104 protein-coding genes, 6 tRNA genes and 1 other RNA gene (2 of these 111 running past the window's edge) are annotated in these 115343 nt (G+C 50.3%); 24 read left to right on the top strand and 87 right to left on the bottom strand.

What is annotated here, in order from left to right:
- The 3 genes in view from mreC to radC are tightly spaced (at most 56 nt apart) and all read right to left on the bottom strand, a layout consistent with a single transcriptional unit that may run on beyond the window.
- Positions 1-215 carry the start of a rod shape-determining protein MreC gene (mreC, locus tag VGK02_12240; GenBank protein HEY3375806.1) on the bottom strand. It extends 634 nt beyond the left edge of the window, so 215 of the gene's 849 nt are visible here — the first part of the coding sequence; it begins with the start codon at positions 213-215; its stop codon lies beyond the left edge, outside the window.
- 11 nt (positions 216-226) lie between these two features.
- Positions 227-1261: a rod shape-determining protein gene (locus VGK02_12235; GenBank protein HEY3375805.1), complete on the bottom strand. Its 1035-nt coding sequence runs from the start codon at positions 1259-1261 to the stop codon at positions 227-229.
- A gap of 56 nt (positions 1262-1317) precedes the next feature.
- Positions 1318-2157, bottom strand: coding sequence for a DNA repair protein RadC (radC, locus tag VGK02_12230; protein ID HEY3375804.1), 840 nt, complete (start codon positions 2155-2157; stop codon positions 1318-1320).
- Between the two features lie 238 nt (positions 2158-2395).
- On the opposite strand from radC, the gene lpdA reads away from it, so the two are divergent.
- The 6 genes from lpdA to lipA all read left to right on the top strand — a co-directional run bounded on the left by lpdA (position 2396) and on the right by lipA (position 9045).
- Positions 2396-3790, top strand: coding sequence for a dihydrolipoyl dehydrogenase (lpdA, locus tag VGK02_12225; protein ID HEY3375803.1), 1395 nt, complete (start codon positions 2396-2398; stop codon positions 3788-3790).
- Between the two features lie 122 nt (positions 3791-3912).
- Positions 3913-4890, top strand: a complete 978-nt coding sequence (locus VGK02_12220; GenBank protein ID HEY3375802.1) for a thiamine pyrophosphate-dependent dehydrogenase E1 component subunit alpha — start codon at positions 3913-3915, stop codon at positions 4888-4890.
- Complete coding sequence (locus VGK02_12215) at positions 4874-5911, top strand: alpha-ketoacid dehydrogenase subunit beta (GenBank protein ID HEY3375801.1); 1038 nt, start codon at positions 4874-4876, stop codon at positions 5909-5911. The genes VGK02_12220 and VGK02_12215 overlap by 17 nt, the downstream gene beginning before the upstream one ends.
- 29 nt (positions 5912-5940) lie before the next feature.
- Positions 5941-7230, top strand: coding sequence for a dihydrolipoamide acetyltransferase family protein (locus VGK02_12210; protein ID HEY3375800.1), 1290 nt, complete (start codon positions 5941-5943; stop codon positions 7228-7230).
- 27 nt (positions 7231-7257) lie between these two features.
- Entirely contained in the window at positions 7258-8073 is an 816-nt protein-coding gene (gene lipB, locus VGK02_12205) for a lipoyl(octanoyl) transferase LipB (GenBank protein HEY3375799.1), read from the top strand.
- An 18-nt stretch (positions 8074-8091) separates the two neighbouring features.
- Positions 8092-9045 (top strand): lipoyl synthase, encoded by a 954-nt coding sequence (gene lipA / locus VGK02_12200; GenBank protein HEY3375798.1) that lies wholly within the window; start codon positions 8092-8094, stop codon positions 9043-9045.
- A 102-nt stretch (positions 9046-9147) separates the two neighbouring features.
- Here the strand turns inward: lipA and VGK02_12195 are convergent, their stop codons facing one another.
- From VGK02_12195 to acs, 7 genes are all read right to left on the bottom strand, one after another.
- Entirely contained in the window at positions 9148-9471 is a 324-nt protein-coding gene (locus tag VGK02_12195) for a heavy metal-binding domain-containing protein (GenBank protein ID HEY3375797.1), read from the bottom strand.
- Positions 9472-9507: 36 nt separating this feature from the next.
- Entirely contained in the window at positions 9508-9930 is a 423-nt protein-coding gene (locus VGK02_12190) for a hypothetical protein (GenBank protein HEY3375796.1), read from the bottom strand.
- 6 nt (positions 9931-9936) lie between these two features.
- Positions 9937-10860 carry a PspC domain-containing protein gene (locus VGK02_12185; GenBank protein HEY3375795.1) on the bottom strand — a complete coding sequence of 308 codons (924 nt, stop codon included), beginning with the start codon at positions 10858-10860 and terminating at the stop codon, positions 9937-9939.
- Positions 10861-10875: 15 nt separating this feature from the next.
- Positions 10876-12024: a hypothetical protein gene (locus VGK02_12180; GenBank protein HEY3375794.1), complete on the bottom strand. Its 1149-nt coding sequence runs from the start codon at positions 12022-12024 to the stop codon at positions 10876-10878.
- A gap of 59 nt (positions 12025-12083) precedes the next feature.
- Positions 12084-12887 carry a DUF5668 domain-containing protein gene (locus VGK02_12175; protein ID HEY3375793.1) on the bottom strand — a complete coding sequence of 268 codons (804 nt, stop codon included), beginning with the start codon at positions 12885-12887 and terminating at the stop codon, positions 12084-12086.
- 246 nt (positions 12888-13133) lie between these two features.
- Complete coding sequence (locus VGK02_12170) at positions 13134-13772, bottom strand: DUF981 domain-containing protein (GenBank protein ID HEY3375792.1); 639 nt, start codon at positions 13770-13772, stop codon at positions 13134-13136.
- 186 nt (positions 13773-13958) lie between these two features.
- On the bottom strand, positions 13959-15929 hold the full coding sequence (gene acs, locus VGK02_12165; GenBank protein ID HEY3375791.1) for an acetate--CoA ligase: 1971 nt from the start codon (positions 15927-15929) through the stop codon (positions 13959-13961).
- Positions 15930-16479: 550 nt separating this feature from the next.
- Here acs and VGK02_12160 point away from each other — a divergent pair.
- On the top strand, positions 16480-17418 hold the full coding sequence (locus tag VGK02_12160; protein ID HEY3375790.1) for an ABC transporter ATP-binding protein: 939 nt from the start codon (positions 16480-16482) through the stop codon (positions 17416-17418).
- Positions 17415-18203 carry an ABC transporter permease gene (locus tag VGK02_12155; GenBank protein ID HEY3375789.1) on the top strand — a complete coding sequence of 263 codons (789 nt, stop codon included), beginning with the start codon at positions 17415-17417 and terminating at the stop codon, positions 18201-18203. Before VGK02_12160 ends, VGK02_12155 begins: the two co-directional genes overlap by 4 nt.
- Positions 18204-18227: 24 nt before the next feature.
- Here VGK02_12155 and VGK02_12150 read toward each other — a convergent pair whose 3' ends face one another.
- The gene (locus VGK02_12150) at positions 18228-18911 is read right to left on the bottom strand and encodes a GNAT family N-acetyltransferase (protein HEY3375788.1); all 684 of its coding nucleotides are present in this window, start codon (positions 18909-18911) and stop codon (positions 18228-18230) included.
- Positions 18912-19227: 316 nt separating this feature from the next.
- Here VGK02_12150 and VGK02_12145 point away from each other — a divergent pair, with 316 nt between their 5' ends.
- From VGK02_12145 to VGK02_12130, 4 genes are all read left to right on the top strand, one after another.
- Positions 19228-20121, top strand: a complete 894-nt coding sequence (locus tag VGK02_12145) for an ABC transporter ATP-binding protein (GenBank protein HEY3375787.1) — start codon at positions 19228-19230, stop codon at positions 20119-20121.
- Complete coding sequence (locus VGK02_12140) at positions 20114-20920, top strand: ABC transporter permease subunit (protein ID HEY3375786.1); 807 nt, start codon at positions 20114-20116, stop codon at positions 20918-20920. The genes VGK02_12145 and VGK02_12140 overlap by 8 nt, the downstream gene beginning before the upstream one ends.
- A 194-nt stretch (positions 20921-21114) precedes the next feature.
- Complete coding sequence (locus tag VGK02_12135) at positions 21115-21321, top strand: cold-shock protein (protein HEY3375785.1); 207 nt, start codon at positions 21115-21117, stop codon at positions 21319-21321.
- 430 nt (positions 21322-21751) lie between these two features.
- The gene (locus VGK02_12130) at positions 21752-22417 is read left to right on the top strand and encodes a hypothetical protein (protein ID HEY3375784.1); all 666 of its coding nucleotides are present in this window, start codon (positions 21752-21754) and stop codon (positions 22415-22417) included.
- A 64-nt stretch (positions 22418-22481) separates the two neighbouring features.
- Here VGK02_12130 and VGK02_12125 read toward each other — a convergent pair whose 3' ends face one another.
- From VGK02_12125 to VGK02_12015, 23 genes are all read right to left on the bottom strand, one after another.
- The gene (locus VGK02_12125; protein HEY3375783.1) at positions 22482-22694 is read right to left on the bottom strand and encodes a hypothetical protein; all 213 of its coding nucleotides are present in this window, start codon (positions 22692-22694) and stop codon (positions 22482-22484) included.
- Positions 22695-22796: 102 nt separating this feature from the next.
- Positions 22797-24206, bottom strand: a complete 1410-nt coding sequence (locus VGK02_12120) for an NADH-quinone oxidoreductase subunit N (protein HEY3375782.1) — start codon at positions 24204-24206, stop codon at positions 22797-22799.
- Position 24207: 1 nt separating this feature from the next.
- Complete coding sequence (locus VGK02_12115) at positions 24208-25668, bottom strand: NADH-quinone oxidoreductase subunit M (GenBank protein ID HEY3375781.1); 1461 nt, start codon at positions 25666-25668, stop codon at positions 24208-24210.
- Positions 25669-25680: 12 nt separating this feature from the next.
- A complete protein-coding gene (nuoL, locus tag VGK02_12110; protein HEY3375780.1) occupies positions 25681-27516 on the bottom strand; it encodes an NADH-quinone oxidoreductase subunit L in 1836 nt (611 codons plus the stop codon).
- 14 nt (positions 27517-27530) lie between these two features.
- Complete coding sequence (gene nuoK / locus VGK02_12105; GenBank protein ID HEY3375779.1) at positions 27531-27839, bottom strand: NADH-quinone oxidoreductase subunit NuoK; 309 nt, start codon at positions 27837-27839, stop codon at positions 27531-27533.
- Entirely contained in the window at positions 27836-28336 is a 501-nt protein-coding gene (locus VGK02_12100) for an NADH-quinone oxidoreductase subunit J (protein HEY3375778.1), read from the bottom strand. Before VGK02_12100 ends, nuoK begins: the two co-directional genes overlap by 4 nt.
- A gap of 5 nt (positions 28337-28341) precedes the next feature.
- On the bottom strand, positions 28342-28839 hold the full coding sequence (locus VGK02_12095; protein HEY3375777.1) for an NADH-quinone oxidoreductase subunit I: 498 nt from the start codon (positions 28837-28839) through the stop codon (positions 28342-28344).
- 12 nt (positions 28840-28851) lie between these two features.
- Entirely contained in the window at positions 28852-29862 is a 1011-nt protein-coding gene (gene nuoH, locus VGK02_12090; GenBank protein ID HEY3375776.1) for an NADH-quinone oxidoreductase subunit NuoH, read from the bottom strand.
- A complete protein-coding gene (locus tag VGK02_12085) occupies positions 29862-31070 on the bottom strand; it encodes an NADH-quinone oxidoreductase subunit D (protein HEY3375775.1) in 1209 nt (402 codons plus the stop codon). Before VGK02_12085 ends, nuoH begins: the two co-directional genes overlap by 1 nt.
- Positions 31071-31088: 18 nt before the next feature.
- Positions 31089-31736 (bottom strand): NADH-quinone oxidoreductase subunit C, encoded by a 648-nt coding sequence (locus VGK02_12080; GenBank protein HEY3375774.1) that lies wholly within the window; start codon positions 31734-31736, stop codon positions 31089-31091.
- 4 nt (positions 31737-31740) lie between these two features.
- Positions 31741-32238, bottom strand: a complete 498-nt coding sequence (locus VGK02_12075; GenBank protein ID HEY3375773.1) for an NADH-quinone oxidoreductase subunit B family protein — start codon at positions 32236-32238, stop codon at positions 31741-31743.
- The gene (locus VGK02_12070) at positions 32229-32600 is read right to left on the bottom strand and encodes an NADH-quinone oxidoreductase subunit A (protein ID HEY3375772.1); all 372 of its coding nucleotides are present in this window, start codon (positions 32598-32600) and stop codon (positions 32229-32231) included. The genes VGK02_12075 and VGK02_12070 overlap by 10 nt, the downstream gene beginning before the upstream one ends.
- Before the next feature lie 378 nt (positions 32601-32978).
- On the bottom strand, positions 32979-33395 hold the full coding sequence (ndk, locus tag VGK02_12065) for a nucleoside-diphosphate kinase (protein HEY3375771.1): 417 nt from the start codon (positions 33393-33395) through the stop codon (positions 32979-32981).
- 206 nt (positions 33396-33601) lie between these two features.
- Positions 33602-34042, bottom strand: a complete 441-nt coding sequence (locus VGK02_12060) for a zinc ribbon domain-containing protein (GenBank protein ID HEY3375770.1) — start codon at positions 34040-34042, stop codon at positions 33602-33604.
- A gap of 137 nt (positions 34043-34179) precedes the next feature.
- On the bottom strand, positions 34180-35544 hold the full coding sequence (locus VGK02_12055; protein HEY3375769.1) for a folylpolyglutamate synthase/dihydrofolate synthase family protein: 1365 nt from the start codon (positions 35542-35544) through the stop codon (positions 34180-34182).
- Between the two features lie 70 nt (positions 35545-35614).
- Positions 35615-38254 (bottom strand): valine--tRNA ligase, encoded by a 2640-nt coding sequence (locus VGK02_12050; GenBank protein ID HEY3375768.1) that lies wholly within the window; start codon positions 38252-38254, stop codon positions 35615-35617.
- Between the two features lie 156 nt (positions 38255-38410).
- A complete protein-coding gene (locus tag VGK02_12045; GenBank protein HEY3375767.1) occupies positions 38411-39007 on the bottom strand; it encodes a DUF3786 domain-containing protein in 597 nt (198 codons plus the stop codon).
- A 332-nt stretch (positions 39008-39339) separates the two neighbouring features.
- On the bottom strand, positions 39340-40620 hold the full coding sequence (gene clpX, locus VGK02_12040) for an ATP-dependent Clp protease ATP-binding subunit ClpX (protein HEY3375766.1): 1281 nt from the start codon (positions 40618-40620) through the stop codon (positions 39340-39342).
- A gap of 11 nt (positions 40621-40631) precedes the next feature.
- Positions 40632-41234 (bottom strand): ATP-dependent Clp endopeptidase proteolytic subunit ClpP, encoded by a 603-nt coding sequence (gene clpP / locus VGK02_12035; GenBank protein ID HEY3375765.1) that lies wholly within the window; start codon positions 41232-41234, stop codon positions 40632-40634.
- A gap of 1 nt (position 41235) precedes the next feature.
- Entirely contained in the window at positions 41236-42705 is a 1470-nt protein-coding gene (gene tig, locus VGK02_12030; GenBank protein ID HEY3375764.1) for a trigger factor, read from the bottom strand.
- A gap of 253 nt (positions 42706-42958) precedes the next feature.
- Positions 42959-43043 (bottom strand) — tRNA-Leu (locus tag VGK02_12025).
- An 86-nt stretch (positions 43044-43129) separates the two neighbouring features.
- Positions 43130-43205 (bottom strand) — tRNA-Lys (locus VGK02_12020).
- Positions 43206-43295: 90 nt separating this feature from the next.
- Positions 43296-43369 (bottom strand) — tRNA-His (locus VGK02_12015).
- A 428-nt stretch (positions 43370-43797) separates the two neighbouring features.
- Between VGK02_12015 and sppA the strand changes: the two genes are divergently transcribed.
- Together sppA and VGK02_12005 are read left to right on the top strand one after the other, a co-directional pair.
- Positions 43798-44742, top strand: a complete 945-nt coding sequence (sppA, locus tag VGK02_12010; GenBank protein HEY3375763.1) for a signal peptide peptidase SppA — start codon at positions 43798-43800, stop codon at positions 44740-44742.
- A gap of 1 nt (position 44743) precedes the next feature.
- Positions 44744-45493 carry a Yip1 family protein gene (locus VGK02_12005; GenBank protein HEY3375762.1) on the top strand — a complete coding sequence of 250 codons (750 nt, stop codon included), beginning with the start codon at positions 44744-44746 and terminating at the stop codon, positions 45491-45493.
- Positions 45494-45554: 61 nt separating this feature from the next.
- On the opposite strand, the gene VGK02_12000 is transcribed toward VGK02_12005, so the two are convergent.
- Complete coding sequence (locus VGK02_12000; GenBank protein HEY3375761.1) at positions 45555-46334, bottom strand: HD-GYP domain-containing protein; 780 nt, start codon at positions 46332-46334, stop codon at positions 45555-45557.
- A 194-nt stretch (positions 46335-46528) separates the two neighbouring features.
- Between VGK02_12000 and VGK02_11995 the strand changes: the two genes are divergently transcribed.
- Entirely contained in the window at positions 46529-46843 is a 315-nt protein-coding gene (locus VGK02_11995; GenBank protein HEY3375760.1) for a hypothetical protein, read from the top strand.
- Between the two features lie 300 nt (positions 46844-47143).
- Here VGK02_11995 and VGK02_11990 read toward each other — a convergent pair whose 3' ends face one another.
- The 12 genes from VGK02_11990 to VGK02_11935 all read right to left on the bottom strand — a co-directional run bounded on the left by VGK02_11990 (position 47144) and on the right by VGK02_11935 (position 57187).
- A complete protein-coding gene (locus VGK02_11990) occupies positions 47144-47587 on the bottom strand; it encodes a hypothetical protein (GenBank protein HEY3375759.1) in 444 nt (147 codons plus the stop codon).
- Entirely contained in the window at positions 47584-48204 is a 621-nt protein-coding gene (locus VGK02_11985) for a Panacea domain-containing protein (GenBank protein HEY3375758.1), read from the bottom strand. Before VGK02_11985 ends, VGK02_11990 begins: the two co-directional genes overlap by 4 nt.
- Positions 48205-48517: 313 nt before the next feature.
- Positions 48518-48591 (bottom strand) — tRNA-Arg (locus tag VGK02_11980).
- Between the two features lie 53 nt (positions 48592-48644).
- Positions 48645-48717: transfer RNA gene (locus VGK02_11975), tRNA-Gly, on the bottom strand.
- Between the two features lie 521 nt (positions 48718-49238).
- Positions 49239-49313, bottom strand: a tRNA-Pro gene (locus tag VGK02_11970).
- A gap of 184 nt (positions 49314-49497) precedes the next feature.
- A complete protein-coding gene (locus VGK02_11965; GenBank protein HEY3375757.1) occupies positions 49498-50109 on the bottom strand; it encodes an XTP/dITP diphosphatase in 612 nt (203 codons plus the stop codon).
- Entirely contained in the window at positions 50102-50845 is a 744-nt protein-coding gene (gene rph / locus VGK02_11960) for a ribonuclease PH (protein ID HEY3375756.1), read from the bottom strand. The genes VGK02_11965 and rph overlap by 8 nt, the downstream gene beginning before the upstream one ends.
- Before the next feature lie 64 nt (positions 50846-50909).
- Positions 50910-51650 carry an MBL fold metallo-hydrolase gene (locus tag VGK02_11955; GenBank protein HEY3375755.1) on the bottom strand — a complete coding sequence of 247 codons (741 nt, stop codon included), beginning with the start codon at positions 51648-51650 and terminating at the stop codon, positions 50910-50912.
- Positions 51651-51655: 5 nt separating this feature from the next.
- Positions 51656-52159, bottom strand: coding sequence for a QueT transporter family protein (locus VGK02_11950; GenBank protein HEY3375754.1), 504 nt, complete (start codon positions 52157-52159; stop codon positions 51656-51658).
- The gene (gene murI / locus VGK02_11945) at positions 52146-52979 is read right to left on the bottom strand and encodes a glutamate racemase (protein ID HEY3375753.1); all 834 of its coding nucleotides are present in this window, start codon (positions 52977-52979) and stop codon (positions 52146-52148) included. The genes VGK02_11950 and murI overlap by 14 nt, the downstream gene beginning before the upstream one ends.
- 169 nt (positions 52980-53148) lie before the next feature.
- The gene (locus tag VGK02_11940) at positions 53149-56589 is read right to left on the bottom strand and encodes a PAS domain S-box protein (protein HEY3375752.1); all 3441 of its coding nucleotides are present in this window, start codon (positions 56587-56589) and stop codon (positions 53149-53151) included.
- Between the two features lie 175 nt (positions 56590-56764).
- Positions 56765-57187, bottom strand: a complete 423-nt coding sequence (locus VGK02_11935) for a bacteriohemerythrin (GenBank protein HEY3375751.1) — start codon at positions 57185-57187, stop codon at positions 56765-56767.
- A gap of 409 nt (positions 57188-57596) precedes the next feature.
- Here VGK02_11935 and VGK02_11930 point away from each other — a divergent pair, with 409 nt between their 5' ends.
- Positions 57597-57872: a TetR/AcrR family transcriptional regulator C-terminal domain-containing protein gene (locus tag VGK02_11930; protein ID HEY3375750.1), complete on the top strand. Its 276-nt coding sequence runs from the start codon at positions 57597-57599 to the stop codon at positions 57870-57872.
- A 12-nt stretch (positions 57873-57884) separates the two neighbouring features.
- On the opposite strand, the gene VGK02_11925 is transcribed toward VGK02_11930, so the two are convergent.
- Both VGK02_11925 and VGK02_11920 read right to left on the bottom strand, forming a co-directional pair.
- The gene (locus tag VGK02_11925; protein ID HEY3375749.1) at positions 57885-58433 is read right to left on the bottom strand and encodes a hypothetical protein; all 549 of its coding nucleotides are present in this window, start codon (positions 58431-58433) and stop codon (positions 57885-57887) included.
- A 361-nt stretch (positions 58434-58794) separates the two neighbouring features.
- Complete coding sequence (locus tag VGK02_11920; GenBank protein ID HEY3375748.1) at positions 58795-59454, bottom strand: DUF975 family protein; 660 nt, start codon at positions 59452-59454, stop codon at positions 58795-58797.
- A 105-nt stretch (positions 59455-59559) separates the two neighbouring features.
- Between VGK02_11920 and VGK02_11915 the strand changes: the two genes are divergently transcribed.
- Positions 59560-59730 (top strand): hypothetical protein, encoded by a 171-nt coding sequence (locus tag VGK02_11915; GenBank protein HEY3375747.1) that lies wholly within the window; start codon positions 59560-59562, stop codon positions 59728-59730.
- 277 nt (positions 59731-60007) lie between these two features.
- On the opposite strand, the gene ssrA is transcribed toward VGK02_11915, so the two are convergent.
- Together ssrA and smpB are read right to left on the bottom strand one after the other, a co-directional pair.
- Positions 60008-60332, bottom strand: a transfer-messenger RNA (tmRNA) gene (ssrA, locus tag VGK02_11910).
- Between the two features lie 117 nt (positions 60333-60449).
- The gene (gene smpB / locus VGK02_11905) at positions 60450-60935 is read right to left on the bottom strand and encodes an SsrA-binding protein SmpB (GenBank protein ID HEY3375746.1); all 486 of its coding nucleotides are present in this window, start codon (positions 60933-60935) and stop codon (positions 60450-60452) included.
- A 146-nt stretch (positions 60936-61081) separates the two neighbouring features.
- Between smpB and VGK02_11900 the strand changes: the two genes are divergently transcribed.
- On the top strand, positions 61082-62680 hold the full coding sequence (locus tag VGK02_11900) for an FAD-dependent oxidoreductase (GenBank protein ID HEY3375745.1): 1599 nt from the start codon (positions 61082-61084) through the stop codon (positions 62678-62680).
- A gap of 5 nt (positions 62681-62685) precedes the next feature.
- On the opposite strand, the gene rnr is transcribed toward VGK02_11900, so the two are convergent.
- A complete protein-coding gene (gene rnr / locus VGK02_11895) occupies positions 62686-64788 on the bottom strand; it encodes a ribonuclease R (protein ID HEY3375744.1) in 2103 nt (700 codons plus the stop codon).
- Positions 64789-64897: 109 nt separating this feature from the next.
- Here rnr and VGK02_11890 point away from each other — a divergent pair, with 109 nt between their 5' ends.
- Positions 64898-65335 carry a hypothetical protein gene (locus VGK02_11890; GenBank protein HEY3375743.1) on the top strand — a complete coding sequence of 146 codons (438 nt, stop codon included), beginning with the start codon at positions 64898-64900 and terminating at the stop codon, positions 65333-65335.
- 151 nt (positions 65336-65486) lie between these two features.
- Here the strand turns inward: VGK02_11890 and VGK02_11885 are convergent, their stop codons facing one another.
- The 17 genes from VGK02_11885 to VGK02_11805 all read right to left on the bottom strand — a co-directional run bounded on the left by VGK02_11885 (position 65487) and on the right by VGK02_11805 (position 83224).
- Positions 65487-66713, bottom strand: coding sequence for a S41 family peptidase (locus VGK02_11885; GenBank protein HEY3375742.1), 1227 nt, complete (start codon positions 66711-66713; stop codon positions 65487-65489).
- Between the two features lie 108 nt (positions 66714-66821).
- A complete protein-coding gene (locus VGK02_11880; protein HEY3375741.1) occupies positions 66822-68069 on the bottom strand; it encodes a peptidoglycan DD-metalloendopeptidase family protein in 1248 nt (415 codons plus the stop codon).
- A gap of 155 nt (positions 68070-68224) precedes the next feature.
- Entirely contained in the window at positions 68225-69103 is an 879-nt protein-coding gene (gene ftsX / locus VGK02_11875; protein HEY3375740.1) for a permease-like cell division protein FtsX, read from the bottom strand.
- A 15-nt stretch (positions 69104-69118) separates the two neighbouring features.
- On the bottom strand, positions 69119-69808 hold the full coding sequence (ftsE, locus tag VGK02_11870) for a cell division ATP-binding protein FtsE (GenBank protein ID HEY3375739.1): 690 nt from the start codon (positions 69806-69808) through the stop codon (positions 69119-69121).
- A gap of 86 nt (positions 69809-69894) precedes the next feature.
- The gene (locus tag VGK02_11865) at positions 69895-70827 is read right to left on the bottom strand and encodes a transketolase family protein (protein ID HEY3375738.1); all 933 of its coding nucleotides are present in this window, start codon (positions 70825-70827) and stop codon (positions 69895-69897) included.
- A gap of 10 nt (positions 70828-70837) precedes the next feature.
- Positions 70838-71695 carry a transketolase gene (locus VGK02_11860; protein HEY3375737.1) on the bottom strand — a complete coding sequence of 286 codons (858 nt, stop codon included), beginning with the start codon at positions 71693-71695 and terminating at the stop codon, positions 70838-70840.
- Positions 71696-71708: 13 nt separating this feature from the next.
- Positions 71709-72680 (bottom strand): YitT family protein, encoded by a 972-nt coding sequence (locus tag VGK02_11855; GenBank protein ID HEY3375736.1) that lies wholly within the window; start codon positions 72678-72680, stop codon positions 71709-71711.
- Between the two features lie 96 nt (positions 72681-72776).
- On the bottom strand, positions 72777-73511 hold the full coding sequence (locus VGK02_11850; protein ID HEY3375735.1) for a DUF2993 domain-containing protein: 735 nt from the start codon (positions 73509-73511) through the stop codon (positions 72777-72779).
- 9 nt (positions 73512-73520) lie between these two features.
- Positions 73521-74264, bottom strand: coding sequence for a phosphatase (locus VGK02_11845; protein ID HEY3375734.1), 744 nt, complete (start codon positions 74262-74264; stop codon positions 73521-73523).
- Between the two features lie 2 nt (positions 74265-74266).
- Entirely contained in the window at positions 74267-75334 is a 1068-nt protein-coding gene (gene prfB, locus VGK02_11840) for a peptide chain release factor 2 (GenBank protein HEY3375733.1), read from the bottom strand.
- Positions 75335-75399: 65 nt separating this feature from the next.
- Positions 75400-77943 (bottom strand): preprotein translocase subunit SecA, encoded by a 2544-nt coding sequence (gene secA, locus VGK02_11835; GenBank protein HEY3375732.1) that lies wholly within the window; start codon positions 77941-77943, stop codon positions 75400-75402.
- Positions 77944-78172: 229 nt separating this feature from the next.
- Positions 78173-78580 (bottom strand): hypothetical protein, encoded by a 408-nt coding sequence (locus tag VGK02_11830; GenBank protein HEY3375731.1) that lies wholly within the window; start codon positions 78578-78580, stop codon positions 78173-78175.
- Positions 78581-78599: 19 nt separating this feature from the next.
- Positions 78600-79844, bottom strand: coding sequence for an HD domain-containing phosphohydrolase (locus tag VGK02_11825; GenBank protein ID HEY3375730.1), 1245 nt, complete (start codon positions 79842-79844; stop codon positions 78600-78602).
- The gene (locus VGK02_11820) at positions 79807-81126 is read right to left on the bottom strand and encodes an HD-GYP domain-containing protein (GenBank protein HEY3375729.1); all 1320 of its coding nucleotides are present in this window, start codon (positions 81124-81126) and stop codon (positions 79807-79809) included. Before VGK02_11820 ends, VGK02_11825 begins: the two co-directional genes overlap by 38 nt.
- 301 nt (positions 81127-81427) lie before the next feature.
- Positions 81428-82072: a hypothetical protein gene (locus tag VGK02_11815; protein ID HEY3375728.1), complete on the bottom strand. Its 645-nt coding sequence runs from the start codon at positions 82070-82072 to the stop codon at positions 81428-81430.
- A gap of 207 nt (positions 82073-82279) precedes the next feature.
- Complete coding sequence (raiA, locus tag VGK02_11810; protein HEY3375727.1) at positions 82280-82840, bottom strand: ribosome-associated translation inhibitor RaiA; 561 nt, start codon at positions 82838-82840, stop codon at positions 82280-82282.
- Between the two features lie 180 nt (positions 82841-83020).
- Positions 83021-83224 (bottom strand): cold-shock protein, encoded by a 204-nt coding sequence (locus VGK02_11805; GenBank protein HEY3375726.1) that lies wholly within the window; start codon positions 83222-83224, stop codon positions 83021-83023.
- A gap of 284 nt (positions 83225-83508) precedes the next feature.
- On the opposite strand from VGK02_11805, the gene VGK02_11800 reads away from it, so the two are divergent.
- Complete coding sequence (locus tag VGK02_11800) at positions 83509-84201, top strand: ComF family protein (protein ID HEY3375725.1); 693 nt, start codon at positions 83509-83511, stop codon at positions 84199-84201.
- Positions 84202-84569: 368 nt separating this feature from the next.
- Here VGK02_11800 and VGK02_11795 read toward each other — a convergent pair whose 3' ends face one another.
- The 7 genes from VGK02_11795 to csaB all read right to left on the bottom strand — a co-directional run bounded on the left by VGK02_11795 (position 84570) and on the right by csaB (position 93026).
- Positions 84570-85463 carry an AEC family transporter gene (locus VGK02_11795; GenBank protein HEY3375724.1) on the bottom strand — a complete coding sequence of 298 codons (894 nt, stop codon included), beginning with the start codon at positions 85461-85463 and terminating at the stop codon, positions 84570-84572.
- Between the two features lie 24 nt (positions 85464-85487).
- The gene (mtnA, locus tag VGK02_11790) at positions 85488-86534 is read right to left on the bottom strand and encodes an S-methyl-5-thioribose-1-phosphate isomerase (protein HEY3375723.1); all 1047 of its coding nucleotides are present in this window, start codon (positions 86532-86534) and stop codon (positions 85488-85490) included.
- Positions 86535-86588: 54 nt separating this feature from the next.
- Complete coding sequence (locus VGK02_11785) at positions 86589-87179, bottom strand: class II aldolase/adducin family protein (protein HEY3375722.1); 591 nt, start codon at positions 87177-87179, stop codon at positions 86589-86591.
- A gap of 276 nt (positions 87180-87455) precedes the next feature.
- Positions 87456-88712, bottom strand: a complete 1257-nt coding sequence (gene ahcY, locus VGK02_11780; protein HEY3375721.1) for an adenosylhomocysteinase — start codon at positions 88710-88712, stop codon at positions 87456-87458.
- An 18-nt stretch (positions 88713-88730) separates the two neighbouring features.
- Positions 88731-89561 (bottom strand): purine-nucleoside phosphorylase, encoded by an 831-nt coding sequence (locus VGK02_11775; GenBank protein HEY3375720.1) that lies wholly within the window; start codon positions 89559-89561, stop codon positions 88731-88733.
- Positions 89562-89657: 96 nt separating this feature from the next.
- Positions 89658-91250: a murein biosynthesis integral membrane protein MurJ gene (gene murJ / locus VGK02_11770; protein ID HEY3375719.1), complete on the bottom strand. Its 1593-nt coding sequence runs from the start codon at positions 91248-91250 to the stop codon at positions 89658-89660.
- Between the two features lie 18 nt (positions 91251-91268).
- Entirely contained in the window at positions 91269-93026 is a 1758-nt protein-coding gene (gene csaB / locus VGK02_11765) for a polysaccharide pyruvyl transferase CsaB (GenBank protein HEY3375718.1), read from the bottom strand.
- Between the two features lie 326 nt (positions 93027-93352).
- On the opposite strand from csaB, the gene VGK02_11760 reads away from it, so the two are divergent.
- Positions 93353-94228 carry a stalk domain-containing protein gene (locus VGK02_11760; protein ID HEY3375717.1) on the top strand — a complete coding sequence of 292 codons (876 nt, stop codon included), beginning with the start codon at positions 93353-93355 and terminating at the stop codon, positions 94226-94228.
- A gap of 110 nt (positions 94229-94338) precedes the next feature.
- Positions 94339-95874 carry a glycosyltransferase family 39 protein gene (locus VGK02_11755; GenBank protein ID HEY3375716.1) on the top strand — a complete coding sequence of 512 codons (1536 nt, stop codon included), beginning with the start codon at positions 94339-94341 and terminating at the stop codon, positions 95872-95874.
- Between the two features lie 5 nt (positions 95875-95879).
- Here VGK02_11755 and VGK02_11750 read toward each other — a convergent pair whose 3' ends face one another.
- The 3 genes from VGK02_11750 to VGK02_11740 all read right to left on the bottom strand — a co-directional run bounded on the left by VGK02_11750 (position 95880) and on the right by VGK02_11740 (position 101002).
- On the bottom strand, positions 95880-97985 hold the full coding sequence (locus VGK02_11750) for a S8 family serine peptidase (GenBank protein HEY3375715.1): 2106 nt from the start codon (positions 97983-97985) through the stop codon (positions 95880-95882).
- 507 nt (positions 97986-98492) lie between these two features.
- Complete coding sequence (locus VGK02_11745) at positions 98493-99635, bottom strand: S-layer homology domain-containing protein (GenBank protein ID HEY3375714.1); 1143 nt, start codon at positions 99633-99635, stop codon at positions 98493-98495.
- 215 nt (positions 99636-99850) lie between these two features.
- On the bottom strand, positions 99851-101002 hold the full coding sequence (locus VGK02_11740) for an S-layer homology domain-containing protein (protein ID HEY3375713.1): 1152 nt from the start codon (positions 101000-101002) through the stop codon (positions 99851-99853).
- Positions 101003-101518: 516 nt separating this feature from the next.
- Here VGK02_11740 and VGK02_11735 point away from each other — a divergent pair.
- Positions 101519-103108: a glycosyltransferase family 39 protein gene (locus VGK02_11735; GenBank protein ID HEY3375712.1), complete on the top strand. Its 1590-nt coding sequence runs from the start codon at positions 101519-101521 to the stop codon at positions 103106-103108.
- Positions 103109-103253: 145 nt separating this feature from the next.
- On the opposite strand, the gene VGK02_11730 is transcribed toward VGK02_11735, so the two are convergent.
- The 8 genes from VGK02_11730 to VGK02_11695 all read right to left on the bottom strand — a co-directional run bounded on the left by VGK02_11730 (position 103254) and on the right by VGK02_11695 (position 114072).
- On the bottom strand, positions 103254-104369 hold the full coding sequence (locus VGK02_11730) for an S-layer homology domain-containing protein (protein ID HEY3375711.1): 1116 nt from the start codon (positions 104367-104369) through the stop codon (positions 103254-103256).
- 392 nt (positions 104370-104761) lie between these two features.
- Positions 104762-107062, bottom strand: coding sequence for an S-layer homology domain-containing protein (locus VGK02_11725; protein ID HEY3375710.1), 2301 nt, complete (start codon positions 107060-107062; stop codon positions 104762-104764).
- A 205-nt stretch (positions 107063-107267) separates the two neighbouring features.
- Positions 107268-108824, bottom strand: a complete 1557-nt coding sequence (locus tag VGK02_11720) for a DUF5667 domain-containing protein (GenBank protein HEY3375709.1) — start codon at positions 108822-108824, stop codon at positions 107268-107270.
- Between the two features lie 85 nt (positions 108825-108909).
- Positions 108910-109548: a sigma-70 family RNA polymerase sigma factor gene (locus VGK02_11715; protein HEY3375708.1), complete on the bottom strand. Its 639-nt coding sequence runs from the start codon at positions 109546-109548 to the stop codon at positions 108910-108912.
- 544 nt (positions 109549-110092) lie between these two features.
- Complete coding sequence (locus tag VGK02_11710) at positions 110093-110224, bottom strand: hypothetical protein (protein HEY3375707.1); 132 nt, start codon at positions 110222-110224, stop codon at positions 110093-110095.
- A 25-nt stretch (positions 110225-110249) separates the two neighbouring features.
- Positions 110250-111977, bottom strand: a complete 1728-nt coding sequence (locus tag VGK02_11705; GenBank protein ID HEY3375706.1) for a SpoIID/LytB domain-containing protein — start codon at positions 111975-111977, stop codon at positions 110250-110252.
- Positions 111978-111999: 22 nt separating this feature from the next.
- Positions 112000-112626 carry a GerMN domain-containing protein gene (locus VGK02_11700; protein ID HEY3375705.1) on the bottom strand — a complete coding sequence of 209 codons (627 nt, stop codon included), beginning with the start codon at positions 112624-112626 and terminating at the stop codon, positions 112000-112002.
- Between the two features lie 144 nt (positions 112627-112770).
- On the bottom strand, positions 112771-114072 hold the full coding sequence (locus VGK02_11695; protein HEY3375704.1) for an N-acetylmuramoyl-L-alanine amidase: 1302 nt from the start codon (positions 114070-114072) through the stop codon (positions 112771-112773).
- A gap of 309 nt (positions 114073-114381) precedes the next feature.
- On the opposite strand from VGK02_11695, the gene VGK02_11690 reads away from it, so the two are divergent.
- On the top strand, positions 114382-115343 hold the 5' portion of the coding sequence (locus VGK02_11690) for a glycosyltransferase family 4 protein (protein ID HEY3375703.1). Its footprint extends 25 nt past the window's final position; the window shows 962 of its 987 coding nt (coding positions 1-962); it begins with the start codon at positions 114382-114384; its stop codon lies beyond the right edge, outside the window.

The raw sequence follows: 115343 nt of genomic DNA, 5'->3' as shown, positions 1-115343 counted from the left end.
CCGAAATGTATGAGGTAGTCCCAGCCGTCGCGTACCGGCGAGAGAGTCGTAGCAACGACCGCTTGCAGCGGCGATGTCGCCGCCAAGACGGCCCGCTGGGCTCTGTGGATCGGTCCGTCTTCCCCTTCACGGAAATGGACCGTGAGTATGATCATACTTATAAAAATAAGCCCGAATAAGACCAGGTAAATACGCCTACCGAAAGATTCAGGCATGGGGTCCTTTCCTATCGTGATGACGTGCCGATTAGTACCTTCCTCAGCGTATTTATCTCGCTGAGTGCCTTCCCGCTTCCCAAAGCAACGCACACCAATGGGTCATCGGTTACGTGTACCGGCATACCTGTCTCCTGCCTGATGCGCTCATCTAAGCCCTGCAAAAGCGACCCGCCGCCGGTCATAACAATGCCGCGGTCCATAATGTCGCTCGCAAGCTCCGGTGGTGTTTTTTCCAGCGTCGTCTTAATGGCAAGGACAATCGCCGAAAGAGGCTCTTCGATTGCCGCCCGTATCTCTTCTGTCGAGAGGATGACGTTTTTCGGCAGACCGGTGAGTAAATCGCGCCCCCGCACTTCGGCGTCTTCCTCTTCGCCAACCGGATACGCCGTTCCGATCTGTATTTTTATCTCCTCGGACGTACGTTCGCCGATCATAATGTTATATTCCTTCTTCACGTGGTTGATGATTGCCTCGTCAAACTCATCGCCGCCGATACGAATCGACTGGCAGGTAACGATGCCGCCAAGCGATATTACGGCGACTTCGGTTGTGCCGCCGCCGATATCGACAACCATGTTACCGGTCGGCTCCTGGATGGGAAGGCCTGCACCGATAGCGGCCGCCATCGGCTCTTCGATGAGATAGACTTCACGGGCGCCCGCTTGAAGCGTCGCTTCAAACACGGCACGCCGCTCGACCTCGGTTACTCCCGAGGGTACACAAATAACCACACGTGGTCGCACAAATTGTTTACGGTTGTGTACCTTTTGAATAAAGTGGCGAAGCATCGCCTCGGTAACGTCAAAATCAGCGATAACACCATCTTTAAGCGGGCGTATCGCCATAATACTCCCGGGCGTGCGCCCGATCATTTTCTTTGCATCTACGCCTACGGCTAAAATTTTGCCTGAGGATTTATCGTATGCAACAACAGAAGGCTCAACGAGTACGATGCCTTTCCCTTTGACGTGGACCAGTGTATTGGCCGTGCCTAAATCTATAGCCATGTCACGACTAAACGGCATCGATAAGAAATCGAACATTGAGTCTCCTTTCAATAATATGTTATTGCAACGCGCAGCTTGCTCGTTGCAAGCTGTTACCGCAAATTATACTCGTTTAGGCTGACGAAACGACCGTCGCCTAAGACTATGTGATCAAGCAGCTCGATTCCGAGGATCGCCCCCGCCTCTTTGAGCCGTTTGGTCACCGCGATATCCTCGGAGCTCGGCGTCGGGTCACCACTCGGGTGATTATGAACGACGATAACCGCCGCGCCGCTATGCCGCACGACAGCTTTAAACAGCTCCCTTGGATGCACGACCGAAGCATTTAGGCTTCCGATCGAGATATCGACAATCTTAATTACCTGGTGCTTGATATTTAATATCAGAGCCCGGAAATGCTCTCTGTCGAGATATCGCATCTCCGGCATAAGCAGCCTTGCAACATCCTCCGGGCAACCTATGGTTACGCGCTCGGCCGGCGAAACCATACCTGCTCTGCGCCCCAACTCGAGAGCCGCAAGTATCTTCGTGGCTTTCGCCTTCCCTATTCCCGACACACCGCATAGTTCTTCTATAGTTGATGAGCCGAGAGAGCCGAGTGTCTCGAAGTGCGTCAACAGAGCTTCGCTTACCTGGACCGTGTTCTTGTTTTTTGTGCCGGTCCCCACTACTATAGCTAGTAATTCTGCGTTTGACAAACTGCCAGCGCCAAACTGAATAAGCCGCTCCCGAGGCCGCACGTCCGGTGGTAATTGCTTTATTGTTATATGTGAATAGTCCTGCGTCACCATATATCCCCCGCTGACGAGCCCGGCCCGACGGCTTAATTGCGTTAACCGTGCATTCTTTACCGCTATGAATAGGTCAAAGACCAAAGCAAACGCCTTTACCTCATACTTGAGCAGATTAGAGGGTAGGCTTTGCGATTTCATGTATATTCTATAGGATGCGAGAACATATGTCACCAACTGAAACCTGCGAATCAGCGATCTAAAATCACCACCACCATGTTAGATATCCCGCCGAATTGGAAAACTTGTAGTAATACGAGATTGAACAGCCGCTTGCTGTGGCGCCGAGAAAACGGGCACCTGGACGGCGCCTTGCTACTGACACTGAGATGTGCGTTTGATTTAACCGCCATCAATTGAATTCAGGGGGTATTTTGCGGTGATTGAAGAGCGTTACGACATAGCCATAATCGGCGGTGGCCCGGGGGGCTATGCGTCCGCTTTACGTGCCGCCGAACTCGGTCTGCGCGTAGTAGTTCTGGAAAGAGATAAGCTTGGGGGCACCTGCCTGCATCGCGGCTGTATTCCGACAACGAGCTTACTCGAGAGCGCCCGGGTTCTCGATACGATTAACCGCTCGCGTAAGTTCGGCATTTCGGTCACGGATGTTTCATACGATTGGCAAGAGGTGCAAAAAGCAAAATATGCTTCGATAAACCGCCTGTTCATGGGGCTTAACGTTTTATTCAAACAAAGAAATGTCCAGGTTGCCGTGGGCAAGGCAAGCCTCAAAGAACCGGGGCGCGTAAGCGTTGCCAGCGGTACGAGTACGCGCACCATTGCCGCCGAGCATATTATTATCGCAACCGGATCGATACCGCGCGAAATACCGGCCCTCGCTGACGGCGAAGGTTTCGTCCTCAACACGTCGCAAGCCCTCGAAATAGCAAGTGTGCCATCATCGGTTGCCATAGTGGGTGGCGGCGCATACGGCACAGAATTCGCGTCAATGTTTCGTTCATTCGGTGCTGAAGTCTCAATTATCGAGCGAGCCCCGCGTCTCGCCCCGCGCGATGACAAAGACGTTTCAAAATATTTGGAGCGGGCGTTTTCCAAGCGCGGCATCAAGGTATTTACGAACGCGGCGCTCCAGCACGCACAGTTCAATGACGGTATCGCTACTCTTCAGATAAAAAAAGACGGTGAGCCGCAACAAATTACCGTACAAAAGGTTCTGCAGACCGTCGGACGCACGGCAAATACCGACGGCATCGACATCGAAGGTCTCGGTATCCAAACAAAGGCCGGCTTTATCACCACCGATGCCAGCATGAAAACAAATATCGACGGCATTTACGCGGTCGGCGACGTGACGTTCAACCCGCAGTACGCCAACTTCGCGTTTCAAGAAGGTATTCATGCAGTTGAAACGATTGCAGGCATAAATCCGCCTCCGCTGAATCTTAAACAGATTCCGATCTACTCATACGGCTATCCCGAGCTCGCAAAAGTTGGATACGACGAGGAAGAAGCAAAGGAAGCCGGCTTTGATGTCGAAACGGTGGGGTTGCCCTTCCAAATCGTATCGCGCTCGGCAATCGACAAAGAGGACATCGGCTTTGCAAAGATGGTGGCGCAAAAAGACGGAACGATTATCGGCATTCACCTGGTTGGGCCAGGTGTTGTCAACCTTATCGCCGAGGCGATGCTCATAACCAATTGGGAGGCTACGGCCGCCGATGTAGCCCAATTCCTCCACCCTCACCCGACGTTTGCCGAGGCGATTGGCGAAACGGCCATGAAACTTGCGGGAAAACCTTTACATTCACTATGAGCAGATACAGCAGAGTATCCGGTAGATTATATAGGGTCGCGCGGTTCGTCTGGGACTTGCGATATGCAGGTGTAGAGCCAGGCGCGCCAACGCAAACCGACACTTACCCAGGAGGTAAATATATGCAGGCTAAACCACTAGAGTTGGGCGCCAAAGAGCTGATAGACCTCTATTACTTTATGCAGCTCGGCCGGGCAATTGAAGACCGTATCGAGCTACTCTACCGGAGCGGTCAGCTGCCCGGCGCAATTTATCTTGGTAAAGGCCAGGAAGCAATAGAAGCGGGCGCAAGTTATGCGCTCGAACCGGGTGATGTGCTTGCCCCGACGCACCGCGATATGATGGCGCAACTGCCGCGCGGTATCACGGCGCGCGAGGTTTTCTCGCAGCATTTCGCCCGGGAAACGAGCCTCACGCGCGGGCGCGGCGAAGATAACTACCAGGGTGATCTAGCGCGCGGCACCTTTGCAACTGTTTCTATGCTCCCCGACTTTTATCCGGTAGCGGCAGGTGCGGCGCTCGCCTTCAAACTCAAAAACGAACCGCGCGTAGCCATGGCGTACTGCGGTGAGGGTGCATCGTCGGTCGGCGACTGGCACGAAGCGCTCAACGTCGCTTCCGTCTTCAATCTGCCGGTCGTATTTATCGTCATCAACAACGGATACGCCTACTCGACCCCGGTGTATAAGGAAATGAAGGTAGCCAACGTAGCCGACCGGGCGGTGGGATACGTCGTGCCGGGAGTCATCGTCGATGGAAACGACGCAATCGAATGCTACAGCGAGGTGAAAAAGGCCGTAGAGCGAGCCCGCGATAATGGCGGTCCGACGCTTATCGAAGCGAAAACTCTGCGATTGCGGGGCCACGCCGGGCACGACCCCGCGAAATACATCGCTAAAGACGTCATTGATTTGTGGACGCAGCGCGACCCGATCGTACGCTTGGAAAAATACCTCACCGAGCACAACATCCTTAATGATAACAACAAGAATGAGGTGCTCGATCGCATAAAATCAGAGGTCGATGATGCGGTTAACTACGCACAAACCAGTCCGCTGCCCGAAGGAAAGGAGGCGGTCCAAGGTGTCTACGCCGATTAATCAAAACCCGGCCGGCCGGCAAGAAGGCACGAGTCTCGAACCTCTAAAAAAGGAAACGCTGTTTATTGAAGCGATATCCCAGGCGCTCTGGGAGGAGATGGAACGCGACCCCGACGTCTTTATGATGGGCGAAGACATCGGCGTGTACGGCGGCGCATTCAAAGTAACCGAGGGATTTATCGATCACTTCGGGCCCGACCGGATTATCGACATGCCGGTTGCCGAGGAGGCATTTACCGGCATGGCCGTGGGTGCTGCGCTTATGGGGATGCGCCCTGTCGTCGAGTACCAGTATGCCGATTTTATCTCATGCGCGTGGGACCAGATCGTCAACGTGGCGGCCAAGTATTACTATCGCACACGCGCGGCCGTGCCTATGGTCATGCGGGCGCCATCGGGCGCCGGTTTACGTGCCGGGCCGTTTCACAGCCAGAGCCCCGAGGGGTGGTTCTCGCACGTACCGGGCTTAAAAGTTATCGTTCCGGGTACGCCGTGGGATGCCAAAGGCCTTTTAAAAGCAGCGATCAGGGATAATAACCCCGTTGTTTTCTTCGAACATAAGTACCTGTACCGGAGGCTTAAACAAGAGATCCCGACTCACGATTACACCTGCCATATCGGCAAAGCCAAGGTGCAGCGTGAAGGTGGCGACGTCACGATCGTTACCTACGGCGCCATGCTGCAAACCGCGCTGGCTGCGGCTGGGCAGGCCGAGGATCAAGGTATATCGGTTGAGGTGCTTGATCTGAGAACCCTATATCCGCTCGATAAAGAGCAGATCTTGGGCTCGGTCGCGAAGACCAGCAAGGCGATCATGCTGTATGAAGACACACGCACGCTCGGTATCGGCGCAGAAGTATCGGCGATCATCGCCGAAGAGGGTTTCGAATACCTCGATGGCCCAATCCTGAGGGTTTCATCACCCGATACGCCGGTGCCTTACAGCCCGCCGCTCGAAGACTTCTTCCTCCCACGGGCGGACGACGTATTAGCGGCAATCGATAGACTCTCAGCGTACTAAGAAAAGGAAAATCCCATGGGGGTGTAAACATGACAGTTCCGTTGACCCTTCCCCGCCTCGGCGAGACGGTGACCGAGGGCACAGTCGTAAGATGGCTTAAAAAAGAGGGTGACTTCGTTAATAAAGATGAGAACTATGTGGAGATCGAGACCGCCAAGATAGAGACCGAGATACCGTCACCGGTCAGCGGCAGGATTGAGAAAATTATAGTAAACGAAGGTGAAACGGTGCCCGTAGGTACCGAGCTTGCAATCGTTGACGAAACTGCCGCTGCGGGCGGTGCCGCGCCACAAGAAGTGCCGCCTACGGCAGCACCACCGGCAGAGGCTGGGAAAGCGCCGGCAGCGCCTGAGAAACCGGCCGGAGAAGAGACTTTCGTCTCTCCGCTCGTGCGGAAACTCGCTCGTGAGAACAATGTCGACCTTGCCAAGATCAAGGGCACAGGCTTTCGCGGTAGAATCACCAGGCATGATGTCCAGAACTACGTCGCCGCACAAAAAGCGGCTCCCACGGCGGCAGCAATGGCGGCCGAGCGGCCGAGCGCCGCTCCAGCTCTGCCACCGGCACCGGCCGAGCAGCCGGCAGCTGCAGCCCCGCAGCCCGCGCCCGAATATCCTGGAGAGCGCATCGTGCAAATGAATATCCTCCGGCGGGAAATCGCCGGGCATATGGTGCGAAGCCACCAGACGTCGGCCCACGTCACCGCCATCGTCGATGTCGACATGACAAATGTCGCCAAGCAGCGCAATAAGGTAAAAGAAGAGTTCAAGAAACGTGAGGGCTTCTCTCTTACCTACCTGCCCTTTGTCGCAAGAGCAACCATAGATGCCCTCTTCGCCTTCCCTACCGTTAACGCAAGAATTATCGACGAGCAGCATATGGGCCTTCACGATTATGTGAATCTGGGGATAGCGGTCTCGGTTGAAAACGGCCTTATCGTACCCGTCATCAAAAATGCCCAGGATATGAGCTTAACAGGGCTCGCGTACCAGATACACGATCTTGCCGATAAAACCAGGTCCGGCAAGGTCAAACTCGATGAGGTAACCGGTTCGACATTTACAATTACCAACCCAGGGTCATTTGGTTCGCTTATCCAAACACCGATCATCAATCAGCCCAATGTTGCGATCTTGAGCCTGGAGATGATCCAGAGGCGGCCTACAGTAATCGATGATGCGATCGCCATACGGGACATGGTATATATGCCGCTCACCTACGATCACCGTTTGATTGACGGCGCGATCGCCGCCCAATTCTTGAATCGCATCAAACACAGTCTCGAGACATGGGATTTCTCCCCCGATCTGGGTTTATAGCATTTTAAGGAAGCAATGGAATGTTGGGTGTCTGAACTCGGTACAATAGAATACAAGAACGCGCTGGATGTACAGGAGAACCTGGTCGCGCTAAGACAGGAATCAAAAATACCGGATACCCTGTTGCTGCTCGAGCACCCTCATGTATATACGACCGGTAGACGATTTAACCCTTCTCATCTGCTGTTAGGCGAAGAGGACATGGTTCGCTTCGGCATCAGCATGTTTCATACCGACCGGGGCGGCGAAGTGACGTACCACGGTCCGGGGCAGCTCGTCGGTTATCCGATCCTGGAAATCGCGGGCATCCCGATGATCCGCTTTTACTTGCGCGCCCTCGAAGAAACTCTCATCTGCGCCGTTCTTGATTTTGGAATCCTCGCAGAGCGAATGCCCGGGCACCCCGGTGTTTGGGTCGGGCCCGAAAAGCTTGCCTCGATAGGTCTCCGCATCGGCCGCGGTGTAAGCAAACATGGGTTTGCACTTAACGTATCGACCGATCTTTCATATTTCAACGGGATTATTCCCTGTGGGCTGTATGACGCGGGTGTTACGTCGATGTCGAAGCTTTTGGGGCGCGAGATTCCGGTCGCATCGGTGCGTGAATCGGTTATCCGGCATTTCGCACAGGTTTTTGGCCGAAACATGACGTTTATTGCCAAAGACACCATATATAGCCTTATCGACAATGGCGTTGTTGGTAAGGCCATGCTCGATAGTAGTTCTGTTGACGCACCCATACTTAATAATGCGTACGATAACCAGGAAGAACAGCAAACCGGTGGCGATATAGACAAGCCGCCATATAACGATAGTGATAAAGCTGATTATTTTGATGGATAAACAAACCCGGGGTACGGCATGACTTATTACTCTCAGGATAAAGATGAGGCTTATAGAGCAAGCGATAGAACTAATAACCACTGCTCGGAAAGCATATCGAGAAAGCCTGCCCATCTTAAGGTTCGGCTCTCTCAGGGCCCGAATTACCGCTTCGTAAAACAAATGCTTCGCACGCTTAAGCTTCATACCGTGTGCGAAGAAGCCGCCTGCCCCAACGTTTATGAGTGTTTCGAAGCAAAAACGGCGACCTTCTTGATTCTCGGAGATATGTGTACGCGGAATTGTCGTTTTTGTCTGGTAGATGGCGGTAAACCCCTTCCGCCCGATCCAAACGAGCCCGAACATGTCGCGGAAGCCGTCAAACAGTTGCGCTTGCACTACGTTGTCATAACCTCGGTTACCAGGGATGATCTTTCCGGCGGCGGCGCTTCCATCTTCGCAGATACAATCAGGGCGATTCGAAAAAACAACCCCGGCTGCGGCATCGAAGTGCTCATACCGGATTTTGCTGGTAATTGGGATGCACTCGCTCTCGTAGTCGATGCGCAGCCCGATGTGCTCAACCACAATATCGAGACCGTTCCTCGCCTCTACCCCGCCGTTCGGCCGGCCGCTCATTACAAGAGATCGCTCACGCTGCTTAAACAGGCCAAAAAGAGCGGTTTACAGGGGCACACCAAGTCAGGCATAATAGCCGGCCTCGGCGAGACAAAAGAGGAGCTTCTTGAGGTTATGGCAGACCTCCGGCATCATAACTGCGATATTGTAACTATCGGGCAGTACCTCTCCCCGTCAAAAGCGCACTACCCGATCGCCAGGTATTATAGCCCGGAAGAATTTTGTGAGCTTGAAGGTTTGGGCAACGACATGGGTTTCCTGCACGTTGAGGCCGCGCCTCTGGTGCGAAGTTCATACCACGCCAAAGAGCAGTTCAAACAGGGAAACCCTGCTTCTTCATCAACCGGGTCTTAAACAACGAGAACAGACAAAAATAATTCAGGACAAAATTAGTCCTGAATTATTAAATAACCTGTTAAAACATATATTCAGCTCACGTTTATAGCGCAACGGCGTTTATGCGCCAAATTTAACGGCGGTGCCGCTTGCGGTTACCATAAGCATGCCTTGGTTTTGCCCCAATACTTCGTAATCGAGGTCAACGCCGACAACCGCGTCCGCACCGAGGCTTGCCGCATTATCGGACATTTCCTGGATAGCTATCTGGCGAGCGCTAGCGAGTTCACGCTCGTAAGCAGCCGAGCGCCCACCCACAATATCGCGAATCGAGGCAAATACGTCGCGAAAGACATTCGCACCCATAATCGCCTCTCCCGTAACGATCCCTAAATAATCCCTAATCGGCTTTCCTTCAACTGATGGTGTGGTCGTAACTATCATGTAATTCGCTCCGTTTCACCTTGTATGCTTTCCTATCTACCACAACTCAACTCCACCGAGTAACTCCCGCAATGCCGTCAAGAAACGCTCGAATTCCTTGGAAGGCCCCGAACCTGTATCGTTCCCCGGAAACGCACCGTCGCCCTCAGACGTTACGATGTGATCGTTAACGGAAATGTGAACATACCAGTGGGCGCCTTCCTCACCGGCTTTCTCGTATAATGGACGCCACCGCCATGCGCCGATGACGTCAATCTCATCCCAAAAGCGCGCCCATTGCTCTCCGGTCGGCCGGATACTCTGTGCCTTACCGAGCGAGTATGCACCGGAGGATTTCTCATACACAAGCTTGTCCTCGTCTAAACGCACGGTAAACGTAGGGCCGAAACAACCGCCTACAGCGACGTCGAACTGCGTTGGGTATATTTCCTTGTCCACCGTATGGTTCTGTGCCGCCATAAAATATTAATTCGGCTCTTCCGGTATAACTATCGCCATAACGATATATGCCACCAGCGCCGGCCAGAAACCGGAAATTAGTGCTAGCAGCACCCATAGAAGCCGTATAATCGTTGCATCAATTCCGAGATAATCAGCAATACCGCCTGCAACACCCGCAATTTTACGATTATGCCTCGACCTGTACAGGTGCTTTCCTTCGGTAGAGATAGTCACGCCCCTACCGCCTCTGGTTGCAACGAACAAAATCAGCACGCCGGTAAGTATGAGCACGAGCGGCCAAAAGGCGCTCGACAGACGCGACCAGATAAAAAAGAATTGCGACGGAATTAAGTTGAAATTCGCCAGGAGAAACCAGATACCTAAAGCAACGAGCGCGATGCCGATGATAAGACCCGCTTCGCCTGTTCCCCCGGAAGGCGCCTGCGACGGCCCCTGAGCCGCTTGAGCCTGGGGACTGCCAGACGCTGTACCTGGTTCTTCGGCTTCAGAGCACTCGGGCATTATGATGAGCGCGGCGATATAGAGAACAATGCCGAGACCTTGTGCCAGCGCAAGTAAAATGAACGCAATGCGAACAATGACCGGATCAATCCTAAGATAGTTGCCGATACCGCCGGCGACACCACCGATAATCCGGTTCGCCCGCGAACGACAGAGGCGTTTCTGTTCCTCCGCTCGTGGTGGTTCCGGAGGGGCAACTGCTTTAGCCCGCACTTGTGCCTCGCCGCTTTTATTCGGCGCTGCCTGCCCGCTTTCGCTAGGCTGAGCTGCCGCTTGCTCGCTGGGTTCTACGTGCCCACTCTCGCCCTGCCGGCTTGATTCAGGCGCTTTTGCTTCTTCTTGCTCGTTCTGCCGGTCTGCATTATTCGCCGGCACCTGCTCTTCTCTGCCTTGCGCCTGTTCATTAGGAGAACGTGTATCAGCCATGTCGCTCATCACCTCTTAATATCCTTCAACGTTAACGCTGGATATGCCAATATTGATATCGAGATCTATTTTTTTCTTTGCGCTTTTATAACCCGGTGTTTCATAAACCGAGGTATTGCCCTGTTGGCTCTGATTAAGCTTGAGATTCGTAACACCAAATGAAGACAGGCCTCTATTTACCGCCAAGCGCACACCGGATGACTTCGGCACAAACAAGCGCACGTTCGATACCCCTGTGTCGATAGAACCTGTCAGGTTCTTTGCTTTATCACCAAACCGCGCAGTTGTATCGCCGACACCGCCATTCAGGTGAAAATCTCTCACATTAAGGTCGCTTAGATTGTAGGTAGCGTCGGAAACACCGCCGCTCATATCCAAGCGCCACTCCACGTCCCGTGAGAGCAAAACGTCCCACTGGCGGCGGTTGTTACCTAAAGGTATTGGGTTATTACGTTGGGGGCGAATTGTAAGGGTGATCTTTGAGCCGTTCTTTTCCACATCGGCTGCCGGTTTCAGACCGCCCGAATTCTTTGTTTTTATATCGTACAAATTGTTGGACGGTCCAACGGCAAGCTTGCCAACCGCAAACCCGACAGTTGCCGAGCCCGATGTGATGCCGGCGGCGCTGCCGCCATGCAGCGTCGCATTGCCAACGCCCTGGCTTTTATAAAGAGACCCCTGGTAGTATACGGCAGCGATGAGTGCTGCCAGAATAATTAATGCCGGCACCACCGATAGTATCCTGCTGTGAAAAATACCCGCTATGATTGAAAACCCGAGGGCTATTAAGAACACAGGCCACAGATCGATCAAGTTAAACCAGAATCCGTACGGCAAAAGCCCCAGGGTATTATATAAAAAGATTACACCGATGAGACCGATAAAAACGCCGCTAAACATCCGTGAGGTATTCAGCGGTGGAAAAAGCCCGGAAATAAATACGCCGATACCCCAGACGATAATCAATACCGGCCAGAGTCTGTCAAAGCTTAACCCCGGTGCAATATTATTAATGAGCAGTAAAACACCAAGGCTTATTAGGATAATTCCCGCAGTGATACCACCGCGGCCTCCGTAGCGCGCAGCCCGCCGCTGCTCCCGCTGTTCATGCCGTTGTTGCCTGCGCTGGTCGCGCTCTTGACGTCGCATTTCTCTGTCTGACATCGTTACGTACCATCCTTTTGTTATAAAGCTAGCCGGGAATATGTGGTAAAAACACTGGTCTAAACGATATTTACGCTCGCCATGCCGGTTGATACCTCGATATCTGCCTTGTCTTGCGCGGTGTCATAATCCGGCGACGCATAACCGGCAGCGGCAGGTGGAAACCTTCGTTGATCAACATCAAGCGAGCTCAAGGCACTTTTTGAGATAATACGGGCTGAGACACCTTGCGGAACCTCGACGCGGATGCTCGCCGCCCCTGCCTCGATACGAACCCGCGTCGACCCGTGCTGCGGTAACCGTAAGGTTACATCGCTTGCGCCCGTATGAAGCTCGATATTCTCAACGATATTGCTGCTTAAATCGGCAAACACCCTGCTTGCACCGGTATTGATGCAGACATTGAGCGGTATGCGGGTGGTCAAACCTATTCGCCAATTATCGGCTGCACTAGGAAATACCGAAAACCACGGCCATTCGGCATGGCCGAGCTTTACCCGGGTTGTTGTTCCTTGCTTACCTACGCTCAATGAAGGCTGGTACCGGAAACTGCCATCGATCAGCTTATCGCTTTCGCCGAGCGGATCGATGGTGAGCTCGCCCGCACCAAAATCAACCGTGACATCCGCTCTCGTGGCGCTACCGAGCGGCTCAGCAAGGTTGCTGCTGGTAAAGCGCGGCATGGGGCGAAAGCGCAACCATAGAAAATAAAGGCCTAACACAACTAAAACAAGCGGCCAAAATTCGAAGATAAGCGTAAATGGATTCACTGAAATGTAGCCTAAATTGCTCAATAAGAGTACGGCACCGGCTACAATTAAGACAAGCGCGATAACAAGATTGATAAACCTTCCAAATGACATCAGTATGCGCCCCTTCTTATACTATGTAACGTTTCGATTACAATCTTCGCCGCAAAGACAGTTAATCCTTCTATTTGCCCACATTATTGCCGAAATGTTCCACTTGGTAGAACTACGACAGTGTGGTTTGGAGAAATCTCTTCCGTATGGTTGCAACATTATTATAGCTCAGTAAAAGGCGGACGCATAAATGCGTCCGCCTTTTTTACGTTACGCATCCAATCGGCAGCTTATCAAAACTCAGTCCTATTTAGGCGCCCATTTTGCGAACTCGACCAGGTGGACCCAGAACGCATCATACCCGATAAACGCCCAAATAAGCGCAGCTACAATAAGAATGAGTGCAAGTATAAGTCTATATGTTTTGCCATTAAGCCACGCCAAAACCGGCAACGACAGAACACCCGCAAGGCCTGTTAGGATATAGCCTGCCGACGACAGCGCCGGTGTATTTGTAAGACCTAAAGTCTCGATGCGTATGCCGACGACAATCGCCGTGATACCGGCTATGAAGGCGTACAGTGATAACGGTACTAAGCTCCAGTTAAAAGCCACTGCGAGCGCTAATCCAAGGAATAATGTGCTGAATAGCAGGTTCGGTTCTCCGAACGCTACGTTAAAAGCGCCGGGAAGCGGCCAAGTCGTTACCAGATGTACTCCAACGACAAACCCCACGAGACCAACAGCCGCAAATGCCGCCGCCCAACTCGCACTGGCGGGCCTTCCGAATAGATTGCGGGCTGCAATCGGCTGGTTGGCTGCCGTCTTTCCCGGGCCGGCTTGATCTGGCACCGGTCGCTCGATTCCGTCATAGACGTAATACGCCAGCAACAGCAATCCGGCTGTTAAGTTAATCAACAAAAGGGCAAGATAATCGATAAACATATATCCACACCTCCTTTTTCCCCTCATAATATTTATACCCGGAAAAAGAAGTTCTAGACCGGGAAGTCATAGGGTATCGTACGCTTGACCTGCAAGCGCAACCGCAAAATCGTGAATTATATAAGAACGTGGAATAAAAAGGCCGGCTAATAAACCGGCCTTTTTTTGAATATGTTGTATAACGCCTTACAGGCGATTCTCGATGAGGTCATCGACAACACTCGGATCGGCGAGTGTTGAAACGTCGCCGAGGCTATCGAGCTCATTGTGCGCGATCTTGCGCAGGATACGGCGCATGATCTTTCCGGAACGGGTCTTCGGCAGGCCCGGTGAGAACTGCATCTTATCCGGGGACGCGATCGGCCCAATAACTTTTCTAATATGCGTAACCAGTTCTTTTTGCAGCTCCGGCGTCTGTTCGAAGCCATCTTTGAGCGTGACGTAGACATAGATGCCCTCGCCTTTGATATCATGCGGGAAGCCGACGACTGCGGCCTCCGCCACTGCTGCGTGAGCGACGAGCGCCGATTCGACCTCGGCCGTACCGAGCCTGTGGCCCGAGACGTTGATAACATCATCGATGCGGCCCATGAGCCAGAAGTCGCCGTCTTTATCGACGCGGGCGCCGTCACCGGTGAAGTACCTGCCGGGGAAGCGACTGAAATATGTATCTTTAACACGTTTGTTCTCCGGATCGCCAAAGGTGCCGCGAAGCATACCCGGCCACGGTTTCTCTACAACCAGATAACCGCCCTCATCAATAAGCGCCGGTGAGCCGTCTTCTTTGATAACTTTCGGTTCTACACCGAAGAACGGCCTGGTAGCCGAGCCTGGCTTTAGGGTCATCGCACCCGGTAGCGGGGTAATAATGTGGCCGCCGGTCTCGGTCTGCCAGTAAGTATCGACAAGCGGCAGCTTGCCTTTGCCAATGTTATTGTAATACCACATGAACGCTTCCGGGTTGATCGGCTCGCCCACGGTTGCAAGTACTCTAAGCGACGATAAGTCGTACTTGTTAACCCAGGTCTCTCCCTCTTTCATCAGCGAACGAATAGCGGTCGGCGCGGTATAAAAGATGCTCGCTTTGTGCTTCTCGACAATATCCCAGAACCTACCTGGATTTGGGTATGTTGGAACGCCTTCGAAGACGATACTCGTCGCACCGTTTGCGAGCGGGCCATAGACGACATAGCTGTGCCCCGTTACCCAACCGATGTCCGCGGTACAGAAATGGGTGTCTTCCTCTTGGTAATCGAAATCATACTTGAACGTCATCGCAGCATAGAGTAAGTACCCACCGGTCGTGTGAAGTACACCCTTCGGTTTGCCGGTTGAACCCGATGTATACAGGATAAAGAGCGGGTCCTCCGCGTCTACGGGCACGGGCTCACAATAGCTTGTGATATCATCTGCGGCTATTTCCTCGTGCCACCAACTATCGCGGCCTTCTACCATATTACATTCGCCGGCGTGATTTACAACGATAACGTCTTTAACGCCCGGGCACTCTTCAAGCGCCGCATCGGCGTTTTTCTTTAAAGCAACCGTTCGGCCACCACGAAGCCCATTATCTGCGGTGATAAGAATCTCCGCCCCGGCATCTTGGATACGGTCACGAAGCGCTTGTGCGCTGAAACCGCCAAAAACGATGGTATGGATAGCGCCAAGACGCGCGCATGCAAGCATTGCAATCGGAAGTTCTGCTATCATCGGGAGGTAGATGGAGACCCTATCGCCCTTCTTCACGCCATGCTTTTTCAGAACATTTGCGAACCTGTTTACCTCGGTGTAAAGCTGGCCATAGGTATAGGTTTTATAGCTTCCATCATCGGCCTCGAATATAACGGCAGCTTTGTTTTTCCTAAACGTCCCGATGTGTCTGTCGAGGCAATTGTACGAGACATTGAGCGTGCCGCCCTGGAACCACTTCACATACGGCTTGTCGAAGTCATAGTCGAGAACTTTGTCCCATTTGCTGTACCAGCTGAGCTCTTTTTCAGCCATCTCGCCCCAAAACCCCTCAGGGTCCTCAATCGAGCGTTTGTACATAGCCTCGTATTCCGCCATGCTCTTAATGTGAGCATTCGCGCTGAATTCAGGCGATGGTGGGAACGTCCTGGTTTCCTCCATTAGGACGCTAAAACCCTTATCCGTCATGTAACTTCCTCCTTCTCCTGTCCTGTTTATTAGCTTGGTGCTTATGTAATCATACCATGACTAATGGTGATTGCCCGTAGTCATTGTAACTTTGGTTACTTGGTTACTTCTAGAGTATCGAGTTTAATAACGACAACCAGTTAATTCTCAAGCGTATGCGTCGGAATAATGCACAAAACACAACGGATCGGCCACATTTTTAGCCAATATCACATTGCTTAGTAACAAGTATTTTGTAGCAATAGCGGATTGCCGCCCTGTTTCCCCCGGTGCTTAGACTGCCTTAACAGCCTGCTTTCGCGACGCTTTCCGGGTAAGAAGTTACCCAGTCTCCCACATTAATAGTTTACATTCTCAAATGTAAACCTAGTATTAAAACCTGGCTAGCGGTACGTATTTATAATGAGCGGTTCATTCTGCCGGTAAACGGTCCATATATAAGGCTAACGGCTTCAACATAGCATTACCGCGCGTCTTCGACACTGTTTCCTACCCTACCTCTCTGCAAAACTAAACATATCAGGGGTATAATGTGCTGTGGTGATTCTCATTGAACAAGCAATCGGCTAGTAACGATGTCTGCGCTAGCGATCTCGTAAAGCAATACGACGCGTTTGCCGCGGTAAAAGGAATTACGTTCGCCGTAAAGCACGGCGAGTGCTTCGGCCTGCTCGGGCCGAACGGCGCGGGTAAGACAACGACGATTCGCATGCTCTACGGTATGTCACCGCCTACGGCCGGAGAGCTATATGTCCTGGATCAGGATATTCGCACGCATGCGCGTGCGATTAAACGATGTTTAGGCGTAGTTCCCCAGGAGACTAACCTTGACACCGATCTTACGGTTCTGGAAAACCTCGAAGTATATGCTAACTATTTTGGTATACCGAAGAATATAGCGCGTGAGCGCGCATCTGAGTTGCTCAATTTTATCCAGCTCGAAGGCAGGACAAAAACAATGGTCGATGAGCTCTCGGGCGGCATGAAACGCCGCCTCTTGCTGGCGCGAGCGCTTATAAACAACCCGAAGCTAATAATTCTCGATGAGCCGACAACCGGTCTCGACCCGCAAGCGAGGCATCTCATTTGGGATAAAATGCGTGAACTCAAGGGACAGCAAGTAACGCTGGTTTTAACGACGCATTATATGGAAGAAGCAAGCCAACTCTGCGACCGCATCGTTATCATGGATGAAGGAACGATTATCGCTGAGGGCTCACCGGCCGAGCTTATCAACCGCTATATAAGCCGCGAGGCACTCGAGATACGGGTTGCACCGGGGCAATCACAGCGCGCGATCGATGTGCTGAGCCCGTTAAGCGAAACCTACGAGGTGCAGGACGATACGCTTGTCTTCTTCGCTTCATCGGTTGATGTGCTTATGCGAGCTGCCGAAGAGGCGCACTTACCCATCGAATACGTCCTGGTCAGGCTAACAACGCTCGAAGATGTCTTTCTCAAACTTACCGGAAGGAGGCTCCGGGATTGAACGCGGTTATTGAAGCAGCCCGCTCGATATCAGCTATTGGCGTTGTGCGCATGTGGCAACGAAACTGGAAAATCTTCCGTAAGGTGTTCTGGCTCGCATCGGCGCCAACCCTTATCGAGCCGTTTATTTACCTTCTCAGCCTCGGTATTGGCCTGGGAGTCTTCGTGCACGAAGTACAAGGGATGAGTTATACCCAATTCATCGCCTCCGGGTTGTTGGCATCAACGGTCATGTTCGGAGCCTCATTTGAAACCACCTATGACAGTTTTGTGAGGATGAAATACGAAAGAACGTACGATGCGGTTCTTGCGACGCCTCTCACTATTGAGGATGTAATCGGCGGTGAGATCCTGTGGGGTGCAACACGAGGCTACATCGGCGCTCTGACCTTTTTGTTCATAATCTCTCTGTTCGGCTTAGTGAAATCGCCGGCCGTTTTGCTGCTCATACCGCTGCTCTTCGTTTTCGCGCTGCTCTTTGCAACCATAGGCATGCTCTTTACTGCGCTGGTATCCAACATACTGCTTTTCAACTACTACTTTACTCTTTTTATAACGCCGCTCTTTCTGTTCTCGGGGATATTCTTTCCGGTGAGTACCCTGCCGGGGTGGGCGCAACGGCTCGCGTTGTTCTCGCCGCTGTACCATGTGGTAGTTGTCTGCCGCAGTTTTGTAAACGGCACACTGAACCAGGGTGTTTTAATAAGTGCGCTCTTGGTTGCGGGATCAGCGGTACTGCTGTTTTTAGTGCCGATTGCAATTATGAAGCGCAGGTTAATTAAGTAACTAATACGGCATTTAATTGAGACACTATTGAGTACCGTTGCCCCTGTGCATAACAAGTGTCTTTAAGTGAGCTATAACCTCGCCTGGAACACGGTTTCCCACGCGCACCATAAAGGTGTTCGCAGGATGACTTAAAATATCAGGGTCGTTGGTGTTCCAAAGCTCAAACCCGTACTTGCCGAGAACGCTTGACAGCATATTGCTGTACTCCCAAATCGACAACCCGCTTTTCTCGAGGTCCCAATGCCAGTAATACTCGGTCGATATAACGATATGGTTCTCGAATGTGTCTCTGTTGAATGATTCACGCAGAAGCGCCTCGCCGATACCGCGCCGGCGCCAGTCATTACTGACCTCTATCGCCCCCAGCTCCAAGAGATCGGGAACCTCGCTATCGCCCCAATTCAGGTACGTATCCGGCGGCAGGTATGTGACGTATCCGATCACTTTCTTGCCGAAACGTGCGACAAAGACAAACCCGTCAGAACCGGCTATATCTATCAAGGCTTTCTTTTGCTGCTCCGCACAGCGGAACATCTTCAAGCCCTCATCCAGCTGATAATCACGTAATTTGACAGCACTAACCGGACCCTCGACAACGACGGGACCACGGTCGCTTATCAATATCGCGCCGTTGACCCCTCGGTTTTCGAACTGGGCTATGGTCCATTTAATTGGATGTTTTGCCGCCAAACTCATGCTCGACATTTCTACTGCCCCCAAAACCTAAGTTCCTTTCCATCTATACTATATCGGCTCGTTTCAACAATATTATACGTCATTTTGTTTCGTTTGTGCAGAGTTTCACAAGGTCTAATAGGGGTTATTTAACTATCTATACATGGAAGTACGGCCGAAATTACTTCTTTAGCGTAAGTAATATCATGGCTTATATTGGCTTAGTCTCCCCAGAAATCAAGATTTTTAGTGTTTAAATTGCACCTAAATTGCATATTGGATAGGTAGGGTTCTGCGCGGCAGCATCTGAGCGCTGCTCTGTAGATAAACGAAATCGAGGCATAGCATGAAAGCGATCTCTACTACTGATTTAACCAAATACTACGGCGCGACCCGGGGCATTGAGAACTTAAATCTCGATATCGATGAAGGTGAGGTTTTTGGGTTCCTGGGGCCGAACGGCGCAGGCAAAACCACCACAATGCGGCTCCTCTCCGCCCTGCTGAGGCCTACACGCGGCTCGGCGACTGTTTTAGGTAAAGATGCCTGGCATGATGCCGCCGAGATTAAGCAAGAAATGGGTATTCTGCCCGGAGATATCCATTTGTACGAGAACATGACCGGTGAAGCGTTCCTCAATTACATCACCCGTTTTAGGCCGAACAAATTGTCGGTGCTGAAAGACTCGCTTGCCAAGCGGTTTGATATCAACCTCAAGACGAGGATTAAGGATTACTCGAAAGGCAATCGCCAAAAGATCGCGGTTATCCAGGCAACAATGCATAAACCCAAGCTCTTACTGCTTGATGAGCCAACATCCGGCCTCGACCCTCTTATGCAAGAAGAATTCTACAACTTGATAAAAGAGTTCAAGGCAGACGGCCAGACGGTGTTTCTATCGTCGCATATCCTCCCCGAGATCGAGAAAATCTGCGACCGCGTGGGCATCGTCAAAGACGGCAACCTGGTTACAATTGAAAAGATAAGCGATATAGCCGCTAAAAAAGTACGCTACGTCGACCTTACACTGGCGGAGCCGGTTAACGTTGATGAGTTTCGTGTACCCGGGGTCACCCAAATCGATCAGATTGATAACCATATTAGACTTACGGTTAAGGGTGAGATCGATCCACTGATTAAGAAACTCGCGCAATACGATGTGCTGGATATGATAGCGGAACATGCGAGCCTTGAAGAAATCTTCCTCGAATACTATGGGAAAGGCGGCCGCAATGAATAGCAATCTCCTACTAAAATCGCTGAGAGATATCCGTGTGAGCTGGATATCGTATGCAGCCGGTATGGTCGTGTACGTGCTCTTGCTGATGTCGATTTACCCGACTATTCAAAAAAGCATGGCCGACTTTGAGCGCCTACTCAAAGCCTATCCGAAGGCTTTTATCGGAATCTTTGGCGGCGGACAGGCTAATCTGTTTACTGTAGAAGGATTCTTTGCGCTCGAGATGTTTGCGTTGATATGGTTCATAATCATCGGCGCGTTCGTTATTTCATACGGTACCGGTGCCATCGGCAGAGAAATTGACAGCGGTACTATCGAGATATTGTTGGGCCAACCTATATCGCGAATAACGGTATTGATAGCGAAGGGCATAACCCTCTTTGCCTCGACGCTCGGTTTGGTTATTGTAACAACCGGCTCGGTGTATATCTTCAGTGTTATCTATAACGTGAAGCTCAAACCCGAAGGAGTTCTAGCGCTTACCGTAATCGGCGGGCTATTCTTCCTAGCCATAGCCTCCTTCTCCCTCCTCTTTTCAGTGCTGTTTGGCGAGCGCGGTCGCGCAGCCTTTGTGTCAGCAGGTTTGCTGACCATTATGTATATCATCCATGTGCTGGCTAGTTTTGCGGATTGGGCGAAAAATCTCGATTACGTTTCCCTGTTTCATTATTATGATCCTGCTCGGCTCCTCTCGACCGGTAACATACCAGGCAGAGACGTAGCCGTCTTTGTTGGAACAATAATTGTGTTCTTCGTTGCAAGCTTGCTTATCTTCAACAGGCGCGATATTGCACCATAACTGCATTGTCCAGCTGAAAGAGTTGAGCTTGGCTAAAAAATATGAGATAATGTGATAAGCTAAGACGTGAATTCGTAGATGAGGGCTCGTTACAAGAGGGCCTTTGTTGTTTGGTAAGGGTCGTAACCGCTTTTTCGTGTCACACCTGCCTAGCGTCGTAAGCTCCATATATGGATGCCAGGAGGTGAACTAGGTTGGCTAAAGGCACAGTAAAGTGGTTCGACAATTCCAAGGGCTTTGGTTTTATCGCTCAGGATGATGGCGGTCCGGACGTGTTCGTTCATTTCTCAGCTATCTCCGGCGATGGCTTTAAGACCCTCGATGAAGGAACAGCTGTCGAATTCGACATTGAGATGGAGGCTAAAGGCGCTCGCGCATCCAATGTTACGATCGTTAGGTAGTCTCAGATACACCCTAACAAAATAAACCACCTTGCAATACAAAGAGGCGGTTTTAAAAACTAAAAAGTCCCACCCTAGGGTGGGACTTTTCTTGTCAGTCAAGGCGTCTGCCACGACCTAGAAGTTTTTCTTCTACTTATCCCGTCTTGGCTGACAATCTGAATATCGGCGCTCCTATAGTACGACTTTAGTATTTTTACAAAAATATTTTTGCAAATCACCTATCCGTTCGTACTAGAGTGCCTTCCCGATTCATAGGATCAAAAACACATTTCAAAGCTGTTAAGCAAGCCATAGTTTATACCAATAATTATCACTCCATGCTAGAATAGGGCGAAGCTTTTAGCCTAGTTTTAAATACTCGGCAGTATGGTATCCCCTCTTTCGTATACCAAGTAATGTAGCAGTCATCGAAGTTAAGGAGGCAGCTTTGAAAAGAATGGTAATCGCATGTATGGCTATCTTAGTCACACTCGCGCTAGTATCGTGTTCCGGTTCTAGCTCTAACTCAGGCAAAAAAACCACTATCAAAGTCGGTAACGACAAGATATCCATGACGGAATTTAAAGACAAGGATTTCAGCTTCACGTACCCGTCTGATTGGACTGTTGCAACCAACGGCGGCGAGATCGATGGGTTCGGGGGCAAGGGTGTTATTTCGGTTAACAATCTCGACAAAGTTAATTATTGGGTAAAACCGATTGTGCGCAGCGAGCTCATCCACGATGGCGGTGGCCTCGTAGTCAATAAGCTGCCGGAAGACGGCGTCTATATGTTTGTTATGGATGCCGGTGATATAGGCAAGGCGAGTAAAAGCAAACTTACATCATCCACCAAACCGTATGGCAACCCCGAGATATTTAAGAATTCGTCGTTTAAGATCACGTCTGACTTGAGCAAGTTTCCTAAAAAACAACGCGCAAAGATCCTCAAGAAATGGTCGGTTAAGAATAATTGGCTGCATTACAGGGTCGAATTCATTAACCACGGCCACGCTTTTGATGCTCACATATACTTGCTCGGTAATGCGGTGAAATCAGAACAAAAGACCGCCGGGGCAATTGTAAAAAGCTTTAAGCTGGTTAGCCCAAAATAATAGTCTTTCGACTGCAAAAACCGCATAAAGTCTGGATAAACGCCATAGCGATATCGCTATGGCGTTAGAGCGCTGGTAAATACGTTTTAAGGAATTGCAGTACTTCAACAAGCACGGGGTTGGAGAAATCGTATTCGGCAAGGTTGTCATTACTGGTGTCGGTAAAGACTTCTCGCTTAAGTGCAACGTGAGCTCGGTTCTCTGTAATTTCGATAGCATCGAAATCATACTCTGTGAGTACTTGTCGTAGCATGAGCGCAAAGGCTTGCTCTTCCATGCCCAATCCTCCTGGTTTCTGTTATTACAGGTTAATTATAGACAGAAATGCTGTTGGATAAACTGCTACTCCACAGGGGGGCACTCATCAAAGCTTAAATGCTTACAGCTTGACGAGAGACAGAAATGCGGTTGGATACACTCCCAGCACAATAACGGCAACCACGATCAACAGTATTGAGGCATAGAGCGGCTTTGAAATCGATACCGCCGTCACATCAGCCGGTTTGACCAGATACATCTGCCTGATAATCGTTACGTAGTAGCCGAACGAAATCACGCTGTTCAAGACGCCGATGACGGCGAGCCAAATCAGATTTGACTTGACTGCCGCGCCAAACAGGAATAACTTACCCATAAATCCGGCAAACGGCGGAAGCCCGACAAGCGAGAACAAGAAGATGGCCATCGCCAATGAAAGCATGGGTGCTTTTTTGTAAAGGCCGGCAAAATCGGTTACCTCCTCGCCTATCCCCCGCTCGGTTGTTGCAAGCACAACGAGAAACGCACCGAGCGCCGCCAGCGAATATACGAAGAAGTAAAAAATAAGCGACGAGTACCCGAGCTGGTTTGCAACGGCAAGCCCAACCAGAAGGTATCCGGTATGTGCGATCGCCGAGTAACCCAAGAGGCGCCTCACGTGCGTCTGCGAGAGCGCTACAAAGTTGCCTATAAACATACTCGCCACGGCCAACACCGCAAACACAAACGCCCACGCCGGTGCGGCGGTTGCAAACGCCACCGGAAAGAGATGTGTGATCGCGGCAAAACCGCCCGCCTTGGGGCCTGCTGCCAGGTACGATGCAACGGGAACCGGGGCGCCTTCGTACACATCGGGCGCCCAGAAATGGAACGGTACGGCCGCCACTTTAAATCCGAGACCGGCAATAATCATAAGCATTGAAATTACGAGCATCGGTGTTGCCTTGTGACCGGCAAGTTTGCCGGCAATCGCGGCGAAACCGGTCTCACCGGTAAGACCGAAGAGAAGCGACATACCGTAGAGCAATATTACCGAGGCGACGATGCCAAGCAAAAAGTATTTAAGCGCAGCCTCCGATGAGCGCGCCGTTTTTTTACTGGCTGTAAGAATATACGCCGGCAACACGGTCAGCTCAAGAGCGATGAAAAGCATGATTAAATCCGTGCTGGACGCCATAAACATGGTGCCGAGAACCGAAAGCAAGATCATGCTAAAGAACTCTCCCTCGCCCATGTACACATCCACTTTAAGCGCTCCGAGAACGACAAGAGCTGTTGTAGTCAGTAGAACTGCTTTGAGAACGTTGGCCGTTAAATCGACGCTGAACATATTATAAAATTCAGTCGCGTCGACGTACCAGATTGTCGACAAGCTATAGAGCGCTGCCGCGAGCCCAACCAGCGTAACAACGCCGAGAAACCGCCGGGCGCTTTTCTGTATGAACAACTCACCCAGAAGCACGACGGCTGCGAATGCAAATATGATTATCTCGGGCATTAAGTTCATCCAATTAACGCTCATAAAGCTCATGCTAGTTACCTCTTATTATCTGTAATACTGAATTTACCGCCGGGTCTATGTAGTGGATAAACGGCTTTGGATATACGCCTATCGCCACAATAAAGATGATGAGCGGTATGAAGCTTATAAGCTCTCGCACGCCGGCATCTTTAAAATCGGCCATCCACGCGTGCGGCTCTCCAAAAATCGCATTCTGGTTTGCCCTGATCAGGTAAAATGCGGTAAGCGCGAGCGCAAGCACGGCAAGGATCGTATAGAACTTATACGCACCGTATGAACCGAGCAATATTAACAGCTCGCCCACAAACCCGGAAAGACCCGGCAAACCCAGCGACGCCAGCGCCGCAAAGACGAACATGCCGCCGAGAATCGGAATCTTCAATGAAAGACCGCCGAGTTTTCGGATATCGCGCGTATGCGTGCGCTCGTAAATATATCCGACGGTTAAGAACAGCATGCCGGTAATCAACCCGTGGTTGACCATCTGCAGGACCGCGCCGTTTAAGCCCACTTGCGTGAGTGCCGCGATACCAAGCATCACGTAGCCCATGTGGCTGACCGACGAGTATGCAACCATCTTCTTTAAATCTTGCTGTGCGAGCGCGGTGAGCGCTCCGTAAACGATACTGATAATTGCCAGCGCAGCGATATATGGCGCGAACAGCTTAAACTGTATCGGAAGTATCTGGACAAGAATGCGAATAAACGCGTACGTTCCCATCTTAAGCATAACTCCGGCAAGAAGCACCGAGCCTGCGGTCGGCGCCTGCACGTGCGCATCGGGCAACCATGTATGGAACGGCCACATCGGCACCTTAATCGCAAATCCAAGGAAAAACGTTATAAAGATAAAGGTCGCCAGGTAATGATTATAGCCGGCGTTCATGAGCGCGACCATATCGAACGTATTTAAGCCTGACGTAAAGTAGAGCGCAAGGATACCGACCAGCATCAGTACGCTGCCGGCAAACGTATACAGGAAGAACTTGATCGCAGCGTAATTGCGGTTCTCCCCGCCCCAGATCCCGACGATGAAGTACATCGGGATAAGAACGAGTTCCCAGAATACGTAGAATAAGACGAAATCAAGGGCCGCAAATGTACCGAGCATGCCTACTTCCAAAAGTAAAAGCAGGCTGTAATGCGCGCGCACCCGTTCCTTAATCGTCCACGACGCGAGAATGCCGACTACGGTCAAGAGCAGCGTGAGCTCGAACAGCGGCATGCTGATGCCGTCTAAACCCAGGTAATATGAAATTCCCGCGCTCGGTATCCAGGATGCTTTCTCAACAAACTGCATTGCCGCCATACCCGGCTTAAACCCAGCTAGAATCGGAATACCTAGTGCGAGATCGGCCAGCGCAAAGAGCAATGCAACTATGCGAATAAGGCCGTCTTTGTTGCGCGGCAGAAATTGCAATACCAGCGCGCCGAATATTGGTAGAAATATCGCTATTGTTAGGTAACCCATTCTTTCACACCCTTAGTAGAGCCCGAGAATTCTAAACGACCAGACTATTAAGACGACAAGACCGCCGACCATGTAGAGCGCATAGTTGCGCACATAACCGGTCTGTATGAACTTCAAACCGCCGCCCGCTTTCGACGTTATCCAGGCGACGCCGTTAACGGCACCGTCTACAACCTTTTGGTCGAATAGCAGCGCCGCTCGCGCGACAGCGTGCGTCGGAATTATTAATGCATAGTAATAGAACTCATCTATGTAATATTTATTAGCGAGCAATTTATAGAAAAAGTTGTCCTTACTGATAACGTTTGACGGCAGCATGCTCGTACCATATTTGAGATACGCGGCACCGATGCCGATGAGCGCCACCAAAATCGATAGCCCCATGACAAACATGTTGGGCGCCTCAGCTTCGTGACCAGGCATAATAAAATGCTGGAACGCATTGCCGAGCCAGGGCGAACCGGCCAGGCCCGCCGTAAGCGCGAAAAATGCGAGGACTATAAGCGGCCAACTCATCACTGCCGGCGACTCGTGCGCGTGCTCCACATGATGGCTTCGCGGCATACCGAAGAATACGATGAAGACCATTCTAAAGGTATAAAACGCTGTTAGAAGCGCGGTCAGAAGACCAAGCCAGAAGATAACCGTGTGCCCGCTGGTGTATGCGCCGAGTAAAATTTCATCCTTACTCCAGAAACCGGCAAGCGGCGGTACACCGGCAAGCGCCAGGCTGCCAATAATAAAGGTAACCGTGGTAATCTTCATTTTCTTCCAGAGACCGCCCATATCGAAGATATCCTGGCTATGAACCGCGTGAATTACGCTACCGGAGCCCAGGAACAGCAATGCTTTGAAAAATGCGTGCGTCATCAGATGGAACGAGCCCGCAGCGAACGCGCCTACCCCAAGGCCGACCATCATGTAGCCTAGCTGGCTGACCGTTGAGTATGCAAGAACACGTTTAATATCAGATTGCACGAGGGCGATGGTTGCCGCCATCACTGCCGTGATAATACCGATAATCGCCACAAACTCCAGCGATGCCGGGCCTTTTTGGAAGAGCGGATACGACCTGGCAACAAGATACACGCCGGCTGCAACCATGGTCGCAGCGTGGATGAGGGCGCTGACTGGCGTCGGGCCTTCCATGGCATCCGGCAACCAGGTATGTAGCGGGAACTGCGCCGATTTACCGATCGCACCGAAGAATAATAAGATCGAGATCGTTGCGGCCGTAGTCGCGCCGATATGCATCGCAAACACTTTGTCCATATCGAGCGTACCCGCCGTTATGTACAGCAAAATGAGGCCAACGGCAAAACCGAGGTCGCCGACTCGCGTGACCATAAAGGCTTTCTTTGCCGCTTGGCTCGCGCTTCTCTTTTCAAACCAGAACCCGATCAACAGGTACGAGAACAGGCCGACGCCTTCCCACGCCATATACATCTGCACGTAGTTCGGCGAGAATACCAGTATGAGCATCGACGCCGTAAACATCGAGAGGCATGCGTAGAACCAGCCGATGCGCTTGTCGTCATGCATGTAGCCTTTGGAAAATATCTGTACCAGCAAGCTAACAAACGTGACGATGACCAGCATCATCGATGCAAGCGAATCGGTCAGTAAACCGAACGTAAGCTTAAATGAGCCGATTGAAGCCCAGGTAAACGTGGTAAGGCTGTGTCCCCCGCCCATCGTAAAAAAGAGCGCCTTAATGGAAAGCACGAACGCGATGAGCGCAGCACCGATGCTGACGTAGGCCGATTTCTCGCCCAGTTTCTTTCCGAAAACCAGGAGCACCAAGAAGCTTATAACCGGTAATAAAACTATGAGTGAAAGGTAATTCATCGTTATCGTCCCCGCTACCACTTAAATAAGTTGAACTTATCAAGGTCTACCGATTGCACACTTCGGTAAATCGTCAATATCAGCGCCAGGCCGATGGCTACTTCGGCCGCCGCAATCGCCATTACAAACAGGGCGAATATCTGCCCGGTCGCCGCGCCCGGCGTCACGTATTTTGAAAACGCTACAAGATTCAGGTTTGCCGCGTTCAGCATGATCTCAATTGAGAGCAGAATTGCAATCGCGTTCTTCCTGAGAAAGACGCCGACCAGGCCAATGCCGAACAATACGGCGCTCACGGCGATATAATATGATAAAGGAATCATACTTTTCCCTCCTGGCGGGCAACAATAACCGCTCCGATTAGCGCGGCCAACAACAGAATCGAAATGATCTCAAACGGTAAGATATAATTGGTCATAAAAAGCTTGCCCGTAAATGCAAGGCTGTCTTTAGGCGGTGTGCCTACCGGCGCCGGGAATTTAGCTTTGAGCGCAACACCGGCGATAAGCGCTACCAGTGCGGCCACCGAAAGCAGCGTAAAGATGCGCTGTTCTATCCCGGACACCAATCTAATATCCGTAATCTGCGCCGTAAGCATGATACCGAAAAGCAGCACGACAACGACACCGCCTACATAAACGAACACCTGCATGATGCCGACGAGATCGGCCCCAAGCAAGAAATAAAATGCCGATATAAATAATAGAAACAGCCCCAAGAACATACACGCGTGAAACAGGTTGCGCCCCAAAACAACGCGCAATGCGCTCACAATCGCCACAACGGCTGCTATGATAAACATAAATAGATCGATAGTCATAGTGCTTACTCCTCCGCCGGCGCTGCGCTCTGCCGCAAAGTAATCGGCCTTCTCAAGACCTGCTCCATGCCGTAAACGAGCCGTTCTTTTTTGTACTCGCTGTTCTCGTAGTCGTGGCTCATCCTGAGTGCGCCCGTCGGGCAGCTTTCGCTACATAAACCGCAGAACATACACTTCGTCAGGTCAAGCTGCCAGTTTGCTACTTTAAGCACGGCTTCTTTGTCCTTTTCTTTTTCGACGGTGATGCAATTTACCGGGCACGTTTTCGCGCAGATACCGCACGCGATGCACGTGCCCTCTTTGGTGTCGGTCTCGCCCAGGTACCTGTTGACCATCGGTGCGCCGCGGAATCGCTCGGCGAGCTCTGGTTTCTCGTATGGATATAAAAGCGTCACCTCGTTGTTCCTGGCAATCGCCTTTTTCATCGTGATGCTGTGCCCAGCAACGATGCTCTTCCAAGCTTCATAAAATTTCTTAAGTTGTCCGGCCATGTTCGTCGCCATATCAATCAACCTCTATAAAAGCGTCACAACGATGCCAGTGATAACAATATTCGCAAGCGCAATCGGAAGAAGAACCTTCCAACCAAGCTCCATAACCTGGTCGATTCTGAAACGCGGTATCGTCCAGCGTATCCACATTATAAGGTAAATAACCGCAAACATTTTAACCAGGAACCAGAACGGTGCGAGAAACACCGGGCCAAACCCGTGCCACCCGCCAAGGAACAAGATAACAGTCAGCGCCGAGGCCGCGATCAAGCTGATATACTCACCGAATAAGAAGAACACAAAGCGCATTCCGCTATATTCGGTGTGATAGCCCGCGACCAGCTCAGACTCCGTTTCTGGCAAGTCGAACGGCACCCTGTTTATCTCGGCGATCGTCGAAATCAAAAAGACGATAAAGGCGATCGGCTGCAAGAAAACGTACCACACATGCTGCATGCCGACGATTGTTGAAAGCTTCGCCGTGCCCGCCAGCATGACAACCCCAATTACCGAGAGCGCTCGCGGTACTTCGTAGCTGACCATCTGGGCCGCGCCGCGAAGGCTTCCCAGAATAGCATACCGGCTGTATGATCCGAAACCGGCCATTATAAGACCGGCAACGCTAATCGCCGGAACCGCCAAGACATAAATTAGGCCAATATTGAGATCGCGCGCTACGAGATTCGGCCCAATCGGTACAACCATAAATCCAATAAACGCAGCGATAAACATCGTCGCCGGAGCGATCCTAAAAATCCAGCGGTCCGCCATCGTCGGGAAGATATCTTCCTTGGTCATTAGCTTGATAACATCGGCAACAAGCTGCAACGAACCGTGCCAGCCGACGTGAAGCGGGCCCCAGCGAATCTGGATATCGGCGCTCACCTTGCGCTCCATATAGACAAGCACAAGAACGCCGATCCCTAAAACCGCGAATGTCATGAAAGCAAGAACTGCGGCGACTGTTATGTCGAGTCCCCACAACGGGATACCGTATTGGTTTGTAAAATCAAGAAGCTGTGAGCTCGTTAGCACTAGCGGTCGACCTCCCCAAAAACAGGGTCAAGCGTACCTAGGGTTAGCACCGTATCGGCAAGATATGTGCCAGTTGCCATCGGTTTAAACGCCTGAAGATTTCCAAAACTCGGCCCTTGAACTTTCACTCTGTAAGGTTTTGTCGTACCTTCGCTGACGATGTAGTAGCCCAGGTCGCCGCGGCTTGACTCGATATGCGCGAATGCTTCACCGACCGGCGGCTTAAACGTTTTCGCGATGCCTTCCGCCATCACCGGACCGGTCGGGATTTTATCAAGAGCCTGGTCTATGATGCGCAAGCTCATCATAAGCTCGTGGAATCTGACCATGACGCGTGCGTAATTGTCGCCTTCCTCGGCGATGCATATATCAAAATCCAGCTCGGGATAGACCGAATACGGATCGCTCTTGCGCACGTCATAGGGCACACCGCTTGCCCTGAGCGACGGACCGGTAAGGCCCCAGCACAGCGCGTCTTCCCTGGAAAACGGCGCGGCTCCAACAAATCTCTTCTTAAAAATATAGTTCTGAAATAGCAGCCTATCGTAATCTTTCATATTAGTGCGAATCTCGTTTACAACCCTCTTCGCCTCGTCGATCCAACCTTCCGGCAGGTCGCCACTCACACCGCCGATGCGAATGTAGTTAAACGTGAGACGGGCGCCGCAAACCTGTTCATACAGCTTCAATATCTTTTCGCGTTCATCGAAGAAATAAAAGTACGGTGTCACCGCGCCGCTTTCCATACCGGCTGTCGTCAGGAATATCAGGTGTGAGGCAATACGATTGAACTCGCCCACAATGACCCGGATATACTCCGCGCGCTCGGGAAGCTCGATATCCGCGAGCTTCTCGACAGCGCTCACATAACTCCAGTTATTGTGCATGGACGATACGTAATCCATGCGGTCCGTATAGGGCACGAACTGAGGATATGTCCGGTTCTCGGCAATTTTTTCAAAGCACCTGTGCAAGTAGCCGATTCGGGAATCGATACCGGTTACAACCTCGCCGTCAACCTTTATAACAGCCCTAAATACGCCATGGGTACTCGGGTGTTGGGGCCCAAGGTTTAGAGTGAGCTCCTGGGTCTGAAGCGTGTCGACGCCCATACCTGATTCGCTAAGCGCGAGTTCGGTTTCGAACGCTTCCAAGCCCTGCTCTTGCACGTTATTCTTTTCCGTGTTGAGTTCTTCCAAACTACTCATGCCTACCCAACCTATTTACTAATCCTTGGTTTCCGTGTCTTTAGCCGCAGCTTCTCTCTCGGCCCGTTTGGCGGCAGCCATAGCCCGGGCGGCCGCTTTCTTGGCCTCTTTTTCCTCGGGAGTCAGCTCTTTTTTATCGTTCTGCCCGGTTTTTTCCGCAGCAGCAGTCTCATCAGATGCTTTATCGCCTGGCTTCGTAACTGCTTTTTCTTTTTTAACCGCGGCATTCGGGAATACAATCATGCGGTCATCGCTGTAATCCTTGCGAAGCGGATGGCCGACCCAATCCTCGGGCATAAAAATGCGGCGAAGATCCGGATGCCCTTTAAACTGCACGCCAAAGAGATCATAAGTCTCCCGCTCATGCCAATTCGCGTTCGGCCACAACGCCGTCACGCTATCGACCACCGGATTGCTTTTCGGTACTTCCGTTTTGACAATTAAGCTAATGTTCTTAGCGGTTGAGTACAGCCTGTATGCGACCTTTATTGAATCAGGATAATCAACGCCGGTAACGAACATGAATAAATCGAACCCGGCCTCGTGTAACCCCGTGGCGACTTTAAGCAACTCAGCCGGTTGAATAGTTAATGTGTGACCGAGCCCTTTTTCTTCTACAATTCTTGCTTTCTCAGGCATGTTCTCACCGCTTAATATTTCAATCATGCGATTAATCTACTTTTCCTCCGGCCATGATCTTGGCTTTTATTTTTTCAATGCCATCGATGACCGCTTCGGGACGAGGCGGGCATCCCGGCACATAAATATCTACGGGGATTATCTGGTCGACGCCGTGAACAACGTTGTAGCTGTCGTAATAAAACGGCCCGCCGTTGATAGCGCAGCTTCCCATTGCAAGAACCCATTTCGGCTCGGGCATCTGCTCGTAGAGCTGCACGACCATCGGGGCCATTTTGTGCGTAACCGTACCGGCAACGATCATCAAATCGGATTGTCTAGGTGTATATCGCGGCATAATGCCGAATCTCTCAAGGTCATAGCGTGGGGTATTGAGGCACATCATCTCGATTGCACAGCATGCAAGGCCGAAAGTCAGCCACCAGAGCGAGTTCTTGCGGCCCCAATTGAGCAAGTCTTCGGCTTTCGCCAATATAATATTGCTACTACCGGTAAGCTCGTTTCCGGTGAGTTCGCTTGTTACACCCACTTTAAAGCTCCTTTTCGCCATGCGTAGACTAAACCCAGTAACAGTATGGCTATAAATACCAGCATCTCGACCAGCGAGACGATGCCGAGACTTTTAAACACAACGGCCCACGGGAAGATAAATATCATTTCGATATCGAATATGACCAGCAAAAGAGCGAAAATGTAGTAGCGCACTTTAAACTGGATTCGCGGGTCACCTGAAATATCGGGAACGCCGCACTCATACGCCATCAATTTTGCCTCGGATGGTTTCTTGGTCTTGAGTGCTTTCTGCAGCAGCTTAGAGCTACCAAGCATCCCCACAACAACAACGATGCCGACCGTTATAAATGTTGCGAAATAAATAATATCGCTCGTCATGTATTAACCGTCCCCTCGGTTAGACAACCCACGCACATTCTACTACTTGGTTGCACCACTATATAATAGGACTATATTATAGTAATTCCCCATGCTTCCCTGACATGCAAGTGATTGTTTGTTTTGCCGAAATAATAACGCTGCCGCCGATAGCGTTTAAGACAGTAATCGCTCGCTTTGCAAGCGGCTCCCGTTCGACTGTCAATATTATAATTTTAAAGATGACTTTCATTTGTATCATTACTTATTAGCTAAACGGCACGAATTCGGCGCTAATGGTACAAAATAGCACGTGAGCGGGCGCTAATTTTGTAGTTCCCGTTACTATCCCCTTTAGCAATTGGTATTACCCAAACCTATTGGCTGTGTGGAAACCGGTTATCCTACCAGTTCCACTTCGCTAAAGAAAATTGGGATTTCCCTGTTAGCCGATTCTGTAGAATCAGCCCCGTGGACGATGTTTTCAGAGATTTCTTCAGCGAAATCTCCTCTAATCGTTCCCTTAGCCGCCTCTTTCGGATTCGTTGCGCCCATGATCTCGCGAACGCGACTTACTGCGTTCTCCCCTTCGATAACCATGGGAACAACCGGTCCTGACATGATGAAATCAACCAATTCATCATAAAAAGGCTTGCCCTTGTGAATGGAGTAAAGCTCTTCCGCCTTCTCCTGGGAAAGCCTCATTAGTTTCAAGCCGATTAGTTTTAGGCCCGCTTGCTCGTAGCGCCTGACGACTTCTCCAACTACAGCTTTTCTGACGCCATCAGGCTTTACCATTGTAAATGTTCGTTCCAAGTGTTTCTGCACCTCCAACGGGCTGCGAGGGTAGAGTATGTGAATATTGTTACATTACCCCCCGCGCTCATAATTTAACAGGGTTGCAAGACTTTTTCAAGCACTAATTCACATTTAATCAACAAAATGTTTTAGTGACCGATCGTGGGACTCATTGGCACTCTAGCAAAGGATTAGGTCGCGATTACAGGTGTACCCAGGAAACGTTATAAGATTTGTTGACAATAAGGGCAAATCGCCCAACTTGGGTTTAGCGCCCGCTCACATGATGGGCAAGATTTCTTTAATCTGCGCCTGCAATAAGGGCAAATCAAAAACTGTTTTTCGACAGGTTTGGAGCACGATGGACATGTGGTGTCACCGTTGCTCAGAAGCGCTTCCTTGGTTCTGATCTCTAACTCGCGCTCTCGAATATCGTCTAGATACTCAGCGGGCCGCACGATCAGGTAGATGAGCCAGCCGGCAACCGGAAATAACAAGGCGACAATCGTCCAGTAGAACGCCATCGCTCCCCTTCTTTTCGCATCGGAGTACGTCCATTTTGCCAAACTTAAGTACAGCACAAATGCGAAAAGATAGATCAAGTTAACGATTAACTTGAAAACCGGCGACTCAAAGAATGAAATAATCTTGGTAAAGAACTCCACTTATACCCCTGCTTTATAAGTAACTAGTAATATTGTACTAAATTTTGCAGCGATAACCAGCAAAAAGTGTTATGAATGTTGTCATGAGTTACGGTCTACCTATTTTATACTATATAAGCGGGTTGTTCGGGCATAATTTACGGCTCCCCTAGTAAGACATCCCGAGCATCGGCTACAGTGTAAAGCGAACCGGTGATGCAGACCAGGTCTTCCTTGGAAGCCTGAGACACCGCAATCCGGACTGCTTTTTCAAGGTCTGGTTCAATAATATAGCTGTTTCCTTGTTCTAAGGCAATATCGCTTGAAGTAGTATGCCTCAAAGAAACACCCTTTGGCACACTAGGCTTCGAAGCAATAAGCTTCGAAGCAATACCGGTTAGTTGCTTGGCGCTTGCCGACCGATAGCTACTATTTTGTGAGAGTATAAGCGTGGACGCATGTTTTTCCAAGGTTGCCAGCATCTGTTCGATATCTTTATCGCTCGAAATTGCGAGAACAATATGCAGGTTTTTATATGAAAATGATTGCGGAAGCCCCTCAACCACCATATCGATACCTTCAGGATTATGCGCTCCATCCAGAACAACGAGGGGATCTCGGGAGACGAGTTCAAAGCGCCCTGGGCACGTTAAGCCCTTCGCGCCCCTCGATAGTACCTCAGAGCTAATCTTATCGCCGGTGAACACTTCTAGCGCCGCCACAGCCGTTGTAAAGTTTAATACCTGGTACATGCCGAATACCGGCAGCCTTACATCGTCGTATAGGCTAGAAAGCCCGGCAATAGAAAACCGTGCGCCTTCGTTCTTAACTATCTCGATATTTTTAGGCATAAAATCAGTGCCGAAAAGCTTTGCCGGCGCACCGACCATCAAACAACGTTGTTTGATAACATCAAGCGCACCTTCCGGCAGCATACCGATAACAGCGGTCGCCCCTTCTTTGATAATATGGGCTTTATCCCAAGCAATCGCCTCAACCGTCGAGCCGAGCCGGTCGGTGTGGTCAAGCGAGATTCCCGTGATAACGGAGACCTTCGGCCGCACAACGCTTGTTGCATCCCACCTGCCGCCAAGCCCTACCTCAAACACCGCAACGTCAACGTTTTGCACGGCGAAATAGTGGAGCGCCATCGCGGTTAGAATCTCAAATTCAGTTAGGTCTCCATGTTCGGTTTTCACCTGTTCGATAGCCGGTTGGATTGCGGCAAACGTTGCGGCAAAATCAGCTTCGGAGACCATCTCGCCATCGACAGTAATGCGTTCTCTGTAAGTATGCAGGTGTGGCGACGTGTAACAGCCGGTTTTCATACCGGATGCGGTCAAGAGTTCGCGCAGCATCCAGGTCGTGGATGTCTTGCCGTTGGTGCCGGTTATCTGTATCGTCGGATACTTGAGCTGCGGATTTCCCAGGTGCTTGCAGATCGCTTCGATTTTCTCCAAACCTGGGTTAATACCGAACTGCAGCGCATTGGTAATATAGCTGAGGACCTCCTCGTAGGTCATGTGATGCTACCTCTTTCTGACCTTTAGTTATTTAAGTAAGTCGCTGGTCATGCGACCAGCGACTCTTATCTTATAAGCTCTCAACCTGCTTCTTGAGCTTGCCTATCTTCTCGTCGAACTCAGCAAGCTTCGCCGTTTCTTTATCGACAACGGCCGGAGCAGCCTTCTCAAGAAACTGCGGGTTAGTGAGTTTCTTGCGCGATTTTTCCGCATCGGCTTCAGTTTTTGCAAGCTCGCGACCCAGGCGCTTCTTTTCTTCTTCGATGTCGACAAGCCCTGCAAGCGGGACGAATACCTCGACGCCTTGTTCGACATCGACCGCGGCATGCTCGGGTTTAACTAAGCTTTCGCCGATTGTAAGCTCCGCAACCCATGCAAGCTCTTTGATATACGAGCTGTTCTTTCCAAGCGCGTCGCGCTTGCTTTTATCCGGCGTGCTCAACAGCGCCTTAACCGGCTTGGTTAGCGCAATGCCGAGAACCGATTTAATCGAGCGGATCGATGAGGTAACGCTTTGAATCAACGACATATCTGATTCCGCCGCCGCATCGATCTTGCTCGCATCGGCCAGCGGCCACGGTGCGATTACGATGCTCTCCCCTGTTCCCGGAAGTTTCTGCCAAATCTCTTCGGTGATAAACGGCATAAACGGGTGCAACAGGCGCAATGTGTTATCGAGTATGTCAACCAGCAGGTTTTGGGCTATCAGGCGCTCACGCCCGCTCTCTTCGCCGTACAGACGCGGTTTTGCAAGCTCGATATACCAGTCGGCAAAATCGCTCCAGAAAAATTCGTAAATCAGACGGCTTGCCTCGGCGAAGTTGTACACGCGAATCGCTTCGTCAACATCGCGGATAACGCGATTGAGTCGTGAGACTATCCAGCGGTCGGCAAGGTTAAGATCGGCCTCTTGAAGTGCCGGCTTTTCATACCCTTCCAGGTTCATCAATACGAAGCGTGAAGCGTTCCAAAGCTTGTTCGCGAAGTTACGATAGCCCTCGATGCGCTCGCGGCTTAGGAAAATATCCCGGCCGGGTGTGGCCATACTCGAAAGTGTGAAACGCAACGCATCGGTTCCGAATTCATCGATAACATCGAGCGGGTCGATAACGTTGCCGCGCGACTTACTCATCTTTTTACCGGACTCATCGCGAACCAGCGCGTGAATATATACTTCCTTAAACGGGATATCGCCCATGAAGTGCATCCCCTGCATAATCATGCGAGCGACCCAGAAAAAGATGATATCATGGCTGGTGACCAGTAGGCTTGTCGGATAAAAGTATTTAAGGTCTTCCGTCCGTTCCGGCCAACCGAGGGTGGCAAACGGCCAGAGCGCCGAGCTGAACCAGGTATCAAATACATCGGTGTCTTGCGTTAAGTTGGCGCAGCCGCATTTCGGGCACGACGCCGGCGCCGCTTCGGAAACCACCGTCTCGTTGCAATCCTGGCAGTACCATGCCGGTATCTGGTGCCCCCACCATATCTGGCGCGATATACACCAATCGCGGATATTGTACATCCAGTCGAAATACGTCTTGGTCCACTGCGCCGGGACGAACTCGATGCGCCCTTCCTCGACCACTTTAATCGCGGCTTCAGCGAGCGGTTTCATCTTCATAAACCACTGCGTTGAAATATATGGCTCAATAACAGTATCGCAGCGGTAACAGTGACCGACCGAGTGCGTTATCGGCTCGACCTTAACCAGTAGATTATGCTCGCGCAAGTATTCAACGATCGCAATGCGGCATTCTTCGCGGGTCATACCCTCAAACGGGCCGGCCTCATTGTTCATCAGGCCTTCCGGCGTGAAAACGCTTATCTGCTCGAGATGGTGGCGATGCCCGATATCAAAATCATGCGGGTCGTGGGCCGGCGTGACCTTAAGCGCGCCGGTACCGAACTCCGGGTTGGCATGCTCATCGGCAATAACCGGGATCTCACGACCGAGTACCGGTACGATAACGGTTTTGCCGACGTAGTCTTTATACCGGGCATCCTCGGGATGCACCGCGACCGCCGTATCGCCGAGAATCGTCTCGGGGCGCGTCGTCGCCACAGTGATGTAATCCGGCGAGTCTTTTAGCATGTATTTAAAGTAGAAAAGGTTACCCTCTTCCTCGGAATACTCGACCTCGATGTCGGAGAGCGCGGTTAAGTCTTTCGGGCACCAGTTGACGATGTAACTGCCCCGGTAGATAAGCCCCTCATTGTAGAGTTGGACGAATTCGCGGCGAACCGCTTTCGAGTAGCCCTCATCCATGGTGAAGCGCTCGCGCGACCAATCGCACGAAGCCCCGAGGCGCTTGAGTTGGTTAATAATACGGCCGCCGTACTGCTCTTTCCACTGCCAGGTACGCTTAATAAACTCTTCGCGACCGATGTCGTGGCGGGTTTTACCCTCTTTTGAGAGCTCTCGCTCGACAACGTTTTGTGTGGCGATGCCGGCATGATCCATACCGGGCAGCCACAGCGTGGGGTCGCCCATCATCCGGTGTTTGCGGATGACGATATCCTGCAGGGTATCGTTTAGCGCGTGGCCCATGTGCAAACTGCCGGTGACGTTCGGCGGCGGAATGACAATCGAATACGGGTTCTTGCCGGGCTCGATATTGGGCTTAAAGTAGCCGTGCTCCTCCCAGAACTTGTACCATTTCTCTTCAACCTCATGGGGGTTATACACTTTGGGTAGTGTCTCTTGAATCATCTATCTCCCCTCTTCGCGACCGTAAGATTTATAATAAATGAGCAAAGCGAATTCGCTTATAACAATGCACTATCATACCACAGGGCATTATACTCTGTAAGCATGTAGATGATGTCCGTATACTGCGACCGCGATTACTTTATTAGGGGTTAGCGATTACGATACCAATCGCCGGGCCAATGTCTCGGCGATTGCCGCCAGGCTCTCAGTGGTAAGGAAATTATGCGCATTTGAGGAGAAAAGCACTTTTGCGCCGGCGCCGACTTCTTCATCACCCTCGTAAAGGAGTACGAGGCATTCAACCCGTGGAAACACTTGAAACGCTACGGTAAAGTCGGGTTCGACATAACCGGTGATATTGTAGCCGTTGTACTTATCGATAAGTTCAGCTTTGCGGCGGATAATAGTGCCGGCGTTTTTCTCGAGTACCGACTCGACATGCGCCCGGAATGCGCCGTCATAAGCGAACGAGCTCGGTATCTCACGAAAATCGATCCAGCCGTCCCCTGCATCAAGACCGCCAAACGAGAGCAGATAATCTATAATAAGGATTTTATCTTTCGTGTCATCGGCACAACCATCACTCGCAAAGCAGCTGTTCTTAGTCACGGTGTATTGCTTGCCAAAAAACGGGATGCGAAGCGCTTCCGTATCGACATCAAATTCGGCGCCGGTTCGGCTGCTAATAATTGCGAAGTTGAACTTCGCAAGACGCGTTAACAGTGTATCGAGAACTTTATCGTAATTATCCAAAGTTCACCTAACTTGTTCTAGTCCGAGCTCTCGGGCTTCAACCACCTAGCAATCTACCCCTTAACCATAAACCTAAATCGCTACTTTATTCTTTCCACCGACTCGCGCCAACTCAACACCAATTCACAAAATCATTAAGTCGCATATTCTCATGGTGGCCCCGCCCTTTACTGCAGCCCGGCACTGATAGCCGAGCGAAGTAGGCCTGCGCGAGCACGGAGCGAGTGTGGGCAGCGGAAGCGTGGCATGGACCCATTGCTTAGGGTAATAAAAAAAGCGGCCTGCATATGCAAACCGCCTTTTCATAAGCAACTTCTATAGCCTTGGCTTCCCTACGCTGAGACCTCTGTCTCGTCGTGCGGAATAACCTCTGAGTTTTCCATTCCTTCTGTCAGGAGCGTCGGCTCGATGCCCTGCTCGATGACTTCCTTGGTTATAACGCACTTCTTAATATTAGTGCGCGACGGTAAGTCATACATGACATCGAGGAGCACATTCTCAAGAATCGCTCTAAGTCCGCGAGCACCAGTCCCGCGCCCAAGAGCCTTTTCTGCGACCGCTCGTAACGACTCTTCTGTGAAGACCAGCTCGACGCCATCGTACTCGAAAAATTTCTTATACTGCTTGACGAGCGCATTCTTTGGCTCTACAAGAATCTTCACAAGATCATCCTCGGTCAGGTTGTTGACAGTCGCGATGACCGGCAGCCTGCCGACAAACTCCGGTATCAAACCGAACTTGAGCAAGTCTTCGGGTAACACCTGGGTCATAATCGTACTAAGCTCCAGGTCTTGTTTGCTCTTGATTTCGGCGCCAAAGCCGAGGCCTTTTTTACCGCTGCGGCCTTGAATAATCTTTTCAAGACCGGCAAACGCACCGCCGACGATAAACAAAACGTTCGTCGTGTCGATCTGGATAAACTCCTGGTGCGGATGCTTCCTTCCACCTTGCGGCGGAACGCTGGCTTCGGTACCCTCTAAAATCTTGAGGAGTGCCTGCTGCACGCCTTCACCGGATACATCGCGTGTGATTGACGGGTTCTCACTCTTACGTGCGATCTTATCAATCTCATCGATATAGATAATACCGGTTTCTGCCCTCTTTACATCGTAATCAGCAGCCTGGATAAGCTTCAGTAGGATGTTTTCGACATCCTCGCCGACATACCCGGCTTCTGTGAGCGCCGTTGCGTCAGCAATTGCAAACGGCACGTTAAGTATCTTTGCCAGTGTCTGCGCCAAAAGCGTCTTGCCACTACCGGTTGGGCCGAGAAGCAAGATGTTACTCTTCTGTAGCTCTACACCATCGTCTCCTTGCGGGCCAACTTGGATCCTCTTGTAATGGTTATAAACGGCTACTGAGAGAATTCTCTTAGCGGTTTCCTGGCCAATTACATAGTCATTGAGGACTCCATAGATTTCTTTCGGCTTTGGGAGGTCTTCTAGTTTGAATTCAACCTCTTCAGTCAGTTCTTCTTCTATTATTTCATTGCACAGGTCAATGCACTCATCGCAGATGTATACGCCAGGACCGGCGATTAATTTCTTAACCTGCCGTTGGCTTTTCCCGCAAAAAGAGCATTTGAGCTGCTCATTTTCGCCGAATTTGGCCATTACTACCTCCCCTACTTCAATCGTGTTGTGACGACTTCATCGACTATTCCATATGCTTTGGCCTCTTCAGCCGTCATAATGTAGTCCCTATCTGTGTCGTCGTGAATTTTTTCTACCGTTTGACCGGTATGTTTGGCTAGAATCTCATCGAGTGCCTTCCTCATACGTAAGATCTCGCGAGCCTGGATGTCGATGTCGATCGCCTGGCCAGATGCACCGCCGTGCGGCTGGTGAATTAACACCCGTGCGTTCGGTAATGCATATCTTTTGCCTTGGGCGCCGGCAGTTAAAAGTACTGCCGCGGCGCTCGCAGCTTGCCCGATACAGATAGTCGAAACGTCAGGTTTTATATATTGCATTGTATCATATATAGCAAGTCCGGCGGTAACGACCCCACCCGGGCTGTTAATATAGACACTTATATCCTTATCGGGATCCTCCGACTCGAGATGAAGCAGCTGCGCTATGATTAAGTTCGCCACATTATCGTCAATCGGCGTGCCGAGAAAAACAATTCTCTCGTTCAAAAGCCGTGAGTAAATATCGTAAGCCCTTTCACCGCGAGCCGTCTGTTCGACGACCATTGGTACTAACTGGTTTCTGATTTCACTCATATTACTCCGTCCCCTTATCCTCTTGGATTTTTTCTTCGTTCTCTGCTGTCTCTTTGGTGCTTTCTTTGCGAGCTTTCTTAGTCTTACCTTTTGCTTGAGACTCAGGCTTTTCCTCTTTTATGTCAGCATTGGACTCTAACCAGTTAATCGTTTTGTCGATCAACAACCGGTTCTTCAACACATTAAGTGTGCCGCGCTCTTCGAAGATTCGTTTGACTTCATCAAAGCTGTGCTGTGCTGCCTCTGCTGCTTCCTCTATTTCATTATCGACCTCTTCCGGCGTTACTTCAATGTTTTCTGCCTGTGCGATAGCCTCCAACACTAAGCGACTCTTCACCCGGTTGATGGCACCTTCGCGCCAGTCATTGCGAAGCTCATCGATAGTCTTCCCTGCTATAGCAAGGTACCCGGCTAGTGCGCGCTCAAGGTCTGACCCGGCGGCGTTCGTACTGTCCGCCGCACCAAACTGTGCAAAGCCTTGCCGTTGAAGGTCATGGGCGAAGTCCTCGACCATCTCATCGAGCTCGCTTTCAATCATAACGTCATGAAGTTCGACATCCGCGTTGTCTGCCGCTTCTTTGATAAGCTCATTGCGAACAGTCGTGTCGGCCTGCTGGGCTTTTTGCTCACGAATCTTTTCAGCGATTTCTTTGTGTAGCTCGTCCGCCGTATCAAAGCCGACTTGCTTAGCAAAGTCATCATCGATTTCAGGGAGTTTCTTCTCCTTGATCTCTTTAAGTAATACACGGAACCGCGCTTCTTTACCGGCAAGTTCCTCATTCCCGTATTCCTCCGGGAACGTTACCGTAATATCTTTTATCTCGCCTTTTTTCACGCCGATGACTTGATCTTCAAATCCCGGAATGAACGTACCGGAGCCGATCTCTAGTAGATAGTCTTCGGCTGAACCGCCCTCAAAGGGCTCATCGTTGATGAAGCCTTCAAAGTTAATGAGAGCGAAATCGCCACCCTTAGCTGCACGGTCTTCAACAGGCTCAAGCGAGCCGAAGTTGCTGCGAATCGATTCGAGCTGCTGGCTTGTTTCTTCTTCAGTCGGTTCGGTCGATGGCTTCTCAGCCGTTAGGCCTTTATACTCTCCAAGCTTTACCTCAGGTTTAACTTTCACTTTTGCAGTAAACACAAGCGGTTTGCCCGGCTCAACTTGGACGAGGTCAACTTCGGGCTGATCGACCGGTTCTACCTCGGTGCTTTTTACTGCATCAAAGTAGTAACTCGGAAGTGCGCTTTGCAATGCCTCCTCGGTGACAGCTTCTTTACCAACCCTGCTATCGATAATTGATTTGGGCACCTTGCCCTTCCGGAACCCCGGTATCGATACTTGGGACGCGATCTTTTTATACGCGCTATCGACTGCTTTGCCAAATAGATTGGCCGGCACTTCCACTTTTAAAAGTACCGTGTTTTTCTCGTCTAACTTTTCAACATTCGTTTTGACAGCTTCCGCGTTCAATATTGAGCCTCCTATATGTGGAATTAAATTAATACGCCTCTATGGCGTAGATTAACACTCAGTACCCTGTTATTACCCATAAACCAAATTATCCTATCGCTTGGCTATTCAGCAAGCTATGCTTTAAAACGAAAAAAGTATGGATTACGGCATAGCTCGAGTCAGTCTACACCTTCTCGCTCCTGCTGTAGTCCATACCCTCATGGAAATTCGTAAGATTATGTGTGATTGAGTATGAGTTACATTGACATCATGGTGCGAGAGGGGGGACTCGAACCCCCACAGGTCTCCCCACTAGATCCTAAGTCTAGCGCGTCTGCCAATTCCGCCACTCTCGCCCATCGCAACGGAAAAGGAGAATAAAAAGTTCCCTCTTTCCACAAAAACTGCCCGAACAGGCAGTCTCCGATGGCGTTGATATAACTGGTGCGCACTACAGGAATCGAACCTGTAACCTCCGGATTAAGAGTCCGCTGCTCTGCCAATTGAGCTAAGTGCGCATGCTAACCCTTCTCTACTAAGCACTTGTCAGGTGCTCCCCGCTCAGTGCCTAGTATATATCTAAGAAACCGCCTTTCGGCGGTTCTCTGGGTGACCGATGGGACTTGAACCCACAGCCTTCGGAGCCACAGTCCGACGCTCTAACCAATTGAGCTACGATCACCATGGTGGGCTACTAATAAGCCTGATACAGTCTGGCACCCCATGCATGATGCGCTGCTGTAACCTCTCTATTTTAAACCCATTTCCGGTAATTTTCAAGGTATCCGGCCTCGCACGAACGTAGACAAAGATACCACGAGTCGAAATAAAAATAAAGGGCTCCTGATTGCCTGCTTAAAGTCACTGGTGGTCGCTGATTAGAATGCTAAAAAACGGGAATATATGAAGCGAGCGTAGGCTATGGCGGCCAACAATCATCCTATAATATATAGCTGAACAGCAGGACGGTGGCTCAGCCGTCCTGCTGTTTTTACTGAAATCTTTCGGATGGTAAAGGAATTTGAGTGTCTCGTACAGAATTATGTGACAAGACTGTTATCTTGCCGGGCTCTTGTTATTGGCGAACATCGCACCACAAAGGAGAAGCACTTGAAACGAAGCACGCTCATCATATCAATTATCCTCGGTATCATCGTTCTTTCAGTCATAGCCATAGTAGTTGTTGCAATTCTCAAACCCTCAGATAACTTGGCCTATGGCGGCACCATCTTGTACGTGAACCTTGACGGCGCGATAGCTGATGGCGGTTCGGCGTCGGTGCTATCAGGCGGCGCCGGCATTACCCCGGAATTCGTACGGCACCGCATCGAGCAGGCAGAAAATGATGCGAACATTCAAGCGATTGTTTTCAAAGTTAACAGCCCGGGCGGGTCGGTCGGCGCGTCACAGGAAATCGCCGAAGTTATTAAGAAAACAGATATACCTGTGGTTATCTTCGCCGGCGATATGGTTGCCTCAGGCGCCTACTATATCTCATCGCAGGCCGATAAGATCGTAGCCAAACCGGGAAGCTTGGTCGGAAGCATCGGGGTCATCTCGCAGATTCCCGACCTGACCGGCCTCTACAACAAGCTCGGCATAAGGATGCAAACAATCAAGACCGGCAAGAATAAGGATATGTTCGAGCGAACCCTTACGTCTGAGGAACGCGCAAAGTTCCAGGCTATGTCCGATGAGCTTTACCAGCAGTTTGTTGGCGACGTTGCCAAAGGGCGCAAACTTAAGAAAGATAAGGTGCTGAAACTGGCAACCGGTGAGCTCTATGCGGCGACCACAGCGAAGAAACTCGGGCTTGTCGATGAGATCGGCGGTTATCAAACGGCGATCGATACGGCAGCGAAACTTGCAAATATAGAAAACCCGCATGTTGAAGAATACCAAGGACCAAATGTATTTGAGGAGCTTCTTGGCGGCTCATCTGGAAACGCGTTTGCCTTGGTGCGAAGCTACTTAGTCGGGCGCGATATTACCATTTTGGAAAATATCCGGAGCATGTTCGGAATCCCTCAATACCGCTACGCTGGAGGACAATAACATGGATGATACGACGCAGCCTCATGAAGTTATAAAGGATGACATCACGCAACATAATGACATTGCGCAAAGCGAAGAAGCGCAAGAAAGCGAGGCGGCTAAGCCCGAAAAGCAAAGCCTGTTCGATCTCTTCTACGGCGTCATAACGAAACCGGTTGAAACCCTTCGCCATATCAGTGACAACCGGTTTTGGGTTAAAGGCCTTATTATTTATATACTGGTACTCTGGATATCCGGTCTCGCCAGCCTGCCGTCGATTCTCATTGGCTCTGGTTTGAATCAGTTTGCCGGAACTAACATAAACCCAGGGTCGGCACGAACCTTCGCGGTTCTGGTTGTAATTATTACACCGCTGTTTACAGTATTTGTACTCCCTGCCCTGATCGGTTTTTACCATGTCATCGCGAGCATGCTCAAAGGTAAAGGCGATGTGCTGGGCCTGCTAGCGGCGATTGGGTTCGCCAGCATCCCCCAAGTATTCTTCGTTCCCTTTTCATTGCTGGATTTGATTGGTTCAACAATAATTGGTGTCATTACATCATTGATACAGCTGGCTTTAGCTATCTGGGTAATCGTACTCAATATCATTGCCATTCGCGAGACGTACCGCTTCTCTACCGGAAGGGCTGCCATAACATTTCTCGCACCGGTTATCATTCTCATTATCGTTGCTATTATTCTGGTGGTTTTTATAGTTGCTGCAGTAATGTCGGCAGTCGGCGGTCTGGGCGGGCTCAATCAATTGCCTTAAATGTAAGTTATTCACTTAAACGATTGCATTAAGAAGATGATTGTCCTACTTGTGGATGGGTCTACGAAGCACGTTTGTTTGGAAGACGCCCGCCGTGAGTCTTGTTATAGGCGTCTACAAAGATCTGCGCCAGTTCGGGGTCGAATTGCTGCCCTGCGCACTGCTTAATCTCATTGAGCGCCTGCTGTGGCGTGAATGCACTGCGATACGACCGTGTTGATGTCATCGCGTCGAACGCGTCGGCAATTGACAGAATCCGCGCGCCTAACGGTATGCTCTCCCCGCTTAAACCATCCGGATAGCCGTAGCCGTCATGGCGCTCGTGGTGATGCCGCACGGCCGGGGCGATATGCGATAAGTTCGGCAGGTGCGAGACTATCTGGCTTGAAATATTAGCGTGGCTCTTCACGAGTTCGTATTCCTCGCTTGTCAGGCTCGCCGGCTTATTAAGGATGTTATCGTGAATGCCTATCTTCCCTATATCATGCAGAAACGATGCTATATAGATGCTATCTATCTCTTCATCGGAGAGATTCAGTGCCTTGGCGAGAAGCATAGAATACGTGGTTACACGCTCGGAATGGCCCCTGGTGTACGGGTCCTTTGCGTTTAGCGCCTCGACGAGAGCCATGATGGTATGCAGATTGCTTCTCTTCACCTGCTCGTCGAGTAACTTGATGGTTTCATGCGCCATCTGGTAGCGATCGGCGAGCGCATTAACCGCCTGCACTACCCCTGAAAGCTCATCTGTTTGTGAGGTCTTAACCCTGGTAGAAAACTTGCCGGATAATATTTCTTCAATAGATGTAATTATGCGTTGAACCGTGGTTTTTTGCTTCATCGTGATTTAGCTCTTCCCTCATCCGTTACTGCGATGGATTATTTATCGTCTAGTTAAAGGACAACCTTTAGACTAATGTGGTAGTTGCGCATCCCAGGCAAGCCGAATTTTCTTCAGGTAAGGCCGTCCCATATTCTCTATGGGTATAATGATGAACACATGTTAATTTGCATCGATATTCAGGAGGGATTGCTATGTGGATTAAAGTAGCCGTTGGAAACCATTACGGATTATTTGAAATTACAGGTATTGAGGTATACAGGGAAAGCGAAACCTCATTCCTTCTCTATGGTTACCTTCCCCGAGCCGTACCGGAGGTTCCGGTAACTGCGCATGAGTCGCTCAGAGACGGCATGACTCATATAGATTTTGTGAAAATATACGAGTTTTCCAACGAAGAAGATGCGCGCGGCGAGATCGGCAAAATTCAAAGTTTTATGAACAGCGGTTCAGGCGGCGTCTATGAAGTTCAAGCGGAAAGCGGTATGGGCATGGCCAAATCAGCATAGTCTCTTCAGTGGTAACTTGGGCTTTATGTGACATTATAATACCACCTGTATAATTTTATAATAATAATATGACTTTTATATTAAGTGTTTCCAATAGTATACGATAATAGAATTAGATCATCACCATGATCGGATGCTGTTCCGATTTCCTTAGGCCTCATCTCTCCAGATGAGGCCGCTCTCCTTGTCTGCCTGATTGTTTAATGGGATCGATCCGAGCATTTTTTATTTGATGGGATTGTGTTGGTGGGTGTGACGCATTTCGTTGAAGTTGCTTGCTGCATCATGTGGTACGGTAACCTATAGCGTTACTATCGATGTCTTTTGTTTTGGTGAGAGCAACCTTGAGCGACGAAGTTTGCCGTCAACAAGCAACATAATATCGTCACGAAGTGCACCAAGAAAGTCAAGATTGTTACGGCTGTAACGCTGCACTAATTCGACTTTCTGAAGCGAGAATATCTTGCGCAAATCAATTACAGCCTGTCTATCAAATATGGTTGTTTGACCAGGCTCAATAAAATGACAGTCCTCTTTAACAAAGGGATTATTTGTAAAGAACGCTGTCTTCGAGGTGCAGATCATGTGATAAGTATCATCCACGGTGCAATCTAAGCTAACAACAATAAGCCTTTTGTAGTCCTCCGATCCATCGTGAAGAACCACTTTTGTGCGTATTACCATTCCCCGGCTAAACAGTGTATTGAATGTATCGTTTGTAATCTCTGCCGGAAAATCTATCATCTGCTCAATTCAAAAATGTCTCTGTTTTCTTGATCGTGCTCTAATAGCTCTAACAGCGCTTCTTTATGCTTAGGGTCGAGGTCTTCAAGAAATAAGCGGAAATCAATTTCAGAGTTTTCTGCCGTTCTCCGCCAAGCCACATCATCATGGGTTCGCTCTATAAGGCTAGATGCAGATAGAGAACCTAGCTTATCTGTAACCTCGGTTAATACTTCAAGCTCAGATTCAGAAAACACATCTAGCTCGGGTTGTTTTCTTGCTTGAAAGACTGGGTGTCTATCATTCCTATTGATATCAACAAGCTCAGCAAATATCTTGACGCTGGTTTCTTCTGTAATATCCGGGTATGAGGCTTCGCCGTTTATAGCTTCGTTCATAACGTTAAGTGAAACTGATGGTACAGGACCACGCCCCATAGCGTAATAGACGTCGCCTGTTACTGGACGTCCATATCTCTGAAGATGTAATTTATCTACGAAAAAGAGTAGTTTGCAGATTTTAAGTTTCGTTAGATCTGGAATATCCTTTGAGGCAAAAAAAGCGACGACATTTGCAAATTTCTCAACATCGTATTTAAAGCGAATCGCGCACGATACCATAAAATCAACCCTTCTCATGGATTTACTCAAATATACCCGATACTCAATACGTTAAACAAGTGTTAAGCGCTTGTTTAACGTATCGGCGCCACAAAAGCCTACCTTGATTATTTACCTGGGCGGATGATGAAGTCTATATAACGAGTGTTTCCTTTGTTACATATATAATAAGCCATACTGTGCGGGCAACCAAAAGCATGATTACTGCAATGCAAACATGATAAGTGCAAAACAAGTGCAGTCATGTACAGAAGATGGGTGTTTCCCCACATTTAGGAAGAAAATTATGAAAAAAGAGGCTGTAGTTTCTTCCTACACCCTCTCTCACCTGCACGCCCGACAGGATTCGAACCTGTGACCCTCGGATTAGAAGTCCGATGCTCTGTCCTGCTGAGCTACGGGCGCATAAAACCAGAATGGCGCAAAGCGCCGATCTGTAAACTATATAAAGTTTCTTGAGCGGACGACCGGATTCGAACCGGCGACCAACAGCTTGGAAGGCTGTGACTCTACCAACTGAGTTACGTCCGCGCGCGTCTAAACCGCCCTGATATAATAGCAGAATCTACTCGAAAAGTCGAGTAGATTCAATTCAATTACGCCCTTTATCACGTGATTACCGTGAGCTGCTATGAATACTCCTACCTCGAATACTTGGAGGTACATCATAAGGCTAAATTCGCATTTAATACGGTAGGAGGATATGGCTTAAAATATGCAGTATTTCATGGATTGAATAGAGACCGGCTATGATATCCACTAAAATGACAAGAATACTCCTACCTATAGGTTATTCTTCGCCCTTTGACTGGAGAGCCACCACCTCTCCAGTCCTTTTATCTCATACCTATACCGCACCCGGTATTCTAGCCCTTCATTAGTAGATACGAGAAAACTTACGTAATCTTTCACATTTTACGAAAAATAATTCAAGTAATTTTGCTTGGGCTACTGCTTCGGGTGACAAGATATAGCATCAACCGCAGAAACCATCTCATATGGGTTACGTTTTCACAATAAAAAGACGGCTCGATCGAGCCGTCTTTTTATTGTCGGGGTGAGAGGATTCGAACCTCCGACCCCCGGTTCCCAAAACCGGTGCTCTAACCAAACTGAGCCACACCCCGAACGGTATAAATACCTGGCAACCGTGCCAGAGGGTATTTTACCACAAATCATAAACTTCGTGCAAAGTACATTCAGCCTGTTACGCAGTACTTATTATACACACATCCTAGTATGCTCACAATTAAAGATGATTTCCAACAGTAGCCTTTAACGTGGTTCTCTGTAAATTATGAATCTAGAGATCTAACAATCGCCGGCATGCTGCCGGAACTCGCCCATCTTTTCTTTGAGCTTGGTAAACGCTTGGGCGCGATGGCTGATCTTGTTCTTCTCGTTGAGCCCCATCTCGGCAAGCGTACGCACCTGCCCTGTCGGGATAAAAACGGGGTCATACCCAAAGCCTTGATCGCCGCGGGTTGCAGAGCCGATTCGTCCTTCAAGCATGCCCTCGGCCGAGGCAACCCAACCGTCAGGGGTCATAAGTACTGCTACGCAACGAAAACGAGCCATCCGCCTCACGTCGCACGTGCCCTTTAGCTCTCGCAGCAGCTTGGTGATATTCTTGACATCATTACCCTCTTCACCCCCATAGCGGGATGAGTACACACCGGGTGCGCCACCCAGCGCATCAACTTCGAGGCCTGAATCGTCGGCTACGGCCGGTTTATTGTACTTCTCCACCAGCGCACGGGCCTTGATTAAAGCGTTCTCGTAAAACGTATCGCCGGTTTCTTCGACGTCGGGCCAATCCTCGAAGTCTTTATAGGCGTGGATATTTACGTCGTGCAGGTCAAGAATATCGACGATTTCCCGGATTTTCCCCTCATTCTTGCTGGCAATAATGAGCTCACGCATGTTTTGCCAGTCCCTGCCCTAAAACAAGGCGTTGTGCCGCAATGAGGTCTTGTATCCCTTTCTTGCCGAGTTCAATCAGCGCGTTTAACTCTTCCTGGTCGAAGGGGTTACCTTCCGCCGTGCCTTGTACCTCGATGAACTTACCCGACCCGGTCATAACGATGTTCATATCTACCTGGGCCTGGCAGTCCTCAACGTAGCAGAGATCGAGCAGCGGCACACCATCGACAATGCCGACGCTAATCGCGGAAACAAACTCAGAAAGCGGCATCTCGGTAAGTTTCTTTTGGTTAATCAGCCACTGCAGCGCATCATAGAGCGCAATAAACGCACCGGTAATCGAGGCAGTACGCGTGCCGCCGTCCGCCTGGATAACATCACAATCCATCCAGATCGTGACCTCCGGTAAAGCCTTTAAATCAACCACCGAACGCAGCGAACGGCCGATGAGCCGTTGTATCTCGTGGGTCCTGCCGCCCACTCTGCCCTGTGTAGCTTCGCGCATGGTGCGCACATCGGTTGCCCTTGGCAGCATCCCATACTCGGCCGTTATCCAGCCCTGCCCGCCACCTTGCGCCCGCAGCCAGCCCGGGATTTTTTCTTCAACGGTCGCCGTACAAATCACTTTCGTATTGCCGAACTCAATCAGCACCGAACCCTCGGCGTGCGGCACAAAATTTCTCTGGATGCTGATTTTCCGTATCTCATCGGGTTTTCGCCCATCTACACGCTGCATAAAAGAACTCCTTAAATCATATGCAAATCAAAAACGGCTCTTTCTACTTATTTCACCTGTTTGGCTATCCCTCGTCAAGCGAGATGCACATATTATCCTCAGCCACGATAATGGAACCCTCGTATTCATCGGCGGCCATCCGCCGGGAAACTGCCGGGTCGAACTCCGGCCATATATGAGTGAGAATCAGGTTGCGCACGCCGGCCCGGGCGGCAATTTGCCCGGCTTGAGCCGCAGTTAAGTGAAGAACATCCTCGTAATCTGCCTGCTTAGTCGCTTCGCAAATAAAGGCATCGCTATTTTCAGCAATCTCATAGAGAACTCCATCAAAATCGGTATCCGAGGAATAAGCTACGGTGCGTTCCCCTTCAATGCGCAGGCCATATGCCGGGATACTGTGTTTAACCGCAAAACTCTTGCACGTCAACGAACCGATGCTAAATTCCCGGCGATCATCAAGCGCTACAAACCGGTAAACCTCATCAAAGCGGGATTCCCGCGGCAGCAATTTGGCGATAAAGTCGCGCGCGCCCGCCGGCGCATAGACGTCGATCGGCAGATTGAGCGCTTTGCTAAACGCCAGGTAATAGTAAAGCGGATAGATATCGGTAAAATGATCTTGATGCAGGTGACTTATAATTATTGCGTTTAGGCGGTGTGGGTCGACCCAGCGCATGAGGTTCCTGGTTACGCCGCTTCCCATATCGACAAGGATAGTCGTAGCGTCGTTACGAACCAAAAACCCGCTACAAGCGCGGTCAACCGTCGGATATGCCGCCGATGTTCCAAGCAAAATGAGTTCCATCTATGTTAGTTTCCCATCTTGCGGGCGAAAATATCCGTTCTAATCAGGGCTTTTCTTTGAATTAGCGCAAGCAAAAGCGGGTAGCCCAACCCATAAACGATTATAGCTTCACCGATGCCAACGAAGAGCGCGCTCAACAAGAGCGGCAAATGCAGCACCAGGTTGAGCTCAAGTGCAACCCCAAACGCGTTAATAATGACGGGAGCCAGGAGTGCGAGAGATGGCCTTTTAATCTTCCAAATTAAAAACGCTGAAACGAGCGTGAGTAGCGAGCCAAAAACAACATCGTAGATACCGAGCGGGCTGCCCAGATTCGCAAGCACGCAGCCGACAAAAAGCCCGGGAATCGCAGCCGGCTCAAAAAACGCGAGCACGTTAAGAGCCTCAGAAATTCTAAACTGCACCTGTCCGTAGCTGAGCGCGTTGAGCGGTGGCGTTATGGTGAGCGCCACGTAGAGTGCGGCAATAACCGCACCCCGGGTTAGCCAGGCAAGGCTATTTCGCTTCAACGCTGGAAACCCCCTCGCGAACCGGTAATCGAACCTGCTCAACGGCCGTTATGGCTTGACCGAGGAACCGCGCACCGAGCTGCTTAAAGATGTCCTCATCACCGCTGGAGTAAAAACGTGGGCACGGTGAGGTTGCGGTCTCACGCAAGCTATCCTTCCTGGTGAGATATTCTTGAAGCTCGCGGGCTGTCTCTTGCGCCGAGCTTATAAGCTTGATGTTCTCGCCGGCAACGCTCGCGATGGTCTCCGCAAGCAAAGGATAATGCGTGCAGCCAAGAATCAAGCTATCGATTCCTGCTTTAACAAGCGGCCCCAAATACCGTCTGATGGCCGTCTCGACAACCTCCCCGCTCGTTTCGTCTCGTTCGACGAAATCCGCAAGATCGGGGCACGCCACCGGGTGCACATGCACACCGGCATCCATTGATTTTATCGCAGCCACATACGAACCGCTTGAGATTGTAGCCTGCGTACCGATAACGCCGACCCGCCGGCTGTGGGTCGCATGTACCGCCGCTCTGGCCCCAGGCTCGATAACCCCGATAACTGGAATATCATAATACTGTTGAGCAGCGTCAAGCGCGGCTGCCGACGCGCTATTGCACGCGACGACAACGAACTTTACATTCTGCGAAAGCAGAAAGTCGATAATTTCGAAAACGAATCCTCGCAGTTCAATGGTGCTTCTCGGCCCATATGGAAAGCGCGCTGTGTCGCCAAAATACACAATTTCCTCATTGGGAAGCTGCCTCATAATCTCTTTTACAACAGTTAGCCCGCCAAGGCCTGAATCGAATACACCTATTGGCCTGTTATCCACACATCCTCCAGTTCATTGGGTAGCACAGGTTCTACCGACCGCAACTTTTTCATTATAACGCTAATTCACTGCAAGTAAACGCGCAGCACGCTACCAGAATGTCTTTCCATCTAGCCCGTAAAACAAAAAAGCCGGCAGGCGCCGGCGTGCGTTCTACTCTGAGTGTAGCTTATGCGCTCTGAATTTCTCCGTCCATCCAGTAGTTTAATAATCTTTGTGGCGGATTGGCAAACAGTTTCTCAGCCTCATCGGCAGGTACCGGGCGGCTGAAGACAAATCCTTGGATTTCATCGCATTCAAGCTCGGTTAAAACATCGAGCTGTTCGACGGTCTCTACACCTTCCGCGACAGCGGCGACATTGAGATTGTGCGACATAGCGATAATTGCCGCGGTAATTGCCATATCATCAGAATCGGTGATGATCGTATGAATGAAGATCCGGTCAATCTTAATTCTATCTATCGGGAACTGCTTCAAGTAGCTCAATGACGAGTAACCTGTTCCAAAATCATCGATCGCGACCTTTATTCCCCGCTCTTTGAATTGGTTAAGTATCATAATCGCCTGGTCGGCATCTTGCATAACGACACTCTCGGTAATTTCAAGCTCCAAATAGCTTGGATCAAGGCCGGAATCCTGGATCACGCGATCAACCATCTCAACGAGGTCGTGCTGCTGGAATTGTCGCGCCGAAAGATTAACCGAAATCCTATTATTCGTATAACCCTTATCTTGCCATGCTTTGGTTTGCTTGCAAGACGTACGCAAAACCCACTCACCAATCGACGTGATCAAACCGGTTTCCTCGGCAAGAGGGATAAACTGGGCTGGGCCTATCAGGCCGAGATCCGGGTGGTTCCACCTGATCAGTGCTTCCATACCGATAACCAGACCGGTCAAAAGGTCTACTTGAGGTTGGTAGTATACCGCAAACTCTTCCCGCTCAAGCGCCTTTCTCAAGCTGTTTTCGAGTGCAAGCCGTTCAAACGCCTTAGCATTCATCGCAGATGTATAGAGCTGGTAGTTATCCCGACCCTGCTCTTTTGCACGATAGAGCGCTACTTCCGCGTTCTTAAGCAGTGATTCGATATCCTTACCATCGTATGGATATACACTAATGCCGATACTCGTCGTTATATGTAGTTCTTGACCATCGACCGTAAATGGCGGTTTGAGCGCTTCTATCACTTTCTCGGCTACCTTTGGCAGATCATCCGCGCTGCCAACTTGCGGTAGCAGCATGACGAACTCATCTCCACCAAGCCGGGCGACAGTGTCACCCTCGCGCATGCTTTTGCTCAAACGTTCGGCAACCAGTTTGAGTAATTGGTCGCCGACGGCATGCCCGAGCGTATCGTTGATGGTCTTGAAGCTGTCCAGGTCGAGATACATCAAACCGAGCAAGTCTTCGTTACGATGGGCATGTGCCATCGCTAATGAGAGACGATCGTTAAAGAGCACACGGTTTGGCAAATCTGTGAGCGAATCATAGTATGCAAGGTAGTTTACCCGTTCCTCGGCGCGTCTACGCTCGGTGATGTCCTCGCCGATGCTCGCGATACCGATTACATCGCCACCCGGACTTCTCAACATACTTCCGCTAAACGATATTGTGCGCAACTCCCCGTCGCGCGTCATTATATCGTATTGCGTGCTGATGTCCGATTTCTCGGAGGTTATCGAGTCAAGGATTTGCCTGCGAATTGCTTCACGATTAGTCTCAGGCACAAAGGTATCGAACCAATTACGGCCGATCACTTCAGCCCATTCCCAACCGGTCAGATTTAAGAAGAAATCGTTACAAAATGCGATATTACCCTTTTGATCAACCATCAGAGCGACCAGGTTGACGTTTTCCAGCATATCGCGGAAACGGCGCTCGGATTCCCGCAAAGTCTCCATCGCTTGCTTGCGTTCGGTAATATCCTCAAAGCTCTCAACGCCACCGATCATGTTGCCATCACTGTCGCTTAAAACATCGAGGTTCTTTGATATGGTTCGGATCTCCCCGTCTTTCCTCCTGATTGTACATTCTCGATTATTAAGCGGCTTCTTTACCTTTGGTGACAGAAGGCCGCAGCTTGTCGCACACGGCTGAAGCGCGAATGTTTTGCATGGTTTCCCGATAACTTCCTCAGCTTTAAATCCGGTGATCTCCTCGGCTTTCTTGTTAAAGGTTGTTACGAGACCTTTGGCATCGACCGTAAAGATAGCGCTCGGGATAACATCATACACGAGCTCAATGCGTTCTTTTGCCGCGCGAAGTTCCGCTTCTACGCTCTTACGCTCGGTCATATCGCGCACGAGCCCAAAGATTACGTCCTCGCCGTTATATTGTAAAAGCCTCGCATGTACTTCAACAGGTAAGAGCGATCCGTCCTTCTTAGTGTGATTTAGCTCGTAAATCGCGCTACCGGTTTTTCTTATATTCTTAAATCGTTTAGAGAGCTCAAGGGCATCATCCGGGGCATCTATGTCGGTCATATTCATGGCCATGAGCTCTTCAAAGGAATAACCTCTTGTCTCATAGGCCGCCTTGTTAGCATAGATGAGCTTGCCGTTAAGATCCGAGACAAATACAGAGTCCACGGCGTTATCGAGCAAGAGCGACTTAAAATGCAGCTCTTCCTCAGCTTGCTGTTTCCCGGTTATATCACGCCAAATTGCTTGAACAGATGGTTTACCTTCGTATATAACATTAGATGCCAGGACCTCGACATCGATAAAGTCGCCATTAAACTGGATGAGTCTTTGGTTGTGAACGCTTGTTCCACCCTGCTCGACGCGTCGGATATTTGCGGTAACCCATTCTCGCTCATCGGGGCTGATGAAGAACACGACATGTTTACCGATAAGTTCGCTGACATGTTTCGCACCTAGCAATTCGGCGGCCTTCGGGTTCGCATAAATGAACTTACCTTTGTTAACTACCACGATCGCATCCGGGGAAAGCTCGATAAGGGAACGGTAAAGATCTTCGCTTGCAGCAAGGTCGCTTGCAGACTTCTGTAAATACATAAGTAGGACACCTACAGCTGCCGTAATCGAAAAAAACCCACCGATGAGATAGCCCCATGGCGCAAACCAGGCCACTTGTTTCAAAAACGGAAAATCGAGTCGGTGCAGACCCCATAGAATGAACGCCCACCCGGCAACCCTATTACCAATATTCTTTGGATCCCCGGCTTGCATTCTAAGGAACAACATACCGGTAAATACTGCTGCAAGCGCTTGGATTGTGCATGCAGGCAATGTAAGTGGTGTAAACGGCACATGTAGCAGCGCCGCACCGACGATCCATGCGGTTCCTAATCCTGCTACATAAATCAACCAAGCCGGAGTACGCTTACCGGAGAACTCGTATGCGCCCCATAATATAACCACGGAATTAAGGAGCATGCATGCTTGGCTGCAGATAAGAGCAAATACCGAGTCCGGGTGCGAAGCCATCCATAGTTCGGCAATAAGCCTGAGCACGTAGATACCCCACGCAAGCGTCCATATGCCCATGTGTCTCTGACGATATTGCAGATAGAGATTAGCATAGACGAGCGCCAATATACAGGTGCACGACATGATCATGAGGATTGCCGGGACTAACCACGACATGGTGTCCACCCCAACCTCTCATGATTTAAGGGGCATGTGTCTGTGGCCCATAGTTTGTTCGTTGTTATCATAAACGCCTTGTAATTATGTATTGCTTCCGGTTGTTTCTTCATTTACTTGGCTTTCTGCTTGACGATAGCACCGCATATTGCTGAAATTCTAAAGCACGCAATGCTTATGCTGCCCTGCCGCCTGTTTTCTCGATAATAAACTTCGCCATTTCCTTATCTACTTTGAGAATGTGATTAACGAGCCAGTCTACTATCGATTTCTGCAGTGTAATCGCGAGAAATGAAGGGTTCGCTGTTTGCTTGAAATCGTTAGCCAGCGCAGTAACATCATACACAAATCTCTCGTGCTCGCGCTTATGTGCGGGAAACCCAGTGTAGTTATGTTTCAACATAAGGTCTTCCTCGCACTTGAAGTGCTCAACGACATAGTTCGATAAGAAGGTTAACGCTTCCTCAACCCGCTCCTTGCCCTTGCCTTGAATCAGTGCGTCGTGCAGATTATTAATCAGATTAATAAGCTCTTTATGCTGCTTATCTACATCGGAAACGCCGGTTTTTAGCTCATCGGTCCATTTCGCTATGGCCATTCGTAGCGCCCTCCTCGTTTATTTTTAGCGATTGAATTATTCGTGGTTCCAGATACCTACAGCTGTATCTATAGAAGTATCGTCTAGCCGCAGGGCTTCCTTTAGCTGTAAACAAGCTGATATTCAAGCTATCTGAATCGCTAAGTTAGCCTGGGAAACGCGGACATCAACCAGGCACATATGCGGAAGCCCAATCCGACCCTACGTTTGTAAATACAAAGCCAGTGTCACCCGACTATCAAGCGGCCAGAACCAGGTATAGATGGGGTCGCGCAGCTCAATGTAGGAATGTTCTTTGGGTTCACGATCCTTATATCGTGGTGTTTTATCGCTATCCTGCAGTTTCTCGTATCGGTGCTTGGGGATCAGCCCGGCAAATTCGTCGGCCTTGTAATTCTAATGTTGCAGTGTGCTCTTAAGCGAGCTTTGGCATCTTGAGAGCCGCTGGGAAAAGGACGCCCAAAAGATCCAGGAACGCTACCTATCGATAATCCGTGAAATCATCGAAGAAGGTAAACAAGGCGGCTACTTTAAACGCGACCTCGATACGAAAGCCGCTACAACCGCGTTTTTCGGGTTGGTTTCTATCGCAAGCCTCGATTGGGCGGCATTTCACCCGGATGTCCCCTGCCAAACCATGTATGATACGATCCGCACTATTTTCTTAGACGGCGCACTCGCCTAGCGAGCCGGCACGTTACGACAGAACCGGCTCGGGCACAACAGGCGCCGCCTCAACTACCATTCCCCTATCAGCAAGAATCCGGTAAACATATGCCTGGGCTAGATAAATTACCGGTATCGCAACTAATATGCCAACACCAAGCGCGAGAACGCCGAGTATTTCTATTAAGAATAGTAGCGAACCAAAGAGGAATAGACGCCCGGTTAAGCCTTTTGTCATGTTCCAGCTTTGCTGCAAGGCTTCAATAGCGCCAGCGTTTTTATCTACTATAAGGTACATATAGAATTGCAAGCGAATTGCTAAAATAATTCCTGGAATAATCAACAAAATGAACCCGATTAGTGCAATGATTCCCGCAAGGATCGAGCTTCCTAGAAATCTGAAGAATAGACGGTAGCTTGAGGATAGATCACTAAACGCAACCTTTTGCTCCAGCGTGAGTTTGTTAGCAATATTGATTGCCCCTATACTTACTATGATCTGCACAGGTAATAGTATGAGGCTAAGGATAAAACCAACAACGGCAAGAATCAAGTCTGTAAGGCTACCGTCTTCTCCCACTAGAGAAAAAATGATCTGAGGCGTGTAAAGAACTAAAGCTAGGAAAGGATGATAAGGATGAAAACCCCGATATTACGCCAAAACGTGCTCCAGCCAAACCGAACAGCCTCCCCCATAGAAAAACTTTGTGTCGCCATGTACTACTCCCCCGATTTCGTTTTATATAAGTACGACTAATAGTTTATTCTACGACCGGTTTGTATTTACCTGCTTCCGTTAGATGCATTTCTCGGGTGCTGTTTATGCGTAAAAAACGAGCTTCTATTTAGTTATCATGTATGTCAGACAAAATAAAAATGCCGGAGTTAACTCCGGCATTAATAAAAGCTAATCAATTTCGTAGTCAGACATTTTGTGATGACTACGCGTGTGCGCCCGGTGTTCCTACCGGCTCCGGCTCCTTTACGGGCGATGCTTCTGCCCCCGCAAGCTTCAGATATACATATGCGCTGGCGAGAGTTATTAGCGGGAACACGATTAAGAGGCCGAGACCTATCGGTATTGCACCAAGGATAATGAGACCGAGAAACGCCAGGTCGAGCACGAATACTTTCAATGTTATGCCCCTTGTGAGCTCCCAGCTGTTTCGTAGCGATTCTGTAACCGCTTCGGTCCCGCTCGCGTTCTTGTCTACGATATAGTAGCCGAAGAACTGAAGCCGAACGGCAAGATAGATACCAGGGATAATGATCAAGATAAAGCCGATACTTACGATAACACTAAACAAGAAATTACTGATCAAAAATACCAAAAAGAGCGGATACACGGTAAAGAAATCCGCGAACTCGGCGGTTTCGCCTTTAATGGATTTAAGCGCTACATTGGCCGCACCCATCGCTATAAACGTTGCAGCCAGGAATCCGAAAATTCCAAAATTCGATATGCCAAGCGACCTATCGATGCTGCTTGCGATCCCAGATATAACGGCAGATATAACTGCTAATCCGACAAACAGCACCCAATTGCGCTTAAACACCTCCCAAGCATTGCTTATCGCTTCACCAACTGAAAAATCTTTCATTTCTTATCCTACCTTTCCCCTAGAAAGTTACATCTGACTGTATGTAATAACTTATCCATTTAATCGGCTTTTCCTGCAAGGATGTAACAGGTTAGTAACATATTTATGGATTGGTTGGTAGATAGGCTTAGTTCTGCCAAGAAGGGCGAATCTAAAGAGGTTAAAGAAACAATCGACATCAGCGAAACCGGCTTGTTTGAGCCACGTAAGCTGCGGTTCAACAAGCGCAGTAATGGCAATAAAAAAGCCACCTCAAATAGGTGGCTTTCAAAATAAATTGGTGGAGGCGGTGGGACAGCTACCCTCTTGTTTCCAAAAGGACTGGACTATGTCTTCAACCGTGCATGTACTCAACACAGCGCGGTTGCAAAGCGTATAGTAGAAGCCATAGATTTGCTTTTCAGCGTAACTTCTACATAAGTCTCTACAGGGCACCCAAGGTATCATTATCCTCTTGTACCCCTCGGCGTTGTCGTATTCTTAGAAGAACTTAGAGTTCACCGATGTAAGCCCTGTTTTTCCTAACAGCGTTACCGCTGCTGGCGACCATTTCTAATCGAACCCACGTCCTAAGGCATTCCCACAGAAGCATCTACGAGCGTATCCTGCGATTAATTATTCGCGATCTGCCTCCCCACAGGCAGGGCAGCCTTCACGCTAGCTCATTAAATGTCCCTCAACCCTTATGAGCATCCGGGCGAGGTGAGCCCACTTAAATGACGTCGTGCCGGGGCCGTGAGCCTAATCCCGGGTTGACGAGCCGCAATTAAGCAGCTAATGCAAATTCGTTATTTGCGTTTGTTTTTTCCAAGCAGTTTAACGAGTTACCTGAGCTCGGCGCGCTTCTCCTGCCAGAACCAACCTCAGTCGAAACCTAACGCCCCCATATTTAAATTTCAATGATCGGAACCCTAAGTATAAGAAAAACGCCGGTCATTGTAAATGAGCCGCCGCTGTAAAGCATCTATCTACGTGCAGTTGTAAGGCAACCGCTGCTATTCACCTTTTTGACGCTCCCGCAACGCCCGCTCCACTTCGCGCTTTTGCGTACGCTCGGCGATATCCTGGCGCTTATCGTAGAGCTGTTTGCCTCGCGCCAGGCCAATTTGAATCTTGGCTTTGCCTCGGTCGTTAAAATATACTTTAAGCGGTATGAGCGTGTAGCCCTTCTCTTTCGTCTTGCCGATAAGCCTCAAGATCTCTTTTTTGTGCAGCAGCAATTTCCGCGCCCTATCGGGTTCCGGCTGCGTAAAACGATCGACGTGACTGTACGGGCTGATGTGCATATTAAAGACCCACAGCTCGCCGTCTTCGACACGCGCATAACTATCTCTTAAATTAAGGCGCGCAGCGCGAACCGATTTTACCTCGGAACCCTTAAGCTCAATACCTGCTTCGTAAGTCTCATCTATATGATAATCATGGTAGGCCTTGCGATTTGTCGCAGCGACCTTATCTCTCGCTCTTTTCATACCTGCCATTATATCATTTTTTAACTTTGCTTGATGCTGGTTTTCGCTGGTTACATATGGCAAAGATCGGAGGCATATACCCTGCCTCCCAACCGGTAATTTCTAGAAATATGGGTGCTTCAACCATATAATCTATCTTTGATAAAGGTAATCAAATGAGTGCTTTCAAAAAAACAGTCATCGCCGTTATTTTCATAGCCGCATTATTCCTAGGTGTTGGGGCAGGTTTCTTTGTAAACCCCGATCGCTTCCGATCTGCAAACCGCCCGGATACTAAAATTGCCGCCCTAAGAAATTCTCCGTCGAAGAACAATGAGGCGGTCGCTGAAGCAGCATCAAAAGAAACCGCATCCTATGATGTTGCGGTGTATGGAGGCACCCCCGAGGGAGTCGCCGCTGCAATTTCCTGTAGCAGGCACGGCCTTAAAGTATGCCTTGTCAGCGAAACCGAAACGCTCGGTGGCGTATGGGCGCATGCGCAGCTTAATCAAATGGATAACTCCTACAGCATGATGGTTCCAAGCTCCGGATCAACCGATACTGCGCCGTATTATACGCTTACCAACCAAGGCCTCAATGAGTCATTCATGCGCCTCCTCGGCATTAAGAAGATGGAAAACGGCTACTATGACGGGGTTTTTGATACGGCACGAGTATCACCACTGTTTACCCAGCTTCTAAAAGACAACAAAATCGATAAGCTCGTGTTTCAAAATTTTACGCCAAACATTATCGGCCGAACACTGACGACGATGGACATGACCCTTTCCGGCACCGATACAAGAACCGTCAGCGCGAGGTATTTCATCGATGCGTCGGAAAATGGAGACCTCGCTGCGTGCGCCGGTTGCCCGTACACGCTCGGACGCGGGCAAACCATCTACGGGACTACCGATACACCGGTTCGGCTCACTGAAAGCGATTATGGGCCGGACCAGCGGCAGATGTCGGCGACACTCATGTTTCGCCTCGGCGGCGTTCACTGGGATGATTTAAGAAACATCAGTCACAACGGCGATCAGGACAAGTTCGCGCGTTCTGAGAACGCCGGCTGGGGCTACAACCAGGTCGCGCCTGATTTCAATAACCAGACAAGCACCGCAAACGGAGTAATGTTGAGCGGGCTTAACCTGGGTAGGCAATCCGATGGGTCGATTCTGGTTAACGGGCTTCTTGTTTTTAACGTCAACGGAACGTTATGGGGCTCGGTTAACGATGGCGTTCGGCGCGGTAAAGCAGACCTACCGGCAGTTGTTTCTTACCTAAAAGCCACCTTGCCGCCCTTCCAAGACGCGTATCTTATCGATTCGGCCAATACGCTTTACGTGCGCGAGAGCAGGCATTTTATCGGCAACTATATTCTTTCGCTCGATAGCGTAGTTCGTGGCGAGCAGCCCTACGATACGATCGCCCGTGCCGGCCACACCGTTGACGAACACCCCTATACGCCGGAGGAAGCCCGGCAAAACCTGCAAAACTACGGCAGTCTGGTCGACCTGCACCTGCAGCCGAAGCTCTACGGTATTCCAATGCGATCGCTGTTGCCGATGCGAATCGATAATCTCGCGCTGGTCGGCCGGACAATATCCTGCACACCGAAAGCCGCTGCATCGGCTCGTGTAGTTTCTATCGGGATATCTGAGGCTCAGGCTATCGGGAGTGTCATTAAGGTTGCCGAACGACAAGGCAGAGGCCTTAAAGACCTCGCCAACGATACCGGCTTCTGGTCGAATTTCGCGAGCGAAATGCCGTAAGAATACTATTCTTCCGCCAGAACGAAATCGATGCGGCGCTCTCCGATAACCACATTGGTAATTTGTACGGTAACGCGGTGCCCGATCTGGAAGCTCTTCCCCGTTCGCTGCCCGACCAGGGTAAAGGATGCTTCATCATAATGATAGAAATCCCCTTTAAGGTCGCGCACATGAACCAGGCCCTCGGCGGTGTTTGCGAGCTGCACGAAGAAACCGTAGCCCGACACACCGGTAATCGTACCCTCGAATACTTCACCGATATGCTCGCGCATGAGTTCGCAGAGCTTCACACTAACCGATTCGCGCTCGGCGTCGTCGGCTTCGCGCTCCATATATGAGCAGTGCTCACAGGCATCCGCGAGGTCATCGACCATATGCACGATGTCCGGCTCAGAGAGATCCTGGTCCATAACTGCTTTAACCAGCCTGTGCACCATCAGGTCCGGATAGCGCCTAATCGGCGAGGTGAAGTGGGTATAGTGCTGCGACGCCAAGCCGAAATGCAACGTGTTCGACGGCGTATACTTCGCGCGCTTCATCGCTCTGAGTAAGATATTGTTGACAAGCAGCTTCTCGGGACGATCATGCGCAAACTCGATAATCTGCTGAATAACCTTGGGATGTGCCCCTTTTAGCTTTTTAACCGGGTAATGAAGGTTTTCGATAAGCTCTTCAAGTTGTATGAGGCTCTCTTCATTTGGCTTGTCGTGAACGCGATAGACCATTGGGACATCTTGCCAGTACATATATCCCGCAACAGTCTCGTTTGTGACGATCATCGCCTCTTCGATAAGCTGGGTGGCGGGTGTGCGCTCGCGGATGATTACCTCCACAGGTTTCAGGTTCTCATCAAGAATGACTTTCGGCTCGACCGTTTCAAAATCGAGGCTTCCGCGTTTCAGCCGCTTGTGCTCTAAAACCTGGCTCAGCTCTCGCATATTAAGCAGCAGGTCGCGGACATCCGGGTTCGGGTATTCGCCGGTCTTAAACGACTCATCAACCTGCTCGTAAGTTAAACGATAATTGCTGTTGATAATGCCGCGGTGGATTTCGTGGTCGATAACTTCGCCGTTCTCATCGATTACCATCTCGACGGAGAGCGTCAGACGATCGACATTCGGGTTAAGACTGCAGATTCCGTTTGATAACTTATGCGGCAGCATCGGCATGACGCGATCGGCGAGATACACGCTCGTTGCCTTGGTGTAGGCATCGTCATCAAGAGCGCTGCCGATCTTCACGTAATATGAGACATCGGCGATGTGTACGCCGAGGTGAAAGTGACCCGTATCGTCATCGCGATGAATGGCCACCGCGTCGTCAAAATCCTTGGCGTCTAAGCCGTCGATTGTAACCGTGTAAACATCGCGGTAATCCTTGCGGTCTGAGAGATCGACATCGGTTACTTTGGATGGAGTCGCTTCGGCCTCCGCCATTGTCGCCGGTGAAAACACCGGGTCAAGGTTGTGTCCGCGAACGATAACATCGATTTCGATCGTCGGCGAACTCTCGTCCCCGATAATTTCGGTAATAATTCCCCTGCCCGAGCGGTCGCCATCCGGATACTCGAAGATTTTGGCAACCACCATGTCGCCGTCTTTAGCTTCCATGTTTTCGTTTCTGTGCACCATGATGTTGTAGTAAAGTTTCTTGTCCGATGGGACGACCATACTGATCTTACCATGCGCTTCGTATCGTCCGACAACCGTTTCGTGAGCGCGCTCGATTATGCGAGCGATCTCACCCTCGCTACGCAGGCCTTGGCGCGTACGCCGGCTGCTTACGCGTACGGCGACTTTATCTTGATGCATCGCGCCGCTCATTTTGCTGGCCGGGACGAATATATCACCGATGGCGGTTCGTACGAATCCGTAACCCGCCCTGTTTGCTTGCAGCTCACCGACAATAAGGTCTAATTGCGACGGAAGTGCGTACCTCCCCTTTTTTGTCATCAGAACTTTACCTTCGGATTCGAGAATATCAAGAGCTCTTTTTATCTCAAGCTTGTCGATGCCCGGCAAATCGAGAGCTTCAGCTATACCATCAATATCCTGCGGAGTGTAGCCTTTTTTGCTCATTAGTTTCACGATTTGCTTTGTAAGCTGCATAGTCTTCACCTCAATTAAATACTACCTACGTTTGATAACCGCTATTTACGGCTCTAAATATCTGTTATATTATGAGCACAGAACCAGAAACCCCGGAGGTCCTAGTTTTATGCAAAACTTTCATGGTAAAACCCCTGCTCCTTGTATCGTCAATGAAGGCATACTTATTAACAGGACAGATATGCTTCGCGCCCTGGAAACACTCGAGAGCGTGAAATATACCTATATTGTCGATGGTGATCCCATCAATCAAGGTGAAGGGGTTGTTGTTAAAGTTTTTTCCAGCCCCGACACCGCAACACTCGTTGTAAACGGCTGCCTATTCTTGAATATCCTTAGTTTTAATTATGTGCGTTTTCACACGCAAGATAACGGCACGGCAACGCTTGAGCTGGTCGAGGATACGCGAATCCTGCAATTGGTCCCGATAGAAGACGAACCCAAGCGGATAACCAGGATTAGTCGTGAGGTCTTCACTACCAGCCGCTTTGACGACGAAACACCGGCTGAGCTTTTTGAAGACGGCGACGACGACGAACGCTTGTAGCAAAAAGAAAAGCAAATACTTGGGGAAAAAGAAGGGCGGAAATATTTCCGCCCTTCGCTATTGTGTTGTTTCGCACTCTTCGCGTTTGCTCATCTTAAGCCACGCTCTTTAAAAAGAACGTCACGATCAATGCGCCCGCTGAACGCTACGCTTACGACGCCGCTTTGAACTGGTCCGGTGATACCGGTTCAAGTTTCATCTTGCCAGAGATCAGGTCTTGGACAACCTGCTGGGCTTTCTCAAGCTGTACATCCGTCTTATCGGTTTTCTTGAACTTAACTATGACATCCGGCTTAATGCCCTTCTTATGGATCATTCTGCCTGCCGGTGTGAGGTAGTGATCGGTCGTAAGCAAAATGCCGGAACCATCCGATAACCTGATAACGGTTTGCACCGATGCTTTACCAAACGTCGTCGTACCGACAATAACCGCGCGCTTGTAATCTTGCAGTGCGCCCGAGACGATCTCTGATGCACTCGCGCTTCCCTTGTCTACCAGGACAACAACCGGGGTCGTGGTATCCGCCCCACCCGTTGCATCGCGGGAATCAATTTGACCGGTTTTCGATTTTATCTTTACGATCGGGCCCGACTGGATAAACTGGCTGCCGACGTTAACCGCCTCATCGACAATACCGCCCGGATTTTGTCTGAGATCAAGAATGAAGCCCTTCATTCCCTCTCCGCTAAGCTTATCAAATTCCTTTTTAAGATCCTCACCGGTACGCTGGTTAAACTGCTCGATACGGGCATACCCGACTTGGTTCTTGAGCATTTTTGATGTAACGTTTGGAACATTAATCTGCTCGCGCACCAGGGTAAATGTGAGCAGCTTTTTCTCGCCCTCGCGCCGTATGGTAAGTGTTACCTTTGTGCCGGCTTTACCCTTAATCAGTTTTACAGCTGACTCCTGATCCATGCCGCGCGTTGCCTTGTCGCCGATCTTTACGATGACATCGTTTGCTTTTATGCCGGCGCGCGCTGCCGGTGTGCCCTCAATCGGCTTGACCACAACGAGTTCTTTGGTTTTGCCCTCACTCACCACAACACCGATGCCGTCGAAGTGACCGCTCGTCTCTTCGTTAAACGCCTTAAAATGTGTTGCGTCCAAGTAGTGTGTAAACGGATCGCCAATTGCATCGACCATGCCCTGGACTGCACCGTTGACAAGTTTTCGATCTGAAACCGGGTCGACATATGCGTGGTCGATGATTTGTAATACTTCTCCAACCTTATCGACCGAGGGGATATCGCTTGCATAATCTTGAGCATAGCGCTGCTCTATTGATTTGCCGAGGAACATGCCTCCCGCAAACGACGAGAATACTACGAGCACCGCAAGAATTATAATGGCGGCGACTAGGGTTTTTCTTTCCAAAGTTCTAACACCTCATCTAATAGCATTTGTTTCAGTATAAGCAAAAACATGGATTACTTCTAGCACAAATATGTGCATTTACTTCGAGGAAAACATGCAAGACGTTAGCTAGTACCAGCTCATAGGATTTTGTGGCTCGCCATCCTTGCGAACTTCGAAGTGCAGGTGCGGCCCGGTGGAAAGACCGGTTGAACCGATCCTACCGATATTGCTGCCACGCGAAACGGACTCCCCTTCTGAAACCAGTATAGCGGATAGGTGGCCGTACAGCGTGCTAATGCCGTTACCATGCGCGATGATGACGGTTTGACCGTAGCCCTTAAGCGTTCCTGCCTGGATAACCACACCATCATCTGCTCCAAGAACCGACTGGCCGTACGGTGCGCCAATATCTACTCCGGTATGCATACGCATGGTGTGCAGAATCGGATGCATCCTCATGCCGAACGATGAGGTAACATAACCATCGGTCGGCCATTCAAACCCGCCCGCACCGGCCGGCCTCGATACTTTTCGTCCAACGCGGTTTTTTACACTGCGTTCGAGTTGTCGTATCTTCGAAACAAGGCTGTTTGATTCATTAAGCAGTACGTCTTCCGCAAGCTCATACGCCGCCCTATCATTTTTAATCTGCGAGAGTAGCGATTGTTTCTTGTTAATTTCGCCCTGAAGCGCCAGCTTTTGCGACCGCTTGGCATCGGTAAGCGTTTTGATGTAACGCTCTTGATCGATCAGCTGGATTCTTTCGGTGTTAACGGACGCTTTATCCTGCTCAACCTGGGCCTTCTTCTCCTCAAATGCGCGCTTGGTATCCTCAAAACGCTTTATAATGCTTACATCCTGGTCGACGATGAATTCCAAAAAGCGAATCCGATTAAGCAGATTTACGAAATCACTCGAATTAAGGATGAAATCTAAATAACTGGTATTGCCTCGTATGTAAATCTGCTGCATGCGGTGGTCAAGCGTGCCTTTTTGCTCGGTAAGCCTTGCTTGGGTGCGGTCGAGTTCTTGTTGCGTATTCCATAATTCAGCTTGCAGCGCTGTAAGCTGGTTCTCTGTCTTGCCGCGCTGTGAGCTTACCTTCTCCAGCTCCCCATCGAGCCGGTCGTATTCTTTTTGGACAACGTTGATCCGGTTGTCTACAGAGTCTATTTGTCCGACGAGCTGCTGCTCGCGCACTTTCGTCTCTTTGATTTTATTGCGCGTCTGAGTAAGTTTACTCTTAACAGTGCCTAATTGGTTACGTTTCTTGGAGAGCTCGGATGAGTGGGCAGGCGCAGTGAACAAGCCAAGTACAAGCGCTACTATAATTAATGCTGTTGTTTTGTGCCGTAAAGAAGTAGTTGAAATCATGGCGCACCTTAGACTTAGTTAATCACTGATAAAAGGACAAGTCAACCAGGCGCCAACTCAATTACCAACCGTATTAGCAGCTAAAACGGCTGCATTGCGCAACAAAAAAGAGCGCACGGTATGTGCGCTCTTTTAATTGTTATTTTTCTGTAACTTTATACTTTCAAATAGCGCCGCAAAGCAAGCGAGCTTCCCATTGCGCCAATAACAATGCCTATGATGATGAGCCCGAAGACTAACTGATAGAACTGTGAGCCGCCGGATTGCATCGGCAAGAAAACAAGGACGCGTTGTATCTGTTCTATGACGGTAACCTTTACGACATAAAGCAACGATATCGCTATGGTAGCGCCGATTATGCCCTGCATAATGCCCTCAAGCAAAAACGGCCAGCGGATAAACCAGTTTGATGCACCTACAAGACGCATAATTGCAACTTCTTTGCGCCGCGCGTAAATGGCCAAGCGAATGGCGTTAGCTATCAGCACGAGCGACGTGAATGCCAGGAGACTGGCGAACGCTATACCGATCCACCGCGCCATCTTTGTAAACGCAAAAAGCCGCTCGACCGTCTGACGATCGTGCCTGATATCCTCTATCTCTGACCGGCCTTTTAGCTTCTTGACTATAGCATCGGCCCTCTGAGGATCCTTCATGGAAACTTCCAGTGATGCCGGAAGCGGATTGCCCTCCAGCATGTCGAGCATATCGGTGTCTTTAAACTCCTTGCGCAGCCGCTCAAGCGCCTGATCTTTCGATACGTACTTTACCTGTTTTACCTCGGGCCACGACATAATCTCGCTCTGCAGCGCCTGAACCGACTCGGCCGGTATGCCCTCGGCCAGAAACGCGACAACCTCTACCTTCTGCTCCGTCATCTTCATCCAGTCGTTTACGGTAAATGCGATAAGCATAAAAAATCCCATGACAAGCAGAGAGAGCGTAACAGTGGTGATTGCGGCTATACTGATAACCCAATTCTTTTTAAAACTTAACAGTGATTCCTTCAAGAAATAGAACGGACGAAATGACATGGTAGATACCCCTTATTACTCTTCATAACCGTAGACACCGCGTTGCTGATCGCGAATTAGCACGCCCTCTTCGAGTGCGAGAACTCGCTTGCGCATGTTGTCGACCATCTCGCGATCGTGCGTGGCGATAAGCACGGTTGTCCCGGTTCTATTGATTTTATTCAAGAGCGCCATAATGTCGCTCGAAGTTGCCGGATCGAGGTTTCCGGTTGGCTCGTCCGCAAGGATTATCGCCGGCCGGTTAACAAAGGCTCGCGCAATGGAAACACGCTGCTGCTCGCCGCCGGAGAGTTCATCCGGGTAGCTGCTGCCCTTATCTTCGAGACCTACGAGCCTGAGTACCTCGGGTACCTGTGCCTTAATTACACGAGTCGGTTTACCTATAACTTCTAGAGCAAACGCGACGTTTTCGTATGTAGTCTTACCTGGTAGAAGCTTGTAATCCTGAAACACACAGCCGATATTACGGCGGAGTTGTGATATCCGCCAGCGCCGCATAGCAACGATATCGTGATTGGCGATAAATATATCACCTTGTGTAGGAATAAGCTCCCTCAGAAGCAGTCGTATAAATGTGGATTTTCCGCAACCCGAAGGACCGACTAAAAATACGAATTCACCTCGGTCGATATCAACATTGACATCGCGCAAGGCAGGCCGTTGACCTCCCTTGTACTTCATGGTTACGTCTTTCATCTTAATCATGGAATAATCACTCCCAAATCGGTATCCTACCTGAATGTTGGGCATAAATCAAAGGCTATCGGTAATCTGCTATAGCTTACAAAAGCTTAACCTAGAAGGCCTTGTGCCGCTTGGGAGATATCTTTGCTGGTAAGCCCGAAGTACTCAAGCAGCTCGTCGGGCTCACCCGAACGGCCGAATACATCCTTGATGCCGATATGCGTCATCGGTACCGGGCATTGTTTGCACAGAACTTCTGCAACTGCGCTTCCTAAACCACCTATAATGCTATGTTCTTCTGCTACGACAACTTTTTTCGTCTTTGAAGCGGATGCAAGAATTGTGTCGGTGTCGAGCGGTTTTATCGTGGAGACATTTATAACTTCAGCACTGATGCCGGCTTCCGCCAGGCTTTCAGCGGCTTTTAAACTCTCATCGACCATAATTCCGGTCGCAAAGATTGAGACGTCGGAGCCTTCCCGTACGAGAAGCGCTTTACCTGGTACGAACTCATACGATTCATCGTAGAGTGTCGGAACTGTTGCGCGACCGAGACGAATGTATACCGGGCCGTCGATCTCAACCGATTTTTTTATCGCCGCTTTTGCCTCGTAGTAATCGGCCGGAGCGATGACCGTCATCCCCGGGATTACCCTCATCAGAGCGATATCTTCAATCGTCTGGTGTGACGCACCATCGGCGCCGACTGTGATGCCCGAGTGTGTCGGGCATAGCTTTACGTTGAGCCTTGGATAGGCGATGCTGTTTCGTACGATCTCAAACGCACGCCCCGTCGCAAACATCGCAAACGATCCGGTAAAACATATCTTCCCTGTTGTCGCCAGACCGGCCGCGACCGCCATCATATTCTGCTCGGCGACACCGCAATCGAAGAAACGCTCCGGAAAAGCGTTCTTAAACTTTATCGATGTGGTCGACTTTGCAAGATCGGCTTCCAGCACCACAATATTCCGATATTCGCGTCCCAGCTCTATTAACGTTTCGCCGTAGGCTTCACGTGTCGCTTTCTTTGTTGACATGTTTCTCCTCTTATCCAATCGGGCCTAGACACTCAAGTTCATAAAGCGCCTGTTCTACCTCGGCATCGCTTGGTGCCTTGCCGTGGAAGTCGACCTGACCTTCCATAAATGAAACGCACTTGCCTTTTATGGTGTTGGCAATAATCATCGTTGGTTTGCCTTTAACCGAGCGTGCTTCATCAAGTGCTTGAATAATATCTGCGATATTGTGGCCGTCGATTTCAATTGTATGCCAACCGAACGCCGTCCACTTGGCCGCCGCCGGTTGAATATCGACGATATCGCTTACCAGACCGTCTATCTGCATATTATTATAGTCGAGAATGCCGACTAAGTTATCGAGTTTATGCTGGGCGGCAAACATGCTGGCCTCCCAGATGATGCCCTCCTGGCTTTCACCGTCCCCGATGAGCGCATACACGTGCGAGGACTTATTATCCAACCTGCACCCAAGCGCCATACCAACCGCAGTCGCAAAACCCTGGCCGAGACTGCCGGTAGATATTTCAACACCGGGGGTCTTTCGCATATCCGGATGACCCTGCAGGTGACTGTCGATTTTTCGAAGTGTCCATAAATCATCAACCGGGAAATACCCGCTTTCGGCGAGCGCGGCGTAGAGCACCGGCGCGGCATGTCCCTTACTCAATACGAAACGGTCGCGATCAGACCAATTCGGCTGATCGGGTTTATGGTTCATTTCATAGAAGTAGAGCGTGGCGACAATATCAGCCGCCGAGAGCGACCCACCGGGGTGGCCCGAGCGCGCCATACCTACCATCTTAACAATATCCACGCGAAGTTTTCGCGCCTTTGCTTCGAGAGCTTCGATCAGCTCTTGGCCCTCAAGTGCGGCATATGTAACCAAAACAACTCCTCTTTCAAGCGACGAACTGCTTAAACCCTTCGCCAACGACCTCATAGACATCTGAAATGATGACGAACGCCTGCGGGTCGATAGCGTGTACAATTCGCTTCAGCTGTTCAACCTGGCGCCGTTCAACAACGCAAAATATTGTATCACGATGCTCGCCCGTATAGTAACCCTTGCTTTTGAGGGCAGTCGCGCCGCGCTGCATATCAACCAGGATCGCCGAAGCAATTTCATCGGTATGCCGAGAAAAAATATATGCCGCTTTCTCTACGCTCAAGCCCTCTTGTATGTAGTCGATAACACGGCCCATTACGATAACCGCGATCATACCGTACAGCGCGAGCTTCAAGCCGAAGACTGCAGCTGCTGTTAGCATAACAAAACCGTCGGCAAGTAAAAAGAGCTGTCCTAGGCCCAGATTGCTGTAACGCTGCAAAATCTGCGCCACAATATCGGTACCACCGGTATTGCCACCGTTCTTAAATACGAGCCCCATGCCGATGCCTGACAAAATTCCACCATAGAGCGTTGTGATAATCGGGTCACCCGTCACCACGAACGCCCGCACGAGCGGCATAATCGCATCAACGGCAAACGAGAGACCGAACGCTCCGTATATCGTCTTCATGCCATACTTCCAGCCGTTAAGTCCGGTTCCGATCGCAAAGAGTAAAACGTTGATGATGGCCATCGTAATGCCTATACCAAAACCGAATCTATAATGTAAAACGGTCGCAAAACCACTGACACCGCCGGCAGCCAACCTGTTTGGAATTAAAAACACGTCCAGGGCGATTGCCGTTATCAGTATGCCGACCGTTATGCCGAAATACTCGTATAGGATTCGTCCGACCGAGGGCTTCACTAATCCCGCAGCCTTGCGCAACGGCAGCGCAGGATTCCTGCGGGCAGCTCGCGCAAATGTGAGAAACCTCGTCTTTACCCCATCAAAACCACCCCCGTTGATATTTTCATACAAAGATATACAAAGTTAGGGGCCCCGCTTTTGGGACCCCCGGATTACATGCAATTAGTACATGGTCTTCTATTTATTTACTATACCTCACAATATGACCTATTTTCCAGCTGATACCACGAGCTGCCCCCGTTCGACAAGCACTTTCGTCACTTTCATACCGAATGGTAAGTTACTCACCGGCAGCCCGATCGGTATTTCGTGAACCCAATTCCGGGCGGCGACCTCTCCGATTTTCCTCAGCTCTTTCACCACATCATTCGAGGGCGTGCTAGTATCGTCAAACTTTGCGTCCTGCGGTTCCAGGACAAGCCGGTCGCCGGTAATCCTCGGAACAAAGCTAACTTGGACCTTCCCCAGCATTTCGACTTTTGCCATCGCTGTAATCAGGTTCGGGTAAAGCCGTAGCGGCCACCCTTTAAGATCGGGATACTTCTCTGCTACATAACGATTAATCCCGGCCTGGTCGAAAACGATCCGCGCATCCGCTTCGCGGATGCTCTTTAGTTTAGAGCCTTTCTTATTCAAAATGGTACCCGCGACATCGAACTTAACATCATGCAAGATAACAACCAGGCTCTTCGGCGTAATACCGTCAAACCCGCAATGCGGGCATTCGATATAGACCTCGTCAATGGAGCCGCGCACGAGCTTTAACATACTTGAATCGATTCTGACATAGGCGTTGTCTTTTACGCCATAATCATGCCTGATAGTATCGACGACTGCGGATTGTATAACGCTGTTGGTAAGAGCGGGCACGACGATAACGAACAAGAATCCGAGAATTACGATGATCGGTATAAGAATAGCGATTGTCGGTACCTTTCTCATGCCCAGCTCCTAGTGTCGCGTATGCCGTTTTGCAAGATAATCCAGGACGGCTTCAACGGATGTGTTTAGTATCTGTTCGGCTGGCAAACCCACATCAAATGCTAAGGCGGCAGCATACATGACGTCGCCGACCTGAGTATAAATATGGGCGTCGCTACTTAATATTATAGGCACGGCTTGCTCTTTGGCAAAACGAGCGATTGCTTCATCGGTCTCGTAGGCAAACTCCCTGCTGCTTGCAGGCAAAAACGAACTATTGTTAAGCTCGAGCGCCATGCCGGCTTGCGCGGCCACTTCGACCACGGGCTCCGGCTTGATGGGAAACTTCATGTTACCGGGATGAACGATGGCATCTATCACCGGGTTTTGAATCGCTCGGATCAGCGTCTCGGTATTTTTTTTGGCGGTAGTGCTTTCATAGCCGCAGCTCGGGTGAAAACCGGCGAGTACTATATCAAGATGTTCGAGATAATCTAATGGCAGGTCGATCTCCCCTGCCTCGTTAATGATATTAGCCTCGATTCCCCGCAAAATGCGAACGCCGTGAAGCTCGGGCGGCATGATTCGCAAATTCCAGAAATGATAGCGGTGCGCTCCACCGGGCAAACACGGGCCGTGGTCGGTAATTGCAACCATTTTTAAGCCGCGTTTCGCCGCCTCACGGGTGATTTCATCGACCGTGCTGTATGCGTGCCCGCTGGCGACCGTATGGACGTGTAGATCGGCTTCTATTGTATACGCAATCGTGTTCATAACTACCCTTGCCCGCCGGCTGCTTTGAGCACCCTTTGGCGGTGATACTCGATGATAAAATCATCGATCTCTCCATCAAGTACCGCCTGCACATCGCCCTTCTCGAGACCGGTTCGGTGATCCTTTGCAAGCTGGTACGGATGCAACACGTACGAGCGAATCTGGCTGCCGAACGCGATGTCTCTCTTAGCCTTATAGCGCTCGGTTTCCTCCCGCGCCTTTTCATCCTGTATGCGTTCATACAGCCGGGCTTTTAAAATCAGTAAAGCCGTCTCTTTATTCTTTGTTTGCGAGCGCTCGTTCTGGCACTGGGCAACAACACCGGTCGGGATATGCGTAATCCGCACGGCCGAGTCGGTGACGTTTACATGCTGGCCGCCCGCGCCGGTTGAGCGAAACGTCTCTATACGCAGGTCGGTCGGCTCGATAGTCATATCGATGTCCTGGTCGACCTTCGGAATAATGTCGATCGAGGCGAATGACGTATGCCTGCGACTGCTAAAATCAAACGGCGATATTCGCACCAAACGATGTACGCCCCGCTCAGACTGCAAATATCCGTAAGCATATTTGCCGTCGATGGTAACTGTTGCGGTTTTAATGCCGGCTTCCTCGCCCGGAACATACTCGTTGATGTTGACCTCAAAACCTTTGCTTCGCGCCCACTGAATCACCATGCGCATGAGCATCTCCGCCCAGTCCTGCGACTCAGTGCCGCCCGCGCCGGGATAGAACGTTGCGATGGCGCCGTGGCTATCCATAGGGTCGGTAAACCAGCTTCTCAGCTCCAGCTCATCGACAAAACGTTTAAGCTTGGTGAGCCGGCTTTCGGCTTCCGTCCCGAGCGCCTCATCGTTTTCCGAAGTAGCGAGTTCGTTCATAACGTCGAGCTCCTCAGTCTCATCTCTCGCCTGCCCCCAGGTGGAGATATCGTCTTTGAGGTCACTAAGATGTGACATAACCTTCTGGGCAGCTTCCTGATCGTCCCAGAAACCGGGCTTTGCGGCCTCGGTTTCGAGCTTTACGACCTGCTCCCGTTTGCCGTCTATGTCAAAGATAATCCTTAATATTTGTAATTTTTTCGCTTATTTCCGCAATGCGTTCGGCTAAATCAACAACCAATACCTTCACCCTTCTACGACGCCTCTAGACCACAGCATTTTTTATACTTCTTACCGCTTCCGCACGGGCATGGATCGTTACGGCCGACTTTCCCATCGTTCCTAACCGGTTTCGGCGGTGCCGAATCAGAACCGCCACCAGTCGTGACCATCGCCTTCTGTTTCGGCCGAACCGACTCTTCCTGAACCACCTGGATATGGAACATATATTGGAGCACATCTTCTTTGATCGCCTCGATCATGCCGTTAAACATATTGAAGCCCTCGTTTTTGTACTCGATTAACGGGTCGCGCTGGCCGATCGCACGAAGACCGATACCCTCTTTGAGATAATCCATCTCGTAGAGATGCTCGCGCCACTTATTATCGATGACTTCGAGCATGACAAGCCGCTCGAGGTCGCGCATGATATCGGGTGTTAGCTCAGCCTCTCGCGCTTCATAGCGGGCTTTTGCCGCATCCGCCAGCCGGTCGATGAGCTCTTCTTGATCGATTTTCGTGATATCGATGTCATCTTTACCCCACCCAAGCGGGAACAACTGATTAATATATGAGAGAAGACCTTCCCAATCCCATTCCTCCGGGTATTGGGCTTCATTTGTAAAGGCCATAACTGCCGCACGCATAACATCGTCGATCATGTCTCCGATGCGCTCATGTAGGTCCGCGCCTTCAAGGACGCGCAGGCGCTCTTCATAGATGAGCTCGCGCTGCTTGTTCATGACATCGTCATACTCGAGAACGTGCTTTCGCATACTGAAGTTTTGCGATTCTACCTGCTTCTGCGCCGTTTCGATTGATTTCGAAATGAGCGAATGCTCAATCGGCTGGTCATCCGGCACGCCGAGGCGCTCCATGATGCTGCCGATGCGGTTTGAACCGAAGAGACGCATCAAATCGTCTTCGAGCGAGAGAAAGAACTGGCTCGAACCCGGGTCGCCTTGGCGACCTGCACGGCCTCGCAACTGATTGTCGATTCGCCGCGACTCGTGGCGTTCGGTACCGATGATATGCAAGCCGCCGGCCTCGCACACTTCTCTCGCTTCTTCCGCATCCTGCGGATTGCCGCCGAGGATAATGTCGACACCTCGACCGGCCATGTTGGTTGCGATTGTAACCGCACCCTTACGGCCCGCCTGCGCGATAATTTCAGCCTCGCGCTCGTGGTACTTGGCGTTAAGGACTTCGTGGGCTATACCGCGGCGTTTGAGCATCTTGCTCAAACGTTCGCTGTTTTCAATAGAGATAGTGCCAACGAGAATCGGCTGACCTACCTTATTCCGCTGAACTATGTCTTCGATAACCGCTTTGAACTTGATGTCTTCGTTCTTATAGATGGAATCGGCCATGTCGTCCCTGACCATCGGTTGGTTCGTTGGGATTATGACGGTTTCCAGCTTATAGATATGCATGAACTCGTCCGCTTCGGTCGACGCCGTACCGGTCATACCGGCAAGCTTACCGTACATGCGAAAGTAGTTCTGCAAAGTAATCGTTGCGAGCGTCTGGTTTTCCTCGCGGATCCTCACGCCCTCTTTTGCCTCGATCGCCTGGTGAAGGCCCTCGCTATAGCGCCTGCCGTCCATTAAACGACCGGTGAACTCATCAACGATGATGACCTCGCCGTCTTTGACGATATAGTCGACGTCTTTCTTAAACAGCGCGTGCGCCCGAAGCGCCTGTTGCAGGTGATTAACCAGCTGGCTGTTGATGTGATCGTACATATTCTCGATGCCGAGCGCCTCTTCAACGCGGCCGACACCGTCTTCGGTAATCGAAACCGCACGATGCTTCTCATCAACCTCGAAGTCACGGCCTTTCTTGAGACGCGGTACGATGCGTGCGAACGTATAATAGGTGTCCGCCGATTGCTCCGGTTGACCGGAGATAATGAGCGGTGTTCGCGCCTCGTCGATAAGGATGCTATCCACCTCATCGACGATGGCATAACCGTGGCCCCGCTGCGCTCGCTCGCTTATATGCGAAATCATGTTGTCACGCAGGTAATCGAAGCCAAACTCACTGTTCGTACCGTAGGTAATGTCGGCCTTGTACGCGTCGACGCGCAACACCGGCGGCATATCGTTTTGCAGCAGGCCGACCTTAAGCCCTAAAAACTCGTAGATCTGCCCCATCCACTCGCTGTCACGCCTGGCGAGATAATCGTTAACAGTAACAACGTGTACACCCTTGTCTTTCAGGGCATTTAAATACACGGGAAGTGTCGCAACGAGCGTTTTACCTTCACCGGTTCGCATCTCGGCGATTTTCCCCTCGTGAAGGACGATGCCGCCCATGATCTGCACGTCAAAGTGGCGCATACGAAGTACCCGCTTGCCCGCCTCGCGGACAACTGCAAATGCCTCCGGGAGAATATCGTCCAGCGTTTCACCCTCGATAAGACGCTGTTTAAACTCATCCGTTTTGCCTTTCAGTTCGGCATCGGAAAGCTTTTCTATCTCGGGCTCCCAGGCGTTTACCCACGCCACTTTTTCTTCTAATAGTTTTAATTTTTTGCCTTCTCCCATACGGAGAACGCGCTCTAATGCTTTTAACAATGTTATTCAACTCCACATCTAGAACAAAATAGTTCCGTGTAAACAATACGGTATTGTAACACGTTTTACAGGGACGGTCATTGGCGGGAAGTACAAAATATTCGCGATAATTACCCTATTGTTCCTGGTAAAACTAAGGACATACAAGGCAGTCGCTGGGAGAGCGCTTTTACAATAGACGCTTTTAACAAGCTCAAATTACAGTCCCTGCAAAACGAAGATGTCGAAGTTAGGCCGGCGGAGCGCGGGCAAAACCGGCAGCGACCGGTGAACTACTGGCTGCGAGCGTGCGAGGATGGGCGACGAATGCCCGCGAATTCTGAGCGAAAACCTCATGCCCGGTATGTGCCGCATGCATTGATGAGCGTTGTTCGGATGCATGGCGCACGTGCAGCTTATCCGCATACCTTATGAGCTTTAAGAGAAGTAGCTGGTTTTGATAGCTTTCGGAAAGAGCCGTTTCGGATTTTTCACCGGCGGCTTTACGATCAGGTTCGATCATGGCGATGCCGCTCTGAAGGTCGACTCCAAATCGAGCGGTAGCCGGTGGCGCACAGCTTAAAACACTTAAAACGGCGAAAACTGTGATGGCGAAATAGAGTCTTTGGTTATTGTGACTCGTAATTGAATTCGTCATACTACCTTTTTACCACATATCAACTGACAAACTCCATCAACTTGCCCCGTTTTTTCAAAAGGTTGACGAGTGCGCGCACCACTTTCGGGTCAAACGTAATGCCCTGGTCCCCCTTGATATTGCTAATAGCTTGATATGGGGTTAGGCGATCGGCCGAGCTATCGGTTTTAGTGAGCCGGTCGAAACGGCTTGCGACATTTATGATGCGCGCTCCAAGCGGCACCACATCGGTACGGCGTACCTTATCGTATGGTATGTGGTGCTTGCGCACCATATCCGCGGCGTCTTGCAGGAAATCAACTTGCTCGACAACCTCAGCCCCGATAATTGCGTGCGGCGCTTCGCCGCTTCGCGCGCTTACGTTTTCGAGCAGCTGATCGAGCGAATCCTCATCAACACCGAGCATGCCGATATCATGCAAAAGCGCGGCATAGCCGATAAGCTCGAGTTCACGCCCGTGAATTCCAAGCTCTTTGGCGATATCGACGGAATAGTTAGCGACGCGCCTGCCGTGCCCGCTGCGCTTTGAGTTTTGTGCCTCAATCGCGTTCGAGAGCGCTTCAATCGTTTTACGATATACTTTGCGGATATCCAGATACGATTTAAATGAGAGCCGCGTTACGAGCAATGGGACGAAGAAGAGAACCAGGCTCCAATAGCCCATCCCCTTGTACATGGTAGCAAGAAGCACGCCAAGCGAAGACAGCGAGAGATAGATGGGACCGAGGAATTTCGCAGATGAAACCAAACCCGGGAAGTACGGGGTTCCGCGCCTGATCGCTATGGTCAGCTGATCAAAGCCGAGATCGACAATCGAGTACACAACACATAACAGTGCAAGCGAAACGATGCCGAATACGGGCTCCACATTACCCGGTCTGCCCCCAATCGTATAGAACATATACGCCGCCATAAACGCAGTAATAATCTTGAGCGAGAGCGGGTAGGCTGCGCTACCGAGTTCGAATGACACCTGTTTGATGAGCATTGCTACCAGAATACCGCTGATAATTATTACGATGACATCCGTAAACGGGAATAAGACAATGCTCGCGATAATTACCGCCGTATCGATGTGAAGCTTGCCGCCCTGCGGCAGCCTGACATCAAGCAGCCTGCTCGTCGCAACGGCGACAGCAAAAACCGCCACACTCATTATGTGCGCCGTCGAAAATCTCGGCAGGAAAACGCCAATAAAGGCCGCGCCGAGCAATATCATTGATGTCTTAAGCAAGAGTAGTCTGTACTGGGTCCTCGACTGCAATTGTAAGCTGCAACTCCTCAATATCAGGTTTTTCCGCTTCTAAAGATATTCCCATGGCTTTGATAAACGCTTGCACGATCTGCTGATCGAACTGACTACCGCTACAGCGCTCCAACTCTACCGCAGCTTCTTCAAAACTAAGCGCGGGACGGTATGGGCGGGTCGATGTCATAGCGTCGAAACTATCAGCAACGGTCATAATGCGCGCGAGCAGCGGTATCCTATCCCCCGCTAAGCCCGAAGCATAACCGCGACCATTCAAGTGTTCGTGGTGATAAAAGACCGCGGGGATGGCATCTGCAAGAAAATCGATATCGCCGATAATCTCCGCGCCGATCTGCGGGTGTGTTTTAATGCGACCGAATTCGTCATCGCTCAAGCGACCCGGCTTATTTAAGATACGCCGTGCGATACCGATTTTTCCTATGTCGTGCAAGAGAGCGGCGTAGCGCAAGGTTTCAATCTTGTTGTCGGGGAGTTTGAGTTCACGCGCAATCGCCTCGGCGTACTGGGCAACGCGCTCCGAGTGGCCCCGCGTGTACGGGTCTTTTGCTTCAAGCGCCTGCACCAAGATGCTGACGGTGTCGACGTAGGCGCCTCGAAGCTGCATGTAGACCATAAACGTCTGCCGCGAGATGAGCAGCGGCACGACAAGAAGGATGATGCTGGCCGGCCCCGATGACGCGTAAATCTGCGCCAGGATAATACCGAGCACGCCGAGCGCGTAATAGTTCGGGATCAACCACTGGAAGTTATAGCGCCAGGTATTAACCACCGGTTCATCGTAAAGAAAGCCTACTGCGAGCGCGATCAGCGATGTGTTGGTAAAGAAAAACACCGTGCACGATAAGATGAACGGTGCGATGATAAACGGAAAGTCGCTTGCCCCGATGTGGCCGATTGCGCCCCCCGCCAGCTTATACGTAAAACCGGCGGCGCACCCCGAAACCACATAGTTGCAAGCGCTAAAGAGCATCTTATACCAGCCGATTTTATGCTTGATATCGTTGATATTTAAAATGGTAATCGTGCTCGCAAGAATCGCAGCAACCGGCCCAAAGAGAACGATTGCAGCAAAAATGATTGCAAAGCTTACGGTGATGAACGCCTTTTTGGGAAGTTGGATGGCGAAAGAATCCGCGATGAAAATGAGCAGCGCAAAGAAAGCGACCTCTAACCACGGTAGTGCCGGTTTTGTTGCTAGACTCATGACCAGAACTACGAACGCCGCTACGTAAATGCTATAGAAGAATACCCTGGCCTCTACTGGAACACTTTTCACATTTTTTGCTTTGTAGATGTTTGTAAGAAAAAAGGACCGACATCGATATCTAAAAACTACCCAAGCCTACCGCCGGCACTACCAGCAATAATTAAGCTCGCAAGTGCGGCGAGAGTCAATAGAAAACGAGCCTTCATTGAAAGAGACCTCCTCTTAGGTTCTCTTCCCTTCTCCGCTAAAATATTGGAAAGGTACTTATCGCTCCGCTCACATAAACAGGGGTTCAACTCTTAAGTATTTGATAAATTCTACGTAAGCCCAGAATGTGATGCCGGTCCAAAGCTATGCGGTTATCAAGTTATCAAGTTATCAAGAAACTCAGGCGGCGGTTGACTGCATCCAGCACCGCACGCACAATCGACTCACGCTCGTCATCTCGTACAAGCGCACAGCCGACGAATGTTTCATCGCCCTCTAAGCTTAGTATAGCAATTAATACAATAACGGCCATATCTTTGCCGGTTTTTATTGCAGTAATATCTTCTAGCGCGAACCCATATGTATCGGGAACAATTTTCTCAATCGCATGAAGTGTTGCCCCTGCCACCAGGCGTAACCGTCCCATTTTCGATGGTACGCCCTCCTCGGCACCCTCATACTCTTTACCGTTAAACTCAAGCGTCACACTGACTCTCGCCCGCATGTTTAGAATCTCATGCTTAACTGCGATGAGCTTCGGCCTGGCTTTATTAAATGAGATTGCCTGGTTATTGATCTGGGCGATACTTATCTTGCGGTGGTTCAACGAAATGCCGTACTTGGCCATCAAGACCGATTCGATATCACGCGATAGCTGTTTGGGCCCTTTGATCGAGTTAGCCAGGATATGGACCTCTTGGATGGTTTGGTCGGTGCCGACCACAATGCGAGCGGCTTGTACGTCCTCGATCTGACAGAGTAAATTCTCGATCTCGTCGATAAGGTACGTCTCAATTATCGAACTCATTGGTGTCCTTTTCGTAATCGCTTCTGTGGCCCCGACTTCAAATAATCGCTAAATAATTCTGGATATTGTGTTGCATACATAAATACGGCAAGCTCAACGATAGATGCTCTTTTACTTGGTATTAGGGTACGAGCATCCAGCCGCTGTTAATCTTAACCAACAACTACTATATAGCTATTTGTATTCGATGGAAAATGAAAAATACCTTTAAGCTTTACCGTGAACCGGCTCGATCAGACCGTAGTTGTTGTCTTTTCTTTTGTAGACAACGTTGATCTCTTCCGTATCCGCGTTCGTGAAGACAAAGAAGTCGTGCCCGAGAAGCTCCATCTGTGCAGTCGCCTCTTCCGGGTCCATCGGCTTAACCGATACTTGCTTAATTTTAACGATCTGCGGTACGACTTCCTCGATTTCATCGTTCGCAAACCTTGCAGCAGCAAGCTCACCGAGGCCGGGAGCATGTTTGTTGGATTTATATGTCTTGTCCTTATACCGCTTGACCTGACGCTCAAGCTTATCGACAACCATATCGATCGATGCGTACATATCGTTAGAGGATTCTTTGGCGCGAAGCACGGGGCCTTTGGGGAACACGGTTACCTCTACTGTTTTACCGTTGGCAATGCTGGGATTTTTCGCGTCGCTAAATTCAATCTCAACTTTCTGTATCTGATCGAAGTATTTTACGATGCGCCCGACTTTGTCCTCGGCATATGCCCTTAAGGCACCCGTAACGTCCATGTTTCTGCCTTTTACGATAATTTCCATGTAAACACACTCCTATTGATGCTTGACTTTAGCTCTTGCTTCTTGATTGCTAGCGTAACGGTATGTTTGAGGGTAAATACAATTCACCTGCTAACCCTAATATCGGAACTAAGTGGCGAATGTAAAACCCCATGTATAAAAATACATGGGGTGTTGTTGGTATCCAAATGCTGCTTACGATTAAACCATCTTTTGGACGTTTGCAGCTTGAGGACCACGATCGCCGTCAACGATTTCAAAATTAACTTTTTGTCCCTCGTTGAGCGCCTTGTAGCCATCCTCTTGGATTGCAGAAAAGTGCACGAAGACGTCATCGCCCGTATCTTGTTCGATGAATCCGTAACCTTTTTCCGCGCTAAACCATTTGACTGTTCCCTGAAGCACGTGCACCTCCTAAAAACCAGCAAGCCAACAACAATTAAACAATACAATACCGGTAATTGGCTTGTCAAAAAAGCATCTCAACGGTATCTTACTGCTATACATACCACTAAGTTCGTAAGTTGACCAGGTAAAATTTGTAATATTACATATTTCGCCATATTCTTTGTGGTTTGGTGTGTATATTCCCAAAGCTAGCAAACCTTTACACATGTAATTTTTAGTTTGCACCATTATTTTTCGTTGAACGGAATCGTTGTTGTAGGACCATCACACCAGGAGTTATTATGCGCGATGTAATTAACAGTTTGCTTGACCTAATCTTTCCTTCGTCCTGCCGTTTATGCGGCGCCCAATCGTCTCAGCCGATCTGCCGCAGCTGTTTACAGGCGTTCCCGCGAATCGGCGAGGTGACCTGTTCGCGCTGTGGTAAGCCCACAGAAAAACCTGTTCAACAGTGCCAGGAATGTAATAATAAAGATTTTCATTTTGCTCAAGCCCGGGCTGGCGGTATATACACTGGATTGCTGAAAGACGCAATTCACAATCTGAAGTATAGAAATGGTAAGAGACTCGTATCCCAGCTTGCCGAATTCACTGCCCGATCAACCGGCCATTTTTTAAGTGATGCCGATGCAATTGCCTTCGTACCGCTGACCCGCCGAAAGGAAGCTGTACGCGGTTACAACCAATCAAAACTGCTTGCCGTACGGCTCGCAGCGTCATTCGATAAACCGCTCTACAGCGGCCTCGTTAAGACGAAGGATATCACGGAGCAAAACAAACTCGGCCTCACCGACCGCGCAGGTAACGTCGCCGGTGCATTCTCAGCCCGCATCCCTGTAACCGGGCGTGTTGTCCTTATAGATGACGTCTTTACAACCGGCAGCACGGCTAGTGAGTGCGCTGCCGCTCTTCGTGCCGCCGGAGCAGCCGAGGTATGCGTTGTTACTGTCGCCAGAACTCCCCTTATGGACTAATGCGTCCCCGACCTGTTGTGATACTACGATAATGACGTTACAATATGTACGCGGGCATCCGTTTAGGTCTGTGGTTGCCCCGGTGACCGGTTTATCCGGGAACCGGGTAGTCCAAGCTAGGCGCAGGCAAAGGGATCCACGTAAGGTGCGCGGGCTTTAGCTCTTGTAGCTAGGGTGCGGGTTGCCGAGCATGGTGCGTCTTAGGGGTAAGCCCTGCCGCCACATGATGGCGAGAGGGGTTCCAGTGGTCCAGAATGGGGCTGCGAAGCCTCCGGCAGGCGAGTGTGGGGTCAAAGACCAGGTCGGCTAAACGGATTGCTCGTTTTTTTATGCTTGCTCTCGCCGGGTATATTCGCCGCTCGGCTTACTTACGCGGCAAACACTCTGAGGATATACTGCCATATCGGAATCGTAACCAGGCTAATAATCGTGCATACCACGATAGCGGCCGGGATAAAATCGGTATCTAGGTCGTATTTTAACCCGATTACCATGGAAAACAAGAACGGCGGCATAGACGACTCAAGCATAATTACGCCGCGATCAACCCCATGTACGCCGACAAGCATGACAATCAAAAGTGCGGCGAGCGGTGAGAGCACCAGCTTAATGAAACCTACAATACCGATGCCCAGCTTGTACTTCCCAATGCCTGCAAACTCAAGCGAAAGTCCTATCGAAAACATTATCAGGGGAATTGCAGCCCCCGCCATAAATCCGATCGTATCCGTAACGAAAGTCGGCAGGGTGACAAATCTTAAAATTAGCGCCGCATAAAGTGCGACGAGCGGCGGAAATGTAAGAAACTCTTTAACGATGTTGATCCGGTCCTTCCCCTCGCCAAAACGCTCGGCGACAAGCAGACCGATTGTGAACATGACGACAACCGTGGCGAACAGATCGTAAAATACCGTTCGGACGAAGTTATGCATACCGAAGAGTTGTATGGCAAGCGGATAACCTAAAAATCCTGTATTCCCTATTGACGCGAGTAGAATAAGCGCCCCGGTAGTTGGCCGCTTGAAGTGAGTAAACCGCCCGGTAAGGTAGGCCACCGCCATACATATTAACACAACGACGATACCGATTCCGGGAAGGATCAGCAGAGATAGCGAGACTTTAGCATCAACAATGGCGCGAAAGACAAGCGCCGGCATTGCCAGATATGTGATAACGTTGTTAAGAACGGCAACGTGTTCTTTCTGAAGAATTCCGATCTTCTTGCTAAAAAACCCGATTGAAATAAGTATGAGTACTGACAGGATAACGTTGATTAGAGCGCCGATTTAGCTTCCCACCCGGTGCGCGAACAACTCCGCGATTGATTTATCATATGGAGGCTTCAACACACCTCTGTCCGTTATTATCGCAGTAACAAGGTGATTCGGTGTAACGTCGAACGCGGGGTTTGCAACGGCAACACCCTCGGGCGCAACACGCACACCGGCAAATGTCGTTACCTCATCCGGCGAACGCTCTTCAATAGGTATTTCAGTACCGCCGGCAAGCGAAGTGTCGATCGTTGAAATCGGTGCGGCGACATAAAACGGGATATTATGCTCTTTAGCAAGTACAGCTACTGAATAGGTGCCGATCTTGTTGGCTACGTCACCGTTGGCGGTAATTCTATCCGCGCCCACGATAACCTTGCTGATTCTTCCAAGGCTCATCATGTAGCCGGCCATATTATCACAGATAAGCGTTACCGGGATGTTGTCACGCATAAGCTCCCACGTGGTCAAGCGCGCGCCCTGAAGAAGCGGCCGCGTCTCGTCCGAGTAGACTTCGATTTGTTTGCCCTGATTGTGCGCAACCCGGACCGGTGCCAGCGCTGTACCGTAATCAACCGTAGCGAGCGCACCGGCATTGCAGTGCGTGAGGATGCTGTCACCGTCATCGAACAGCTCTGCCCCATGCTTACCGATACGACGGCTCATTTCAAGCTCTTCAGCCGCAATGGTGTTGGCTTCCTCTGCGACCACACGCTTTAGTCTGCTGACAGCCAGGTGATCGTTTGCATGAACTTTTTTCGTCATCCGGCTTAACGCCCAGAAGAGGTTCACGGCCGTCGGTCGTGTTTCCCCAAGAATGCGAGCGGCTTCGTCAATATCGTGTATAAACTCCTTGGTGTCGGTTGCATGTGATTGCTGCGCGGCAAGCGCCACCCCATATGCAGCTGCAACACCTATTGCCGGCGCCCCACGCACGCTAAGCGTATTGATGGCTTCAGCCACGCGCATGTAGTCGTCCGTCTCAATATATTCTTCTTTAAGCGGCAGCTTGGTCTGATCGATAAGAATGACCTTGCCCTTTTTCCACTCGATAGTTTTCATAAACATTCCTCTGGTTGTTTGTACATAATCATAGCAGCCGCATGGTAAGCGGTCCTATTTCGACAGCGTATCTATAAGGTAATTGACTTTTGCGACATCCTCAAGCAGTTCGGCGACAGCCAGGGCATCAAAAATATCCTCACCGACCGCGACAGTGCCGTGCCTCTGCAGTAACGCGGCGGCTTTATTGCCAAGGCCTTCGCAAGCCGAGCGTGCAAACTCAATCGTCCCCGGCTGTGCGTACGACACAATCGGTACTTCGCCGAGAACCAGATCGTTTTCGTAATTGACCGAGCGAAGGGGCCTATCGAGAAACGCATACGCCGAGGCGTGCACTGAATGCGTATGGACAATGGCGTGCACATCCGGTCTGGCTTTATATATTTCCATATGAAGAAAGCGCTCGCTCGACGGGGCTTTGCCTTCTCCGACAGCCCTACCGTCAAAGTCAATCTCGATAAGGTCATCGAGTTCGAGCATCCCAAGAAATGTATGAGTCGCGCTGATAAGTATGTTGCCGGTCATAAGGCGAATACTGATATTACCTGATCTACCGCTCACCAGACCTTTGCCGGCAAGCTCCTTCCCTGCACGAATGAGTTGTTCTTGAACCTGATGTTCGTGAGAATTCTCTTCTGTTTTCATGTTGTTACCCCGCATATGTTATCCAACTTATAATCTGACAACCCTCTGCTGTCTATAATCAACCGTACAAAATATATAAGGGTTATTATAGCAGCAGAGAAAGTTGCGCTACCGATAATAACGATAAACGGGGCGAAATCTGTTTCACCCCGTTTATGTAATATATTTGGTTAACTATAATTCAGACTAATTTAGTCCTGAATTATCATGACTCCGAACAGCTGCGATACGATGCTACGAATCAACAGCCATCAGTAACACGTACTGTGTCTTTGATTACGTGCCCATCTCCCACGAATGCAGGTAGTGCTCCTGCTCCGGAGTAAGGTGATCGATATGTATGCCCATCGATTCAAGCTTGAGACGAGCGATGTTGGCATCGATATCGGCCGGAACCGGATAAACGATGTTCTCCAAATTCGCCGCGTTGCTGAGTATGTATTCGGCGGAAAACGCCTGGTTGGCAAAGCTCATATCCATAACGCTGGCGGGGTGACCTTCGGCAGCGGAAAGATTGACGAGACGTCCGTCCGCCAGCAAGTAAATACGCCTACCGTCCCTCGTTAGAAACTCTTCGGTAAACGGACGAACTTCTTTGCGATGCTCCGACATTGCCTCAAGGGCCGGGATATTGATCTCGACATTAAAGTGACCGCTATTGCAGATAATGATGCCGTCTTTCATGACTTTGAAGTGCCGCTCGTCGAGAACGTGGATATCGCCGGTTACCGTTACCCATACATCGGTGACCATAGCCGCTTCGACCGACGGCATAACGCGGAAGCCGTCCATAACCGCCTCTAGCGCCTTTAACGGATCGATTTCGATAATAATAACGTTTGCGCCCAAGCCTTTCGCTCGCATCGCGACACCGCGGCCGCACCAGCCGTAGCCCGAAATGGTTAGCGTTTTACCTGCGAGAAGAACGTTCGTCGCACGAATAATGCCATCGATCGTGCTTTGGCCTGTGCCGTAACGGTTATCAAAGAGATGCTTGGTAAGCGCATCGTTTACCGCAACAATCGGGTATTTGAGCACGCCTTGCTCGGCCATACTTTTAAGCCTGATAACGCCGGTTGTCGTCTCTTCCGTGCCCCCGATTACCTCGGCAACCTGTTCCGGCCGCTCCGAGTGGAGTACCGAGACAAGATCCGCACCATCATCCATGGTTACTTGAGGATGGTGATCGAGCGCGGCGTTGATGTGCTCGTAATACGTTTTGTCGTCCTCGCCTTTAATGGCGAACACCGGCATTTCATAATCCTTTACGAGCGATGCCGCAACTTCATCGTTGGTTGAGAGCGGGTTGGAAGCACACAGCACCACATCGGCACCGCCCGCTTTTAATGTGCGCATCAGATTGGCCGTCTCCGACGTTACGTGCAGGCATGCGGACATCTTTACCCCCTGCAGCGGACGCTCACTTAAGAAACGGTCTCTGATCAGTCTGAGGACCGGCATGTCCTTATCGGCCCACTCAATCCTTTTCTTGCCCTCCCCGGCAAGGGCAAGATCCCTAACATCATAATCCATATAAAACTCGCTCCTTCGCTATTCTACAGTGCTCTGCCCAACTATATTGATGATCAGCCTGCTCAACTTCTCCGATGAGCGTTGTGCTGCGACAAGAACCTCATCATGACTTATAACCTGCTCTGCGCCCGGGGTGTTCGTGATAACTGCAAGCCCAAGCACTCTCATTCCCATATGACGCGCCGCTATAACTTCTGGAACCGTCGACATTCCCACCGCGTCGGCGTAGGTTGTGAACAACTTAATTTCAGCGGGTGTTTCGTAGCTCGGGCCAAGTACGGCAATGTAAACGCCCTCCTGCAAATCGACACCTATGGCGAGCGCTTGCTGCCGCGCAACCCCTAAAAGTTCCCTATTATAAGCCTCGGCCATATCGACAAACCGTGGGCCCAATTCCTCATCATTCGAGCCTACTAGCGGGTTGGTGCCTAAGAAATTGATATGGTCGGTAATCGCCATAATGTCCCCGGGGCGAAAATCAGCCCGTAAGCCGCCCGCGGCGCACGTAACGATGAGGACCTTAGCCCCAAGCGCCTTGAGTAGCCGTACCGGAAACACGATTCCGGTGGCCGTGTAGCCCTCGTAGTAGTGAAAACGCCCCTGCATAATGCCTACGCGCTTACCGCCAAGCTCGCCTATAACCAGATTGCCCTTATGGCCCTCTACCGTCGATTTCGGGAAATGCGGCATCTCGCTGTATGGAAATACGGCTGCATCCTCAACTGCATCGACCACCGCTCCGAGCCCGGAGCCTAAGATAATTCCAATATCGAGATCGGCTTCTACCCGGTCCGTGATATACCGCGACGCATCTTTTATGCCTTGTCGTACCTGGTCGATTAAATCCATTGTAATCCCCTGCTTCATATATTTAGATAACGGTTACTTAGTAACAACTCGCAGTACGATTTATTATAATACCACAATAATCCGCGCTCTAGTTACTTAGCCGGCGGTTTGGGGTTCGGTGCGCGACACCCTCGACTTAATCATGTTCCATAGCATGGTGATCTCATCGGTACGAAGAAGAATCAGCGTCGTACCGTATGCGCCGGCGCCGGCTATAGTAGCGCAGGCTACAATAGCGAGTTCATGAAGCTTCGATGCCGCTCCGAGCAGCGCAGTCAATTCGGTCGCCGCAAACCAGGTTACCACACCCATCACGCATGCAGCTACCAGTGTCTTTGAAAACGAGGTGACAAGCTGTGCCTCATGTAAACCGCCCAAACGTCGTGAGAGCCTCCACATGAGGACCACGGCCATCAAGCATGAGGCAAGCACATAACCGATAGCAAGGCCTGTGTGCGCAAATTCGGCTCGAAGCGGAAAATCGAGCACTATGAGTGCGACGACAAACACGAGCGCCGCAATAAGCGGCGTAACACCGTCTTTTAGCGAATAAAACGCCCGCACGAGCAGCATATTCAAACCCATTGCAAGCAATCCGAATGCGTAAACGGCAAGGGCTGAGGACGTCGCAATGGTCGCAGTTCGGCTAAACGCGCCGTTTTCAAAGAGCAACCTGGTAATCGGCATACTCAGCACAAAGAGAACGACCGACGCCGGTATCGCCACCAGGCATATCATTCTAATGCCGAGCGACACCGAACTTTTCAGCGCCACCATATCGCCGGTCGCCGCATGCCGCGATAGCGTTGGAAAGAGCACGATTGCTATAGCCGCGATAAGCGTATTTAACGGCAAACTGCCGACTTTAAAGGCATAATTTAGGTACGAGATACTTCCATGTGCGAGAAACGACGCCATCCACTTATCGATGACCGTATTTGACTGACTTGCGGCGAGAGCGATAAGCACCGGCACGAAAAGCTTACCGATATCCGCCAAGCTCTCGTGCTTAAACGTAAAAGACGGCAACAAAGGCAACTTGCGCTTAATGAAGACCGGTAGCTGTACTAATACCATCGCTATCGAACCAAGCAAGAGACCGAGCGCCGCCCCGTAGAGCCCCATTTCTTTGGCAAACACGAGAATCGACGCGACCACGATGACGTTTTGTGCGAGCGCTACCAAGCTCGGCGCCGCAAAGTGATTGTATGAATTAAGAATTCCCGCCATCAAGCCCGAAATGCCCATGAAGATAAGCGCCGGAGCCATTAAACGCAGAAGATTTGCGGCCAGCGTTAACTGATCTGACGAGCCGAATCCTGGCGCGATTATGTATATGGCTTGCGGTGCGAACGCCATTAGAATCGCCGTGATCGCGCCGAAGCCGATAAGAAGCAGGTTGAAGATGCTTGATGCAAGCCGCCACGCATCGCGTTCCTTATCGTTCGCGATAAGACCCGAAAATATCGGGATAAACGATGCGCTGAGTGCCCCCATTACAGCTAAACTGTAAATAAAACTCGGGATGGTAAACGCGGTTAGAAATGCATCGGTATGGGCGTTTGCCCCAAATTCTTTGGCGACCACCATTTCCCTGGCAAAGCCAAAGATGCGACCAAGAAATGTCGCTACGGTAACAGTAATCGCTGATAATGCAAGCGCTTTCCCCCTACTAATGCCGTTACTCATACCAGAGTCTTTCGCTATTTACATCAACCCCCGCTCGCGGATAACCAGATAGACAAACTTCGGCAGCGCCAGCAGCCGTTTAAGCCGCGTCGGACGCTGTGCGAACCGGTACAGCCATTCCAGACCGGCTTGGCGCACCCAAACCGGCGCGCGATTTACGTTACCCGCAATGACATCGAAGCTACCGCCGACGCCAAGGCATGCCGGTACGCCCAGCGTGTGCAGATGCTCCGCGATCCACTTCTCCTGCTTGCCCATACCTAAGCCGAGAAGGAGAATGTCCGGTTTTATTGCTTGTATTTCAGCGACAAGCTCCGCCTCTTGTGCTTTTGTAAAATAGCCGCTATGGGCACCAGCGATTCTCAAGCCCGGATATTTTTGCCGGAGCTTTGCCGCCGCTTTTTCAGCAATGCCGTGATCGGCGCCCACCATATAGAGTGAATAGCCTTTGCCGGCGGCACGTTTCGCCAGTTCATCGATCATTTCAATACCGGGCACACGCGCCCGCAGCTTTCCAGCCCAGGTAATCCCGATACTATCGGGGATGAGTAGATCTGCTTTTTCTAAGACCGATTTAAATGCGGCATCGCTGTTCGCCATTACCATCATCTCAGCGTTAAGCGTTACGACAAGATGCGGACGCCCTTCGGCGATACAGCGCTCGATACTATCGGCCGCCTCATCCATCTCAAGCGCATCAAACCGGATACCGAGAACCCGGCGCTCCTTGAGCAGTTGCTTTGCAAAAACCGCATTTTGCCGTGCCTTGAGGCGCATATCCTCGATGGGATAACTCAAGCCTCCGTCAAGGCTGCTGCTCAAGCCCAGAATGTTTTCGACTCTTGAAACAAGCATATCGGCATCAATATTAACACTTGAGACCGGCTCCATCGTCCCGACGGCCATCGCAAATTCCGTTACCTTCGGGTCGTATGAAATGGGTACAAACGGCACGCTCTGCATCGCCGCAAAGATAGTGGAATGCAGGCGCATACCGACAAGCACATCGAGCTCACCGATTACACCGAGAACTTCAGCCGGCAAATCGACTTCATCGACCACGACCGCGCTGCGCTTCATCCTCTGGGTGATTTGCTCGGCAACCGAGTGGTCGCGCCCCTGGTGAAACGGAATAAAGACTGTTGTCCCGCCAAGACGCTCACCTATCGCGTCGGCGGCGCGCGCTATGCTGGCGAAATCGATCCCCTGCCATGCCCTTAAGGCAAACCCGACAACGGGTCGTTCCGTATCATCAAACCGTGACGTCTTTACCGGTTTTAGTAAAAACGCCGGGTCGGCGGTGACAATGCTTTCACGACGCACGCCTATCTCTTCTAAAACCCGCTTTGAGCCTTCATCGCGTACCGCAATCGCATTACAGCCGGAAACCGCCAGACGCGTTAACATCCTGCTTATACGCCGCTTAAGAGGGCCGATTCCCTGCCCGAAAATCATAACGGGTACTCGCTCGATGCGCGCCAGAATAAGCAACCCGCAGTAATATGCGAGGCTCTTAAGGCTGGTTACGTCCTGAAGAAGCCCGCCGCCACCGCTTATAAAGAGATCGGTTCTCTTCAGCGTCCGGCGAACCTCCCGCACCGACCTGGAAATCGCTTTTACGGAATATCTGTGTTCAGTCTCTTCGGGGCGTGCCGATGAGACGGTAATGTCGATATTCGGTATCTCCAACTTCAGCGATGATATTATCGCTGAAAGGATGGCTTCATCGCCCGTATTTCCAAACCCGTAGTATCCTGAAATCAGTACTTTCTTCATTACACTCTCAATTGCTAAAAATTATCAGGGCTTTTTGGAGTCTCAACCATTTTATCAAAACAAGCTAAATAATGCGTCGGAAAATGCTAATTTGCAGCTACTGTTTTTTTCCGGCGGCGGGCTGCCGGATGCTGCATGTTTCAAACCACCACACCGCCTCGGAACAGCAACAACTACTAAAGTCAGCTGAGGATTTGCCGATATTAGTATGTAGCAACGGGATAGTCGCCGAAACACTCGTAACGGTGCTATCCAAACTTCTTAGGGGTGCTTGATAACTAAAAACACGACAGAGCGTATCGCCTTTTCTGAAAGGATGGTAACTAATGAGCCACAAGGCGCGCTTTATTATTTTAGTAAGCATAGCGCTCATCGCAGTTCTTAGCCTCAGCACAGCAGCGTATGCAGTATCGCTTAGCACAGACGAGCAAACAATGTTAAACCTCGTCAATAAAGAAAGACGGGCCAACGGCCTGAATCCACTTGAGATTGATCCAAAACTCGAGCTCATGGCACGACGTTACAGCCAGGAAATGATCGACCATAACTTTTTTAGCCATACGTCCCCCGTGTCCGGCCAATTGCTTGATAGGGTTACAGCCGCCGGCGTTGAAGATGGATGGCTGCTTGCAGGCGAGAACCTTGCCGGGGCACCGACTGTAGAGGCCGCGTTTGAAGGCCTCATGAACAGCCCTTCGCATAAGGAAAACATGCTTGAGCCGAAATACACCCACGCTGGAATCGGTGTAGTGGACGGCGGTCCGTACGGAAAAATGTTCACCCAGGAGTTCGTCGCGTATCCGAAGAGCGGATACTTTATGTCGAACAACCCGGCGCAAGACGTGCTCGTCTATATCAACGATAAGCTTCTCTACTCAGATCCGCCGGCGTTTATTAATGAAGGCCGTGCATATGTACCGATTCGCCAATTCTTTGAGGAACTCGGTTCGGTGGTCCAGTGGGACAGCGAGCACCAGCAAATTGCAATCAACCATCCCGGCGTCAATATCTTGCTGGCGATCGGCAACAGCGTCGGTCTCGTCAATGACCAGCCGGTAATCCTTGATACGGCGCCAACGATGAAAGACAACCGCACGTTTGTCCCGCTCCGTTTCGTAGCCGAAAGCCTTGGTGCGGATGTAAAATGGGATAATAAACTGCATACCATTGAGGTTACTACCAAAGAACAACCGCAACAGTAAAAGTCACGAAAACAAGTGATATCAAGCGAGGGCACGTGCCCTCGCTTTTTCGTTGCCCGGGCTTTTGCCGAGGGTAGATTTTTTCGATAGGCTGCACTAAGCTAAAACTCATGACGCAACCAAATACTCGTGATGTAGCAACGGCACGCAAACCATTAATAGCAAGAATAGCACCGATCGACCTCTGGCTCGTAGTTATCCTTGCGGTCGCTTTGCTTATCCGCTTGTACGATATCGGAAGCCCTTTGAGCGACTTCTCAAGCTGGCGCCAGATAGATACGGCGTCGATCGCGCGAAACTTCGTCTTACACGATTTTAATATCTTTCACCCGCAACTCGACTATGACGGACCGGGGCCCAATTACAGCCAGCTCGAGCTGCAAATCACGACTGCGTTCATTGCGCTGCTCTTTAAATTCGTCGGGATGCGCGAATTATACGCCCGCATCATCCCCGTACTTTTCTCGCTGGGGGCTATCATCTATCTCTACCTGCTTATCCGCCACTACAGTAGTAGGGCCGCAGCAAATATGAGCGCATTTCTATTTGCGATTCTGCCGATGAGCATCTACTACAGCCGGGCGGTACAACCGGAAGCCGCTATGCTCTTTTTTGGGATCGGCTCGCTGTATTACGCCTCGGTCTGGGCTGAAAAACAAACCCGGCAGGCCTATGCGGTTATGCTCGTCTTTGGTATCCTGTCGGTGCTCGCGAAGCTTCCCAATATCTTTTTATTCCTGCCGGTTCTTGTTATTGCGCGCGAGCGTCTCAGGAACAACGTGTGGCGTGATCGCCGACTTATCCTGTATTTTGGGATTATTCTGGCGGTGACCGCCGCGTACTTTGGCTACCTCGGGTGGCTGGTGAAAAACTTCGGCTCACCATACGATTACCGCAACTATTTACATCCGGGGGTCCAGACCGGCAATTTTGTCGCCAATATCATGCAAAAGCATATTTTGCCGGAGCTTTTGACGGCATTTCAGTCAACACAAGCATCGGGATATTTTACAAGGTATTTACCGGGCCTTGCGCTTACGCCTATCGGTTTTATCCTGCTACTCATTGGCTTCTTGCCGCTCAAGATTTTTGGCGATGACCGCGTTAAAATTCAACCGTTGTATGCGTGGCTCGCTGCGATTCTGATATACATGCTCACGCTTGTAGCGATAGTTCGGATCGATTACTACCTGGTACCGCTGCTCCCCATCGCCGCGTTTTTTATGGCCCGTTCGCTTATCGGCCTCTCCCGAGTACGATTGAAACGGGTTGCGGTTGGATGGGTGGCCGTCGCGGTCATAGTGGGCGGTTTGGCATACCAATCGTATGGGTTGGCCGCACCGCTTTACGAGCAAAACACCGTGCCGCACCTGTACGGGGCTGATTTAAACCAAGAATTGCGCGTGGGTGAACCGGTGGTTCTCGGCTCGTATAATCCTGTTATCCTCTTCTATAGCGGCCACCGCGGTTGGCGTGCGACCAAGATATCGCTTAAAGAGCTACGGTTTTTAGAATCTAAAGGAGCCGGCTATTTTATTCCTATAAACGCCGAGCAGGACAAAGCACTTCAGCAGTATCTCGCGACAAATCTTACCAAGCATGTAACGCGACACGGTTGTGTTTACTACGATCTAAAAGAAAAATAGCCAATTTAATTATTGAAAAACGCATTCTGGATGACGCGGGCCGCCTCTGCCCTGTTCATCGATTGCTCGGGCCGGAACATATTCCCCGGATAACCATTTATAACGTGCGCATTGCGTGCCGACATGACGTAGGCATATCCCCAGTATGAAGGCGTAACGTCGGCGAAAGAATCCCCGGAATAGTCTATGGCGAACGCTCCTGTTTTAATGAGAATCGTAGCCATCTCGACCCTCTTTATTCTCGATTCCGGTGAGAAGGTCTTACCGCTATAGCCGGTGATAAGGCCCATATCATGCGCCGCCTCGATATACGGCCAAGCCCAATAGGTTTTGGGGACATCCTTGAAATAGCCGCTGTAGAAGGATTTCTTGGAGAGGCCCATTCCCTCCATCAGCATTTTTATATACTCAGCGCGGCCGACCGCATTAGCCGGTTTGAACTCGCCGCCGGGATAGCCTGAGAGCACTTTCTTGGCTGTAAGCGCTTCAATATCGTCAAACGCCCAGTATGACGGCGGAACATCGCGGAACGTCTGTTGGTAGCAGACGGTCTCCGCCGTGCTCGAATTGCCGCTCTTATCATAGGCGACAGCCCGTATCGAATTGCGTCCGGTAAACTGGGTCGTGTTGATACTTAAACTGTACGGGAACGTCGCGGCCGAGCCTACACGCTGGCCGTTTACAAAGAAATCGACAAAAGCTATGTCATTGCTGGCGTCGGAGACGTCTACGATTACGTTCAGGGTTTTTCCTGAGACGGTAATACCGCCGGCCGGTGCGGCGATTCTTACAACCGGCACGGTGCTATCCGCGGGCATGCTTACCGCGCGAGCCGCATTGATGCGCCCGTAGCCGAAATACCGGTCCCAACCAACCGTGCCAAGGTCATCGGCAGAGGCATATATCTTGCCCTCGATCATCGCGTTGGTGAGATTCGGGTTGATGGAACAAAGCAACGCTGCAAGACCGCTGACAAAACCCGCTGCCATTGACGTGCCGCTATGCACTTCATACGGCTGGCCATCATACGATTTTGCCGGCGGGAATGTGGATATAATCGACATTCCCGGCGCCGTGACATCGACATAATTACCGAAGTTTGATTGCGGTACCCAGGTATCATTTGTGTCGGTAGCCCCAACGCCGATTACGCCGTCATATGCCGCCGGATAATTAGGCTCCGAACTGGCTTCGTTGCCCGTTGCGGCAACTACCACAACACCTTTATCGTGCGCGTATTTGATCGCATCGGCGAGGGTACGCGACTGCGCAGGCCCGGCTAGACTCATGTTAACGATATGGGCGCCGTTATCGGCTGCCCAGATAATGCCCTGGGCGATATTGGCGTCATCACCATAGCCGACGTCATCAAGAATCTTTACCGGCATAATCTTGGCAGCCGAAGCAATACCCGCGATACCTTTGCTGTTGTTGGCAACAGCCGCTATAATTCCGGCGATATGCGTGCCGTGGCCTGCGTTATCGGTCAGAATGTCATCGCTCAGCTGGCGACCCGAAACATCCGAGTAAAAATGCTTGCCGAGAATGCGGCTTGGATTGTTCGGGTCCATAGCGAATATGCCCTGCAAATCTTCGTGAGAGGTATCAACGCCGGTATCAAGTATGGCGACCTTTACGGCGTTTGAGCTGCTTGATGCCACGCCCCATGCGGTCGGCATGCCGATCTTTGCAAGCCCCCACTGCTCGGAGTACAAAGTATCGTTCGGCGTAATATCTGCGGCTTTGCGCTTGTAATTGGGCTCGGCATACTCGAAGAGGTCGCTCGCATTATATGTCGCAAGCGCTTTCTTTAGATCACTGCCGGTAAGACTGACTTTCATGACGCCGAGTTTATTGGTCGATGCGGTCTTTACGCCGATCTGCTCGTTGAATTTATTGATCGTGGCGCGGGTTACGCCTCGCTTAGGTCGTAGTAAGACCTGGTTGGCTACCAATTTACTTGCTGAAATACCGCTTGCTGATTTTGCGGCTGCGGTGTGCGGTTTTGTACCTTGATTCCCTACCGCCGCGTACCCGACCATCTGGCAATTAATGATGAGTGACGACAGAATCACTGCCACCAAAGGTTTTACTCTTGTAAGCGAAGGCATTCCTTGACCACCTAACCTACTTCAATAACCACGGTCTGTTTTTCTTTGTGAGTTCCTGATTGTACACAGAAACAAACCTGCCGACATTTCTACTTTGGATACGACATATGGGTGGATGCAAACTAGTGCCACTGAACTAACATGGTATGACAAAATGCCAAATTGGGCAACGGTTATTTGGTGGCTAAACTGAAAATTAATTTCAGTAACAAATCTTAACACTTCCTTGACCAGGTATTTTGCCAATCATTTACAAGTAGCAGAGATACTGTTTGTATTACATTATAATACAAACGAGTTATTTTACAGGATTGTTTTCGCGCTTGAGAGGTAACCTTTTTAGCTGCGTGTGCTATCTACCATTAGGCAGATAGCACACATGAATTTCAGCGTTATGCGATAGCAAAATCGAAATTATATCGCTTATTTAGCAGCCCATAAAGCAAGCTTCTATAAGTTATCGAGCACCTTCGCGCTTGTTCGTTAACCTTTAGAGACAAGCTTTTGCTACTTATTAAGCAACCTGTAGAGGCAAGCGGACACATCTGCTCGCGAACAGGTCGTATTAGGCCTGAATTTGCCGTTCATGTAACCGTTGATAACCCCATTCGATGATGCAACCAAGATATAAGACTTAGCCCAGTGGCCACCGGTATCGCGGAACCCTGCAGCACCCGTCTTCATTTTCAGCCCGGCTGCTTTATCGAGAATCTTAACCATTTCGGCACGTGTTATGTTGCCGTTCGGCTTAAATTTCCCGTTATCGTAACCGCTAACATAACCTCGATCGGCCAGCGCGGCTATATAGCCCTGTGCCCAGTGTTTCTTCGCATCTTTGAATGACTTACTGCCTTTAGACGGAATCTTAAATGCTTTAGCTACAAGAACCACGAACTCGGCTCTGGTAATCGCCTTGCTTGGCCGCAGCGAACCGTCTTTGTAGCCGGTCATGACTTTACACTTCACCAGCCACCGCATATATGAATTTGCCCAGCACTGAGTGCCTACACCCGGCGGCGATGGCGGAGTTGTGCTTTTCTCTAATGTTGTCGACGTGGTCGGGCATACCGCTGTTGTAGAGGTGGTTGGTTTCGTCGATGTTGTCGTAGTCGTTGGCTTTACCGAGGTGGTAGTCGTAGGATTATTTGTCGTGACCGGCGTATCGGCTATACCGCCAAAATCGGCTGTCCAATACCACTTGTACGTCGAATTTGCGTTATATGCCCTGCTTATCCCGACCGCTTTGTAATCCTTGCCAAGCATGATTGCATTATGCCCGGGCGAGTTCTTCCACATACTAAACGTCTGGGCCCCGGTCGATATTCCGGCTGCGATGTTCTCGCCGAGATAGGTATTTCCGCTGTAACCGGTCGCTTTGATCCTGTCGGCAAAACTCGCGCCGTTGAGTGAGTCATGTGCGAAATAATTCTTGGACGCCATGTCTGAACTGTGACTGTATGCAGCCTGTGTAAGCTTGGTTGACAACACCAGTTTCCCCAAACCTTGCTGGGCTCTGTACTGGTTAATTTGATTAAGGAGTGCAACCTCCTCGCTGTCGGCCCCTCGAGTAGCGCTCGGGGCTATAGCCACAACTATGATCACCATCATTGCCGCTACGATTGCTAATGCTGTTAGTCTTTTGTAAACCACAAAGGCCTCCTTCGAAATTGCTTACTTTGCTACGGCTCGCTTTACTACCGCATGCATACCGTTAATTGGTACGTTTCTAATGCTATTCATTAGTTTACAGGTAATTGCAGATTAGTAAAGACCCCTGGTAGTATCCTGGTGATAGAAAGCGTTCATCAGCATAATCAGGGCAAATTGCCTCTTCAAGCTTTATAACGCCGCTATAATGTATTTAGTTACGGCTGACTTATCTTGTAAATTATTTTTGACGACTCCGCCCTGTTTGTAGGGTTGAGCGGTTTAAACGTGCCGTTTGGATAACCCGAGAGCGTACCATTACTGTACGCAGCCATAATCGACTCACAAGCCCAGAAATCTTTCGCGACGTCTGAGAACACGGGCTCTTTAAAACTCGACGCTATATGCCGGGCGCTCGTAACTATTTTTGCGGCTTCGGCCCTGTTGATCGGCATATCAGGCCTGAACCGCCCGTTTACATTACCGGCGATAATGCCGGTGCGACGGGCCGCCTCAACATACAACCATGACCAATGAGTCTTCGGCACGTCCGGGAATAGCCCCTCGAACGTTGTCGATGCTTCGACTTTCGTTGCCGTAACAACCATTTTAATGAACTCGGCTCTGGTAACGAGCGCATCCGGCTTAAACTTACCATTGCCGTAACCGTTTACTATGCCTTCTTTGGCCAGGGTGTTTATGTACTGGAACGGCCAATCGCCGGGTTTCACATCGGTGAACAAGCTCCCCCGCTGAGCGGCGACAAGCGAAGGATACGGATTGACCGGATTTTTGTAACCGCCAAGGTGTATTTCAAAGTGCAGATGCGGGGCTGTATCCTCGGCATTTCCACTATCGCCGACGTAGGCGATATGCTGGCCCGCAACTACGCGGCATCCATCGGTAATATCCGGCGCATACGCGCAGGCCGGACCGCCCAATCCATCATCGGTACCCGGTGTATCGTTGTTTATGTGAATATAGTAGTAATCGTTGCCGTCGTCACCGTGAAGCATCAAATTATAGTATGGAAGCCCGTTTGCCGTGCTGGTTTGCGTCCCGTCGTTGAGCCAGTCAACCGTGCCGTCTACCACGGCGAGTATATGCGTCATCTTGGCGGCCATTATATCGCAGCCTTCATGCCCCCTCTTTCCGCCGTCTCGCGGAGCACCGAACGAGTCGGTATAGTTACACTTGCCGCCGAGCGGAAACACGATCGGTACAACCACCTTTACCGGTGGATTTGTTGTTGTGGGAGTTGGCGTTTGCGTCTGCGCCTTAGCGTTTGTATGCAACAGCATCATAACAATTACAGCAAGCACAACAGGAATCAAACGTAGGAAGGTTCTTGGCAACATCGTTTGCAACATATAGACCTCCAAAGCTACCGTGGGGGGGCGGATGCATTCATCGTAGCATAACCTTTGTTAGAGTAGCAGGTAAATGTTACCGATGCAAAGGCACCCATTTGGGTGCCTTCTAGTATATTTCTTGTGTGGCAAGCGCTTTGTACCTGCTTAGCGCAGGCCGGCAGCGCGAGGGCGCTCGGATTGCCATTCGCTATAGTATAGCTCTACTTGAGGTTTATTTATAGCGCCCCCTAACTTGAGGAATTTACAGCTTAATCTAAATACCAGGCATTATTAAGCCTATAGTGACTATGAAGTCTTACATTATACTTCCCTATTCCACATGTTAAGCTAGGGGTGGCAGCTCACCTTCAAACCTATAAGGATGCCTCCGCTTGATGTCCCGTTATTCACTTTAACATCGTACACTTTCAAACTTGTCTTACAGGTCTCTAGCAGTCTACGCGTTATAACTCACCGTAAAAAGCCCACATATAAGAGTAGGGCCCAGAATAAATCTAAATGCGAGGAAGCATCGTGCAACAACGTTCGCAAATACCGCAAAGGCAAAACGAGCAACAATCCAATAGACGTATTATTTTGACGATATTGCTAATCGCTGCGTTTGGTTTGCGGACGGCCTGGGTTTTATGGCTGCCGTCGATCCCCGTGAGTGATTTTGGATGGTACTACGACCGGGCCTTATCAATACTTGCAGGGCATGGGTACAGTATTGCGGGTCACTCGACCGCACAATACCCGCCGGCATATCCCTATTTCCTGGCTTTTCTTCTGTGGATTAGCAGAGGTCTTCTCGGTGTAAAACTAGCACAGGCTGTAATCGGAACATTCTCCTGCTATCTTGTTTACCGAATTGCACGACTCGTCGCCAGCGAGCGAGTCGCGCTTCTGGCAACGGCTCTCATCGCAGTGTATCCGGATTATATTTTCTTTTCTAACCTACTCGCATCGGAAAACCTTTTTATACCACTCATGCTTGGTACTATACTACTTATCCTTGATGATAGCCTCCCGCTCAAACTCCCGGTACGCATCGGCGCCTCCGGGTTGATGCTGGGGCTAGCGGCGTTAACACGGCCGGCGATCCTCTTGTTTCCAGTTGTGTTTCTTATCTGGCTTATAATCAAGCGTACCCGGTTCTCCCAAGCGATAGGTTATAGCATGCTTATGGGCGTGCTGATGCTCGCGGTGATCCTGCCGTGGACGGTTCGCAATAGCGTTGCTCTCGGCCAACCGGTATTGATCTCGTCGAATGGCGGTACGGTGTTCTGGATGTCAAACTCTTCCGGTGCCGCTAAATACGGTTCCGGCGGCCGTTACTATCCGCCACATAATCCGATCGAGCAAACCAAGGGTGAAATTGCACGCAGCGACCTTGGTTATCGCCTGACGATAGCGGCTATCAAAGCAAACCCGCGGCAATTTGTGGACACGATTAGCCTTAAATATCGCCGCTTTTTCAGAGCTCCCGACGGACTAGGTTGGAACCTACTTGATTCCAAGGATCATAACTGGACAAAAGAGATCTTAAACAAACCATTCTACGTGCGCCCAATAGGCGGGTTTAACCCGGGCATCTATAATGTGTGGAAGCGCAATCTTACCATGATGGCGTATTTCATGTGGGGTATGACCGGGCTTGGTTTCCTAATGCTGCTTCGTTTCCGCCGCACCCAATACGCCTCATTACTCCTACTCCTCTATGGTTATTGGTTCTTATTCCACCTTATATTCGCCTTCGGGCACCCGCGTTTTGTAATGCCTCTTGCAAGCTTGAACGCTATTCTTATAGCAAGCTTTTTAGTCGGCGCCGTCGAAACCACTACCTCATGGTTTGAATCGCGAACCGGCCGACTCATTATAGGATACGCAACGATTATTGACATCGTTGCAGGCATGTTGGCTATTGCACTATGGCTGCCACCCCTTATGAACTCCGATAACATGATCGATCAGGATGCAGGTTTAATGTTCGGCGTGTGTGCTCTTATCGCCTTTGCAGCGAGTACGGTGATATTGTGGCGTGCCCGCGGTGGTTTTGCTGATGAAGAACAGCCTGATACGCCCGCCGATACCATGGTTCTTGATCTGCGAGATACCGTGTAGTTGAATCTAGGCGTCGTTAACCTAAATACTGATGGTTGGAATAGGCGTTTGAAAAAAAGCGGTGGGGTGTTGCCCCACCGCTTTTTGTTACCCATCGCGATGTAATTAATGCCGCGCTTTCACAGAGCAAGAGTGCAATATGTGTCTATTGAGCCCAGTTAAAGTTGAACTGTGCGGCTTCGGCCCTCGTAGCCAGATTATTCGGCCTAAAGGTATTGTCCGTGTATCCAGACAAGAAACCATCATTGCGCGCCGTCATGATCTCGTTAAATGCCCAGAAACTTGATGGCACATCACTAAATGTCGTGCCGTTTGTGTTTGTAGCGACACCCGACGCTCGTACTATAATCGCTGCGATTTCAGCCCTTGTTATATTGTTATTCGGACGGAACCGGCCATCCGGATAACCTTTGATCAAGCCGGCGGCTCTTGCCGTCGCTATATAGCGAGCCGCCCAGTAGTTTGCCGGTACATCGCCAAATGATGCCGCACCGGCTGGAACAAGGGTAATGCCTCTCGTTATGACGGCCATTTTAGCAAACTCCGCCCTGGTTACATTGTTTTGCGGCCGGAACCGGCCATCCGGATAACCGTTAATAACACCCCTAAGCTCAAGGAAACTGATTGCCGCCACTGCGAAGAACCCAGGCTGCCCTGCAACGATATCCGGGAACGTTATGGTCTCACCGGTAACAACCCTGGCGTTTGCGGCGCTGCCAAATATGGGTGTTGCGGAGGTCGGCGTTCCATCGCTCGCTAGTACCTCGACCATTACGGTCCCCTCCGGAGCCGATGCGACTACATCATACCTGATGTTCGTTATGCTGATAGTTGTTGCCGCCCTCGTCGCTGTGGCTGCCTCAGTGATCGGTATACGTACCATACCGTTAACCAGGGTAGGCATACCCACGGTTGCATTCCCCGATGAGCGTGTTACCTCGGGCACGGAAGAGAACGTTACACCTCTGGCGGTCGACGTTGCTGTCGAGGCTATGCGCAACCAGAGATCTTGATTGTTAAACGATCCCGTAGTGCCGCTCGGCCCCGTACTTTCACTCACCCTGAGATTACCGGCCAACTGACCGGTAAAGCCCTGCACCACCTTCGGCAACCGTGCCGGCCCCGTAATCGCCGCGGCAGCCTTACCGCCTGCTCCTGATGCCGGGCTACCGAATGCTATAATTGCACCCAGGAATAACATGCCGGCAACCAATACCATGGCCAACGATAAAGATAGTAGTCGCCTTTCCTTTCTCTCCATATAAACACCTTCCTCTCCTGAACTCATAAATGACCTGAAGTGCTTTTTTTAATTTCATCCCCTTAACGATTTCACCGTTGTTTTGTACCCACTAATGATTATTAATAACTTATGATTACCGCTAGCCACCACCTCCCTCCCTGCGAATTGCCGCAGTAGCCTTAATTTGTGAGCAATTATGTCGTGAGTTATGCGATCCCTAGCTTAGACAAGTTCGAATTTCGACATGTGATTAATAAGCGGGGATAGTGAGAGTACGCTCCATGGTTGCTAGGTTGGATATCTGGCCTTAGGAGTTCGTGCTTGTCTTGTAGGATAAAAGTGCGGGAAATAAAAAGAGCGCCTCTTTCGAGGCGCTCTTTTTTAGTTGTGCTATGTAAGTTTAAAGAAACTTACGGAACGAGCCACTTGAAGATCATCTGGCTTGCTTCAGCGCGGGTTGCGTTGTTGCCCGGCTTGAAGGTGCCGTCGGTGTAACCACTGACAACGCCCTTCACAGCAGCTGTGACGATGAAGTCCTTAGCCCAGTTGCTTGAGATATCGGTGAAGCTAGCACCGCTCGTTACAACTGTGTACTTCGCACCCGTAACGACCATCTTAGCGATTTCCGCACGGGTGATCTTGTTGTTTGGACGGAAGGTTCCATCCGTGTAACCGCCGATGATTCCAGCAGCCTTAGCAGCCTCGATGTAGCCGGCTGCCCAGTTGCCACTGATGTCGCTAAAGCTCGCAGTGCTCGGCGTGGTCGCTTTAAGACCAGCAGCGAGGCAAACGATCTTTGCGAACTCGGCACGGGTTATGCTTGCGCTTGGATCGAAGAGACCGCTTGTACGGCCGCTAATGATGCTCTGGCTTGCAAGGTAATCAATCGCGTTGAATGCCCAGAAGGTTGCTGGGACATCGCTAAACTTGGCTACAGCGGTGCCGATTGTGGCATCGCTTACAGTTCCAATCCTTGTGCCAGCATTGGTAACGAGAAGCTGAATTGCACCAGCTTTTGCCTTGGAATTGATATCATACTTGATACCAGAGATCTTAATTGTGCTTGCCTTGGTGCTCTGAGTAACTGTAAATGTAACATCCTCGCTACCTGCTGCTAGCGTAACATTACTGATAGTTATATCACCGCTGCTAACTGATACGGTTGGTGCTTGACCTAACAGTACCTCTTTATCAGCGCTGTTTCCGAAGACATGCAGCGTGACAAGACCGGCAGTAAGAGCACCAGCCTTCGTCTCGGTGATAAGAACATCGCCACCAGCCTGGTTTGCAGCATTGATCATAAGAGCAGGCGTGGTTACTGCGCTGAGTTTTACAGTCTGGCTGCTGTTTACGTTAGCAATTGTAAGTACTTTCGCACCTGCAATTGTTGGGATACCAACAGCAGTACCATAGATCTTAACCTGGACAGCGCCATCGGTGAGACCTGAAGCATTGACCGCTATGTTGCTGATGCTGATCTTGCCAGCAGCGGTTGACTGATCGGCGATCGTCCATGTGGCTCTCTGGAAGCCAACGACTGTGGTGAGGTTACCAGGAAGACCTGTTGTTACAGCGTCGCCCGAAGCATTCTTTAGGGTAAGGCCGGCGCCTGAAGGAGTTCCAACAGGGCTGCTTGCGAATGTACCGCTAAGAAGCTGAACGGTAAGCGTCGTATCAGAACCTGCAAATGACGAAGCTTTGCTCTCACTAATTGTGATACCCGCTGCGGCTTGGTTGATACTATTGCTGATAGTTGGCGCTGCCGCCGCCTCAAATGTGAGGGCATCCGTAGCTGTAGTTTTAGCTACTTTTACGCTCGCCGGTGCCACTGCATAACCAGTGTTATTGGTTGTGGACGTGAAGTTAACATCAGCATCAGCGGCAAAACTTGCTGCGACATTAACGTTAGCTGCAAAGGTGATTTTAATCGGTGATGTTGCAGCTGCACTTACCTGCCATGTCGCTTGAGTGCGATCGGCGTTTAACGAGCCGTTGAGCGAATAAAGGCCGAACCCGGTGCCCGATACAATGGTGGCTACCGGTGGCTCATAGAACGTAACGCCAGCCGGTGCGGTAACTGTGAGGATATCGTCTTTCTCAACAGTGCCGGTCGCTGACTCGTCAAACTGGAACACTACAGCTTGATTGTTAGTATCGGTTTTGAGAGCAGTGTTTACTGCAGCGCATGAGAAGATGAGTCCGTTTTGTACCTTTGCCGGAAATGAATGAAGTGTCTCTGTTACTGCTCCCGAGAGCGAACACTTCATATCAAGGGGTCCTGCAGCGACAATGCCCAGGTCTACCTTTACGTTGCTGATAACGACTACATCTTGTTTGGTGTTGTCGCCATCTATCGTAAATTGGATGTTTGTCCTATCGGCTGCAAAAGTAATCTGGCTTGCGGCAAGCGCCGTACCGTTAACGGTGACGGTTGGTTTCACGTTAAATTTCACCGCCGCACCAACATTACCCTCCACCTTAATTGTTACAGGGCCGTTCCACTCATCGTGCGCAGCCGAGTTTTCCTTGATCGTAATATTATCTGTCGCTTGGTTCTTTACAACAGTTGCGCCAGCACCGGTTATGACTTTTGCAGTCGGTGATGATGGGGAAGGTGTTGAGGCAGCCAATGCTGCAAGTGCGCCAAGCGGCAGCATGCTGATAACCATTGCGACAACGATTAACAGCGATACGCTTTTGTTTCTAATCATTAAAGCACCGTCCTTTCGAATTCCATTGTTTATACTAAATGTCTTAATATTGTCCACCTCCTTCCACGACAGTGTAAATCATATATAAGTTAAGCGCTTATGCGCATAATAAGAATTTGGTCTTTCAGGGTTTCCTTACGAATATATAGACGCTTTCGCGATAGTAAAAGTTACGGGTAAAGCTGCGAATATTTGTTTAATTTTTTTAGCTTTCAGGCTTACCTGCTGCGTTCGCCTGATTAGCTGCATCGTCTATATGTTTAACGGTGAAGCGACCATGGTTTGAGGAAGTTGTGTTTCCTGCTTTGTCGATTGTGACAACATGCCATTCCCAATCGCCGGGCATGAGCACGCCATCGAGTTGATATGCGTTGTTAGTAAGACCGCTCACTACATAGTCGCCTTGGCTAGCATTGCTACGTAGATACAACGTATAAGTATCGGCATCATTCGTTGGATTCCACACAAATCGGAGTGCACCATTTTCGGTACTTACTCCATCCAGAGGTTCGATCAAATTAACGCGCTCGGCAATAGTATCAACTACTACTTCAGCCTTGCGGTGAGCGAGTTGGCCTATAGCGTTTTCAACTCTCAAGCTATACTTGCCGTCGGCGATTTTCTTGCCGTTAATGTCGGCGCCGTCCCATGTAAAGTCTAAGTCTTTACCGGAATCTTGCCCGGCGATCGTGGCAATCTTGGTTGCGCCCTTATAGAGACCGACCATATAATCGCCTTCGGCGCCTGCAACCGATATGCCAAGCTTATCTTTAACGCCATCGCCGTTCGGGCTTATGTATTGACCGGCAACCTCTAGAGAACTAATCTCAAATGGCTTGATCGATGCCAGAGACCGCCTCGCAACGGCGGTATCCGTGCCGACCAGGGTATTTCTCTTCTGCTTGTCGGTATTTACGGCTTTTGCCTCGGTTACGCTGCGGCTGTTATCCTTGTTGTTTTCTGAAGACGATTGGTTGTCATTCAGAGCGACCTGCGTATCGGGAGAAACGGCTTTGTCGTTATTAGTATCCTTGGTGGAACCATGTACGGCTGCAGCAAGCTTTGTCGTTTTATCTTTTACCGATTGATCCAGTGATCTAATGGCGCCCTCGAGGTTATCCTTCATATCGACAGAAGAGGCTTTGGCCATCTTCTGGGCTTCGGACAGACTCCGGTGCGCATCATTATATATGTCTGCGGCTGTGCCCTTCTCGCCCGCTTTCTCAGCAACCTTCGCTTCGGCTATGCGCCGCTGTGCGATCCCATAGTGAAGTTTAGCTTTAGCCTTGCTATCAAGCGTTAGCGCAAGTTGAACGCTTTCAGTTGCGCGCTTGACTGTGTAGAGCGGACTCCCGGGTAAACTATCGGATGATACATAAACCAAACCGCCAACGAGGATTGCTGCGACTGCGGCTGCGGCCGTTGCGGTAACGTAGGCGCGTCTGAAAATATTGATGATGTTAGAGCGCCTCTCAGCCGCAATAGCCGGTTCTTGAATCATAGCCGGTACACCATTTTCGATGGCTTCGAGGAACTTGGCTTTACCGGTCTTCATATAGAGCTTCGAGGGGCGCAGCTCGGGATAGTCCGTATAGGACTGCTTCACGCAGACAAGCGCCTCAAGTAACCCTCTCAGCTCTTTACGCTGGTTCGGGTATAGCCTTAGGCAATCCTCTATCGAGGCACCTGAATCGATCAGCTTGACACTGTACTCGAGTGCGCTCTCTAGCTTTTTGTTTGCGTTCCCGTTGCTGTTTTCCACGTTACTCACCAGGTTTCCATCTATATACTAGGTAACTGGAACCTTTCAAAGTTGCACGTTACCCAATTATCTATCCAAGCTAGTCTTATGTCCGTCTAAAAAACGATCTCCGGCTGTTGCCGCTTAGGACCGGCTCTACCCTTTCGGAGGCTTCGCTTCTATAATCCTTGTTTTCAAGAATCCTCTTCAGCGACGCGAGCGCCCGCACTTGCAGTGATTTTATCGAGCCCTCGGTCTTATCGAGTACTTTGGCGACCTCGGCGTTGGAAAGCCCCATCGTAAACCTGAGCAGTAAGACCTGCTGCTGCTCCTCGGTAAGCTTGCCAACCGCCACTTTGACCTCTTCTGCATCGAGCGCAGTTATCACTGTATGCTCAAGGTCCGCCGCGTTTCTCTTATCAAAGAAAAGTTCTTCAATATCCTCATCAAGCAACACGTGCATTTGCTTTGACTTCGACCTAAAGTGATCGAGCGTCGTGTTCTTAGCAATTCGCAGCAGCCACGGATAAAATGATTTACCGTCTTCCCTGAAATCGGGGATCGCAACGAGCATCTTTAAGAACGTCTCCGATGTCAGATCTTCTGCCACTACCCTGTTATTTACTTGATAGTAGATATAACGGAACACGTGAGGAAGGTACATATCGTAGAGCTCGGTTAAAGCTTCCGAGTCCGTTTGCTTTGCGTTCATTACCAATACATCGAGGTTCTTCGGGTTATTCATAGACCCTCACCTCGAAATAAGGCAACATTGCAACGGCCCTTCCACAAAGAAAAGACGGCGCTAACGCAAAAAAGTTACGGGTTATCTTAATAATTCTTAAAATTCTTGACAATTTCTTCCTAGGTCTGGGGGCAGTGAGGTGGCTTATGACCGCTATGGTGTTTGTTTCATCTGCTCTTTTGTTGCTTGATTCGAACACCAACCGCTGTTTTTGAACGGGTGTCACGAAAGCCTCCTCCGGCTGTTGGGCACTTGCTACCATTCATTGCTACGTTTATATTGTTGCGATTCCTTCATCCGCCGACTATCTTTATTGATGCGGCAGATTGAAAAGGCTTTCTTCCTTTTACAATCTAACAGGTTAATCCTTGTAAGCTGAGTAAAATTACAGCCGCTTAATTATCAGTACACACAGCTTATAATTGTACAATAAAACCGGTTTGCAAGGAAGCGATTTTGCGGAAAATGTGAGTGGTTATGCATCATGACAAGCGTATTATAAAGGCAGTTCTGCGGTAGATATGTTTCCCCTTATTGCGCTAAGCTAGCTTGCCAAAGAGATGGCTGGCAATGCCAGCCATCTCTGTTTGCGCAAGCCTGCAATAGCTGGAATGACGAGCCGCTCAAAGCCCTCGCTAAACAAGTTCATGAATTCTCTGCGATCTTCCTGGTTCATGCTACTTCATCCCTATATGTTGTACCTACTTCACTGCAAGCATTCTTGAGATAATTACCGCGATTTCGGCACGTGTGGCGTTTGCGCCGGGCTTGAAAGCCCCTTCCGGGTAGCCGGTAACGATACCGTTTGACGCAACAAGCTCGATGGATGTTTCGGCCCAGTGACTCGATATATCCGGGAAGCTTGCAGGCTTTGATCCGGTGGTGAGGGTTTTTGCGCGTGCGATGATCGTGCAAATCTCAGCCCTGGTTATGAGCGCCGAAGGCCTGAAAGTGCCGTCGGAATAGCCGTTTGTTATACCCTTGGCCACTAGCGCCGATATATACGATTCGGCCCAGTTTCCGTTGACATCGACGAACGTGCTCGTGCCTCCAGTTGGAATATTTAACGCAAGGCAGAGCATCTTGGCAAACTCCGCACGCGTTACGGTGGCGGTAGGCTTGAACCTGCCGTCACTATAGCCGCCGATAACGTTCTTAGCCGCTAAATCCTCGATTTGCGGAAACGCCCAGTACCCGAGCGATACATCCGGGAACGTACCGGTTATCTGGGCAACCCAGGTGCTTTTTAAACCGAGTTTAGTGCGCAGTGTCGCCCCCGACATCGCCGTACACGATCCATCAGTCTTGGTTATTTTGAGCTCAACGATGCGCGGTGAAGCTCCTGTTTTCGTTATGGCTACGCCGGTAATGCCGGTAATGCCGAGCTTCGACTCAAAAGTACTCTTGGCAATGGCCTGCTGCCAGGAAAAACTCGAGTTGCCCGACTGCTGGCAGTACGCTTTGCCGGAGGAGTCTAAATCGCTTACTCCCTTAAGGTAAGGTTTAGCTGTAGACCCACTCCATGCAAGCTCTATATTCTCGGTATGGCCACCGCAGCTGGAGTAATAGTAACAGGATATTACCTTACCGTCGTAAACCATTACTTGACCGTTAGTGTCTGCAACAGCCTTTGCCCAGCGAGCACCCCAATTGGTGCTGCCCGACGTCTCATTTATCTTATCGACACCCACATATACCTGGCTGCGGGTATCATCATACAGATCAAAGGTGCTTTGCGGATGCATATTGGCGATAGCGTACGAGCGGGCGGCGACCGCCTGTGAATAGAGCGCGTCGTACGGCCAACTCGACGGAACCTCGCCCAGGCCGTTTAAGTAATATGGCTCAAAGCCCACGTTATTTACCAGATAGACGGTGCTCTTTGCCGCGGGATAGATGTACATAGCGCCGCTATAGACATGAAATCGTTTTCCGTTTGTGTTATACACGGTCATGTTTGTATCGGAGTTCGAAGTTATTACCAGAGGCGCAACCAGTCTATCAACCGTTGTACTGCCTTCGGGTGAAATTATCCTGAGCGTGCTGTCCGGGTTTGCGGCAACCGACCATTGTCCCTTTGCGCCCTGATATGCATAGGTGCCATCGGTTTTTACAAAGTCGAGCGCCGAGCCGTTAACACCCTCAACAGTAGCTTTGGCAAGGTTAGATGCCCCAAAAAGCCGCACTCGCACCGAAGCTGGTCCGGCATAGTTGCCGGACAGCTGAGCGCCCTGGAAGTAATGGGTGAGAATCTCGCTGTAGGTTTGACCGGCATCCGCCCTTCCCTTTGCGCCCCACTGGCATAAACCTATTCCATGTCCGTAACCGAAGCCTTTCAAGGTGTATTGGCACTCAGCAAATGCCGGGGAGCCAATCAAAAGGATTGCGCACAGCGCAAGAAGTGAAATAATTAGAAGGTTTTTACGCATCGCAAACTCCAAACACTAGTTGCTATTTCTTGATGAGCGATTCGTCACGGGTAAGCGGTTGGCTGGTATCTAGGTGCCCGGCTATGGTGTCCACAGCTTTGCCGTTGACCATGATCTGAACCTTTTGAATGTTTTTAAACTCGGTGAGCGTATCAACAATAGATCCGATTGTCATCTGCTCGCCGCTGCTTCCACCCCAGTGCTTGGTAATGAGCTCCTGTGAGAAGTTAACGTACGCGACACCCTTGATGATATCTACATTAAGCACCTTAGCTTCAGGTGGAATCGTTTTGACATGAGTGCTCTCTTTGAGGCTTGGGCCTTTTATGAGCTCTTCAATCGCAATCTTGGCGACGGTAGACGTCTCGGGTATCTGTCTGATTTCCGGTAGTAGATGCTCGCCCTGTGTGTCACCAAAATACAGGGTTATGGGGATGGTTTTCTTCGGAGGAAGCGCTTGTGCGGTCTTTTCCTTGGAGACTGCGTTGCCTGCCGCATTATCTTGTTCCGGCTGCTGGACTACTGTCTTCGACGGTGCGCTTTTCGATGCTTTGCCGGATGTTGTTGCCCCGCCCTTGCAACCTGCGACAGCAACTATGACCAGCAGAACTAATGCTATTGTGATTGCTGCTTTGATTATTGCTTTCACTATAGTTCCTTTCACTGCGGCATTACATCTTTTCATTATTATAATACAAAACGTTAGATTGAATAGTGTGTCTTGCGAGTGAAACCGGCTTTGGAGCTGTAATGTACAAAAGGGGCACGCATGCTCCTTTTGTATGCTCTCAATTTATTTGTTCAAATACGTATCAACATATTTTGCGATGCCGTCGCTAATGCCCTGGGCTTCTTTCTGCCGGAACTCATTTGTCATGAGCAGTGCGGCTTCGCTCGGGTTGCTCATATATGCGGACTCGCAGAGGGACGCCGTCATTACGGTCTGGCGAAGTACTGCGAAGTTAGCCGTTAGCTGCCCGTCGTCTTTACCGGCAACGCCGGCCCAGCCGAACTCTTTGACGAGCTCCTGCTGGATCATTTTGGCCAGGACCGCACCCTGCTGTGAGCCGGGGAAACTATAGACAGCCGTCCCCATCGCAGTTTCAGTTGCGTTGGAATTATGATGAATGCTTATAAACAAGTCCGCTAAAGCATTATTGGCGCATGCGGCCCGCTCGGACAAACCGATATAGGTATCCGTCGACCTGGTCAACACCACTTGATAACCTTTTGCGACCAGCAAATCGCGAACCCTCAGCGCAACAGCAAGGTTGATTTCTTTTTCTTTCAGCCCGGTGCTCGCTGCAACCGCGCCCGAGTCGTACCCACCGTGGCCTGGATCTATCGCAATAATAATCTTGCCATCGTTAGCAGCTGTTATCGGCGTCGTCGGCTCGGTCGACCCCTGATCGGACTGAGTTGGCGGTGTAATAGGCTGGGTAGTAGGGTCCGCAGGCGTTGTAGGTTGTGTAGGTTCGGTCGGTGCGATTTTTGCGTTGAGTAAATTGTAGATCGCCCGCGCCACTTCAGCACGGGTTGCGGGTTGCGCCGGCTTAAATGTACCGCCGCGATAGCCGCCCATAATACCGTAATGAACGACCGTTTCAATATCACTATACGCCCAGTATTTGGCGGATACATCTTTATATGTCGCACTTGCCGGGGTTATGGCTTGGGTTTCGCCCGCTCGCCTAAGCATCCGGGCCAGCTCTCCCCTGGAAATCTGGGCGTTCGGCCGGAATGTGCCGTCCGTATACCCTTTTACGATACCTTCAGCGGCGCTTGCCTTGATGTAGCTTACAGCCCAGTGCTTGGAAGTTACGTCCTTAAAAGTGCAACTATTAGCGACGGCGGAAGCCAGCGGATATTCCTTAGCAAGGGCTACGAGTTTCGCCATTTGCGCCCTGGTTACCGGCTTTGTGGGACGAAACGTGCCATCGCCAAAACCCGAAATAATTGATTTGGACGAAAGATCGTTTATGATCGCTGTGAGCTTCGAATCTTTAACGTCGCTGAACGAAGCGTATGCGGGAAGAGTTAGCACGAGGCTAATAATCAACGTGAGAGTTACTACCAATAGTCCTCGTCTTGCCATAATAAACCCCCTGGTACGATCGGACTATAATTATTTTTACAAGCTTACGTAAAAACGCTACTATGAACTAAATATCGGCAGATTCTGGAAATTCTTTAGGTTGCTGGGTTTGTGTGCCGCTCTATTATTACCCTAAGTGAGTCTCTCTTAACTATCTAGAACATAGGCAGGCTAAGCGGACTAAGTAATCTCGCATTAGTGTACCACTAAGAGCTTGCATTGCCAACCGGGAACGAGTGTTTTATATTAAGTACCCGATAGCCAAAAAAATCTGTTGCCGCCATAGCGGCACCATTGGAGAGTAAAATAATGAAGGTATTACATGTAAACAACGTGGCAAACGTTCCTGACGGCCTGGTAAAAGGGCTGCAAAAAGTCGGGGTTGACGCCCAGCTATACCAACCGTACACCGGCGTGAACATATCCGGAAAACTCGGTAAGCTTCGTGTCGTAACTAACCGCATCGCGGATGCGCGGTCTTTAAAGAAACAAATACTAAAAGAGGAGTATGACATAGTACACATTCACTATGCGTATTTTGGCGTCTTGGGGATACTCGGCAACTACCGGTACTGGCTGCATTGCCACGGCACCGATATCCGCAAGAATCTCTATCGCCCTGCCTTCAAGAACGTAACTACCACGTGTCTCAATCGAGCGGACCGTGTGTTTTACTCAACGCCGGATTTAAAGGTGCATGCCGATACCGTGCGCGGTGACGCCATGTTTTTACCGAATCCCATTCAGACCGAGCTGTTTGAGCCCAAAGGGTTTGACGGGACCCACGGCAAAGTGCTCCTCATTAGCCGTATTGACCCGGTGAAAGGAATCGACGTAGCATTTGAGGCGCTTGAGAAGCTCAAAGAGCGCAATCCCAAGATCGAAATCGATGCGTTCGCGTGGGGGCCGGACCTGGCACGATTTAAAGATAAAAGCTTCGTGAACTTTATCCCGCCGGTATCGCACAGCGAAATCGCTACCCTTATCCCCCGCTACCAGGTGATCGTTGGGCAATTCGAGCTCGGTATTATGGGGATGTCCGAAATGGAAGCTATGGCGTGCGCACGCCCTGTGGTGAGTGATTTTGAGTACCAGAGTTGGTATGCCGAAGCGCCGCCGCTCGTTCAAGCAAAACGGGCCGATGAAATCGTCGCCAAGGTTGAACGCTTACTGGGCGACCCGCGCTTGTGTGAGGAAATCGGCACGGCAAGCCGCGACTGGGTTGTGAAGTATCACGACTACATTTCGGTTGCCGAGAGGCTTGCGGCAAC

It is taken from the genome of Candidatus Aquicultor sp. (assembly GCA_036504445.1).
Taxonomy (GTDB): Bacteria; Actinomycetota; Aquicultoria; order Aquicultorales; family Aquicultoraceae; genus DASXVE01.
Note: the sequence above shows the minus strand (reverse complement) of the source record. Positions and strands in the feature narration are given on the sequence as shown.

Excerpts from the sequence above, each read along its gene's own strand:
- smpB (HEY3375746.1), bottom strand. The coding sequence starts at position 60,935 with ATGGCAGGTATGAAAAGAGCGAGAGATAAGGTCGCTGCGACAAATCGC.
- nuoL (HEY3375780.1), bottom strand. The coding sequence starts at position 27,516 with ATGAATTACCTTTCACTCATAGTTTTATTACCGGTTATAAGCTTCTTG.
- radC (HEY3375804.1), bottom strand. The coding sequence starts at position 2,157 with ATGAAATCGCAAAGCCTACCCTCTAATCTGCTCAAGTATGAGGTAAAG.
- VGK02_12070 (HEY3375772.1), bottom strand. The coding sequence starts at position 32,600 with ATGACGAGCGATATTATTTATTTCGCAACATTTATAACGGTCGGCATC.
- VGK02_11955 (HEY3375755.1), bottom strand. The coding sequence starts at position 51,650 with ATGGAACTCATTTTGCTTGGAACATCGGCGGCATATCCGACGGTTGAC.
- VGK02_12095 (HEY3375777.1), bottom strand. The coding sequence starts at position 28,839 with ATGGCGACGAACATGGCCGGACAACTTAAGAAATTTTATGAAGCTTGG.
- VGK02_11695 (HEY3375704.1), bottom strand. The coding sequence starts at position 114,072 with ATGGCAAGACGAGGACTATTGGTAGTAACTCTCACGTTGATTATTAGC.
- clpP (HEY3375765.1), bottom strand. The coding sequence starts at position 41,234 with ATGAGTGAAATCAGAAACCAGTTAGTACCAATGGTCGTCGAACAGACG.
- VGK02_11750 (HEY3375715.1), bottom strand. The coding sequence starts at position 97,985 with ATGCCTTCGCTTACAAGAGTAAAACCTTTGGTGGCAGTGATTCTGTCG.
- VGK02_12100 (HEY3375778.1), bottom strand. The coding sequence starts at position 28,336 with ATGACTATCGATCTATTTATGTTTATCATAGCAGCCGTTGTGGCGATT.
- VGK02_12145 (HEY3375787.1), top strand. The coding sequence starts at position 19,228 with ATGAAAGCGATCTCTACTACTGATTTAACCAAATACTACGGCGCGACC.
- VGK02_12050 (HEY3375768.1), bottom strand. The coding sequence starts at position 38,254 with ATGATTCAAGAGACACTACCCAAAGTGTATAACCCCCATGAGGTTGAA.
- VGK02_11730 (HEY3375711.1), bottom strand. The coding sequence starts at position 104,369 with ATGGAGAGAAAGGAAAGGCGACTACTATCTTTATCGTTGGCCATGGTA.
- VGK02_11800 (HEY3375725.1), top strand. The coding sequence starts at position 83,509 with ATGCGCGATGTAATTAACAGTTTGCTTGACCTAATCTTTCCTTCGTCC.
- VGK02_12140 (HEY3375786.1), top strand. The coding sequence starts at position 20,114 with ATGAATAGCAATCTCCTACTAAAATCGCTGAGAGATATCCGTGTGAGC.
- VGK02_12085 (HEY3375775.1), bottom strand. The coding sequence starts at position 31,070 with ATGAGTAGTTTGGAAGAACTCAACACGGAAAAGAATAACGTGCAAGAG.
- VGK02_11940 (HEY3375752.1), bottom strand. The coding sequence starts at position 56,589 with ATGTCGTGGTTAGTCCCGGCAATCCTCATGATCATGTCGTGCACCTGT.
- VGK02_12120 (HEY3375782.1), bottom strand. The coding sequence starts at position 24,206 with ATGAGCTTTATGAGCGTTAATTGGATGAACTTAATGCCCGAGATAATC.
- csaB (HEY3375718.1), bottom strand. The coding sequence starts at position 93,026 with ATGAAGAAAGTACTGATTTCAGGATACTACGGGTTTGGAAATACGGGC.
- VGK02_11830 (HEY3375731.1), bottom strand. The coding sequence starts at position 78,580 with ATGACGAATTCAATTACGAGTCACAATAACCAAAGACTCTATTTCGCC.
- VGK02_12150 (HEY3375788.1), bottom strand. The coding sequence starts at position 18,911 with ATGTCGAGCATGAGTTTGGCGGCAAAACATCCAATTAAATGGACCATA.
- VGK02_11985 (HEY3375758.1), bottom strand. The coding sequence starts at position 48,204 with ATGAGAAGGGTTGATTTTATGGTATCGTGCGCGATTCGCTTTAAATAC.
- VGK02_11775 (HEY3375720.1), bottom strand. The coding sequence starts at position 89,561 with ATGGATTTAATCGACCAGGTACGACAAGGCATAAAAGATGCGTCGCGG.
- VGK02_11965 (HEY3375757.1), bottom strand. The coding sequence starts at position 50,109 with ATGCGTGAGCTCATTATTGCCAGCAAGAATGAGGGGAAAATCCGGGAA.
- VGK02_11920 (HEY3375748.1), bottom strand. The coding sequence starts at position 59,454 with ATGAAAGATTTTTCAGTTGGTGAAGCGATAAGCAATGCTTGGGAGGTG.
- VGK02_12000 (HEY3375761.1), bottom strand. The coding sequence starts at position 46,334 with ATGAAGCAAAAAACCACGGTTCAACGCATAATTACATCTATTGAAGAA.
- ahcY (HEY3375721.1), bottom strand. The coding sequence starts at position 88,712 with ATGGATTATGATGTTAGGGATCTTGCCCTTGCCGGGGAGGGCAAGAAA.
- VGK02_12180 (HEY3375794.1), bottom strand. The coding sequence starts at position 12,024 with ATGTCAGACAGAGAAATGCGACGTCAAGAGCGCGACCAGCGCAGGCAA.
- VGK02_11935 (HEY3375751.1), bottom strand. The coding sequence starts at position 57,187 with ATGGCCATAGCGAAATGGACCGATGAGCTAAAAACCGGCGTTTCCGAT.
- clpX (HEY3375766.1), bottom strand. The coding sequence starts at position 40,620 with ATGGCCAAATTCGGCGAAAATGAGCAGCTCAAATGCTCTTTTTGCGGG.
- VGK02_11845 (HEY3375734.1), bottom strand. The coding sequence starts at position 74,264 with ATGAACACGATTGCGTATACAATAGAAGCCGATCTACACGTCCATACG.
- VGK02_12220 (HEY3375802.1), top strand. The coding sequence starts at position 3,913 with ATGCAGGCTAAACCACTAGAGTTGGGCGCCAAAGAGCTGATAGACCTC.
- VGK02_12170 (HEY3375792.1), bottom strand. The coding sequence starts at position 13,772 with ATGTTTATCGATTATCTTGCCCTTTTGTTGATTAACTTAACAGCCGGA.
- VGK02_11900 (HEY3375745.1), top strand. The coding sequence starts at position 61,082 with ATGAGTGCTTTCAAAAAAACAGTCATCGCCGTTATTTTCATAGCCGCA.
- VGK02_11995 (HEY3375760.1), top strand. The coding sequence starts at position 46,529 with ATGTGGATTAAAGTAGCCGTTGGAAACCATTACGGATTATTTGAAATT.
- VGK02_11865 (HEY3375738.1), bottom strand. The coding sequence starts at position 70,827 with ATGTCAACAAAGAAAGCGACACGTGAAGCCTACGGCGAAACGTTAATA.
- VGK02_12210 (HEY3375800.1), top strand. The coding sequence starts at position 5,941 with ATGACAGTTCCGTTGACCCTTCCCCGCCTCGGCGAGACGGTGACCGAG.
- VGK02_11890 (HEY3375743.1), top strand. The coding sequence starts at position 64,898 with ATGCAAAACTTTCATGGTAAAACCCCTGCTCCTTGTATCGTCAATGAA.
- VGK02_11990 (HEY3375759.1), bottom strand. The coding sequence starts at position 47,587 with ATGATAGATTTTCCGGCAGAGATTACAAACGATACATTCAATACACTG.
- murJ (HEY3375719.1), bottom strand. The coding sequence starts at position 91,250 with ATGAGTAACGGCATTAGTAGGGGGAAAGCGCTTGCATTATCAGCGATT.
- mtnA (HEY3375723.1), bottom strand. The coding sequence starts at position 86,534 with ATGAAAACTATCGAGTGGAAAAAGGGCAAGGTCATTCTTATCGATCAG.
- VGK02_12195 (HEY3375797.1), bottom strand. The coding sequence starts at position 9,471 with ATGATAGTTACGACCACACCATCAGTTGAAGGAAAGCCGATTAGGGAT.
- VGK02_12190 (HEY3375796.1), bottom strand. The coding sequence starts at position 9,930 with ATGGCGGCACAGAACCATACGGTGGACAAGGAAATATACCCAACGCAG.
- VGK02_11710 (HEY3375707.1), bottom strand. The coding sequence starts at position 110,224 with ATGAACCAGGAAGATCGCAGAGAATTCATGAACTTGTTTAGCGAGGGC.
- VGK02_11880 (HEY3375741.1), bottom strand. The coding sequence starts at position 68,069 with ATGATTTCAACTACTTCTTTACGGCACAAAACAACAGCATTAATTATA.
- rph (HEY3375756.1), bottom strand. The coding sequence starts at position 50,845 with ATGCAGCGTGTAGATGGGCGAAAACCCGATGAGATACGGAAAATCAGC.
- VGK02_12125 (HEY3375783.1), bottom strand. The coding sequence starts at position 22,694 with ATGGAAGAGCAAGCCTTTGCGCTCATGCTACGACAAGTACTCACAGAG.
- ftsE (HEY3375739.1), bottom strand. The coding sequence starts at position 69,808 with ATGATTAAGATGAAAGACGTAACCATGAAGTACAAGGGAGGTCAACGG.
- VGK02_11850 (HEY3375735.1), bottom strand. The coding sequence starts at position 73,511 with ATGAGAAAGGTACCGACAATCGCTATTCTTATACCGATCATCGTAATT.
- VGK02_12185 (HEY3375795.1), bottom strand. The coding sequence starts at position 10,860 with ATGGCTGATACACGTTCTCCTAATGAACAGGCGCAAGGCAGAGAAGAG.
- lipA (HEY3375798.1), top strand. The coding sequence starts at position 8,092 with ATGACTTATTACTCTCAGGATAAAGATGAGGCTTATAGAGCAAGCGAT.
- VGK02_11915 (HEY3375747.1), top strand. The coding sequence starts at position 59,560 with ATGGATTGGTTGGTAGATAGGCTTAGTTCTGCCAAGAAGGGCGAATCT.
- VGK02_12080 (HEY3375774.1), bottom strand. The coding sequence starts at position 31,736 with ATGATTGAAATATTAAGCGGTGAGAACATGCCTGAGAAAGCAAGAATT.
- VGK02_11715 (HEY3375708.1), bottom strand. The coding sequence starts at position 109,548 with ATGAATAACCCGAAGAACCTCGATGTATTGGTAATGAACGCAAAGCAA.
- VGK02_12005 (HEY3375762.1), top strand. The coding sequence starts at position 44,744 with ATGGATGATACGACGCAGCCTCATGAAGTTATAAAGGATGACATCACG.
- acs (HEY3375791.1), bottom strand. The coding sequence starts at position 15,929 with ATGACGGATAAGGGTTTTAGCGTCCTAATGGAGGAAACCAGGACGTTC.
- raiA (HEY3375727.1), bottom strand. The coding sequence starts at position 82,840 with ATGGAAATTATCGTAAAAGGCAGAAACATGGACGTTACGGGTGCCTTA.
- nuoK (HEY3375779.1), bottom strand. The coding sequence starts at position 27,839 with ATGATTCCTTTATCATATTATATCGCCGTGAGCGCCGTATTGTTCGGC.
- VGK02_12235 (HEY3375805.1), bottom strand. The coding sequence starts at position 1,261 with ATGTTCGATTTCTTATCGATGCCGTTTAGTCGTGACATGGCTATAGAT.
- VGK02_11760 (HEY3375717.1), top strand. The coding sequence starts at position 93,353 with ATGAGCCACAAGGCGCGCTTTATTATTTTAGTAAGCATAGCGCTCATC.
- VGK02_12055 (HEY3375769.1), bottom strand. The coding sequence starts at position 35,544 with ATGACCTACGAGGAGGTCCTCAGCTATATTACCAATGCGCTGCAGTTC.
- VGK02_11815 (HEY3375728.1), bottom strand. The coding sequence starts at position 82,072 with ATGAGTTCGATAATTGAGACGTACCTTATCGACGAGATCGAGAATTTA.
- ftsX (HEY3375740.1), bottom strand. The coding sequence starts at position 69,103 with ATGTCATTTCGTCCGTTCTATTTCTTGAAGGAATCACTGTTAAGTTTT.
- VGK02_12115 (HEY3375781.1), bottom strand. The coding sequence starts at position 25,668 with ATGGGTTACCTAACAATAGCGATATTTCTACCAATATTCGGCGCGCTG.
- VGK02_11755 (HEY3375716.1), top strand. The coding sequence starts at position 94,339 with ATGACGCAACCAAATACTCGTGATGTAGCAACGGCACGCAAACCATTA.
- VGK02_12175 (HEY3375793.1), bottom strand. The coding sequence starts at position 12,887 with ATGTCATTTGGAAGGTTTATCAATCTTGTTATCGCGCTTGTCTTAATT.
- rnr (HEY3375744.1), bottom strand. The coding sequence starts at position 64,788 with ATGCAGCTTACAAAGCAAATCGTGAAACTAATGAGCAAAAAAGGCTAC.
- VGK02_11725 (HEY3375710.1), bottom strand. The coding sequence starts at position 107,062 with ATGATTAGAAACAAAAGCGTATCGCTGTTAATCGTTGTCGCAATGGTT.
- VGK02_11740 (HEY3375713.1), bottom strand. The coding sequence starts at position 101,002 with ATGTTGCAAACGATGTTGCCAAGAACCTTCCTACGTTTGATTCCTGTT.
- VGK02_11785 (HEY3375722.1), bottom strand. The coding sequence starts at position 87,179 with ATGAAAACAGAAGAGAATTCTCACGAACATCAGGTTCAAGAACAACTC.
- VGK02_11705 (HEY3375706.1), bottom strand. The coding sequence starts at position 111,977 with ATGCGTAAAAACCTTCTAATTATTTCACTTCTTGCGCTGTGCGCAATC.